Here is an 84,749-nt window from a genome sequence, read left to right on the forward strand (position 1 = left end):
GAGGGCGAGGACCACCAGGCCGAGCGCGCGGACCGCCGCGAAGGCCGCGACCGCCGCCCAGGCCCGCCGTAACGCGGGTGCCTGTGCCAGGGAACCGTCGGCCGGTTCGTCGTGACCGGTTCGGCCGGGCCCCACGCGCATTGCTCACTCACTTTCCTGACCGGCCGGGCCGGGTGCACCAGTTCGATCCGCCACGACTCTACGCACTGGTAGGACCCGCGGCGCGGCCCGCTCCCTGGCCGCCCGCGCCGCGCCGCCGTCGCCCGTACGCAGGCTTCCTCCGCGGCTTCTTCCTACGGGCCGGGGGTTCTTCGTTAATGTCCTCCTGGGACAAGCGGAAGCGGCCGGTCGGCGTCAGGGCCGGGCGGCGCACCGCGGCAGAGATCAAGTGTGCTGGATCGGAACGGAGTTGGGGACATGGCGACGGTTCCTCCTGACGGCGGCGGGAGCGTAGCCCGGGAAGGGTATTACCCGGACCCCTCCATTCCCGGATATGTCCGGTACTGGAACGGGGTCTCCTGGGTGCCCGGCACGAGCCGGCCCGCCCCCGCCGCGGGTGAGGCGCAGCCCACCCCGCCGCCGGGCGCCGCCCCCGCGCCGGCCCCCTCCCTCGCGTCCGCGCCGCCGGTCGGTCCGGCGCCCGCCGAGGAGACGGGCCCGGTCTTCCTCGACGAGCCCGAGGCCTCGCCCCCGCCCGCCGCGCAGGGCCAGGGCGCCCGGCCGCAGCCCGCCTGGCACGCGGACGCCACCCACCAGTCCGGCTTCGGCGGCGAACAGGACCGCCGGGTCTCCTGGGGCCGACCGGTCGATCCGCGCGGCCTGCCCGAGGCGGCCGACCCGCGCCGCCTCCCCGACCCCCGGCGGCCCGAACCCGTACAGCCGACGCCGCCACCGGCACCCGCGCGGCCCGGCGGCTCGGTGCCGCAGCAGCAGTCCGGGCGGCTCGAGGGGGCGATGCCGCCCGCCGCCGTCGAACCGCCGCCCGCGCGGCCCCAACTGCCCGCCCCGGCCGACCCGGTCCGCCCGGCGACGCCGCCCGGCCGCGCGGACGGCGCCTACGCCGCGCCCGCCCAGGCGCAGCCGCCGCAGCTGCCGCCCGCCCGGCTCATGCAGCCGGGCGCCGCGCAGCCCGCTCCCGTACCGCCGCACCCCGCGCAGCCGCACTCCGCCGTGCCCGGGTCGCCCATGACGGCGGGGCCCGGGGGAGGCGCCGCGTCCTGGGCGCAGCAGGTGCACCAGCTCGCCCAGCCCGAACCGCAGGCAAACCAACCGGTCGTGCCGTGGAAGCCCCCGGTCGCCGACCCGTTCCTCCAGGCCGCCCAGGCCCAGGCCTCGGCCAGGCCCGCCGGGCTCGGCAGGCGCCTGACCGCGCGGCTCGTCGACACCGTGCTGCTCGGCGGCGCCGTCGCGGGTCTCGCCGTGCCGCTGCTCCCGGGCGTCACCGACCACATCCAGAACAAGATCGATGCGGCGAAGCTGTCGGGCAAGACGGTCACCGTCTACCTCCTCGACGGCACGACCGCGGGCTTCCTCGGCATCGTGCTCGGCGCCTTCCTCGCCCTCGGCCTGCTGTACGAGGCGTTGCCCACGGCCAAGTGGGGCCGCACGCTCGGCAAGAAGCTGTGCGGGGTGCAGGTGCGTGGCATCGAGTCGTACGAGCCGCCGACGTTCGGTCAGGCCGCGCGCCGCTGGCTGGTCTACGGGGTGCTCGGGCTGCTCGCGGTGGGCGTGGTCAACGTGGCGTGGTGCCTGTTCGACCGTCCGTGGCGCCAGTGCTGGCACGACAAGGCGGCCCGTACGTTCGTCGCGCAGGGCTGAGAGCCTGTGTCTGAACCCCGCCCGGGCCTGCGGCCGGAGTTCAGACACAGGCTCTGAGGTCCGGCGCATTCCGCCCGCCCCGTCCCCCGAACGGCGTCCGTACCGTTGCGGGGGTCTCGCGCGCGCGGTGCACTACCGGCATGAGCACCGATCAGCCGCCGCCCGGTCAGCCGCCCGAGGACGATCCGTTCCTCAAGAAGCCGTCAGAGCCTCCGCAGAGCGGTTCTCCCTACGGCGGTTCGGGGCCGCCCCCCGGGGATTCGCCGTACGGCACGGGCCCGCCGCCCGGCGGCGCGGGCCCCTACGGCGCGCCGCCGCCCCCGGCCGGCTCGGGCGCGGGCGGTCCGTACGGCGGGCCGCCTCCCCCCGGTGGCGGATCGCCGTACGGCAGCGCCCCGCCACCGCCCTCCGACCCCTACGGGGGCGGGTACGGCGGTGTCGACCCGCTGGCCGGAATGCCGCCGCTCGCCGACTACGGCAAGCGGTTCCTGGCCCGGTTCATCGACTTCCTCATCATCGCGATCCCGCTCGGCCTGATCGAGTGGGGGACCAGCAACCGGTTCGTCATCTCCACGGACAACAGCGACTCCGGCACCGACGTGGTCAGCAAGGCGTACTCCGGCAGCGGGCTGCTGTGGCTGCTGATCTCGCTCGTCGCCTACATCGGCTACGACACCCTGATGGTGTCCAAGTCCGGCCAGACGCTGGGCAAGAAGCTGCTGGGGCTGCGGGTCGCGATGCTCAACGACGGCAGTGTGCCCACCACCAACGCGGCGCTCGCCCGGGCCGCCGTGCTGTGGGCGCCGTTCGTGATCTGCTGCTACTGCCTGTGGGACATCATCCTGATCATCACGATCGTGGCGGACAAGCCGTACCGGCAGGGCTGGCACGACAAGGCCGGCAAGACGGTGGTGGTCTCAACCACGCAGTGAGTGCTCGCGCTCGGGAACCCGCAGCGCGGCGGACGTCTCGACGACGGCCGCACGGTTCACCGGTGCCGCACCAGCGGCCAGGACCGTGCGGTCGTCGGCGTTGGCGCGCGTCCGGCGGGGCAGCGGCATGGGGACGGTGACGGCGACGAGCAGGCCGAGCAGGAGCGCCGCGAGCACGATGACGGCCACGCCGACCCCGGACTCGGTGCGCGAGAGCAGCAGCATGGCGACGGTCGAGAAGACGACGGTGGCCGAACCGTAGGAGAGCTGTGCGGCAGTGGGACGCGGCATGGCGTTATCCGTCCTCATGGTTCGGATAGGGGTGGGCCTCTCAACCGTTCTCAACCGGCGGACCTGGCAGCCGGATCGCACTGTCAAGCGACTCTACGACGGTCCATGCCCGAGCGGAACTGTTGGTAAGCGTGACCTAACCCACGGTGCCGGTGCACAGGGGGCGCACGGAGTCATTCGGCGAGCTGGCGCCGTCCGAATGGCGAGACGTGCGCACCGGTTGTCCCGGTCTGTTAGCACAACTGTCATGTTCGGATAGCGGAACTGGCCTTCTGCATAATGTACTTGGCACGAACAAGTCAAGATCTGTCTTTTCTTTGGTAACTCCGGTCCAATGTGGTCACTTGAGACGCGTGTCGCGCACCGGAACCAGCCCCTCACCCCCCGGTTCCTGCCGGCCGCGGGGGAGGAAAACATCAAGTGACCAGCAGCAGGAAGGCGGCAAGAGCCGCTGCCGTGCTCGTGGCTCTCGCCACGGCCGGCGCCACGGGCTCGGCATACGCCACGGCCCAGGCGGACTCGAAGGCTCCGGCACCCGTCGTCCGCCAAGACCCGTCCACGGCCAAGGGTCAGGAGCACAACCTCAAGGGCCCGTTCAGCGACCAGCAGGCCCAGCAGCGCCAGGCGGCGCTGGAGCAGGTCATCTCCGGCAAGAAGAAGGTCGAGAAGAAGGACGGCTCCGACGTCGTCAAGCTCGACGACAACAAGTACGTCGAGCTCGGCCGGCAGAAGACCGACAAGATCTTCACGATCCTGGTGGACTTCGGCGACCAGGTCGACAACACCACGATGTACGACCCCGACGGCCCGACAGGCCCCAAGCCGCCGCAGCCGAAGTACGGGGGCACCCCCGGCCCGGCGCACAACCAGATAGCCAAGCCCGACCGGGCGAAGGACAACTCCACGGCCTGGCAGGCCGACTACAACCAGAAGCACTACCAGGACCTGTACTTCGGTACGGGCAAGGGCGTCAACTCGCTGAAGACGTACTACGAGAAGACCTCCTCGGGGCGCTACTCGGTCGACGGCCAGGTCACCGACTGGGTCAAGATCCCGTACAACGAGGCCCGTTACGGCTCCAACTACTGCGGCCAGACCAACTGCGCCAACGTGTGGGACGCCGTGCGCGACGGCGTGAACGCCTGGGTCGCCGACCAGAAGGCCAAGGGCCAGACGGACGCGCAGATCAAGGAGACCCTGGCTCAGTACGACCAGTGGGACCGCAACGACTACAACAACAACGGCAACTTCAACGAGCCCGACGGCTACATCGACCACTTCCAGATCGTGCACGCCGGCGAGGACGAGTCGGCGGGCGGCGGCGCCCAGGGCACCAACGCCCTGTGGGCCCACCGCTGGTACGCGTACGGCACGGACGCGGGCAAGACCGGCCCGGCGAACAACAAGGCCGGCGGCACGCAGATCGGTGACACCGGGATGTGGGTCGGCGACTACACGATGCAGCCGGAGAACGGCGGCCTCGGTGTCTTCGCCCACGAGTACGGCCACGACCTCGGTCTGCCGGACCTCTACGACACCACCAACACCGCCGAGAACTCGGTCGGTTTCTGGTCGCTGATGTCGGCGGGCTCCTGGCTCGGCACCGGCAAGGACTCCATCGGGGACATGCCCGGCGACATGACCGCCTGGGACAAGCTCCAGCTCGGCTGGCTCAACGCCGAGACGGTGAAGGCCGGTACGGACAAGACGGTCAAGCTGGGTGTCTCCGAGTACAACACCAACGACAAGCAGGCGCTTGTCGTGGAGCTGCCCAAGAAGGAAGTCACCACCACCGTCGTGAAGCCCGCCGAGGGCTCCAAGCAGTGGTGGAGCGGCATGGGTGACAACCTCAACAACACCCTGACCCGCAGCCTCGACCTGACCGGCAAGTCCAAGGCGTCCCTGGACCTCTCGGGCTGGTGGGACATCGAGAAGGACTACGACTTCCTGTACACCGAGGTCTCCACGGACAACGGCGCCAGCTGGAACGCGATCGACGGCACCGCCGACGGCAAGGCCATCACCCGCGACTCCAGCGACAAGCCGGCCCTGACCGACGCCTCGGGCGCGTACAAGAAGCTGTCGTTCCCGCTCGACAAGTACGCGGGCCAGAAGATCCAGCTCCGCTTCCGCTACCAGACGGACGGCGGCGCGGGCGGCAAGGGCTTCACGGCCGACGCGATCACCGTCACCGCTGACGGCGCGGCCGTCGTGACCGACGGCGCCGAGGGCGACGACAACGGCTGGACGGCGAAGAACTTCACCCGCATCGGCGAGTCGTTCACCAACGACTACCCGCAGTACTACATCGCGGAGAACCGCCAGTACGTCTCGTTCGACCAGACCCTCAAGACCGGCCCGTACAACTTCGGCTTCTCGGGCACCCGTCCCAGCTGGGTCGAGCACTACCCGTACCAGAAGGGCCTGCTCATCTGGCTCTGGGACACCTCGCAGAAGGACAACAACGTCTCGGCCCACCCGGGCCAGGGTCTGATCCTGCCGGTCGACGCGCACGCCAAGCCCCTCAAGTGGGCCGACGGCACGATGCTCCGCAACAAGGTCCAGCCCTTCGACGCGCCCTTCAGCTGGTACCCGACGGACAGCTTCACGCTGCACAAGGCGGACGTCGCCACGAAGATCAACTCCCAGATGGGCGTGCCGATCTTCGACGACCACCACGGCACCTACTGGTACGCCGAGAACCCGACCGGGAGCGTCAAGGTTCCTGACACCAAGACCCGGATCTCGATCGTCAACCAGCCGCTGGACGGCTCGACGGTCACCGTGAAGGTCGGCTCCTCGATCAAGTAATTCTAAAAACCGCAGGTCAATCCATGATCGGCCGTCGCCCTCTAGCGGGGCGGCGGCCGATCGTGTTTAGGTGCGTCCTACGAGTCCTTATTGACAGCGGGTCCAACGCGTCGTCTTACAGGGGGAGTGGTCCGGCATGCCCGGCGGAGGTTATTGCAAGCTGCCAGGGGGCAGCGTGGTCGTCGCGCTCACGCTGCCGAACCCGGCAGCACCCGGCACGAACGTGCGCGTCCTGGTGCACGCCGTCAACCGAGCCCGCGCCCTGACCAGGCTGCGGAACCTCGGTCTGCGGGCGGTCTATCTGCGCGGCCAGACCGAGCCGCCGACGCTGGACGAGATCACCGCCGTCCTGCACCATCCGGACGGCCTGCTGTGGCGCACGGCCCCGGAGACGACGGAAGAGCTCTGGCACCCGATACGCGCCCTGCTCAGGTAGCCGGCCCCCGCTAGACGACCGGCTTGCCCGACAGCTCGACCCCGGCCGCCCGCATCTCGTCGAGCGCCGACGAGGTGGTGTGCTCCGCCACCCCGGCCGTCAGGTCGAGCAGCACATGCGTGGCGAACCCGGCCCGCACCGCGTCGAGCGCGGTCGCCCGTACGCAGTGGTCGGTGGCGATGCCCACCACGTCCACCTCGGTGACCTGGTGGACCCGCAGCCAGTCGGCCAGCGAGACGCCGTTCTCGTCGAGCCCCTCGAAGCCGCTGTACGCGGCCGCGTACGCGCCCTTGTCGAAGACCGCGTCGATCGCCCCGCAGGCGACCGCCGGCGCGAAGTTCGGGTGGAAGCCCACGCCCTCCGTACCGGCGACGCAGTGCGGCGGCCAGGAGTGCTCGAAGTCGGGGGCGTCCGAGAAGTGCGCGCCCGGGTCGATGTGGTGGTCACGGGTCGCCACCACATGGCGGTAGGCGGACCCGGCCGCCTGGCCCACCAGGTCGGTGATCGCGGCGGCGACGTCCGAGCCGCCCGCGACCGCGAGGGAGCCGCCCTCGCAGAAGTCGTTCTGGACGTCCACGACGATCAAGGCGCGGTGCATGTCGGCTGTCCTTCGGTCTGCGGGCCCAGGGGGCTGTTCTTCGAGCGTAGAGACTTCGGTCGGCGCACGGCAGGGGGCAAACGGGGGCGGAAGCCCTGCCGCACGCGGGAGCCGTACGGCTCGGATGTCCTCAGACGTACTCGGTCGGGATGACCGGCTCGCCGCGCGAGAGCTGGCTCGCGGACATCGGCAGCGCGGCCAGCGCGTCTATGTGCCGCTCGCGGGCGCTCTCCAGCGGCTCGCGGGCCACCACCGATCCGCCCTTGACCAGCTCGACCAGGAGCTGGCGGTCGGCGAGCGAGGTCGGTACCACACCGGTGCCGATGACCTCGGCCTCGGCGATCCCGTACGCGTCCGAGCGGCGCGCGGCCCACTTGCGGCCGCCGATCGAGGTCTTCGCGCCGAGCGACTTCTTGGCGACGGGGATCAGCGGGGCCTTCGGGTCGGCGGACTGGGCGCGGGCGACCAGCTTGTAGACCATCGAGCAGGTCGGGTGCCCGGAGCCGGTGACCAGCTGCGTGCCGACCCCGTACGCGTCGACGGGGGCCGCCGCCAGCGAGGCGATGGCGTACTCGTCGAGGTCGGAGGTGACCACGATCTTGGTGTTGGTCGCGCCCAGCTCGTCGAGCTGCTGGCGCACCCGGTGGGCGACCAGGAGCAGGTCGCCGGAGTCGATGCGGACCGCGCCGAGCTCGGGCCCGGCGATCTCGACGGCGGTGCGCACGGCCTCGGCGACGTCGTACGTGTCGACCAGGAGGGTCGTGCCGCGCCCCAGCGAGTCGACCTGGGCCTGGAAGGCGTCCCGCTCGCTGTCGTGGAGCAGGGTGAAGGCGTGCGCGCTGGTGCCGACGGTCGGGATGCCGTAGCGGAAGCCCGCCGCCAGGTCCGAGGTGGAGCTGAAGCCGCCCACGTAGGCGGCCCGCGAGGAGGCGACCGCGGACAGCTCGTGGGTGCGGCGCGCGCCCATCTCGATGAGCGGGCGCCCGCCGGCCGCGGCCGACATCCGCGAGGCCGCCGCCGCGATCGCCGAGTCGTGGTTGAGGATCGAAAGGATCACGGTTTCGAGCAGCACGCACTCGGCGAAGGAGCCCTCGACGCGCAGGACCGGCGAGCCCGGGAAGTAGACCTCGCCCTCGGGGTAGCCCCAGATGTCGCCGCTGAAGCGGTAGGAGGAGAGCCAGTGCAGGGTGGGCTCGTCCACGATCTTGTTCTCGCGCAGGAAGCCGAGCACGCCCGCGTCGAAGCGGAAGTTCTCGACGGCGTCCAGGACGCGCCCGGTACCGCCGACCACGCCGTACCGGCGGCCCTCGGGCAGACGGCGGGTGAAGACCTCGAAGACCGAGCGCCGCCCGGCCGTGCCGGCCTTCAGAGCGGCCTGGAGCATCGTGAACTCGTACTGGTCGGTGAAGAGCGCGGTCGACGGCACGTCCACCGGCAGCCCGAGGTCCGGGGCATTCACAGCGAGCCACCTCGCACTTTCGTCCGGGCCGGGCACACCCCGGCCGGGGTTTTGGGGACCGCCCCCGAAAGGGGGGGCATGTGGGGGATGCTACCCCGAATACTCGTCACTTTGACGATTTCTAGGGGCCCGTTTGTGCGATGAGCCGTCCCGGGTGGCAGCATGGAGGCCGTGGCTGTGATTTCCGGGGGTGCCCCCGGATCCCCGGCAGGCTGTGATTTCCGGGGGTCGACCCCCGGACCCCCGGCAGGAAAGACAAGGTCGCCCAGAGCCGTGAGTGTTGCCCCCGTAGAGATCGAACGCCCCGAGTCGGCGGAGCAGAGCCGGCCCGTCGCCGAACCCGACGTGCCCTGGGTGACGCTCGTGCACAACGACCCCGTCAACCTGATGAGTTATGTGCAGTACGTCTTCCAGTCCTACTTCGGCTACTCGAAGGACAAGGCCCACAAGCTGATGCTCGACGTGCACCACAAGGGACGGGCCGTGGTTTCCAGCGGCAGCCGCGAGGAGATGGAGCGCGACGTGCAGGCGATGCACGGCTACGGGCTCTGGGCGACGCTCACCCAGGACCGCGGCTGATGGCCGGTCACTTCGAGGCCCTGCCCCGCGGCGGCGCCGCGGTCGCGCTCGACGAGGTCGAGATCGCCATCCTGCGCTCGCTCGCCGTCCAGCTGCTCGAACTCATCGGGCCCGGCGACGAACCGGCCGAGGACGCGGACCCGCTGGCCGCCCTGTTCGCCGAGGGCCCGAGCGAGCCGCCCGCCGACCCGGCGCTCGCCCGCCTCTTCCCCGAGGCGTACGCGAGCGAGGAGAGCGACGAACTGCGGGCCAAGTCGGCCGAGTTCAGGCGCTTCACCGAGAACGACCTGCGCGCCCGCAAGCGCACCGACGCCCTCGCGGTCGTGCGCGGCCTCGACGCGCTGAGCCCCAAGGGCGACGGCGGAGCGGTCCTCGAGCTGACCGCCGAGGATTCGCAGCACTGGCTGGGCGCGCTCAACGACCTGCGCCTGACCATCGGCACCCGCCTCGACGTCACCGACGAGGAGGAGAGCGAAGAGCTCTACCGGCTGCCGGACGACGATCCGCGCAAGCCGATGGTTATGGCTTATTTGTGGCTGGGTGTGCTGCAGGAAACACTCATCGAAACGCTCATGCCCTGACCGGTCGGCCGGGAGATGGCCGTTCGCTCAGCGGACGCTCAAATCCGTATAACGATCCCGTCACCACATCGACCTCCTTTGTCATGGCGAGGGCCTTTTGTCCGCTTCTTCCTGTGGTGTGCGTCACAGTGGCCAATATGGATCACCCATAAGGCCGTGATAAATCTTCACGACCACCCGGGGACGCCACCCATGTCCCCGGGGGCGCTTTGACCGGCTGACCGCCGGTGGCACTCCATCCACATCCGGGGGGATCAGGACCTGATCCGTCGCTTCGTGACCGAGGCGGGCGGGTCAGCATGGAGAAAGGCGCACCACCATGACCTCAGCGCAGGTCGACAAGCACGACGACCGTCCTGCCGGCAATGAGGCCGCGGGGACCGCCCAGGCTCCGGGCGAAGGCTCGGGCGAGGGATATCAGCGGGGCCTCGGGGCCCGGCAGATCCAGATGATCGCGATCGGCGGTGCCATCGGCACCGGCCTCTTCCTCGGCGCGGGCAAGGCCATCTCGAAGGCCGGCCCCAGCCTCATCCTGGCCTACGCCATCGCCGGCCTGGTCATCTTCTTCATCATGCGCGCCCTCGGCGAGCTGCTCATGTACCGCCCGGTGTCGGGCTCCTTCTCGGAGTACGCCCGGGAGTTCGTCGGCCCGTTCTGGGGCTTCGTCACCGGCTGGACGTACTGGCTCTTCTGGGTCGTCACCGGCATCACCGAAGTCACCGCGGCCGCCCAGTACATGTCCTTCTGGACCCACAACAGCGTCCCGCAATGGCTGTACGCGCTGGTCTTCACGCTCATCCTGTACGCCGTGAACCTCATCTCCGTGAAGCTCTTCGGCGAGCTGGAGTTCTGGTTCTCCATGGTCAAGGTGACCGCCATCGTCGGCATGATCCTGATCTGCGCCGGCATCCTGACCGTCGGCTTCTCCGACGCCGCGGACACCGCCACCGTCGCCAACCTGTGGAACGACCGCGGGTTCTTCCCCAAGGGCATCGGCGGCACGCTGATGACCCTGCAGATCGTCATGTTCGCCTTCCTCGCCGTCGAGCTGGTCGGTGTGACCGCGGGCGAGTCCAAGGACCCCGAGAAGACCCTGCCCAAGGCCATCAACACCGTGCCGTGGCGTATCGCCGTCTTCTACATCGGCGCCCTGATCATGATCCTGTCGGTCGTCCCGTGGCACGAGTTCCAGCCGGGTGTGAGCCCCTTCGTCGCGGCCTTCGAGAAGATGGGCCTCGGCGTCGGCGCCGCCATCGTCAACTTCGTCGTGCTGACCGCTGCGCTCTCCTCCTGCAACTCGGGCATGTACTCCACCGGCCGCATGCTGCGCGACCTCGCGCTCAACGGCCAGGGCCCGAAGGTCTTCACCAAGCTCACCAAGAGCGGCACCCCGCTGGTCGGCACCACGGTCTCCGCCGCCCTCATGCTGGTCGGCGTGTGGATCAACTACGTGGCGCCCGGCAAGGCCTTCGACTACGTGGTCTCCTTCGCCACCATCTCCGGCATGTGGGCCTGGATCATGATCCTGGTCTGCCAGATCCGCTACCGCCGCCAGGCGGACGCCGGCGCCCTGCCGCAGTCCAGCTTCCGCGCCCCCGGCGCCCCGTACACCAGCTGGTTCGCGCTGATCTTCATCTTCATGGTCATCGTGATGATGGGCATCGACAAGGACTCCCGCGTCTCGCTGTACTGCGCGCCGCTGTGGGGCCTGATCCTGGGCGTCTCCTACCTGGTCCTGAAGGCCAAGAACCCCGGGAACAAGGCGTTCGAGAAGCGCAACTAATGCTCTGATCTGGGCGTTCTCACCATTCGGGCCGGTACGTATCGACTGTCGATACGGACCGGCCCGTCTGCTTATCCTTGCCGACATGCTGACCATCACCCAGGCCCTGTACGACCAGCTCGTGGCGCACGCCCGCGCCGACCACCCCGACGAGGCGTGCGGTGTGGTCGCGGGCCCGGCGGGCACCGGCCGCGCCGAGCGCTTCATCCCCATGCTGAACGCGGCCCGCTCGCCCACGTTCTACGAGTTCGACTCGCAGGACCTGCTGAAGCTGTACCGCGAGATGGACGACCGCGACGAGGAGCCGGTGATCGTCTACCACTCCCACACCGCGACCGAGGCGTACCCCTCCCGCACGGACGTGACGTACGCGAACGAACCCGGCGCGCACTACGTCCTGGTGTCGACGGCGGACACGGACGGGGCGGGGGAGTTCCAGTTCCGCTCGTACCGGATCGTGGACGGCGTGATCACAGAGGAAGACGTGAAGGTGGTGGAGGCGTACTGACCCTCAGGGGTCGACCCGTACCATCGATACACAATCTCGAACATTTGGGCGGCAGGACCCAGGAAGCCGGTGTGAATCCGGCACGGTCCCGCCACTGTGACCGGCCCCGTGGAAACCCCGCGGGGCCGGAAGCCAGGAACTGACCTGCCGCCTTCTCCCGACGACAGGGGACGTGGAAATCCCCTTGGAGGAGCTCAGCCATGCTCTGGCGCCGCGCGGCCCTGGCCGCCGCCCTGCTGTTCCCGCTGGCCGCCTGCACGACACAGGCCCGGCCCGAGGCCCAGGGCAGCCCGGCCCCCGGCTTCCCGTACCAGGTCACCAACTGCGGCGTGACGACGACCTTCACCGCACCGCCGAAGCGGGCGGTGACGATGAACCAGCACGCCACGGAGGTGATGCTGGAGCTGGGCCTCGCCAAGTCCCTGGTGGGGACGGCCTACCTGGACGACAAGGTCCTCCCGAAGTACGAGTCGGCGTACGGCTCTGTCCCGGTGCTGGCCAAGGAATACCCCTCGTACGAAAGGCTCCTGTCGGCGAATCCGGATTACGTCTACGGCGGCTACGCGTCCGCCTTCGCGGCGAACGAGGGGCGCGGCCGCGAGGCCCTGGCCAAGAGCGGCATCAAGTCCCGCCTGAACGTGGAGAACTGCCCCAAGGGCCCCGCGACGACGATGAACGAGGTGTACGAGGAGGTCCGCGAGGTGGGCCGGACGTTCGGCGTGCCGGAGCGGGCGGAGTCGTGGGTGAAGGCGGCCGAGGCCACGAACGCGAGGACGCGGGCGGCCCGGAAGGGTGCGGCCCCCGTCCCGGTCTTCGTCTACGACAGCGGAGACAAGACGGCGTTCACGGTGGGCGGCAAAGGCATCGGCAACGACATCGTGACGCGGGCGGGCGGCCGCAACGTCTTCGCGGCCGACCTCAAGGACAAGTCGTTCGGCGACGCGAGCTGGGAAAACGTGGTGGCCCGCGCGCCAGAGACGATCCTGATCCTGGACTACGGCGGCACGAGCGTGGAAGCGAAGAAGCAACGCCTGCGCGACGACCCGGCACTGGCATCCGTCCCGGCCGTCAAGAACAACCGCTTTGCGGTCCTGCCGCTGTCGGACATGGTGACGGGAGTCAGAGCCCCGGACGCGGTGACGAAGCTCGCGGGACAGCTGCGGGCGGGGGCGGGGGAGTGAGGGCCTTCGCGCAGACCCTGCCGGAGGCCGTCGAGGGGGTCCGCTCGTGACCCCGCGTCGGCGGTACCCCCTTGTGCTCGGGGTGCTCGCAACAGTGCTGGTCGCTGCCGCCGGAGCCGGGCTCGCGCTCGGTTCGGTGCGGATACCCGCAGGGGACGTGCTGGGGATCGTCACCGGTTCGGCGGAGCCGGGCCCGTACCGGACCATCGTGCTCGACGTGCGGCTGCCCCGCGTCGTGCTCGGGGCCGTCACCGGAGCCGGGCTCGCCGTCATCGGGACCGTGCTCCAGGCCCTCGTGCGCAACCCCCTCGCCGACCCCTTTCTGCTCGGCGTGTCCAGCGGGGCCTCCGCCGGGGCCGTCGCCGTGATCGTGCTCGGGGTGGGGGCCGGGGTGGCCACCACCGTCGCGCTGCCCGCCGCCGCCTTCGCGGGGGCGCTCGCCGCCCTGGTCCTCGTGTACGGACTGGCCAGACGCGGCGGCTCCATGACGGGCGGCCGTCTGGTCCTGGCCGGCGTCGCCGTCTCCTACGTCCTGTCCGCACTGACCAGCCTGATCCTGGTGACCTCGGCCGGCGCCGAACACGTACAGGAAGTCCTGCACTGGACGCTCGGCGGACTCGGCGGCGCCCGCTGGGACATGCTCGCCCTGCCCACCACGGCCCTCACCCTCGGCACCCTCGTCCTGATCGCCCTGGCCCGCCCCCTGGACCTGCTGCTCGTCGGCGAGGAGGGCGCCACCGTGCTCGGCCTCGACACCGGCCGGTTCCGGGCGGGAGTGTTCGTGCTCGCCTCCCTGCTCACCGGCATCCTCGTCGCGTACAGCGGAGCCATCGGCTTCGTCGGCCTGATGGTTCCGCACGCCGCCCGCATGGCCGTAGGCGCCGCCCACCGCACCCTGCTCCCCGTCGCGGCCCTCGGCGGCGCCGCCTTCCTCGTCCTCGCCGACCTCGCCGCCCGCACCGTCGCCGCCCCGCAGGACATCCCCGTCGGCGTGCTCACCGCCCTCACCGGCGGCCCGTTCTTCCTCTGGATGCTGCGCGGCCGCCGGGCCGGCGCGGAAGGCAGCCCCGCATGACGACCCTGCGCGCCGAGTCGCTCTCGTACACCACACCCCAGGGCCGCACCCTGCTCTCCGACATCACCCTGCACGCCGCCGACGGCGAGACCGTCGCCCTGGTCGGCCCCAACGGCAGCGGCAAGACGACTCTGCTGCGCTGCGTCTACGCCGCCCTGCGCCCCACCGGCGGCCGCGTCCTGCTCGACGGCGCCGATCTGCACGCCCTGCCGGTCAAGGCCCGCGCCCGCCGCATCGCGACCGTCCCGCAGGACGCCGACGCGGGAGGCATCGAGCTGACCGTCCGCGAGATCGTCGCCATGGGCCGCTCCCCGCACCACCGCTTCTGGGAGGCCGACACCGCCGCCGACGACACCCTCGTACGCGAGGCGCTGGCCCGCGTGGGCATCGCGGACCTCGCTGCCCGTCCCTTCCCCTCCCTCTCCGGCGGCGAACGCCAGCGCGCGCTGGTCGCCCGCGCCCTCGTGCAGCAGCCGGACGTCGTCGTCCTGGACGAGCCGACCAACCACCTGGACATCCGCTACCAGCTCGAAATCCTTTCCCTGGTAAGGGAGTTGGGCACGGTCAACCTGCTCGCCCTGCACGATCTGAACCTCGCCGCGTACTACTGCGACCGCATCTGCGTCCTGGCCGGCGGCCGCATCGTCGCCGCGGGCCCGCCCGCCGACGTCCTCACCGCGGAACTCCTGAGGGAGGTGTACGCAGTGAACGCCGAGGTCGGCGTTCACCCGGTCACCGGCGCACCCACCGTCGTCTACCTGCCGCCCGCACGGGTCACGGCAACATCCTGACCGCACCTCGCTCGCATCCTGACCGCATCCTGAGCGGAATCCGTCCAGGATGCGAGATCACATTCCGGGAAGCGGACCGGGAATCTATACGATGACCCCATGGTTTCGAACGACGTGAGCGACAAGACGCCGAGCAGCGGCCCCGCCCTGCTGCTCGTGGCGCGGCTGCACGTCGACCTGTGCCGTCTCGCCAGCGCGATCTGTACGGCCCGCGCAGCCGCCGTCTGACGCCGCGCGCCCCCGCAGCAACGCACCACCGCACGCCCGACGGCGTGCGGCGCGCGGACCCGAGCCCGACCCGCGCCCACCTGCCTCTCCCTTTAGATCAGGAGCCCACGCCATGGCCATCGAGGTCCGCATCCCGACCATCCTCCGCACCTACACCGACGGCGCCAAGGCCGTCGAAGGCAGCGGCGCCACCCTCGCCGACCTGTTCAACGACCTCGACGCCCGGCACACCGGCATCCGCGAGCGCATCGTCGACGGCGACAACCTGCGCCGCTTCGTGAACGTGTACCTCAACGACGAGGACGTCCGCTTCCTCGACGGCATCAACACCAAGCTGGCCGACGGCGACAACGTCACGATCCTGCCCGCCGTCGCGGGCGGCTCGCTCTGACATGCGCTACGACTCCGCTCTCGCCGCGGTCGGCAACACCCCGCTGGTCCGCCTCCCGCGCCTGTCCCCCTCGGACGACGTACGGATCTGGGCCAAGCTGGAGGACCGCAACCCGACCGGTTCGATCAAGGACCGGCCGGCCCTCCACATGGTCGAACAGGCCGAGAAGGACGGCCGGTTGACGCCGGGCTGCACCATTCTCGAACCCACCAGCGGCAACACCGGCATCTCGCTCGCGATGGCCGCGAAGCTCAAGGGCTACCGCATCGTGTGCGTGATGCCGGAGAACACCTCCCAGGAGCGCCGCGACCTGCTCGCGATGTGGGGCGCGGAGATCGTCTCGTCCCCGGCGGCGGGCGGCTCCAACACGGCGGTGCGGGTCGCCAAGGAGCTGGCCGGGCAGAACCCGTCCTGGGTGATGCTCTACCAGTACGGAAACCCGGACAACGCGGGCGCCCACTACGCCACGACCGGCCCGGAGATCCTCACCGACCTGCCCTCCATCACCCACTTCGTGGCAGGCCTCGGCACCACCGGAACGCTGATGGGCGTCGGCCGCTACCTGCGCGAGAACGTCCCCGGCATCCAGATCGTCGCCGCCGAACCCCGCTACGACGACCTGGTCTACGGCCTGCGCAACCTCGACGAGGGCTTCGTACCCGAGCTGTACGACGCCTCCGTCCTGACCACCCGCTTCTCGGTCGGCTCGGCCGACGCGGTGACCCGCACCCGCGAGCTCCTCCAGCAGGAGGGCATCTTCGCGGGCGTCTCCACGGGCGCCGCGCTGCACGCCGCGATCGGCGTCGGCAAGAAGGCCGTCAAGGCGGGCACCCCCGCCGACATCGTCTTCGTCGTCGCCGACGGAGGCTGGAAGTACCTGTCGACCGGCGTCTACACCGCCCCGACGACCGAGGCCGCGATCGAGACCCTCCAAGGCCAGCTCTGGGCCTGAGGCCCTCCCCGCACGGGACCGGGCCGCGTCACCCCGCCAGGTGGCGGACCTGGTCCCACAGGGCCGGGTCCACCACGCCCACCCGGCGGCGGAACGCCCACACCCCGACCTCACGCAGTTCGTCGGTCTCCAGAAAGCTGGGCCGCCCGTGCGCGTCGGCCACCGTGCCGGGCGCCAGCGGAATGACCCCGGCCCGCTCGTCGTGGTACTTGCTGGTGATCTTCGCGACGGTCACCGCGTCACCCCGCACCCGCAGCACCAGACACGGACGGTCCTTGCCGCCCGGAACATCCTCGTAGGGCACCTCGGCCCACCAGATCTCCCCGGCCTTCGGGAGCCGCCCCGCACCCCGGCCCGTCCCCGCCGGGCGGCCCGGCGGCCGGGTGCGCCCACCGGGCCTGCGCGCCGAACGCCCGCGCCCGTCCATGGCGGCCGCGACCAACGCGAGAGCCACCACGGCCCCCAGTGCCAGCCACCACGACGTGTCCATATCCCAGACGTTACCGGCGCACCACCCACCGCGCGCGCTCCGTGCCGACACCATCCGAACCGGTGACAGCGCAGGTGAGTTCCCCCACAACGGCCCGCTCCAAAGGAGCGAGGGGCCTTGTGGCGCCTTACGCTCGACGCACCGCAGCCCTTCCCCGCGGCCGCCCCGCCCCCTTCAACGACAGGCTTCGCCTGGCCCCTCTTTGTTTCCGGAGGTTCACGCTCCATGAAGCTCACCGTCGTCGGCTGTTCCGGGTCGTTCCCGTCCGCGGAATCGGCCTGCTCCAGCTACCTCGTCGAGGCAGACGGCTTCCGGCTGCTCCTCGACATGGGCAACGGAGCCCTCGGTGAGCTGCAGCGCCACATCGGCCTGTACGACCTCGACGCGATCTTCCTGTCGCATCTGCACGCCGACCACTGCATCGACATGTGCGGCTACTTCGTCGCCCGCTACTACCGCCACGAGGGCGGCCGCTGCGCGCCGATGCCGGTGTACGCGCCGGAGGGCGCCGAACAGCGCCTGACCACGGCGTACGCGGACACGCCCTCCGCGTCCTCGATGAGCGAGGTCTTCGACTTCCACACCCTGAAGCCGGGCACCTTCGACATCGGCCCCTTCTCGGTGCGTACGGAGCGGGTGTGCCACCCCGTCGAGGCCTACGGCATCCGCATCGAGCACGGCGGCAGCACGCTGGTCTACTCCGGCGACACCGGCGTCTGCGCCGCCGTCGACGAACTGGCCGAGGGCGCCGACCTGTTCCTGTGCGAGGCCTCCTTCACCTACGGCAAGGAGGACATCCCGGCGCTGCACCTCAACGGCCGCGAGGCGGGCCAGATCGCGGCCCGCGCCGGGGCGGGCCGCCTGGTCCTCACCCACATCCCGCCGTGGACGGACGGCGAGGTCAACCTGGCGGACGCCCGAGCCGTCTACTCGGGCCCGACAGAACTGGCGGCGCCGGGCGCGGTGTACGAGCTCTGAATCCGTACGACGAAGGCCCCCGGAACCGTGTGGTTCCGGGGGCCTTCGTACGGCGTCGAACGGGTTACTTCGCCTCGGCCTTGAGCAGCTCCGCCAGCTCTTCGTCGGACTCGCGGCCCGGCGTCGGCAGGTTGAACTTGGTGATCGCGAACCGGAAGATCACGTAGTAGACCACCGCGAAGCAGAGGCCGACGAGCGCCAGGCCCAGCGGGTTGGTGGCCTTGCCGAGGTTCAGCACGTAGTCGATCGCGCCGGCGGAGAAGCCGAAGCCGTCCTTCATGCCGAGCGCCCAGGTCAGCGCCATGGAGACGCCGGTCAGGACCGCGTGGATCGCGTACAGGACCGGGGCGATGAACATGAACGTGAACTCGATCGGCTCGGTGACACCGGTGACGAAGGAGGTCAGCGCGAGCGAGAACATCATGCCGCCGACGACCTTGCGGCGCTCGGGGCGGGCGCAGTGGACGATGGCCAGGCACGCGGCCGGAAGGGCGAACATCATGATCGGGAAGAAGCCGGTCATGAACTGTCCGGCGGTCGGGTCACCGGCCAGGAATCGGGCGATGTCGCCGCTCTTGCCCTGGTACTCGCCGGCCTGGAACCACGGGAAGGAGTTCAGCAGGTGGTGCATGCCGACGGCGATCAGGCCGCGGTTCGCGACACCGAAGATGCCCGCACCGACCGCGCCCGAACCGACCAGCCACTCACCGAAGTTGTGCAGACCCGTGCCGAGGACCGGCCAGATCAGGCCGAAGACGATGCCGATGAGCAGGCCCGCGAAGGCCGACAGGATCGGGACGAGGCGGCGGCCGCCGAAGAAGCCCGCCCACTCGGGCAGCTTGGTCCGGTAGAACTTCTGGTAGATCAGGGCCACGACCAGGCCCATGACCACGCCGCCGAGGACCTTCGCGTCGACCGGGGCGTCGACCATGACCACCTTGCCGTCGACCGCCTTGGCGATCTTGGGGAGGTTGGAGTCGGTGAACGTGCCGAGCACGTTCTTGAAGACCAGGTACCCGGTGACCGCGGCCAGCGCGGTGGAGCCGTCGGACTTCTTGGCGTAGCCGATCGCGATACCGACGGCGAACAGCAGCGCCATGTTGTCCAGGAGCGCGCCACCGCCGGCGGACATGTAGGTGGCGATCTTGTTGATGAACTCCGGCATCGAGGCGGAGCCCAGCATGTCCTTGTCGCCGAGGCGCACCAACAGCGCGGCAGCGGGCAGCACGGCGACCGGCAGCATCAGGCTGCGGCCGATGCGCTGCATGACAGCCATCACGCCGGCGCCCTTTTTCTTGGCAGCCGCGGGGGCGGCGCTAGCCGTACTCACAACATCCTCCAGTGGGCAAGGCGCCGCCCGGGGGCATGGGAAACTACGGGGGGACGGCGGCGTCTCGGGGGAACGCGGTAAAGCCCGCGTGGTCTACACCAGTGAGTGGTGTAGACCAGTTGTAGCACGGTGAGGGATAGATAAGGAACCTTCGTTTTTGTGGTCTGGGCCATACCCGGCAATACGGGCAAGGCCGACTCCGGGCCGTGACCTTTCCGTTGCCGCGTCGAGCCTCAACGGCCCCCGAAAGACCCGCCGGACGGCGTGCGAAGGCCCCCGGGTCAAGGGGGTCCGGGGGCCTTGCGGAACCGGGCCGAAAGGCCCGGCGTGCAGAGGTGGGCGGGGGATCGCGGAGAACGGCTACGCCTTGATGTTCTCCCTCTCCAGCTCGTCCTCCTCCGGCTCCCGCCCCGGCGTCGGCAGGTTGAACTTGGTGATCGCGAAGCGGAACACCGCGTAATAGACGACGGCGAAGCACAGGCCCACCGGAATGATCAGCCACGGTTTGGTCGCCAGGCTCCAGTTGATGACGTAGTCGATCAACCCCGCCGAGAAGCTGAAGCCGTCCTTGATGCCGAGCCCCCAACTCACCGCCATGGAAACGCCGGTGAGAATCGCGTGGATCACGTACAGCAGCGGCGCGATGAAGACGAAGGAGTACTCGATCGGCTCGGTGATGCCGGTGACGAGCGAGGTCAGGCCGACCGACAGCATCATGCCGCTCACCTCCTTGCGGCGGTGCGGCCTGGCGCAGTGCGCGATCGCCAGGGCCGCCGCGGGCAGCGCGAACATCATGATCGGGAAGAACCCGGTCTGGAACTGGCCGGCCGTCGGGTCGCCCGCCAGGAAGCGCGGGATGTCGCCGTGCACGACCGCGCCGTCCGGCTTGGTGAAGTCGCCGAACTGGAACCAGATGAAGGTGTTCAGGAACTGGTGCAGACCGATCACCAGCAACGCACGGTTGGCGACGCCGAAGATGCCCGAACCGGCCGCACCCAGGTCGACGAGCCACTTGCTGAAGCTGGTCAGCGCGTCACCGACCGGCGGCCAGATCCACAGGCACAGCACCGAGAACACGATCGCGACCCCGGCCATGATGATCGGCACGAGCCGGCGCCCGTTGAAGAACCCGAGCCAGTCCACCAGCTTCGTACGGTGGAAGCGCTGCCAGAAGTACGCGGTGAGCAGGCCCATCACGATGCCGCCGAAGACGCCCGGATTCTGGTACGTGGCCAGCACGGCCGAGCCGTCCTTGGCGACACAGGCGCCCGCCGCGAGCTTCGCACCGGCGGCGCAGTCCTTCGGGAACTGCTGGAGCACCCCGAAGTAGACGAGGAATCCGGCCACCGCCGCGAGCGCGGTCGAGCCGTCGGCCTTCTTCGCCATGCCGATCGCGACGCCCACGCAGAACAGCAGGGGCAGCCCGAGCGCGCCGTTGAGCAGGGCGCCGCCCGCGCCGTTGAACACCTTGGCGACGTCGTTCCAGCCGAGCCCGGTCTTGCCGAACACGTCGTCCTGGCCGAGCCGGTTGAGAATGCCCGCCGCGGGCAGCACGGCGATCGGCAGCTGGAGGCTGCGGCCCATCTTCTGCAGCCCCTGGAACAGCCCGTTCCACCACTTGGGCTGCGGAACCGCGGCCGCATTGCTCGCACTCATCGGCAACCTCCAGGCATGGGGAAACAAGCCCGCTCGGACGGTCGTTGCACACTGGTGTAGACCAGTTGCGGTATCGTCCGGAGAGGCCCCTCGCGGGACATGGCTCCGGTGATCGCCATCCTTGGCCAGGCACAATGTGCTCGCGCGCATAGCTGGGCCAAACGTGGGTTAACGTGACAAAGCGGACCTACCGTGGGCCGACACAGCGTTCTTCAAGAACCAGGAGAGACACATGGCCAGCAAGGCTGAGAAGATCGTCGCCGGCCTCGGCGGTATCGAGAACATCGAGGAAGTCGAAGGCTGCATCACCCGCCTGCGCACCGAGGTCATCGACCCGAGCAAGGTCGACGAGGCCGCCCTCAAGGCCGCCGGCGCCCACGGCGTCGTCAAGATGGGCACGGCCGTCCAGGTCGTCATCGGCACGGACGCGGACCCCATCGCCGCGGACATCGAAGACATGATGTGAGCAACCCGCTCCCGCAAAGGCCCCTCCCGCTCCGGGAGGGGCCTTTCGCGTACGCACGCAACGCACGTCGGCGGGATCCGGCGGGCGCGCCCCGCTCCCCAGCCTCTCGCGTACGCACGGAACGCACCCCCAGCACCATCACCTAGGCTCATAGCCATGTCTCGTATCGACGGCCGCACCCCCGAACAGCTCCGCCCCGTCACCATCGAACGCGGATGGAGCAAGCACGCCGAGGGCTCCGTCCTCATCTCCTTCGGTGACACCAAGGTCTTCTGCACCGCCTCCGTAACCGAAGGCGTACCGCGCTGGCGCAAGGGCAGCGGCGAAGGCTGGGTCACCGCCGAATACTCCATGCTGCCCCGCTCCACCAACACCCGCGGCGACCGCGAATCCGTCCGCGGCAAGATCGGCGGCCGCACCCACGAGATCTCCCGCCTCATCGGCCGCTCCCTGCGCGCCGTCATCGACTACAAGGCCCTCGGCGAGAACACCATCGTCCTGGACTGCGACGTCCTCCAGGCCGACGGCGGCACCCGCACCGCCGCCATCACCGGCGCCTACGTCGCCCTCGCCGACGCCATCACCTGGGCCCAGGGCAAGAAGCTCGTCAAGCACGGCCGCCGGCCGCTCACCGGCACCGTCAGCGCCGTCTCCGTCGGCATCGTCGACGGCACCCCCCTCCTCGACCTCTGCTACGAAGAGGACGTACGCGCCGACACCGACATGAACGTCGTCTGCACCGGCGACGGCCGCTTCGTCGAGGTCCAGGGCACCGCCGAGGCCGAGCCCTTCGACCGCAAGGAACTCAACGCGCTCCTCGACCTGGCCACCGGCGGCTGCGCCGACCTCACCGCCCTCCAACTCCGCGCCCTGGCCGCGGTGTCCGGAGAGTAAAGAAGCAACCAAGGGGAACGCTTCCCGCGTCATGACGAGTACGGGCGTACGGGCCGACCGTGCGCCCGTCCGTCACTTCCGGAAGCCCTTCCGGAACTCTTGGGGGAGGACCCGACCGATGCGCCGAACCGTGCTCGCCGTCGCCACCGCGGCCCTGGCCGTCACCGTCACCGCCGGATGCGGCGCGGTCGACAAGGCGATCGACTGCGTCAAGACGGCGGACGCCATCGGCAACAGCGTCGACAACCTCGGCAAGGCCGTGGGCAACGCCACCGACAACCCGACCCAGGCCGACCAGGCGCTGAACGACATCGACAAAGAGCTGTCGTCCCTGAAGAACAAGACGGACAACGCCGACCTGTCCAAGGCCGTCGACGACCTCAACAAGGCCGTCGGCAACGTCCGTACGGCGATCAAGAACGGCGACAACACCCCCGACATCAGCGGCGTCACGAGCGCGGCCAAGGAAATCGGCAAGGTCTGCACGCCGTAAGCCCGGGGGAGCGGTGCGCGTCGCTCCCCTGATACTGGGGTCATGACGCGCCTGATCCTCGCCACCCGCAACGCCGGCAAAATCACCGAACTCCACGCCATCCTCGCCGAGGCGGGGCTGCCCCACGAACTCGTGGGCGCCGACGCCTACCCCGAGATCCCCGACGTCAAGGAGACCGGGGTCACCTTCGCCGAGAACGCTCTCCTCAAGGCGCACGCCCTGGCCCGGGCCACCGGCCTGCCCGCGGTCGCCGACGACTCGGGCCTGTGCGTCGACGTCCTGAACGGCGCCCCCGGCATCTTCTCGGCCCGCTGGTCCGGCACCCACGGCGACGACCAGGCCAACCTGGACCTCCTCCTGGCCCAGCTCTCCGACATCGCCGACGAACACCGCGGAGCCCACTTCGCCTGCGCGGCAGCCCTGGCCCTCCCGGACGGCACGGAGCGCGTCGTCGAAGGCCGCCTCCTGGGCACCCTGCGCCACGCCCCCGCCGGAACGGGCGGCTTCGGCTACGACCCGATCCTCCAGCCGGAGGGCGAGACGCGTACGTGCGCGGAGCTGTCGGCGGACGAGAAGAACGCGATCAGCCACCGCGGGCAGGCGTTCCGGGCGCTGGTGCCGGTGGTGCGGGAGCTGTTGGGCTGAGGCCCACATGAAAAACGGCCTGCGCATCGATCTCCGATGCGCAGGCCGTTTGCTGTGCGGCGGAAGGGATTCGAACCCTCAAGCCGTTTCACGGGCCACAGATCCTAAGTCTGCTGTGTCGCCAGTTGCACCACCGCCGCCAGTCGCCCGCCATAGTACCGGGGCGGACAACCGCTGGCAGGTCCGGTCGGAGCGGGATCAGGTGCGGCGTCTACCTCCGCGGCACCATGTGTCGGTGATCGCATGGCAGTTGGGACACAGGAGCCGGAGGTTCTCCGCCCGATCGTCGCTCCAGTCGCCGTTGATGTGATCGACCTCCAGCGTCATCGGCCTGCCCCGCCACTCGGGACCCGTGCCACACCCCGCGCATGCCTCGACCACACCGATCTCGTACAGCGCGCGACGTAGAGTCGCCGCTTGGCTGCGGCGACCTCGGTCGTGCTTCACCAATACCTCTTGGGGAGCTCTGGCCGGCCTCGGCCCGGGCCTGCCGAGTTGATGGGCCTGCCCCAGGAAGTGTGAGGTGTCGACGCCGTCCTCGGCGATCCATTGCCGCAGCAGCGTCCGCTGTCGGGCGTTCTCCGGGCGGTCCAGTCGTCGAAGCGTCGCCGCGAGGGAGATCGAGGCGCGCACTGCCTGACGAAGTTCCGATTGTGTGGGCCGGAGGCGTCGCCCGAGTGGTGGGAAGTGGGAGATGTCGATGCCGAAGTGCTCGAAGCGCTGCCAGAGATAGCGGGGCAGCCGCTCGTAGGACTTGGTGCCGAAGAACGCGATGACCTCGTTGATGTCGCCACAGGACGCCGCCGCTTCAGTGAGCCGCTCACGTGTGTAGCCCGAGGGCCCGCTCATGGCCCAAGCACCCGCCTGCCTTTGCCGCGACCCCGATAAGTATCCGTGGTGGAGTGGCAGTTGGGGCAGAGCAGCCGGAGGTTCTCCGCGCGGTTGTTGCGCCAGTCGCCGTCGATGTGGTCGACCTCGAGTGGTAGTGGATGCCCCTGCCAGGTGGCCTCGTTGCCGCACAGGGCGCAACGCTCACGGGTGCCGAGTTCGAGGAGTGCTCTCTTGAGGAGGGCGTTGGGCGTTCGCTGAGCATGCGCTGCGCGGTCCTCACGCAGGATGTCCTCGGGGGTTCGGCGGAGACGGTTGTTCCGCATCCTCTCCGTGCGCGGGGGCGGCCCGAAGTGCGACGTATCGATGCCGTACGCCTTGATACGGCGGCTGATGTTCGTGTGATGACCGCCGACCACGTCGATCCCCAGCCTCCGCAGGACCTCACACACGCTGCTCGAGACCGCGACCACCGGCTCTAGAGCTTCCCGCGTCCAGCGGGTCCCTTCGCGCTCGAAGTGGGCCATGGGTATGCCCAGTTTTCGCATGCGCTCGCGTATGTACCGCCGTGATCCGCCCTTCGGGTCGACCCCGAGTTTTGTCAGTGCCTCCGACAGGGTCCGGGACGAGGCGGCCGCTTCGGCCAGCCTCTCCCGGGTGTACGGGCTCGTGCCCATGAATTCCTCCGCCCCGGCCACGCATTCGCAGCCTCGTACGGAGTAACGAACCGGATTCCGGACAGTCACACCCGGAATCCGGAACGGCCTGCCCCGCTTAAGGGGGCGGGGGTGTTCCCGGCGTGGGCGGGGTCAGATGCCGAGGTCCTTGATGATCTTGGCGACATGGCCCGTCGCCTTCACGTTGTACAGGGCCCGCTCCACCTTCCCCGCCTCGTCCACGACCACCGTCGAGCGGATGACGCCCGTCACCGTCTTGCCGTACAGCTTCTTCTCGCCGTACGCGCCGTACGCCTCCAGGACCTCCTTCGAGGGGTCGCCGACCAGCGTGACCTTCAGGGACTCCTTCTCGCGGAACTTCGCCAGCTTCTCCGGCTTGTCGGGGGAGACGCCGATGACGTCGTACCCGGCGCCCGCGAGCAGCTCCAGGTTGTCCGTGAAGTCGCAAGCCTGCTTGGTGCAGCCGGGCGTCAGGGCGGCCGGGTAGAAGTAGACGATGACCTTGCGGCCCTTGTGTGCGGCGAGCGAGACCTCGTTGCCGTCGGCGTCGGGCAGGGTGAAGGCGGGGGCGGTGTCGCCGGGCTGAAGTCGCTCGCTCATGGGTTTCCTCCGGGAAAGGCCGAGGGTGTGGCGTACAACGTCAGAGCCTAATGGGGGCCTGTGACAGTGCATCGGCGGCGGAGCTGACAGACTGTGGAGGACGGATGACCCCATACGACCACCGGAGGCGGCGCAGTGTCGGATGCCAGGACCCCTGCGCAGATCGAGGCGGACATCAGGAGCCGGCGGGACCAGCTCGCGGTGACCCTCGACGAGATCGGGGTGCGGCTGCACCCGTCCACGATCGTCGGCGATGCGAAGGCCAGGTTCGCCTCGGCCGTGGACCACACGGCGGGCCGGGCGTACGTCGCGGTGAACCGTACGGTGAACGACGTGAAGGCGCAGTTCGTGTCCGAGGACGGGGCGCCCCGGATGGAGCGGATCGTGCCGGTCGCGCTGGTCGCGGTGGGCCTGGTCGGGCTGCTCGCGCTGTCGGCGAAGAAGCGGCGGGCCTGACCCTTCGGCGTACGCCCGGCGCCGGGGCGGGTAGGTTCGACCCGTGAGCGAGAACACCCACGACAAGCTGCCCATCCGGATGCTGCACGACCGTGTGCTGGTCCGGTCAGACTCCCCCGAGGGCGAGCGGCGTTCGGGCGGCGGCATCCTGATTCCGGCGACCGCCGCCGTAGGCAAACGGCTCGCCTGGGCCGAGGTGGTGGCGGTCGGCCAGAACGTGCGCACCGTCGAGCCGGGCGACCGCGTCCTGTACGACCCCGAGGACCGTGCCGAGGTCGAGGTGCGGGGCGTGGCGTATGTGCTGATGCGTGAGCGCGATCTGCACGCCGTCGCCTCGGAGCGGGTGTCGGTGGATGCCACCGGGCTGTATCTGTAACCCCTGAGCCAAGGGCTGGTGACCGGTGTCACCAGCCCTTTTGCATGCCCTTTGCTATCGTGGTGGGACCCCGACGAGACGCGTCGTACCGGGTCAGGACAAGACGACGCACCCCGTATGTGTTCGCGTCTTTCGGAGGTGCCGTCATGGCATGGGTCCTGCTCGTCGTCGCCGGTCTGCTCGAGGTGGGCTGGTCGATCGGGATGAAGTACACCGACGGATTCACCCGGCTCGTGCCCAGTGTGCTGACCGGCGCGGGGATCGTCGCTTCGATGCTGTTGCTCTCGCAGGCCGCCAAGACGCTGCCCATCGGTACGGCGTACGGCGTGTGGGTCGGCATCGGCGCGGCCGGTGCGGCGGTGCTCGGCATGGTGGTGCTCGGTGAGCCGGCCACCGCCGCCCGGATCTTCTTCGTGTGCCTGCTGCTCGTCGCCGTGGTGGGGCTGAAGGCGACGAGCGGCCACTAGGCGCTCCCGGTCAGGCGCTCCGGTCCCGCGGCCCCGAAAGCCGTGTGGGCCTCACGGGCTTCTCGACCCCCGCGGCCGGTCGGCGGCGCCCGTGGTGGTGCCGGCCGTTCCCGTGGTCGTGCCGCCGTTGTCGGTGCCTGCCGTGTTGGTGCCTCCGTCGGTGGCGCCGCCCTGAGTCTGGCCCTGCGTCTGCCCCTGGGTCTGGCCTTGGGTCTGCCCCTGGGTCTGGCCTTGGGTCTGCCCCTGGGTCTGGCCCTGGGTCTGCCCCTGGGTCGAACCCTGGGTCTGGCCCGGTGTCTGGCCCTGCGTCGATCCTTGGGTCTGGCCCTGGTTGCGGCCGCCGGTCTGGCCCTGGTTCTGCCCCTGCGTCTGGCCTTGGTCCTGACCTTGGGTCTGGCCCTGGTCGCGGCCGGGGGTCTGGGGCGGGGACGGGTTCGGGGGCGGCGGTTCGACCGGGACGGTGGCGCCGTCCTGGAGTTCCAGGTCGAAGTCCTTGACCTCGCTGCCCTGGAGGGCGCCCTTGGTGTACTGGGCCCAGATCTGCGCGGGCGGCCCGCCGCCGTTCATGCGGGTGTAGCCGAGCGCGCCGTACAGCGGCTGCTGGACGGCCGTTTCGGGGTCGGCGCCCATCACGGCGACGACGGTGGCCAGGTCCGGGGTGTAGCCCGCGAACCAGGCGGCCTTGTCCTTTTCGGCGGTTCCGGTCTTGCCGGCGGCGGGCCGGCCCGAGGCCTGGGCTTCCGTGCCCGTGCCGCCTTCGACGACGCTCTGCAGCATCGACGTCGTGGTGTCGGCGGCCTCGCGGCTGACGGCCTGCTTGGTGTCCTGCGAGGGCAGGTCGGTCTTCTCGCCGTCCTTGGTGACGGATTCGACCATGGTGTACGTGCCGTGGCGGCCGTGGTCGGCGAGCGTGGCGTACGCCTCGGTCATGTCGAGGACGCTGGCGGTCGCGGTGCCGAGTGCGATGGAGGGGCCGTTGGGCATGTCCGGGGTGTCGGCGGGGATGCCGAGGTCGATGGCGGTCTGCCTGACCTTGGAGGGGCCGACGTCGGCGGCCATCTGCGCGTACACCGCGTTGACGGACTTGTCGGTGGCGGTGCGCACGGTGATCTGTCCGTACGAGGTGTCGTCCTCGTTGGCGGGGTTGTACGGGGTGCCCTTCCAGCCCTGCACATAGCGCTTGTTGGTGCCGTCGTAGACGGTGTTCGGGGTGATGGGGCGCCCGTCCTGGGTGGTCGAGTCGTTGACGACGGCCGAGGTGAAGACGAACGGCTTGAAGGTGGAGCCGACCTGGAAGTCGTGCCGGGTCGCGTTGTTGACGTACTGCTTGGTGTAGTCGATGCCTCCGTACATCGCGAGGACCTTGCCGGTCGACGGGTCGATGGAGGCGCCGCCGACTCGGACGTTGCGGTCGGCCTTGCGGTCGGGGCTCAGCTTGGAGTTGACCTTGTCGTCGACGGCTTTGACGAAGGCGTCCTGCTTGTCCTTCTCGATGGTGGTGGTGATGCGGTAGCCGCCGGTCGCGAGGGTGTTCTCCTCGATGATCTTGTTGCTGGTGAGGTAGTCCTTGACGGCTTCGACGAGGTAGCCGCGCTGGCCCGCGAGACCGGCGCGCGGCTTGACCTTTCCGGGGACGGGGAAGGTGGTCGCGGCCCGCTCGGGGGCGCTGAGCCACTTCTTCTTGACCATGCCGTCGAGCACGTAGTTCCAGCGGGCCAGCGCGCGCGGTTTGTTCTCGGGGTGGGCGATCACGTCGTACGCGCTGGGGGAGTTGAGCAGGGAGGCGAGGTAGGCGCCCTCGGCGGTGGTGAGCTTCTCGACGTCCTTGCTGTAGTACGCCTGCGATGCCGCCTGGATGCCGTAGGCGTTGCGGCCGAAGTAGCTGGTGTTCAGATACCCGGCAAGGATGTCCTCTTTGGTCTCCTCGCGATTGAGTTTGATCGCGATGAAGAACTCCTTCACCTTGCGGGTGACCGTCTGCTCCTGGCCCAGGTAGTAGTTCTTGACGTACTGCTGGGTGATGGTGGAGCCGCCCTGGGTGCCCTTGCCGGTGAGGGTGTTCCAGGCGGCGCGCACCATCGCCTTGGGGTCGACGGCCCGCTCGGAGTAGAAGTCCCGGTCCTCGGCGGCCAGTACGGCGCGCTGCACGGTGAGCGGGACCTGGGAGAGCTGTACGTTCTCGCGGTTGATCTCGCCGTCCGAGGCGAGCTGGGTGCCGTCGGCGTACAGGAAGACGTTGGACTGGGCGGTGGCCCCGGCGTTGGCGGCCGGGATCGACACGAGCGTGTAGCCGGTGATGAAGCCGCCGATGAGCAGCAGGGCGAAGAGCAGGACGATGCCGAGCACGATGCGCCAGCGGGGGACGAAGCGGCGCCATCCGGTCCGCTTGGGGCGCTTGTCCTTGCCGTTGTCCTTGCCGCCGCCGCTGCTGCCGCTGCCGCCCGCCGCGGCGGTGGGCACCGGCCCGGGCCCCTCGGCGCCTGGGCCCCGGGGCTTCCACTTCTGCGGCGCCTCGTGTCCGGGCTTCGGGGGCTCCGGCTGCTCGTCGTCGCTCATGTCTCTCCGGCCGTCGCATCTCGGGTCGTTTGCGAAATGTATGGGGTGATATGCGGTGTAAGGACATCTTGCATGCCGCACCGCGGAAATTCCGTCGCGAAGGGCCGTGGGGCTGGGCTAGGCTCTCGCGCTTTGGTGTCCATGGCGGTGGGGGGGGCGGTCGTGCGGCTGTACGGAGTCGTGGCCGCGGGTGGGTTCCGGCGCTATACGACGTACCGGGTCGCCACCGCGGCCGGGGTGTTCACCAACACTGTCTTCGGCGTGATCGTGGCCTACACCTATATAGCCCTGTGGGACCAGCGTCCCAACCTCGGCGGCTACGACCAGTCCCAGGCGCTCACCTATGTGTGGATCAGCCAGGCCATGCTGATGACGGTCAACCTGTTCGGCGGCGGCTTCGCGGACGAACTCGTGGAACGCATCCGTACGGGTGACATCGCGATCGACCTGTACCGTCCGGCCGACCTCCAGCTGTGGTGGCTGTCCGCCGATCTGGGCCGGGCGCTGTTCCACTTCCTGGGGCGCGGGGTGGTCCCGCTGACCTTCGGTGCGCTGTTCTTCGACCTCGCGCTGCCCACGGACCCGCTGACCTGGCTGGCCTTTCTCCTCGCGGTGCTGCTCGGTGTGGTGGTGAGCTTCGCGCTGCGGTTCCTGGTGGCGCTCTCGGCGTTCTGGCTGCTCGACGGGGCCGGCGTCGCCTCCCTCGTCTCGATCGCGGGCCTGTTCTTCTCCGGGATGCTGCTGCCGCTCAACGCCTTCCCCGGCCTGCTCGGCGAGGTGGCCCGCGCGCTGCCGTGGTCCTCGCTGCTCCAGATCCCGGCGGACGTCCTGATGGGCCGGCACCGCGGCTGGGGCCTGCTCGGTGCGTTCGGTTTCCAGCTCGGCTGGGCGGCTGCGCTGCTCGGCGTGGGCCGGCTGCTCCAGTCCGCGGCGGTACGGAGGGTGGTGGTGCAGGGTGGCTGAGACGGTGACCGAGCGGCGGCCAGCGCCGGGTGTGTGGGCCACGTACAGGATGATCGCCGGAATGTGGATCCGCTCCACACTCGCCTACCGGGCATCGTTCGTGATGATGCTGGTCGGGAACTTCCTGGTGACAGCGTTCGACTTCGTCGTGATCGCCCTGATGTTCTCGCAGGTCCGCTCGCTCGGCGGGTACTCCTTCGCCGAAGTGGCGTTCCTGTACGGGACGTCGACGACGGCGTTCGGGCTTGCGAACGCGGTGCTCGGCTCGATCGACAAGCTGGGCGCGCGCATCCGCGACGGCACGCTCGACACGCTGCTTGTGCGCCCGGCGCCGGTGCTCGCGCAAGTCGCCGCCGACCGCTTCGGCCTCCAGCGCCTGGGCCGGCTGCTCCAGGGCGTGCTGGTCCTGGCGGGTTCGCTGCTGTCCCTGCACGTCCACTGGACGGTGCTGAAGGTGCTCCTGGTGCCGGTGATGCTGCTCAGCGGCACCGCGATCTTCTGCGCGGTGTTCGTGGCGGGCGCTGCCTTCCAGTTCTGGGCGCAGGACGCGGCCGAGGTGCAGAGCGCGTTCACGTACGGCGGCCAGACGCTGCTCCAGTACCCGCCGACGGTGTTCGCCAAGGACATGGTGCGCGGCGTCACCTTCGTCCTGCCCCTGGCCTTCGTGAACTGGCTGCCCGCGCTGTACGTCCTGGGCCGCCCCTACCCCCTGGCCCTGCCGGCCTGGCTCGCCTTCACGCCCCCGCTTGTGGCGGCCGCCTGCCTGACGCTGGCGGGCCAGGCGTGGCGGGTGGGAATCCGTTCGTACCGCAGCACGGGGAGTTGAAGTGAGCGACTTGATCGAACTCGACGGCGTGGAGAAGGTCTTCGAAGTACGCCGCAAGACGGGCCGCCTGCGTCGCGAGAAGCGAGAGGTCAGGGCGGTGGACGGGATCAGCTTCCGGGTGCCGCGGGGCGAGATGGTCGGCTACATCGGCCCGAACGGCGCCGGAAAGTCCACCACGATCAAGATGCTGACGGGCATCCTCACCCCGAGCGCGGGCCGCCTCAGGGTGGCGGGCCTGGACCCGTCCCGGGAACGTACGAAACTGGCGCAGCGCATCGGCGTGGTCTTCGGCCAACGCACAACTCTCTGGTGGGACTTGCCGCTGTACGACTCGTACAAGCTGGCTCACCGCATGTACCGCATCCCGGATGCCCGCTTCCGCGAAAACCTGGACAGATGCGTCGAACTCCTGGATCTGGCAAGCCTGTTGGACGTACCGGTTCGCCAACTCTCCCTGGGTCAGCGAATGCGCGGCGACATCGCGGCAGCACTCCTCCACGACCCGGACGTCCTGTACCTGGACGAGCCGACGATCGGCCTGGACGTCATCAGCAAGGCAAAAGTCCGGCAATTTCTGCGCGACCTGAACGCGGAACGCGCCACCACGATCCTGCTCACCACGCACGACCTGACCGACATCGAGCAGCTCTGCAAGCGGGTGATGGTCATCGACCACGGGCGCCTGATGTACGACGGCGCGCTGGCCGGGCTGCACGAGGCGGGCGAGAGCGAACGCACCCTGGTGGTCGACCTGGAGCGCGAACTCCCGCCGGTACAGGCGGAAGGCGCCCGTGTGGTGAAGGTCGAGGGCCCCCGCCAGTGGCTCGCCTTCCCGGCCTCCGCGTCGGCGGCGCCGCTGGTTGCGCACATCGCGCAGGCGTACCCGTTGGTGGACCTGTCGGTACGCGAACCGGACATCGAGGCAGTGATCGCGAGAATGTACGACGGTCGGCCCCTTTACTAGTCTTCGCACCATGACGAGTGAACCAACGGGTGGGCTGCCACAGATGCGGGCTTCGGACGCCGAGCGGGAGCGGATCGCGGAGACGCTGAGGGACGCGGTGGCCGAGGGCCGGCTCGACATGGAGGAGTTCGAGCAGCGCCTGGAGGCGGCCTACAAGGCGCGTACGCACGGGGAGTTGGAGCCGCTCGTCCGCGACCTGCCCGCGCCGGGCACGGCGGGCCCGGCGGCCCCGGTGGCCCGCCGCACGGAGGACGAGACCGAGGTCCACTGGCCCTCCCGCATCGGCCACCCGCCGACCTCCAAAGGAGGCTTCGCCCTGTGGGGCGGCTTCCAGCGCAAGGGCAACTGGACGGTGGCGAAGAAGTTCACCGCGTTCGCGATGTGGGGCGGCGGCGACATCGACCTGCGCGAGGCCCGCTTCGAGGACCGCGAGACGGTGATCCGCCTCTTCACGATCATGGGCGGCATCGGCGTGACGGTCCCGCCCGAGCTGAACGTCCAGGTGAAGGGCTTCGGAATCATGGGCGGGGTGGGCGGCAGCAAGGCCAACGGCGAGGGCACACCGGGCTCGCCCCACGTCACGATCGTGGCGTTCGCCCTGATGGGCGGGATCGGGGTGGACCGGAAGCTGCGGAAGGTACACAAGGAGCGGTTGCGGCTGGAGAAGAGGGAGGGGAAGGAGCGGAAGGAGCTGGGGTGAGGGGTGGGGGTCGAGGCGCTGGGTTGCCTCAACCCCCTTGGATGCGTGGTCAGTTCGTGGTGAGCGCGGCCTATCCGCCCAGCGCGTGCGACACCGTGTAGATCAGCAGGCCCGCCAGCGCGCCCACCACCGTGCCGTTGATGCGGATGAACTGCAGATCGCGGCCGATGTTCGCCTCGATCTTGCGGGACGTGTCGTTCGCGTCCCACGACGCCACCGTGTCTGTGATGAGGGATGTGATCTCGGCCCGGTAGGTCGAGACCACGTACGCCGCCGCGTCCTCCAGCCAGCCGTCCACCTTGGACTGGAGGCGGTCGTCCGTGGACAGGCGGGTGCCCAGGGAGAGCAGGGACGCCCTCGCGCGCAGGCGCAGTTCGCTGTGGTCGTCCTCCGCCGCCGCGATGATCATCGACCGTACGGAGGACCACGCCGAGGCGATGATGTCCTGGACCTCGGCGCGGGCCAGTATCTCCGACTTGAAGCGCTCCACCCTGGTCCGCGTCTCGGAGTCCGACTGGAGGTCGGCCGCGAAGTCCGCCAGGAAGCGGTCCAGGGCGCCGCGCGCCGGGTGGGCCGGCATGTCACGCATCTCGGTTATGAAGCGCAGCAGCTCCTTGTAGACGCGCTCGCCCACCTTGCGGTCCACGAAGCGCGGCGTCCAGCCGGGGGCGCCGCCCTGTACCGCGTCCATCACCGAGTCCCCGTGCAGCACCAGCCAGTCGTGGGCCCGTACGCACACCAGGTCCACGGCCTTGCGGTGGCTGCCGTCCGCGACGATCTTCTCCAGCGCCTTGCCGAGGCCCGGCGCGATCTCCGCCGCGTCCGCCCGGCGTGTGATCGCCTCGCCCACCACCGCCTGGACGTCGGAGTCCCTGAGCACCGTCAGCGCGCCGCGCAGGGCTGTGGCCAGCTCCGACGTGACCCGCTCCGCGTGCTCGGGCTCCGCGAGCCAGGTACCGAGGCGGCGGCCGATGCCGAGGGCCTGGAGGCGGGTGCGTACGACGGCCGTCGACAGGAAGTTCTCGCCCACGAACGAGCCCAGTGTGGCGCCGAACTGGTCCTTCTTGTTCTGGATGATCGCCGTGTGCGGAATGGGCAGGCCCAGCGGGCGGCGGAACAGCGCCGTCACCGCGAACCAGTCCGCAAGCGCACCCACCATGCCCGCCTCGGCCGCCGCCGCGACGTATCCCGCCCACGCGCCCGCTCCCGAGCGGTCCGCCCAGGTCGCGAGGCCGAAGATCACCGCGACCAGGAGCAGCAGGCCGGTCGCCGTCGCCTTCATGCGGCGCACGCCCCGGCGCTTCTCCTCGTCCGCCGCCGTGTAGGCGAAGGGCGACGAGCGGGGCGTGCGCGCGGCCGTGTCCGCCCCGGCCGCCGCCTCTGCGTCGGGCCCCGATCTCGTACGTTCCATTCGCTCCACCCGTCCGTGCCTGTGCACGACCCCGATCGGTCTCGTACGGCACGATCCGTTCCGTACGACCTCTTACATGAAGTACTTACGGCGCGCACGTTCAGTTCCCGTGCGCCCGTACGACCACTCGTTCGCGTGGCCCCGCGGGCCTTCGCTCCGTACATTCAGATCATGTCCATGCGGACGCTTCGGTCGCATGCCGGGCGGCTCGCCCTGCTCGCGGTGGTGGTGCTGCTCGCCGCCACCGTCTACGCCGTGGTTGTGCCCGGCCGGGCCGGGGCGGGCTCCGACGACGGTGACTGGGCCGGGACCTGGTACGCCGCTCCCGTCGGCGTCGAGCCCGGGGGCGATGCGGCGCGGACCGTACGCAATGTCGTGCACACCTCGCTCGGCGGCAGCTGGGCCCGCGTCACCGTCTCCAATCTGTTCGGGCACGCCCCGCTCGACCTGCGCCACACCACGCTGGCCACCGCGGCCGACCCCGCGCGGACCATGCGGACGCTGACCTTCCGCGGGCTCGCGCGGGTCTCCGTGCCGGCCGGCACGGAGGTCGTCAGCGACCCGCTCGCCTTCGAGGTGCCCACTTCTGGTGATGTGTACGTGTCTGTGTACGCGGCCGGGCCCGTGACCTGGCATCCCGGGGCCCAGCAGACCTCGTTCATGGCCCGGGGCGCTGTCGACCGTGCTGCCGACGCCGAGGGGTTTGCACAGGTCACGGGGGCTTGGCGGTACGTCACCGCCCTCGATGTCCAGGGGGCGGAGGCGGCGGCCGGCAGCGTCGTCGTGTTCGGGGACTCCATAACCGAGGGGGTCGGATCCACGCCGGGGGCCGATCGGCGCTGGACGGATGTGCTGGCGGGGCGGCTGCGGGGGCCGCACGCCGCGCTCTCCGCGGACAGCGGTTCCGCGCCGCAGGCCGTGCTCAACGCCGGGATCGGCGGGAACGCGCTGCTCGCGCGGTTCGCCGGGCCCAGCGGGGTCGAGCGCTTTCAGCGGGACGCGCTTGCGCGGGCCGGGGTGCGTACGGTCGTCGTCGAGCTCGGGATCAACGATCTGCTGGGTGGGGAGAGGGATTCCGCCGCGCTGCTTGCGGGGATGCGGGAGTTGGTGCGGGTGGGGCATGCGCGGGGGGTGCGGGTCCTGGGCACGACGCTTTCGCCTTGCGGCGGGGTCCGGGGGTGTACGGGTTTGGTTCAGCGGGTGCGGGGATTCGTGAACTCCGCGATTCGTGGGGGCGGGGTTTATGACGGGGTCGTCGATATAGACCGGGTGCTTCGGGATCCGTATGCGCCGATGGCGTTGTGGGGGCCGTACGACTCCGGGGATCGGCTGCACCCGTCTGATGCGGGGTATCTGGCGATGGGGCAGGGGGTGGATCTGGGGGCGTTGTGAGGGGGCACCTGTCGGACGCCGCCCGCCCTCGCTCCGCCGCCGGGCGCGCGACCGGTGAGTCCGAGCGTGCTGCGAGGGGGCTCGCCGTCGGATGCAGCTACTCCCGCCCCGCCGGGCGCACGTCCGGACGGCTCCTGTCCGTCCCTGCCGTACGGCCATGCGCCCGACCACTATGGGGAGTTGCCCCTCTGTACGAGCCGGGGGCGGACTTCGTTCAGAGAGGCGGGAAATCTCTTTCCGGCTTTCCCCTCTCCGCTACTCGGCGGAGTTACGAGTAACAGCCCAAGAGGCGACGGCAACGGCCCCGGCCACGCCGAAAACGGAGGGCCAGGCGCCGACCTTCTTGGCCAGCGGGTGAGACCCGGCGAAGGCGGCGACGTAGGCGGCGGTGAGCCCGACGGCAGCCTTGGTCCCGGCCGCCTGCTGCCACTGCCGAGCCGCGACCGCCCCAGCCGCGGCAAGCGCCACCCCACCGAGCTGCCGCTTCTTGGTCCACCGGGCAACCCCATACCCCCCGATGAGCCCGCCGGCCGCGATTGCAGTTGCGGGAACCTTTGCCATGGTTTGCCTCCTGGAGTGCGGTTTCTTTGAGGCTAACGCGGGGGTGCGGCAGGGTTTGCGGGGGGTCGGGCGTTCCGAGGTTGTCGATGGTTGGGCGCCTGACGTGGATCAGCCCGCCGTCAGGCGCCGTTCGCCTCAGTGATTCGAGCCGACTTACCGGCGGTGCTGATTCCAGGTACCGCAGACCATGACCGCGATAGAGAGGACAACCAACGCCCACAAGTGGTGCGGGTCCTCAGGTGCCCGCCCTGCGACGATGGCGTAGCTGAGCGCGCTGCCGCCGGCCATCGGGAGGTACTTCGGGCAACCGCTGCGCAGGAAGTCCGGTACCGGAACCCGCAGTGGCGGAACGATCATGTACCGGCGGGTCTGGCGGGCAGGCGGCGGCACAGCCGGCTCCCGCTCGTCGGAGGCACCGTCTCCCGTCGACATGTCATTGTTGTTCATAGCGTCCTTCCCTCTGTGCACTCGGATGGAAATAGGGGCGCGGTGCCCGCTGCTCCGTGCGTCTGGAAACCTCGGAGCAGCGGGTCACTCTTCTTGGGGAGCACCCCCGCTGTCGGCGCCGGTGAGGCGCCTGCTTGCGTCAGTTGGTGAGCCGGCGCAGCGGCTGGATCACCCGATGCGCTGAAGGGCAGCTTCAACCAGGGCCGCAGCATCGTGATGACGCTGAGCCTCCAGGAGCGAGGCTGTGATCCTGAGGATGTCCTCTGCTCCCCGCTCTGAGGCGCTAGCGAGAACGGCATCGGCCGCCTCCGCCTCGCGGGCGATGGTGTAGCTGGCCACCACATCTCGGATCTCCGTCGGCGTGTGGGTCTGACCGATGTGCCAGAACAACGAGAAGGCGTCGGTCTCCCGCCCGGCCCTCAGATGTCGGATGGCGTCATCGGCCGCAGGGGTGGGCGGTACGGCGCCGTCACTCGGCGAGGAGGGGACCGGCGCACTCATCTGGCGCTGTCGGGCTGTCTGGAGGCGGGCCAGCTGAGTACGCACGGCATCGCTTCCCAGACCCTGCTTCGATGCAGCCGCGTTCCTGCGGACCTCCAACAGGTCCTCAAGTGACGGCAGGGCGTCAGTGTTATTGCCACTGCAGCAGCCGACCGCGATCTCATGAAGGCGCGCGACCACCTCCGGCGACGGCACGACTCGGCCCTGGGTGTAGCTAGTCAGGGCAGAGGGAGCTATCGGCACCTCTTTGGCGATTGCCCGTTGACTGCGGAAGGCCTGCTCAAGCGCTCGCTCGCATAAGCCCCGCACCATGACAGCGCATTCCCGCATCTCCGGAGTTGCGGTATCGCTGAACTCGGGAGTTATTTTCCCTCGGGGTGGCACCGAACCTCTATTTCGTATGTGAGGGACGATGGAGAGAACCGTCGTCCGGTTTGGCTGGAATTGGGAAGGTTTGTGTTCCCTTCAGATAGAGCCTTCCGTCTCGTAGCGGGATCTTCACGTTGTACTGCTTGATCAGGAAAGTCAACCCGTCTTCTGTTCTCGTGACTGAGATCAGAGTTCGGGCGTGCCGACGCTGTGAAATTTTCTTCCGGCGTGGTAGGCGGCTGCTGTCCGAAACCGGAATCCTGCCCTCCGATATTTCGGTGTCAACGTGCATAGTTCCAGCCTGATGATGTCGCGGAGAGGAGCCTGGTTGATTTGTGCAGTTTCCTGCCGAATCGCATGTGCCGACTCTGCGCTGTCGTTGCCCGAGGTGCAGTTGCCGGTCCCTTGCAAGGTTCCCGCCGGTGAGTTTTCTGGGGTGCTCCTTCGGTGAACTGCCAGCTCGCACGGGTGCTGCACTGTTCGCCGGGCCGCGGTCAACTCCAGCGTTGCCGGTCAGCTTGGCGACCGATGAGGGCGACGTGAAGTGATGGTCGAGATGTGTTGATCTGTCGCAATTTTACGGCAGGGAGATAGGGGCATCTTCCCCGCTACCGTGTGAATCCGACGCGGTCAATGGCTCCGTGTTCGCGGATTGGTGAACAAGGTTCGGTGATATGGGGTTGCTTCGGGGGGCTCGAATGGTGATAGATAGAGAGAACCTGCGACGCTCGCGATCTGTGTTTCTGATGCCGATTTGGTTGGGAAGGTGGCCGTCATGGTGTTGCCGTCATGGACAGACGAGAAGTTTGGCACCATGAAGAGGGCGGGACTCTGGCTCGTCACCGTGGTTGGTGAAGGAAGCGTCTTCACCAAGGATGAATTGCGTCAGGCCTTTCCAGGCGTATCGCAGATTGATCGCCGAATGCGTGATCTGCGGGACCATGGGTGGAAAATTGATACAAATCGCGAGGACGCTAGTTTGGCGTCCTCTGAGCAGCGTTTTGTTCGCCAGGGAGAGCCGGTCTGGGAACCGGGTAAGGGCCGCGTGAAGTCAACCGCTCCGGTCACGGCAACGCAGCGCCGCGAAATCATGGCCAGGGACGGTAACTTCTGCCGGTCGTGCGGAATCTCCGGCGGTCAGACCTTTGCCGGCACATACGAAGCTGCCCAGCTCGATATCGCACGCCGGCAGGTTCGCCAAGCCGATGGCGAACTCCGGGTAGAGCTGGTAACGGAGTGCAATAGGTGCCGGGTCGGGGGGCGGCAGCTCGTTGCCGATCCGGCGGACCTTCTCGCTCAAGTCCGCCAGCTCGGCACGCTTGAGCGGCGGGTTCTGGCCGGCTGGGTGACGGAGGACCGTCGTCCGTTCAGCACGGTGGAGCGTCTCTGGGCTGACTACCGGGCGCTTCCTGAGGAGTCCAGGGTCAAGATCCGGCAGGTGCTGGAAGCGGAGGGCACTGACTGAACGGGCCGGCGGGGGAAGCAGCGGTTTGGATTGCCACGCGCCCGTTCATCGCTTCTAGCTGAGAAAGAGAGACATGAGCAAGGACTTCGGAAGGCCGCCGCAGGCGGAGGGAAATCAGGAGCTTGTCCGCCTGCGGCTCGCCGAGGCCAACGCCACGGCCGGCCCGCGTGAAACGCTGACAGTCGAGTGGCGGGGTGCGCCTCTGCATGTAGAAGTCATCGACATGCCAGTCGCTTCCCTCTACTACAACCCGGGCACTCACCGGATCAGAGCCCAGCGCAGCTATGACCCGGCGCAGAACAGCCAGCTCGAGGCCGATCCCTGGAGTTCTGCCAGCCAGGATTACCTTCAGCAGCTGCTCCGGGCTCTGCCAGCTGACCCGGCAAGGGAAGACCCCGACTATCACGTCCTCCGGGACAGCCTCCAGTCGTTCAAGCAGACCGACCCGGGTCTCATCACTCGCGACGGCGTCCTGGTCAACGGCAATACCCGCAGGGCAGCCCTCGCAGAGCTGGGCGTGGCGAACATCCGCGTTGGTGTGCTGCCTGAGTCCTGTACCTGGGCTGACGTCGATGCGGTCGAGCTGTCACTGCAGCTGCGCAGGGATCATCGCCGTGAGTATTCGTACGTCAACAGGCTCCTTGCCATCGAGGAGCAGTTCAGCCTCGGACGCCAGCCGGCAGACATCGCGCGAGAGTTCCGCATCCGGACGGCGACGTGCGAGCAGGACCTGTGGATCTTGACGTGCCTTCGCGATTTGATCGAGCGGAGCCGGGACGGGGATGCGGTGCTGCGGCTCCTCGACTTCGAAGACCACCAAGAGAAGCTGAAGGAGCTGCACCGGCGCTACGTCAAGGAATCAGCTGTCAGCAAGGAGAGCGCCGACCTCCTCAAGGAAACCCGGCTGACGGCGATCCTCCTTGGCTTCTCCAAGACGGACGTGCGTCTCATCGAGCCGGACTTCAAAGCGAGGTACCTCGACAAGCGCCTTCCTCAAGAACTGAAGTCAGCTGAGACACCCGCAGCGGTGGCCATCCCCGGACTCGGCCGGACGGTACGCGCGGCAGACCCCAAGGTGGGTGCCGCGCAGGCACTGACTGACTCGATCCTCAAGGCCAAGGCAGTGGAAGGGGCGGCCGAGGTGGTCGCTGTTCACCGGCTGACAGCTGCCTCTTCCACGTTCCAGTCGGCCCGCGCAGCAGTCGAGAGCGCCCTGGAACCCGCCGGCAAGGACGCCCGTGTCCGTAAGCGGAAGCAGGCAGCGCCGGACCGGATCAGCGACGCGTGCCAGGACCTTGAGCAGGGCATCACGGATTTGGTGATGTCACGCGCGTCGCGCAGTCTGGACGAGGAAGTACTCGATGAGGCAGTGGTGAAACTGCGGGACACCCTTGGCAGGCTCGCCGCGGAGTGCGCGCGTAGCGTCTCCGAGCCGGGCGAAGGTGTCGCGTGGCTGCTCGACGCGATGCGTCAGAAGGACTGAAGGCTGATGACTGCCGGGGGGGAACCGTCTCTGCGCGTCGGTCTCGATATGACGCGGACCAAGGCAGTCCTCCGGGCTGGCTCTCACTACCAGAAGGATCTCGCCCAGCTGGCCGCCCGCTTTCCGGCGAGCGGTCGGCGTGAACTGCTCGCAGTCGAGATCGCGCTGGACGATTTCCTGGTCGGGCTTGAGGCACTGGGGACGTGGCCGTCGCCGCAGGACGTGGAGTGGGAGGAAGCCCTCGCGGAACTAGTGGGGGGCGTGCTCGATGATGCGGAAAGCGCCGAGAGGTCTCTTCACGAGGGAGGTCCCGACAGGCGCGGTATGGTCACGGAGGATGAGGTCAGCGCCCTTGTAGGGGCGGGGTGGAGAGCCGATCTCACTGCATTCCAGCGACGTGATGTCGCGTATCTGCTGTCGATGCGGCACGGTGCGAACTTCAGCGTGCCAGGTGCGGGAAAGACCCGTGTCGCGCTTGCCGTCTACGCGGCCCTGCGCGAGCGGGGGGAAGTCAGCCGACTCCTGGTGGTCAGCCCGAAGGCGGCCTACGAGGCCTGGAACTTCGAGACGGCAGAGTGCTTCGGGAAACCGCTGGTCAGTGAGGTGATGGGCAAGCGGCCCACTGTGGGCACCGAGGTGCTGATCGTTAACTACGAGCGCTTGGACCGGTCGCTGCCTGCACTCGCAGCTTGGCTGAGGTCCGCACCGTCCATGATCATCCTGGATGAAGCCCACAGGATGAAGCTCGGAGTGCAGGGGACGTACGGCAGCGCCTGTATGGCGCTCGGGCCTCTGGCCCGCAGGCGGCTGATCCTGACCGGTACCCCGGCGCCCAATGGCGCCCGCGACCTGGAGAATCTGCTGTCGTTCGTCTGGCCGGGCCATGGCCGCCGCGTGGTGACAAGCGCGGTCGGGGGCGGCGATCTGAGCCATGCGAGCAAGGTACTCCGGCCGTTGTTCACCCGGACGACGAAGCAGGAGCTGGGACTGCCACCGGTCGAAACCAAGATTAGATACGTCAAGCTGCCGCCGCTTCACCGCGAGATCTACGACGCATTGGTCGGACGCTTCACTGCGCGCGCGGAAGCCGCGCGCGACGACTTCGATGCGCTCGGGAAAGCGCTGCTGCGTTTGCTTATGGCTGCGACCAGCCCTGCTCTGCTCAGCCTGGGTGCTAGCCGCTACGAGCCCCTCTCTTATCAGCTGCCACCCCTGGACGTGCCGGCGGAGGACTCGCTCTTCGCGCTTCTGCGCGATCTGCCCAGCTATGAGGTTTCGCCAAAGTACGCGGAGACGCTGAGTCTGGTCGCGGCCAATGCCGCGCTGGGCCGCAAGACGCTGGTGTGGACCACATTCGTACGAAGCCTGACCACGATGCAACGGATGTTCGCTGACTATCAGCCGGCCGTGGTGCACGGCGGTACCCCTGACCGGGAGCAGCAGCTGAGGCGTTTCCGGGATGACCCCGACTGCCTCGTGCTGCTTTCCAATCCAGCCACGCTGGGCGAAGGCATCAGCCTGCACCAGGACTGCCATGACGCTGTCTATGTGGACCGTGACTTCATGGCCGGCAGGTTCCTTCAGAGCCTGGACCGCATTCACCGGTTGGGCCTGGCCCCTGGGACGCAGACGCGTGTGACCGTCTTGGCGGCGAGCGACACGATCGATGAGGCTGTCGCGAAGCGACTGGAGGAGAAGGTCGGCTTCATGGGGAGGATCCTGGACGACCCGTCCGTGCAACAGCTGGCCGACCTGCAAGAAGAGTCCTCTGTTGCCGGGGGCATGGATGCGCTCGATATCCAGGCGCTTCTCGAGCACATGACGGCTCGCGGCCACGGGTGAGGCAGAGCCGTCCGCCGTCACCGCGCATGGCTGGTGCCGGAGAGAGACCCCGGTATAGAGGGGTGTTCGAGGAACGGCGCGGCGTGCGGCAAACTAGACCGGTCTCGTTGTCAGTGGGGTCTGTCACCCTTTGTGATGGTGGATTCGCTCGCAGTGTCCACTGTTGTCGACCGGAAAGTGAGGGGACATGGCCCGCACGAATGAGCTCAAGTACTCATCAGTGGAAATCTGCGCAGGAGCTGGGGGGCAGGCCGTTGGGCTGCACCAGGCGGGCTTCAGGCATGTGGCTCTGATCGAGATCGACAAGGACGCTTGCGAGACGCTGAGGACCAACACGAGGGCGGATGCGGAGTGGTCGGGCTGCCGGGTGATCCAGGCCGACCTTCGGGATTTCGACTCGAAGGGACTGGGGCTGCGGCCCGGCGAACTGGACTTGCTGGCGGGCGGCGTTCCCTGTCCGCCCTTCTCCTCTGCTGGCAAGCAACTGGGCCGAGACGATGAGCGAGACCTGTTCCCGACGATGCTTGACCTCGTCGACGAGCTGGAGCCCAAGGCTGTGATGATCGAGAACGTCCGTGGCCTGGTGGACCCGAAGTTCGCTGACTATCGGGCCGAAATCGTTAAGCGGCTGGAATCGCTGGGCTATGAGCAGTGCTATTGGGAGGTGCTAGAGGCGAAGAGGTATGGCGTTCCTCAGCTCCGCCCGCGAGCCATCCTCGTTGCGATGAAGCCCGAGTACGCCAAGCACTTTGAGCACTCAAAGCCGGAGCCGGTCCCGGAGCTCAGTGTCGGTGAAGCGTTGCACGACACCATGCGCGACAGGTTCGATGCCGTTGCCGATGACCCTCGGGCTGAGAAGGCGTTCAAGGCCTGGTACGGGAAGGCGCTCGACGGCGTCGCCCCGACCCTGGTCGGTGGTTCGAAAAAGCATGGAGGGGCAGACCTTGGGCCTACGCGAGCGAAGCGGGCATGGGCTGACCTGGGCGTGTGTGGTCTCGGGGTGGCGAATTCTCCAGAGGAGCTCAAGGACAAGGAGCGCGACCTCTTCGCCGCGGCCGGCCCCAAGCTGACGGTCCAGCAGGCTGGCATCATTCAAGGTTTCCCCGACGGTTGGGCCTTTACCGGGAAGAAGACGGCCGCATATCGGCAGGTCGGAAACGCTTTCCCTCCTCCTGTTGCAAAGGCTGTGGGCGAGCAGATTTATGCGGCATTCGAGGCGGCCGCACGATCTGGCGAAAAGTAGATTTCTCAGGAATCTCTCTTAGGCCTTAGTCGGCTTACCGCTGCCGCAATCTGCAATGCACATTGTTCGGGTGGCTCGTGCTCCCAGAACCGGAGCACAGTCCACCCCGCAGCAGATAGCTGCTCATCGGTATCGCGGTCGCGTCCCATATTCCTGGCTACCTTTTCTGACCAATAACCAGAATTTGTCTTCGGGGGGACATAGTGTTCCGGGCATCCGTGCCAGTAGCAGCCATCGATGAAGACGGCCACCTTTGCTGGGCGGAAGACCATATCGGCGGTCCGTCGGAGGTCGGGCAGGGGCTTCGCTGAGACGCGATAGCGCAGCCCTTGTGCATGCACCAATTGACGGATAAGCCGCTCAGGTTTGGTGTCCCGGCTGCGGATCGCCTGCATGTTGCGTCGCCTGCCGGCGGAGGATGCCCAGGAGCCGGGGGGCGGGTTCCAGTCGTCTGTCATGTTTGGCACGGATCACCTCAGGGTTCTTCTGCGTGGGGGCAGGAGTTCTTGCTGCTGGGAGGGGCCTCCAGGCATGCGCGGCCTGCGATCGCCTTGTTCACGGCTGTGCCCGATCTGGCACTCCGTGACTCGTGCCTGATCTGGCGGCTGTCCCACCGTAGTCGTTGGGCTCCTGCCGGTCCCGTCAGATGCTCACGGGGACACCTCCTCGCCCTCGGTCCTTGGGGCTTTGTTAGCACCACCAACTAGGCTGCTGTGGACGGAAGTTGCTGGCTGAGGCGGAGGTGACGGCGAAGTGGTGCACGAGACGTCGGCGGAGGATGTGCTGCGGCATTTCTGCCGTTCGCCCGGGACGCGGGACATCTTCGAAGCCTGGAAGTCGGACGAGCGCCGTCGGCTGGTGATACCTGTCGTGCTGGGGCACCGTGTGCGAACGGTCTACCGGCTCGGAAGGGAAGACGTCATTGATGTGTGCAGGCGGACCGAGCACGCGCTCGGGCGTGTCGCTCGACGTGACGGCGAGGCTGTGCGCCCGATAGTGGACTGGCACCCGGATTTTGCGTTCACTCACATGTTTCATGTGTGTATGGAGCGTTTAGGTGCCTTACCAACCTACCAGGATTTTCGAAACTTCTCAGAGAGCGAGAGCCTTGGGCGCTATATGCTCGCAAATCCGGCGCGAGCTAAAGTTCATGAGACTGTTGCTGCTGGCGTGCCTGAGGCCTTAGCAAGGGATGCTATGCGATGGCGGGTGGGAAATGCGTACTATAGCTTCCTGCGTGAGGTCTATACGATTACGGAGCTGCGAATCAGGGGCGTCGATCTTCAGGTGCATCCGTTAGCCGATGCGCTCTTCCGCGTAGACTGCTGGACTGATCGGACTGCCATGAGCCTTCGTGTGGGAAACTCGAAATTCCGCAAAGGGGCAACCCAAGGGCGAAAGGCCTCCGCCGCACGTATTTTAGCCGATCTGCGGCCGCCTGTTGAATTTCTGGATATCGAGCTGCGGCCTGCATCGAAATTTGGCTCTGTTCACCTTCCTGCGCACGAGAAGCTGGATGCCACGGCCGCGACACTGCTGGGGCGCCGATGAGGCCGGTCCCTTCACTGCTCCGTCAGGTGCGTGGCGCTGGGGGCGTCCGTACCTATCTCGTATGGGTAGGAAGGGAGGGGGCTGGTTGAACGGCATCTGCTGCGGAAGCCACAACCCAGCGTCGGCCTTCGAGGACCACGCTGGGGAGCGAAGCCTCTTTGAGGTCCGCTTCGGCTACACGGACGCTGACGAACTCCCCCTCCCCGGGCACAGGGATGTGCAGCTGGGCAGCTACCTGCTTATGGCTGTCGTAGTCCCCCATGATGAGGATGCCTTCTCGCTGGAGGGCTGACCTGGAGCCTCCGTTGCCGCGCACGCGCTTCATGTAGTCCTTCTGCTGGGCGACAGTACGCACCACATTGCGCCCGATGCGCCGTTGCTGGGCCCGTCGGAACAGTTCGTTGAGGCGTGCCTGGCCGGATGAGTAGCCGAAGACAGCCTTCCGGTCGGCCTCGGTCATGTGCAGCAGGACGTTCTCTGGAAGCTCAGCCTCGTGCCAGAGCCAGAGAATCTTGTTCCGGTGCGCAGCCTTGATGGTCAACTTCAGGTCGCGATTATTTCCGCTGTTAAGCCACTCCGGAACTATCCGAAGAAGCCCGGCGCTCCAGCGGCTCGTATAGTCGTCTGCCCACACGAGCAGGCACAGGTGCCCAACGGCCTCAGGCGGGATCATCCAGCCGCCGAACTGCTGCGAATACTTGCAGTCGACGTCGAACCCCGCGATCTTGTAGTCCATGTCCGTGCCGTCGTTGAACTTGAACTCGCGCTGGAGGTTGATTTCGACGACTGTTCCGGCATGGGTCTTCTCAGTTTTGAAGAGCGTCTTCCAGTCGAACCGGCCTGTTTTTTCGCCGTTGAGAAGCTGGTCGATGGTGTCGCGGAGCACTGTCGCGAAGCGTTGCCCCGTGGGGTCGAGGTCGCGGATCTGACTGTAGACAGCCGCCAGTTCAGGGTCTTCCCGCAATAAGGACTGAGAATGCATGTTGGCTGCTGCGGAGACGTCGATCGGGAGCAACGGGTGATCCTTCTACTAGGCGGGGAGGGCTCCAGGGCCAGTGCGGGGCAACGAACCGCCCGTCATGTCTGGGCGACCCCATGGCAATCCCCATAAGCCACCCCCGACCCGCACCAGCAATCCGCCCCCCTCCCCGGTGGCCACGCCACCGCTCGGCCGCGGGCGGCCAGGGTTGTGGCGTACTGGGGGAGGAGGTCCGCGTTGGCCGGGGAGGAGGACTCCGAGGCGGCGAAGGCCTCGTAGGAGGGGACCGTGGCTGTCACGATGCCCAGGTTCGGGGTGCCGGCTGCCGCCAGTTCGCGCAGGGACGCCTCGATGTCCAGCAAGTGGGCCGCATGGGTGGGGTATTCCGACTGGAGCTCGGGGTACGCCGTCAGGAGTTCGTCCAGTTCCGGTTCCGGCCAGTGCAGGACCGCTACCGGGAACGGGCGGGACAGGGCTGCCCGGTAGCTTCCCAACTCCGCTCTCAGGCGGGCCAGTTCCGCCTGGAGCTCGGCCGGGTCCTCGGAGCCCAGCGACCACAGGCGCTTCGGATCGTGGAGTTCGTCCAGGGTGATCGGCGCCGTGTGCAGCTCGTCCGCCAGGGTGTCCCAGGTGTCGTGCGGGAGCGCGAGCAGGCGGCGTACCCGGTGGCGGGTCGTCAGCAATGATTGCGTGCTGTAGGGGATGCCGGTTACATCCACCACCTCCTCGCCGACTCCCAGCATGGTGAGTGCCGTCGTCAACGACGCGTGGGCCAGGTCCAGTTCGTCGTGGGCCTCCAGCGTCTCGGCGACGATCTCCCACGCCGCCGGGTCCAGCGGGGCCGCCGCCCGGATGCCCTCGATGATGGCGCGGGCCTCCGGCTCGTGGCCGTACTCCCACAGGTTCGCGGCCTTGAACGCCTTCACCAGGTGGGGATGGTCCACCTTCGAGGCCAGTAGGCGGTCGTAGAGCGTGGTCGCCTTCGGGCGGTCGCCGGCGAGTTCCAGGTGGGCAGCGGCCTGTAGAAGCAGGGGCTCGTGGTCCTCCGGGTACTGCGCCGCGGTGCGCAGCAGACGCTCGGCTTCGGCAGTGTGATCGGCAGGCGTGTCGGGGCGCATGAGGGACACCGTACTGCTGTACGGGGGCCCGGCGGAGGGCGCTTTTGACCCTGGTGGGTCGAGTCCGTCACGTTGCGGGCCTGGTGAGTTGTGGCGTCGGCACCTACCCTGCGCCCGTGCGCACAGGGATACCGGTGATGGTGCAGGGCGGACGCGCCCGGCGGGCCTGGGCGGCCCGGGGGCTGTGGGCCGGGGCCGAGATCGCCGTGACGTTCGGGCTGCTCGTGCTTCTGCTGGTCGCGCACCAGCTCTGGTGGACCAATCGGGAGGCCCGAGCCGAGGCCGGGCGCACGGTCCATTCCCTGGAGCGGGAGTGGGGCGCATCCCCGGCAGCCCCTCTTCCGCCCCCTTCGGGCTCAGCGCCCGGCGAGGAGGTCGTCGTCGGGGACGACCCCGGCTCCCCTCACCCCTCCGGGGGTAGGACCGTCTCCGGTGCGAAGATCACCCCGCACGGGGACCAGGCGTACGCCGTCATCCGGATTCCCCGGATCGGGGTCACCGCGCCCATCGCCCAGGGGATCAGCAAGGCCGGCGTGCTCGACAAGGGGTACGTCGGGCACTACGTGCAGAGCGCCCAGCCGGGGGAGGCCGGCAACTTCGCGCTCGCCGGGCATCGAAACACCCACGGGGAGCCTTTTCGCTACATCAACAAGCTGAGGGCCGGTGACCTGGTGGTGGTCGAGACTCGGGACACCGTTTTCACGTACGTCGTCGATTCTGTGCTGCCCCAGACCTCCGCTCGCGACAGTGGGACCATCGCTGCCGTTCCCCGTAGTGACGTCAAGCCCTCGTACGGGTACTCCATGCCCGGGCACTACATCACGCTCACCACCTGCACGCCCGAGTTCACCTCCACCTACCGGCTGGTTGTGTGGGGCAAGTTGCGGGCCAGCCGTCCGCGCTAGCGTTCGGACATGCGTCGACGTCGATCTCATGTGCTCTGGCTGGGGGTGCCCTACCTGCTGTATCTCGGGGCGCTGCCCTTCGTGAACAAGGTGCGGCCCGTGGTCTTCGGGCTGCCCTTCCTCTTCCTCTGGCTGCTGATCGCGACGCTGGTCACTCCACTCGCCATCTGGTTCACCTGGAGGGGCGACAAGAGGGGGAGCGCCCGATGAGCAACGCCGGTGTCGCCACGTCCATCTTCGGTGTCTTCATGGTGGCCACCGTCGCGCTCGGGCTCTTCGCCGTACGTGGGCGCGGGGGCGGCGGGGGCGGGCTCGCCGAGTGGTCCGTCGGTGGGCGGAGCCTTGGGACCGGGTTCATCTGGCTGCTCATGGCGGGCGAGAGCTACACCAGTTTCAGCTATCTGGGTGCCGCGGGCTGGGGCTACAACTACGGCGCCCCGGTCCTCTATGTGGTCGCCTACCTGTCGTGCGGCTACGCCGTGGGATATGTGGTCGGGCCCATGTTGTGGGACTACGCGAGAAGGCACGGGCTTGTGGGGATCACCGACATGGTGGCCCACCGGTACGGGCGGCCCTGGGTCGGGGCGCTCGTCGCACTGCTCGCCACCGTCTTTCTCCTGCCGTACATCCAGTTGCAGATCACCGGCATGGGCGTGGTCGTCTCGACCATCTCGTACGGTGCCGTCTCGCTCAACTGGGCTTATTTCATTGCCTTTGCCGTGACCACCGGGTTCGTGGTCGTCAGCGGGCTGCGCGGCAGCGCCTGGGTGTCCGTGCTCAAGGACGTGCTCGTCATCGCGACCCTGGCCTTCCTCGCGATCTATGTGCCGCTGCACTACTTCGGCGGGTACGGAGATTTCCTCGACCGGGTCGTGAGCGAGAAGAGCGACTGGCTTACGTTGCCGGGACACGGCGGGGCGTTCGGGGAGGCGTGGTTCGCCACCACGTCTGTTCTCAACTCCCTCACCGTTGTTATTTTTCCGACCACTGTCGCTGGTTACCTCGGGGCGCGCAGTGCCGATGCCCTGCGGCGCAACGCCATGCTGCTGCCCGCCTACAACGTGCTGCTCTTCGTTCCCATGCTGCTCGGCATGGCGGCGGTCTTCGTCGTGCCGGGGCTTGCCGGGGCCGACTCCAACCTGGCGCTGTTCAAGCTCGTCGTCGACTCGCTGCCCGCCTGGGTCGTCGGGGTCGTCGGGGTGGCCGCGGCGCTCTCCTCGATCGTGCCGATGGCGGTGTTCATGCTGGTCATCGGCACGATGTGGGGGCGCAGTGTGCTCGCGCTCGTGCCCCGGCTCCGGGAGCGGCAGAAGGGCGCGTCGCAGGTCGTGGTGGTCGTCGCGGGCGCGCTCGCCCTGCTCATGACGTACACCGTGCCCAACACTCTCGTACGGCTCTCGCTCATCTCGTACGAGGGGATGGCGCAGCTTCTGCCGCTGCTGCTTCTGGGGCTTGTGTGGCGGAAGTTGACCCTGGTGGGCGGGCTCGCGGGGCTTGCCGTCGGGGTCGGGGTGGTGTGCGGGTTCGTGTTCACCGATCACGATCCGGTGTGGGGGGTCAACGCCGGGATCATCGCGCTCGGTCTCAACCTCCTTGTCACGTTCGCCCTTTCGTACCTCGGGCCCAAGGAGGCGCCGGTCGAGGGCGACGTCCTGGCTCGCGATCCGATCCACGACGAGGAACCCGCGACCGTACGGGCGTGAAGCCCGCGAGCCACGGGTCTGGAGCCCGCCTCCCTGCGGGCGCGAGCGACCTCAGCGGCGTGAGCGCAGGGCCATCGTGAGTGCGGCCGCAGCCACGGCCAGGGCCGCCGACACCGCGATCACCGTGTCCGGGCCCGCCGGCGCCACCGCGATCGTGAGGGCGACACCCGCCGACGAACCGATGTAGCGGGCCGTGTTGTTGGCGCCCGAGCCCATGGCCGCGCGCTCGGCCGGGACCGATTCGACGGCGAGGCGAGGGAGCGCGGCGTTCAGGAGGCCGCTGCCGATGCCCGCGACCAGGAGGCCGGGGAGCAGGCGGAGCAGCGGGCCGGAGGTGAGGGCGCCGAGCATCGCGAGGACTCCGGCCGCGTGCAGGACGAAGCCGATGGCGAGCTGGTGGCGGGCGGCGACGCGGCCCGCCAGGCGCCTGGCCTGGAGCGCCACCACGAACGCGGTGCCGGACCACAGGACGAACAGCCAGGCGGTATTCATCGGCGAGGTGCCGAGCAACTGGCTGAGCAGGGCGGGCAGATAGCTGAAGAAGCCGATCACCGACAGGCCGGTGAACAGGGCGCCCGCCGAGGAGGCGAGGAAGTCGGCGCGGCGGAACAGCGCCAGGTCGATCATGGGGGTGGCGGCCCGGCGCTCCACGTACACGAAGGCGGCCGTCAGGGCGGCGGAGGCGAGCAGCAGCGCGAGCACGGCCGGGCGCAGCCAGCCGTCGCGGCCCAGGGTCAGGGCGCCGATCAGGGTGGTGAACGCGAGGCCCAGCGTGAGCGCGGCCGGGACGTCCGGGCGGCCGCCGCGCGGGGCCCGCGACTCGGTCAGGGCGCGCAGCGCGAACCCGGCGGTGACCAGTGCCGGGACGGCCAGAACTCCATACACCAGGCGCCAGTTGAGGGTGGCCAGGCTGCCCGCGAGGAGGGGGCCGAGGGCTATGCCGCCGCTGACGAAGGCGCCCCACACTCCGGTGGCGCGGATACGTGCGGGGCCCACAGGGAAGGCCGCGACCAGCAGGCCCAGGCTGCTCGCGAGGATGGCGGCGGACGCCATGCCCTGGGCGACGCGGGCGAGGGTGAAGGTCAGGGTGGTGGGAGCGAGTGCGCCGAGCGCCATGGTGAGACCGAGGGCGAGGGTGCCGGCCAGGAAGACGCGGCGGCGGCCGTGGTCGTCGGCGAGGCTGCCCGCGATCAGGAGGAGCGCGGCGAGGCCGAGCGGGGCGCCGTTGAGCAGCCAGGCCTGGGCGGAGAGCGCGGTGTGGAAGGACGCGGTCATGCCGGGCAGCGTGAGCATCGGGGCGGTGTAGTTCATCAGCGCGACGGCGGTGGCGGCGCTGGTCACGGCGAGCGTGGCGCCGGGCCGGCCGCCGGTCCCGGGGACCTGGGCGGGCGTCGTGGTGGTGCGTACTGCCTGCGTCATGGCTTCCCTCGGAGGCGCGCGTCGGAGACCTTGTCCAGCTCTGGTTCAGTGAATGAACCTTCCCTGTGTCCGACCTTAGCATCGAAGGTTCGTTCAGTGAACCTACCCGGTAGACTCGGACGCATGGCTCTCGGCAAGGACTACGACTACGCCGCGCAGGAGTGCTCCATCGCCCGCGCGCTGGAGATCGTCGGCGAGCGCTGGACGCTGCTCGTCGTGCGGGACGCGCTCTACGGGGTGCGCCGCTACAACGACTTCCTGGTCCATCTCAAGATCCCCCGGGCCGTGCTCGCCGCCCGCCTCCAGTCCCTCACCGAGGCCGGGGTCCTGGAGAAGCGCCGCTATCAGGAGTCGCCGCCGCGCGACGAGTACGTGCCGACGGAGCTGGGGCGGGCGCTGTGGCCGGCGCTGCGGGCGCTCGGGCTCTGGGGGCGGGCCTTCAACCCGAACGCGCGGCCGATGCGGACCTTCCACCACGCCGATTGCGGGACCGAGCTCGGGTCGTACGGGGAGTGCCGGGCGTGCGGGCGGGCGATCGACCCCGAGGACGTCGAGATGCGGCCCGGCCCCGGGCTCGGCCCGGCCGAGGACCCGGTGAGCCGCGCGCTGCGAGCACCCCGGCGACTCCTTCAGCCCCTCGAAAATCAGCCGCAGTGACGTGATTCGCTCTGATGGAGACCCCCGCCAAAGGGTCGTGTATAACGGCTGGAGGGAAATCCGCGGCACAGGAGTGCCTGCGACCGAGCGACTGCGATCGAGCGAGGGAGGGCAGCATGGGCGGCGTACTGACGCGTTCCGCACGGGTTGCCCGGCCGCTGCTCGGCCTCTTCCTCTTCCTGCTGGCCCAGGCCGTCCTCATCGAGGGCGGCATGCTCTCGGCCGCCGTCGCGCTCGCCGCGACCGCGGCCGCCGGCTCCGCGCTCGCCGTGTGCGCGACGCTCGCCTCGCGCGCGGTGCCGCAGGTGGCCCGCACCAGGGTGCGTACCGCGATCCGCGACCGGGAACGGCGCACCGCCTTCCTGCCGCAGCGCGACCCCGACGCCTCCGGGCGGCCCCGGCCCCGAGCGCCCGGGGCCCTCGTCCCGACGGCCGCGTAGGGGCACCCTCGTAACGCTCTGCTCCTCCCGGCTCGTCACGCCGACATGCACGTCACGCACGTGCGCTCCCATGTCATTGCTGTGTCGCAGCATTCCTGACGAGACGCCCCGGAGGGCTTCCTCATGTTCACGTCGCTTTTCAGTGCTTTCGCGAGCCTCGCCGAGCACCTCGCGAGCCTGCTCGAACCGGTCTTCCACGGTGCTTCGACGGCTGCCGCGATCGTGCTTTTCACCGCTCTTGTACGTCTCGCCGTGCACCCGCTGTCGCGGCAGGCGGCGCGGGGTCAGAAGGCGCAGGCCAAGTTGCGGCCGCAGATGGCGGCGCTGCGCGAGAAGCACGGCAAGGACAGCAAGGCACTCCAGAAAGCGGTCATGGAGCTGCATGCCGCCGAGAAGGTGTCGCCGCTGTCGGGCTGCCTGCCCAGCCTGCTCCAGATGCCCGCGTTCTTCCTGCTCTACCACCTGTTCTCCAGCACGGAGATCGGCGGCGAGGCGAACGCCCTGCTCGACCACACGCTCTTCGCCGCCCCGCTCGGCGGGAACTGGACGGCCGCGCTCGCGCACGGCGGGATGTTCGGGGCGCGGGGCCTGGTCTACCTCGTGCTGTTCGCGATCGTCGCGGCCGTGGCCACCTTCAACTACCGGCGGACGAAGCGGCAGATGGCGGCCACGCCGATGCCCGTCGCCGCGCCGGGCGGGCAGGACGCGGTGCCGGGCATGGCGGCCATGAGCAAGTTCATGCCGCTGCTGTCCTTCGCCACGCTGTTCACGGTCGCGGTGGTGCCGCTCGCCGCCGCGCTGTACGTCGTGACCAGCACCACCTGGACCGCCGTCGAGCGGGCCTTCCTCTACAAGGACATGCTGCCCGCGCCGGCCGCCCTGGCGACCGCCGCATAGCACCCCGGACCTTGGTTACGGTCCAGTTTGTGAACGGGGTCTTGCGGAGTGGACGTCTTCCTTGGAGGATCGGACGATCCTCCGATGGCCGCTACCCATCGGCCGGGCCCGGCTCGACCAAGGGAGACTGACCATGAAGCTGCTGCGTGCAGGCAACGCCGGCGAAGAGCGTCCGGCGCTGCTCGATGCCGACGGGACCCTGCGGGACCTGTCCGGCCTGGTGGCGGACATCGACGGCGAGCTGCTCGCCGACGAGTTCGCCCTGGACCGGATCCGGGCCGCGGCCGACACCGGTGTGCTGCCCGCACTCGACGACGCCGGGGTTCGCATCGGGCCGCCGGTGGCGCGGATCGGCAAGGTCGTGTGCATCGGGCTGAACTACCACGACCACGCCGAGGAGACCGGGGCCGCGATTCCGGCCGAGCCGGTCGTCTTCTTCAAGGCGGCGGACACGGTGACCGGGCCGAACGACACGGTGCTCGTACCGCGCAAGTCGGTCAAGACCGACTGGGAGGTCGAGCTCGCCGTCGTCATCGGGCGCACCGCGCGCTACATCGGCGACGACGAGGACCCGCTGGCGTACGTCGCCGGGTACGCGGTCTCGCACGACGTGTCCGAGCGGGAGTTCCAGATCGAGCGCGGCGGCACGTGGGACAAGGGCAAGAACTGCGAGACGTTCAACCCGCTCGGCCCGTGGCTGGTCACCCGGGACGAGATCCCCGACCCGCAGGCCCTCTCGCTCAAGCTCTGGGTCAACGGGGAGCTCAAGCAGGACGGCTCGACGGCGCAGCAGATCTTCCCCGTGACGGAGGTCGTCCGCTACGTCAGCCAGTTCATGACGCTGTACCCGGGGGACGTCATCAACACGGGAACACCGGCGGGGGTGGCGATGGGCCAGCCCGAACCGAAGCCGTATCTGCGGGCGGGGGATGTCGTAGAACTGGAGATCGAGGGAGTGGGACGGCAACGGCAGGCCCTGAAAGACGCTTAGGCTGGAACCCTTAAGGAGGGCACGATGACCGTTGCGCAGTCCGAATGACGCTTGAGGAGTTCGAAGCGTTCGATGCCGCGGCGCCGGAGGGCTACCACGTTGAGCTGATCAACGGGAGGCTGCTGGTGACGTCGGCGCCGGACGGTGACCATGACGAGAACGTCATGTTCATCGGGGACCAGGTACGGGCACGCCGTCCCGAGCTGCACATGTACCAGGAGCGAGGCCTGGCTGTGCCCGCCTATCGCGCCGGGCGAGCGCGCGTCGACGGCGTGGTCGCCCCGCTCGGGTACTTCCGAGGACAGCCGTCCTGGTCGGACCCTGCGGGCGTCCTCATGGTCGTCGAGGTGACGTCCGGGCGCGAGCAGGACGCCGAGGTCGACCGGGTCGACAAGCGCGACGCCTACGCTCAGGCCGGGCTCCCGGTCTACCTGCTCGTCGACCGCCATCGCGGCGAGGCCGTCGTCCGCTGGGACCCGGAGGGCGGCGCCTACCGGCTCTCGGCGACGGCCGCCTTCGGCGCCAAATTGGCCCTCCCCGAGCCGTTCGGTTTCGACCTCGACACCTCCGAGCTCGCCTGACGGCTCAGTCGGCCGGTGCGGCTCCGCGTCCCCGCACCGGCCTCAGCCCTGCTTGAGCCTCCACAGCGCCTCCACCACCAGCGCGTGATCCTCCGCCTGGGGCAGCCCCGACACCGTGACCGTGCCCACGACTCCGACGCCCTCCACCGTCACCGGGTACGAACCCCCGTGCGCGGCAAAGGAGTCGGCATCCAGGCGGGACGACTCCTCGAACGTCGTGCCCTTGGCGCGGAAGCGGGCGCCGACCAGGAACGACGGGGCCGCGTAGCGTTCGGCGACGCGGCGCTTGCGGTCGATCCAGGCGTCGTTGTCGGCGCTGGAACCCGGCAGCGCGCAGCGGAACACCTGCCGTGCCCCGTGCCGTACATCGATCGCGACCGGGGCTTCGCGCTCCACGGCCAGGGTGCGCAGCAGCACGCCCAGCTCCCAGGCGTCCTCGTACGTGAAGTGCCGTAGTACCAGGCGTCGTTGTTCCGATTCCAGGGCGGCCACACTGTCCGCCGCCGGGGCGCCCTCCCCCGCCTCGCGGTGTGCCGCGGTGTCCCGGGCCCTCACAGTGCCAGCTCCACCGTCACGCCCTCGCGGGCCGAGCGGCGGGCCGCTTCCAGGACATCCAGGGCCGCCGCCGCCTCGTGCGCGGTGACCGGGGGTTCGCCGCCCTCACGAAGGGCCTTCGCGATCGCCGCGTAGTACGCCGGGTAGTCGCCCGGGATCGTCTGGAGGGGGCGGCCGCCGCCCGTCTGAGGGGATTCGCCCGAGCCGACCCGGCCCCACATCGACTCCGGTTCCACGCCCCAGGGCTCGTCCGCCGAAGGACGCCTGCCCTCGCGCAGGGCCGCCTCCTGCGGGTCGAGGCCGTACTTCACGAAGCCCGCCGACGAGCCCAACACCCGCAGGCGCGGGCCGAGTTGGGCGGTCGTCGCGCTGACGTAGAGGTGGGAGCGGACGCCGCTCGCGTGCGTGATCGCGATGAAGGTGTCGTCGTCGGCCTGGGCGCCGGGGCGGCGCACGTCGGCCTCCGCGTAGACGCGCAGCGCCGGGCCGAACAGGACGAGCGCCTGGTCGACGACATGGCTGCCCAGGTCGTAAAGGAGCCCGCCGATCTCGTTCGGGTCGCCCGACTCGCGCCAGCCGCCCTTGGGCTGCGGCCGCCACCGCTCGAAGCGGGACTCGAAGCGCTGGATCTCGCCGAGCTCGCCGTCCGCGAGCAGTGCCTGGAGGGTCAGGAAGTCGTTGTCCCAGCGGCGGTTGTGGAAGACCGAGAGCAGCAGGCCGCGCTCCTCGGCGAGGGACGCCAGGTCGCGGGCCTCGGCCGCGGTGCCGGCGAGCGGCTTGTCCACGACGACCGGCAGGCCCGCCTTGAGCGCGTCGGTCGCGATCGGGACGTGCGTCTTGTTCGGCGAGGCGATCACGACCAGGTCGAGGCCGGCGTCGTACAACTCCTCGGGGGAGTTCGCGACGCGCAGGTTCTCGCCGTGTTCGGCGCGGGCCTGCGCCTGGCGCTCGGGGTTGGAGGTGACGACCGTGTCGAGGACGAGGCCGTCGGTCGCGGCGATCAGCGGGGCGTGGAAGACGGAGCCCGCCAGGCCGTAGCCCACGAGTCCCACGCGGAGGCCGTCGGTCTGGGGAGCGTTCATGGGATCCTTCATGCCATCCACTTAAGCAACGCTGTTGCCAAAGTGCAAGCAAGAGGGACAATGGGTCGGTGAACAGGAGCAATACGGGTGCGAATCTGCCGGCGCTGCGCAACCACAACGCCGCGCTGGTCCTCGACCTGCTGCGGGCCGCGGGCGAGGCCGGCATCAGCAGGCTGGAGCTCGCCGAGCGCACCGGGCTCACCCCGCAGGCCGTCAGCAAGATCACCGCGCGGCTGCGGGACGAGGGCACGGCCACCGAGGCGGGCCGCCGCGCCTCCACCGGGGGCAAGCCGCGCACCGTGCTCAAGCTGGTGCCGTCCGCCGCGCACGCCATCGGCCTGCACCTGGACCGCGACGAGCTGACCGCGGTCCTCGTCGACCTCGCGGGCACCCTGGTCGGCGCCAGGACCGTACCGCTGGACCTCGGCGCCGAGCCGTCGTGCGTGGTGGAGGCGGCGGCCGCCGAGGCGGAGGCGCTGACCGGCGGGCGGCGCGTGCTCGGCGTCGGCGTCGCCATGCCGGGCCCGCTCGACCACGACAGCGGGGTGCTGCACCGCGTCACCGGCTTCCCGCACTGGAACGGCTTCCCGCTGCGCGACGCGCTCGCCGAGCGGCTCGGCCGGAAGGTCTTCCTGGACAAGGACACCAACGCCGCCGCCCTCGGCCTCGCCCTGCGCGCCGGCACCCGGGCGGGCTCGTTCGCCTACCTCCACCTCGGTACGGGACTCGGCGCGGGGCTCGTGCTCGGCGGGGCGCTGCACCGCGGCGCCCGTACGGGAGCGGGCGAGTTCGGGCACCAGACGATCCTGCTCGGCGGGCCGGCGTGCGGCTGCGGCGGGCGTGGCTGCATCGAGGCGCTGTGCCTGGCTTCGGTCGCCCGCGGGGACATCGCGGCCGCGGCCCGCTTCCTCGGGGTGGGCGCGGCCAACCTCGTCGGGCTGCTCGACATCGACGAGATCCTGCTCGGCGGCCGCACGGTGACCGCCGACCAGGACACGTTCGTACGGGGTGTGGCCGCGGTCGTCGAGGAACGCGCCCGGCGCGGCGGCGCCCCCGAGGTCCCGGTCCGCCCGGCCGCGGGCGGCCCGCACGCGGTGGCGGAGGGCGCGGCCCAGCTGGTCCTGGTGCCGGTCTTCGGCCGGGCGAACGTGGCGTACCCGCAGGCATAGGGCCGATGCGCCCCGCGAGAACACACCCGTCCGGAACGCCCATAGGAAGGCCCGATATTGGGCTGATAGGGCGGTCTTCCCCGGCGTGTCCCGGCGTGCCCGGGCGGGGTGCGTGAGGCGGGGAGCGGACGCGTGGCAGGCTCGCGGGCCACGGCCGGGTCCGACCGACCGGGAGGCGCCGACTCCGGACGGGCGGCGGCCCCGAGCCCCGAACGCCCCGAGCAGCAAAGGCCCCTCATGCGACTGCGCACTGCCCTCGTCACCGCAGTGGCCGCCGCCACCATCGCCCCGCTCGCGGGGGTGGCCGCGGCCGACGACGGCGGCGGGCTCCCGTCGGGCCGGCACAATGTCGCGCCGCTCAAGCCGGTCGTCACCGCGATGCCCGTCGACCCGCCGCTCAACGTGAAACTGCCCTTCTGCGCGGGCCGGACCGGCTCCGCGTTCCCGCTGGACACGAAGATCCACGGCGGGCCCGCCGAGTACCACCCCGGCGGCGCGAGCCAGTCCTGGTCCCTCGACCTCACCAACACCTCGCACGAGGACTGCGACAGCATCCACCCCGTCCTCGTCCTGGTCGACCGGGACCGCACCCTCAAGAACGACCGGATCCGGATGGAGTTCGACGACCCGGCCACCGGCCGCAAGCACTCCGTGGCGTTCCTCAAGACCGACGAGGACGAGCACATCGGCGTCTTCGACGACGGCTTCCCCGGCTTCGTCATCGGCGCGGGCAAGACGCTCACCGTGCCGGTGCGGCTCGGCTTCACCGACGACGCCGTGCCCGACCGGATCACCGCCAACGCCGCGATCGTGCAGCGCCGCGGCACCAACGGCCAGTGGGTGGGGGAGTCCGCCGACTACCGCTTCGACATCGTCGCCGAGGGCGACCTGCTGCACCAGATCGACACCGAGCTCGCCGAGACCGGCCGGGGCAGCGCGCTCGCCCGCCTCGGCCTGGTCTCCGCCGTACTCCTCCTCGCGGGCGGCGCCCTGGTGACCGCGCCGCGGCGGTTCCGCATCCGGCGCCGCCACTGAGCAGGGCGGCGACCCCGGCTGTTCACGTGCTCATGCGAGCATCGCCCCTGTGGAAAACCCGAACGACGCCCTCGACGACTCCTTGAGCTCGCTGAGCGACACCCCGTACGACTCCCTGACCGGCTATCCCGAGAATCAGGCTCCCGGCGCCCCCATCCGCTCCGGCATCCCGGAGCACGGGCGCATCCCGAAGTACTACGCCGTCAAGGCCCAAGTCGCCCTGCTGATCGACGAGTTGGGGGAGGGGGACCTGCTGCCGACCGAGCGCGACCTGGCGCTGCGCTACGAAGTCGCCCGGGAAACCGTACGCCAGGCGCTGCGCGAGCTGCTCCTCGAAGGGAGGCTGCGCCGCCAGGGCCGGGGCACGGTGGTGGCCGGCGCCAAGCTGGAACAGCCCCTCTCGCTGGCCAGCTACACCGAGGGCGTGCGCCGCCAGGGCCGTACGCCCGGACGTCACCTCATCACCCTCGAACGTTTCCCCTGCCCGCCCGCGCTCGCCGCCGAGACCGGGCTCGAACGGGGTGAGCCGGTCTGGCACATGGAGCGCGTGCTGCTCGCCGACGACGAGCGGATGGGTCTGGAGAGCACGTACGCGGCGGTGGCCCGGATGCCCGACCTGGACAGGGAGTTCACGCCGGACTCCTCCTTCTACGCCTACCTGCGCGATCGGCTCGGCGTCACGCTCGGGGACGTCGACGAGCGCATCGAAACGGTGTTGGCCACGCCTCGGGAGGCCCTGCTGATCGGCACCCCGCCGGCGCTGCCGATGCTGCTGATCCACCGGGTCTCGCGGGACGCGGAGGGCCGCCCCCTGGAGCGGGTTCGCACCTTGTACCGGGGTGACCGGTTCTCCTTCACGACCCACCTGGGTCGGTAGCGCGCGGCTGGGGGCAGGGGCGTTTTGCGCAGTTCCCCGCGCCCCTGGCGGGGTTGCTCCTGGCGGGGCGCACCCCCAGAAAGGTTGGGGGGCTGCGGGCGAATGATTACGAGAGCATAACGGGTCTAGGCCAAGCTTGGGGGGTCGTTCACCGTCCCGTTGCCGGATGGACCGGCGCGGGACACCCTCCCCGAGCACCGTTGCCGCCGTGAGAGTCATCGTCGTTGGAGCCGGCGTGGTGGGAACCATGCACGCCTGGCACGCAGTGGAACGCGGCCACGAGGTCGTACACATCGAGCGCGAGAGCGAGGCGCGCGGAGCCTCGCTCCGCAACTTCGGCCAGATATGGGTCAGCGGCCGCGCGGGCGGCGAGGAGCTGGACACCGCGCTCCGCGCCCGCGAACTCTGGGAGGGGATCGGCGAGCGCATCCCCGGCCTCGGGTTCCGGCCGAACGGCTCGCTGACCCCGCTGCGCACCGACCTCGAACTCGCCGTCGCCGAGGCCGCGTTGGGGCGCGAGGACGCCGCCGCCCGCGGTTACAAGCTCCTCGGCGCCGACGAGGCCCGCGCTCTCAACCCCGCCCTGCGCGGCGCGTTCTCCACCGCCCTGTGGTGCGAGCGCGACGCCGCCGTCGAACCCCGTACCGCTCAACTCGCGCTGAAGGCAGCCCTGTTGGCGTCCGGACGGTATACGTACCTCGGGGGGCGGGAAGTCCGCGAGGTCCTCGGCGACAACGCCGTCCGGGACGATCACGGTGACGTGCACCGCGGTGACGTCGTCGTCCTCTGTACGGGGGCCTGGCTCGGCGGCCTCGTGCGGGAGCTCGTGCCCGACCTGCCCGTGCGCCGCGTACGGCTCCAGATGATGCAGACCGCCCCGCTCGGCGAGCCGCTCACCACCTCCGTCGCCGACGCCGACAGCTTCCGCTACTACCCCGCCTACGCGAGCGAGGCCCTCGACGCGCTCAACGCCGGGCAGGCGCAGGACCCCACCGCCGCCGCGCACAAGATGCAGCTCCTCATGGTGCAGCGCAAGGACGGCGGGCTGACCATCGGCGACACCCACGAGTACGAGCACCCCTTCGCCTTCGACGTCCTGGAGGAGCCGTACGAGCACCTCGTCCGGGTCGTCGAGTCCTTCCTGGGCCGGCCGCTCCCCAAGATCCAGCGCCGCTGGGCCGGGGTCTACGCCCAGTGCACCGACACCTCGCGCGTCGTGCACCGCCAGCAGGTGCGGGACGGGGTGTGGCTGGTGGCCGGACCCGGCGGACGCGGCATGACGTGCTCCCCGGCCATCGCCGAGAAGACCGCGAACGAGCTGGGCTGGTAAGGGAGTTGACCGCCATGAAGGCGTCCACCACGAAGGTGACCACAGTGAACGCGTACAACCTGGTCGTGCTCGACATGGCTGGCACCACCGTCGCCGACGGCGGACTCGTCGAGCGGGCTTTCGCGAGCGCCGCCGGGCGGCTCGGCGTCGAGCAGGGCTCGGCCGAGCACGCCACCATGCTCGACTACGTCCGCGCCACCATGGGCGAGTCCAAGATCTCCGTCTTCCGCCACCTCTTCGGCGACGAGGCCAAGGCCCAGACCGCGAACACCGCCTTCGAGGAGGCGTACGCGACGCTCGTCGACGGCGGGCTCATCGAGCCGGTCCCGGGCGCCCGCGAGGCCATCGAGCAGCTCAAGGCGCAGGGCCGCACCGTGGTCCTCTCCACCGGTTTCGCCCGCGTCACCCAGGACGCGATCCTCAAGGCCCTCGGCTGGCAGGACCTCGTCCCGCTCACGCTGTGCCCGGCCGACGCCGGGGGCCGCGGCCGCCCGTACCCCGACATGGTGCTCAGCGCGTTCCTGCGTACCGGCGCGGTCGACTCGGTCCGCGACATCGCGGTGGCCGGCGACACCTCGTACGACATGCTCAGCGGCGTACGGTCCGGAGCGGGCGTCGTCGCGGGTGTGCTGACCGGCGCCCACGGGAACGAGGCCCTTGCCGGGGCGGGCGCCACTCATGTCCTCGGCTCGATCGCCGAACTCCCGGATCTGATGGGCGAGTTGGAGGCAGGGAAGTGAGCGGCGCGGCCCCGCCCGGAGCCGTGCGCAGCGGCATCCGCTTCGACGGCGTCACCGTCGCCTACCACGGCAACGTCGTCCTCGACTCGCTCGACCTCACCGTCGAACCCGGCGAGGTCATGGCCCTGCTCGGGCCCTCCGGCTCCGGCAAGACCACCGCGCTGCGCGCCGTCGCCGGGTTCGTCCAGCCGGTGCGGGGGCGGGTGTTCATCGGCGAGCGCGACGTGACCCACCTGCCGCCCCACCGGCGCGGCATCGGCATGGTCGTCCAGCAGTACGCGCTCTTCCCGCACATGCGGGTCGAGGACAACGTGGCGTTCGGGCTCAAGGCGCAGAAGGCGGCCAAGGGGCAGATCCCCGGGCGGGTCGCCGAGGCGCTGGCCATGACCGGGATGGACGCCTACGCCAAGCGCTATCCGCGCGAGCTCTCCGGAGGGCAGCAGCAGCGCGTCGCCATCGCCCGCGCGCTCGCCATCCGTCCCGACGTGCTCCTGCTCGACGAGCCGCTCTCCGCGCTCGACGCACAGCTGCGCTCGGGGATGCTGACCGAACTGGCCCGGCTGCACCGGGAGTTGCCCGACGTCTCCATCCTGTACGTCACCCACGACCAGGTCGAGGCGCTCACCCTGGCCGACCGCATCGCCGTCATGGACCGGGCGCGGCTCCAGGACTGCGGGAGCCCGCAGGACCTGTACCGGCGGCCGCGTACGGAGTTCACGGCGTCGTTCGTGGGCAACGCGAACCTGCTTCCGGTGCGGGTGGGGGCGGGGTCGGTGCTGTTCGGGGACACCGAGCTCTCCGTCGCCACGGAGGAGGCGGCCTGGGGGGCGATGGCCACGCTGTGCGTGCGGCCGCACCTGGTCGGGCTCGGGCCGGGGCCCAATGCGCTGCGCGGGAAGATCGCGGAGGTGCAGTGGCGGGGGTCGACGCATCGGCTGTACGTCGATGTGGCCGGCCATCGCGTGAAGGCCGACGTCCGCGAACTCCGGGTCACCCCGGCGCTGGGGGACGAGGTCACCCTGCACTTCGCCCGCGAGGACGCGGTGCTGCTCTCCGCAGGGGTGTCGGATGGCTAGCGCGGGGCGGGGGAAGCCGGCCGGGGACCCGGCACCGGGGGCTGTGCCCACCCTCCCCCGGGGCCTTGAGGGCCAGGGAGGGACCCCCAACGCCCTGCGGAACGACTGCCCACAGCGGGGCAAGGGGAAGCAAGTGCCCACCTGGGTATGGGCATTGCCCCCGGTGGCCGTACTGGCCGCCGTCTTTCTCTACCCCCTCGCTCTCGTCGTCCGGCAGTCCGTCTCTCCCGACTCAGGTGGCACCTCCCTTCAGCCCTACGCCGACGTATTCGCCTCCTCCGCGTTTCGGGAGGCGCTCACCACCACCGTCTGGCTCTCGGCCGGGGCGACCGTCGGGTGCCTCGTGCTCGGGTTCGTGCTCGCGCTCGTCATCGCGTTCGTGCCGTTTCCCGGAGGGAAGGCCGTCGCCAGGTTCATCGACGTGTTCCTCTCCTTCCCCTCCTTCCTGATCACCCTCGCGCTGCTGTTCATCTACGGCACCGTCGGCATGGCCAACGGGCTGTGGACGGATGCCACCGGCGCGCACAGCGGGCCCTTCCAGTTTCTGACCACGCCCTGGGGAGTGCTGCTCGCGGAGATCACGTACTTCACGCCCTTCGTGATGCGCCCGCTGCTCGCCGCGTTCTCCCAACTGGACACCGCCCAGCTGGAAGTGGCGTCCTCGCTGGGCGCGCGGCCGGCCAGGATCGTACGGCGGGTGATCCTGCCCGAGGCGCTGCCCGCGCTCGCGGCGGGCGGCTCGCTGGTTCTGGTGATGTGCCTGAACGAGTTCGGGATCGTGCTGTTCACCGGCGCCAAGGGCGTCACCACGCTCCCCATGCTCGTCTACAGCAAGGCGATCCTGGAGTCCGACTACCCGGCCGCCTGTGTCGTCGCCGTCGTCAACATCGCTATTTCCGTGGGCCTTTACGGCCTCTACCGGGTGGTGAGCCGTCGTGTTGGTGCATAGCCGGGGTGGCCGCTGGGCCACGTGCATCGTCTTCTTCGTCCTGTTCCTGCCGGTCTTCGCGCTGCCGCTGCTCGTCATTGTCGCCGCGTCGTTCGCGACGAACTGGTCGAGCGCCCTTCCGTCCGGGTTCACCACCGGCAACTACGGTGCGGCGACCACCGGGGACTCCCTCCAGGCGCTCACGACCAGCCTGATCACCGCGCTTGCGGCCAGCGTCCTCGCGCTGACCGTCGGCTCGTGGGCAGCCCTCGCCGCGGCCGCCCTGAAGAAGGGCGGACGGCGGTTCATGGACGCCCTGTTCGTGCTGCCGGTCGCCGTGCCGTCGGTGGTCGTCGGGCTCGCGATCCTCGTCGCGTTCTCCAAGCCGCCGGTGCTGCTCAACGGAACGCGCTGGATCGTGATCCTCGCGCACACCGTTCTTGTCATGGCGTTTGCCTACCAGTCGGTTTCGGCTGCCATCCTGCGTCTGGACCCGATGTACGAACAGGCCGCCGCCAGTCTGGGCGCGCGGCCGCACCTGGTCCTGTGGCGGGTGAAGCTGCCGCTTCTGCTGCCGTCCCTGACGGCCGCCGCAGGCCTCTGCTTCGCCCTGTCGATGGGCGAGTTGAGCGCCACCATGATGCTCTACCCGCCGGACTGGACCCCGCTGCCGGTGCAGATCTTCGCGGCCACCGACCGCGGCTCCCTCTTCACCGGCGCGGCCGTCGCCGTGGTGCTCATGGGGACCACGCTGCTCGTCCTGCTCGCCGTCTCCCGCATCCGTACCAAAGCCTCCTTCCGCTGACCAGGAACCTCAGGAGTTCGAAGCGCCATGCACAGAAACAGCCCCCGGGCCCTCAAGCCGATCGCCGCCGTCGCCGGCAGCCTCGTCCTCGCCGCCACCCTGTCCGCCTGCGGCGGCGACTCCTCCGCCGACTCCGGCGCGAAGACCGTCACCGTCTACAGCGCCGACGGCCTCAAGGGGGAGAAGGGCGACGGCTGGTACGACAAGGTCTTCAAGGACTTCGAGGCGAAGACCGGCATCAAGGTCAAGTACGTCGAGGGCGGCTCCGGCGAGATGGTGCAGCGCGCCGTCCGCGAGAAGTCCAACACCCAGGCCGACGTGCTCGTCACCCTGCCGCCGTTCATCCAGCAGGCCCAGGACAAGGGGCTGCTCCAGAAGTACGTACCGGCCGGCGCAGAGAAGGTCGACGGCGGCGCCAAGTCGCCCGACGGCATGTGGACCTCGGTCGTCAACAACTACTTCGGGTTCATCTACAACAAGAAGGACCTGAAGGAGGCCCCCAAGAACTGGGAGGACCTCCTCGACGCCAAGTACAAGAACAAGATCCAGTACTCCACGCCGGGCGTCGCGGGCGACGGCACCGCCCTCGTCATCAAGGCCATGCACGACTTCGGCGGCAAGGAGGCCGCGATGGAGTACCTGCGCAAGCTCCAGGCCAACAACGTCGGCCCGTCCGCCTCCACCGGCAAGCTCGCGCCCAAGGTCGACAAGGGCGAGCTCCTCGCCGCCAACGGCGACGTGCAGATGAATTACGCCCAGGCCAAGACCATGCCCAACCTCGGCATCTGGTTCCCGGGCACCGCGAGCGGCACCAAGCCGTCCTCCTTCGGACTGCCGTACGCGGCCGGCCTGGTCAGCAAGGCCCCGCACAGCGCCAACGGCAAGAAGCTCCTCGACTACCTGCTCAGCGAGGAGGCGCAGAAGGAGGTCAGCGAGATCGGCGGCGGCTTCTCGGCCCGCACCGACATCAAGGCCACCGACGCCAACGCGGTCGCGCTCGGCAAGCTGATGCAGGGCGTCGACGTCTTCCAGCCCGACTGGATGGACATCTCCAAGAACCTGCCGGCGTACGTGGACGCGTGGAAGTCCGCCACCGGAAGCTGAACGGTCCCGGATCCGGACGGTCCCGGAATCCCAACGGACCCGGAAACCGAACGGTCCGGACGGTGATCGACCAGGTCGGGATCGGCGGATCCTGACTAGGCTGGGGGCGTCGGCAACGCACAGCGCGGTGCGCCGGCGTCCCCAGCTCATCGCTCAGCAGCGCGCGAAGACCGCGCAGAACGCAGGAGTCCGCACCCATGGCAGAGCGCAAGCCGATCGAATCCTGGCTCACCGACATGGACGGTGTCCTCATCCACGAGGGCACTCCCATCCCTGGTGCGGACGCCTTCCTCAAGACGCTCAAGGAGTCGGGCCGCCCCTTCCTCGTCCTCACCAACAACTCGATCTACACCCCGCGCGACCTGCACGCCCGCCTGATGCGCATGGGCCTGGACGTGCCGGTGGAGAACATCTGGACCTCGGCGCTCGCCACCGCGAAGTTCCTCGACGACCAGCGCCCCGGCGGCACCGCGTACGTCATCGGCGAGGCCGGCCTGACCACCGCGCTGCACGACATCGGGTACGTCCTGACCGACCACGAGCCGGACTACGTCGTCCTGGGCGAGACCCGTACGTACAGCTTCGAGGCGCTCACCAAGGCGATCCGGCTGATCAACGCCGGGGCCCGGTTCATCTGCACCAACCCGGACGAGACCGGACCGAGCCAGGAGGGCCCGCTGCCCGCCACCGGAGCGGTCGCGGCCCTGATCACGAAGGCGACCGGCAAGAAGCCGTACTTCGCGGGCAAGCCCAACCCGCTGATGATGCGCACCGGCCTGAACGCGATCGGCGCGCACTCCGAGACCAGCGCCATGATCGGCGACCGGATGGACACCGACGTGCTGGCCGGCCTCGAAGCGGGCATGCAGACGTTCCTGGTCCTGACCGGGCTGACCCGGCCTCAGGACGTCGAGTCGTACCCCTTCCGCCCTTCGAAGATCGTCGACTCGATCGCGGACCTGGTGAAACTGATCTGACCCGTCCGGGCGGATGGTGCCGCCGTCCGGCTCAGCCGCCACGCCCTCGGGGTGCGGAATGCGGGCTCGCACGAGAATCTCGGTTGCAAGGAGGTTCACGATGCGCATCCGTACCATCACATTCTGTGCGGCCATGGCGGCCGCCGCCCTGACCGTGCTGCCCGCGTCCCCCGCGGTGGCCGAGTCCGAGCCGCACGGATCGGTGCGGGTGAGCCCGGGCACCATCGCTCCCGGCGGGGAGGTGGATCTGCGGGTCGGCGTGTGCAGCGGCCGGGAGGCGATCGGCACCTCCGAGGCCTTCGTGTCGGAGGTCCGCTTCCACCCCGCAAGCGACGGTGGTCTGTTCGCCCGGGGCCGGATCCGTATGGACGCGCAGGACCGCGACTACGACATCTGGGTCCACTGCAACGACAGCTCCGGCAGGGCGAGCGGCCGCCTCACCGTGGTCCGCGGAGACCGCGACCGGGACCGGGACCGGGACCGGGATCACGACCGCGACCACTCCCACGCCACCCCGTTCCGGCCCGTGCACGCGGGCGGCGGCGGTGCGGCGACGCAGGTCGCGGCCGAGGCCAAGGAGCAGGGCCCCGGCACCCGGCACGCGGTGATCGGCCTCGCGCTCGCGGCCGTCGCGGCGGTCGCCGTGGCGTCCCGCAGCGTGCGGCGCCGGCGCGGCGGCGGCGACTGAGATGTCCTCGGCACGGGGCAGCGGGCGGTCGGTCACCGGCCTCGCCTGGGCCGTGCTGCTGCTCGGCCTGTGGCTGTGGGGCCGCGACGCCTCCGGCGGCTCCGGCAGTACGTCGGCGCCCACCACGGGAGACATCGCGGCGGTGGGCCGCCCGCTCGGCGTGCCGCTGCCGCCCGCGCACGAACCGCTGGGGGGCGCACCGCCGCAGCGCGTGGAGATCCCTTCCATAGGCGTCGCCGCGCCGGTCGTGCCGCGCGGCCTGGACGCCGACGGCGCGGTCGACCCGCCGCCGTACGACCGGCCCGGTACCGTCGGGTGGTTCGGCAGCGGGTTCCGGCCCGGCGAGGCGGGCGCGGCTCTCCTGGTCGGGCACGTGGACACCAAGAGCAAGCCGGCCGTCTTCTACGGCCTGAGCGCGGTCCGCGCGGGCCAGCACATCGAGGTGACCCGTGCCGACGGCTCGGTCGCCGAGTTCACCATCGACGACATCCAGGTCTTCCCGCGCAGCCACTTCGACGCGGCGAAGGCGTACGGACCCCGGCAGCGCGGGCGCGCCGAGCTGCGCCTGATCACCTGCGGCGGAACGTACGACCAGCGGACGAAGGCCTACACCGCGAACGTGGTGGTCTCGGCCTATCTGACCGACGCGAGGGACGCGGCCCCTTCGAAGCCGCCGAAGCACTGAGCGCCCCGCGCGGGAGGCCGGGCCCCGGCCCCGCACGGCCGCCGGGCACCTGGCCCGGCCGACGGCCCGCTCCCCCCGGAGCCGCCGGCCGGGCTGGTCCTCGACCGCCGGTGCACGGGCTGCGGGAGAAGCCCGGCACCGCCGCGGGAGGTTCGGGGCCTGTGTCCGAACGCAGGCTGCCAGAGCGGTCGGGAGCTTGTGAGGTGACCGGGGCGGGGGTCGACGCCCCCACTCTAGAGCCGACGTCCGCCCCCGGCCTAGGTCCAGTTAACGCCAAGTCCCTCTGCCGACACGCTGAGTTGGGAGTCAGTGGGGGTGACAGGCCCGAGATGCGTTCCAGCTACAACTGGCCCTGGGCGCACGGCAGTTGGGGACGTGTCGGCCTGAGGGCCTGTGTGCTGGTCGCCGCGGTGACTCTCCTGGCCGCGGGCTGCGGCGGCTCCCGCAAGGTGCCGATCCCGAGCGCGACTCCTTCCCGGGTGCCCAAACTCCCGTCTGCCACAGGGGGATTCTGGGTGAACCCGGACACCGGCGCGGCCCGCCAGCTGGCCGCGTACGCGAAGGCCGGTGACGCCGCGAAGGCCGCGCTGATCAGGAAGATCGCCGAGCAGCCGGTGGGCGAGTGGATCGCCGGGAGCGATCCGCAGGCCAGGGTGCGCGGATACACCGAGGCCGCCGCCAAGGCCGGCCGCACGGCGCTGCTCGTCCTCTACAACATCCCGCACCGCGACTGCGGCCAGTTCTCCAAGGGCGGCGCCCCCGACGACGAGACCTATCGCGCCTGGGTCGACGAGGTGGCCCGAGGCATCGCGGACCGGCCCGCCACGGTCGTCCTCGAACCGGACGCGGTCGTGCACCTCGTCGACGGCTGCACCCCGAACGCGCTCCACGAGGCGCGGTACGCGCTCCTGAAGGGCGCCGTCGAGCGGCTCAAGCGGCAGCCGGCCACCAAGGTGTACGTGGACGCGGGCAACGCGGGGTGGCGATCGCCCGACGCCCTGGACGAGCCGCTGCGGCGCGCGGGCATCGAGAGCGCCGACGGGTTCGCGGTGAACGTCTCCAACTTCCAGACCACACGGGCGAGCCGGGAGTTCGGGGAGCGTCTGTCGGCGAAGGTCGGCGGCAAGCACTTCGTGATCGACACGAGCCGCAACGGCAACGGCCCCTATACACAGGGCGACCCCGCCGAGAACTGGTGCAACCCGCCGGGCCGGGCGCTCGGCGAGCGCCCTACGACGGACACGGGGGGCGGCCCGGTCGACGCCTACGTCTGGGTGAAGCGCCCCGGAGAGTCGGACGGCCCGTGCCGGGGCGGCCCCCGGGCGGGCGAGTGGTGGCCGGAATACGCCCTGGGCCTGGCGAGCAACTCGCGCTGAGCGATCCGGCGGGCGGCGGGAGCGGGGCGCGGGCAGCCGCACCGGGCTCCGGGAACGACCGAGGCCCCCTCGCGCTGGGCGAGGGGGCCTCGGTGGTGCGTGCGCCGCCAGGGACTCGAACCCCGGACCCGCTGATTAAGAGTCAGCTGCTCTAACCAACTGAGCTAGCGGCGCCTGCTGACTCGGAAAACTTTACCGGACTCCAGAGGGTGGTTTTGACCAGCGCCACGCTGTCAGATGTTCGTTTTATCCCTTTCGTTCCGTCAAACTGCCACTCATTATGACAATCGCGACACAGCTGTCCGTGCGGAAGTGCGGAAAAAATCTTCGAAGTCTTCGAGAGCGGAACGAGCGGGAGGGGGAGCGGATGAAGGCCAGTGCACCGGGGCCGGTGTTCGAGGACTACGAGCCCGCGGGGGAGTGCGGGTGCCCCGGCTGCGCGGACCGGCGGCGACTGCGGCTGCTCCCGGTGCGCGACGGCGGCCACCCCGCGGCGAGCGGCGGCGCCCGGCGCGCGCTGGTCGCGGCCACCGCGGCCTCGGTGGTGATCGGCGGCTCGGGAGTGGCCGCCGCCGTCCCCGTCCCGCTGCCCGGCGGAACCGGCACCAACATGGCCGCCGACCCCGGGCCGCCCACCGAGCAGGGCGGCCCGAGCGGGCTGCACGGCGCGCCCGGCCAGCCCGCGCACGGGCCCGTCAAGCTGCGCCCGATCTCCCGGGCCGAGATCATCAACCGGGCCAAGACCTGGGTCGCCGCATCGGTCCCGTACAACATGGAGGCTTACTGGACGGACGGCTACCGGCAGGACTGTTCCGGCTATGTGTCGATGGCCTGGAACCTCGGCACCAACGAGTGGACGGGGAGCCTGGACGAGTTCGCCGTGCGGACCACGCGCAACGCGCTCCAGCCCGGCGACATCCTGCTCTTCCACAACCCGAGCAACCCCAGCAAGGGGTCGCACGTCGTGATCTTCGGTGGCTGGACGGACCACACGCACAACTACTACATGGCCTACGAACAGACACCGCCCGGCACCCGCAAGCAGGCCACCCCATACGCGTACTGGAAGAACTCGGCCAAGTACGTGCCCTTCAGGTACAAGTCGCTGGCCGCCGGCGGTGGTGGCGGGGCGGCCGTCGCGGAGACCGGCACGCAGACCGGTACGGAGCTGCAGAGCCTGGCGTTCCCGGGCGCCGCGAAGTTCGGGCCCGGGGCCGACAACAGCTATGTCACACGGCTCGGCCAGATGCTGGTGCTGCGCGGCGGAAGCCGTTTCTACAGCGAGGGGCCGGGGCCGCGCTGGACCTCGTCCGACCTGAACGCGACCCGCGCCTTCCAGGAGGCCCAGGGCTGGTCCGGCGCCGAAGCCGACGGGATCCCGGGGCCACAGACCTGGGCGCTGCTCGTGCAGGGCGGCGGCAAGGACATCGCTCCCGCGGAGGGCCAGGCCCCCGCCAAGCCTCAGGCCCCGGCGAAGCCCCCGGCCTCGGTTCCGGCTCCGGTCCCGGTTCCGGCCAAGCCCGAAGTCCCGGCCAAGCCCGAAGTCCCGGCCAAGCCCCAGGCTCCGGCCCAGGACTCGGTGTCGGTTCCGGCGCAGGCGCAGGCCCCGGTTCCGGCTCCTGTTGCCGTTCCAGTTCCAGTTTCAGTTCCAGTTCCGGCGCAGGCGTCGACCCCGGCTCCGGCGCAGGCCTCGAACACGGCCCCGGCAGAGGCTTCGGCCCTGGTCCCGGCACCGGTTACGGCCTCGGCTCCGGGCGGTTCGCAGGCGATGCGGCCCGCGTACCCCGGCAGGCGCTACTTCCGGCGGGGCCAGGACAGTCCGTACGTCACCCAGCTCGGCCGGCAGCTCGTGAAGAAGGGGTTCGGCAAGTACTACACCGAGGGGCCCGGGCCGCGGTGGAGCGAGGAGGACCGGCGCAACGTCGAGGCGTTCCAGCGGGCCCAGGGCTGGTCCGGCGCGGAGGCCGACGGCTACCCCGGCCCCGAGACCTGGCGGCGGCTCTTCGCATGACGGCGGCACGGCACGACGTAGTGACGACAGCACGGCGGGACGGCTCGAAGGAATGACGGCAGCACCGCACGACGGCAAGCACGGCACGACGTAATGACAGCAGCACCGCACGACGGCAAGCACGGCACGACGTAATGACAGCAGCAACGCACGACGGAATGACCGCATCACCGCAGCACGGCATGACGGAGGGAACGACGAGCATGCAGACCCCTACCCCGACCCCGCCCGACGGCGCCGAACCGCCCCGGACGCCCGCCATCGCGATGCCGGGTGCCGGGCGCCGGGTGACCGTGATCAGCGGTGAGAACGCCGCCGCGATCCCGCTCCACCTGCTGTTCCGCGACGGCACCCGGTCCAACCCGGTCGTCCCCGCAGCGGATGGGGCCGTACCCCGCCCGGTCGCGAGGCCGCCGAGGCAGGCGGGCCCGCGCACCATCGTCGAGGCCCCGGCCAGGCCCGCGCCCCCGGTCGATCCGGGCATCGCGGAGCGGCCGGGCCCGACGCTGCCCGGCGGGGCGGCCGTCGCCGCCGGGACCCTCGCGCTCGCGGGCTGCGCGGCGCTGATCTGGCGGACCGGCGCCCTGCCCCCGTCGTCGGCCGCGCTGCTGCGGCTGCCCTCGTACCCGTACCACGGGATCGGCCTCGGACAGTGGATGCTGCTTGCCCTCGGGGTGGCCGTGGCGGTGCTCGCCTTCGGCGGGCTCGGGCGGGGGCGCGTCGGGTACGCCTGGGTGCTCTCGCTGTTCGGCGACTACCGGGGGACCGTGCGGCGCACCGGCCTGGTGTGGATGAGCCCGCTGCTCCTGCGCCGCCGGGTCGACCTGCGGCTGCGGCACTGGCGCAGCGAGCCGATGGCCGCCGTCGACGCGAACGGGACCGCGCTGCGGGTGGTGGTGCTGGTGGTGTGGCGCGTCCGGGACACAGCGCGGGCCGCGCTCGCCGTCGCCGACCACGAGAGGTATCTGCGCCAGCAGGTGGAGGCGGCGCTGGCCCGGGTCCTCTCGCAGCTCCCGGCCGACGCCTTCCACGAGGACGCGCCCACCCTGCGCAACGCGGAGGCCGTCGGCGACGCGCTGACCCGCCTGCTGAAGTCGGAGGTGGAGCCGGTCGGCATCGAGCTGTACTCGGCGCAGCCGACCCACATCGAGTACGCGCCCGAGGTCGCGGCGGCCATGCGCAGGCAGCGGGTCGCGGCGATCGACGCCCGTCACCGGGACGCGGTGCTGACCTCGGTGGTGGACGCGGTCGAGGACACCGTGCACCGGCTGACCTCGCGGGGTCTTGTGGAGCTCGACGACTACGAGCGCAAGGCCCTGGTGAAGGACCTGACGGTGGCGTTCTACACGGGGCGGGGGACGGGGGAGGGCGCCTGAGGGCACACCGGGGACACCGGGCCGGGCGCACCGGGGGCGCCGGGACCACCTGGGGGTGCCGGGGATGACAAGGGGGTGATTCTGATGCGGCGCTTGGCCTGGACACGTCCAACTCCCGTCAATAGTCTGGGAGTTGGTCTAGACCGGAACATGAGATACCGCACGCGTGCAGCTCCATCCAAGGAACTCCCCCACGTTCTCCAGGAGTGGTCAGCATGCGAAAGAAGCAGCGGCTCGGTGCCGCTGTGGTGGGGCTCGCCGTCGTCGGCGCGTCCCTGCTCGCGACCGGCAGTGCGAGCAGCCACGGCTACACCGACCAGCCGATCAGCCGGCAGAAGCTCTGCGCCAACGGCACGGTCACCAACTGCGGTGACATCCAGTGGGAGCCGCAGTCCGTCGAGGGCCCCAAGGGCTTCCCGGCGGCGGGCCCCGCCGACGGAACGATCTGCGCGGGCGGCAACAGCAGATTCGCCCAGCTGGACGACCCGCGCGGCGGCACGGGCTGGCCCACCACCAGACTGACAGGTGGTCAGACCTACACGTTCCGGTGGCAGTTCACCGCCCGGCACGCCACGACCGACTTCCGCTACTACCTCACCAAGCAGGGCTGGGACCCGACCCGGAAACTCACCCGGGCCGCGCTCGACGCCCAGCCGTTCCTCATCGTCCCGTACGGCGGGAAGCAGCCCCCGGCCACGCTCTCGCACGAGGGCACCATCCCCACCGGGCGGACCGGCCACCACGTCATCCTGGCCGTGTGGACGATCGCGGACACCGGAAACGCCTTCTACGCGTGCTCGGACGTTCAGTTCTGACGGTACGTCAACTACGGTGCGGCGCCATGACCGCCATCAAGAAGAGTGCGTCAACCGTGTCGACCGTACCGACCGTGTCGGAGTACGTGCAGCGTCAGTGGGGCGACCGGCGGACCGGGTTGCGGTACGGCGATCTGGCACTCACCCACCACCAGATCGCCGCGGGCGCCGCCGCCCGCGCCGCGCTCCTGACCGAGCTGCTGCCCCGAGGTGTCGAGCCGCACCTCGGGGTCCTGCTCGACAACACCCCCGAATTCCCGTTCTGGCTCGCCGCGGCGGCGCTGGCCGGGGCCGCGGTGGCGGGCATCAACCCCACCCGGCGCGGCCCCGAGCTGGCTCGCGACATCCTGCACACCGAATGCCGGGTCCTGGTCACCGGACGCGTACACCTTCCCCTGCTCGACGGTCTCGAACTGCCGGGCGTACGCGTCCTGGTGACGGACACGGAGGAGTACGAGCGCCTGCTCGCGCCGTACGAGGGGGCCAGGCCCGGCGAGGCGACGCTGGGGCCGGTGCGCCCGGACAGCCGCTTCCTCCTGTACTTCACCTCGGGCTCGACGGGCGCCCCCAAGGCCGCGATCTGCAGCCAGGGCAGGCTCGCCGCGGCGGGTGAGGCGCTGGTGAGCCAGTTCGGGACCGGCCGGGACGACGTCCACTACATCTGCATGCCGATGTTCCACGGCAACGCGGTGATCGCGAACTGGGCCCCGGCGCTGACGGCGGGCGCGACGGTGGCACTCAGGGACCGCTTCTCGGCGTCGGGGTTCCTGGACGACGTGCGGGCGTACGGGGCGACGTACTTCACGTACGTGGGCCGGGCGATCCAGTACGTGCTGGCAACTCCTGAGCGTGCGGACGACCGGAAGCATGCCCTCCGGATCGGGTTCGGGACCGAGGCGGGGGCGGTGGACGCGGACCGGTTCGCGCGGCGGTTCGGGGTGAGGCTGGTCGAGGGGTACGGGTCCTCCGAGGGCGGGGCCGCGATCCAGCGCACACCGGGCACGCCACCGGGGGCGATCGGCAGGCCCGCGCCGGGCGGGGACCTGGCGGTGGTCGACCCGTCGACGGGCCGCGAGTGCCAGCGGGCCCGCTTCGACGAGGCGGGCCGACTCCTCAACGGAGCTGACGCGATAGGGGAGTTGGTGAACAGAGGGCCCAACCCCTTCGAGGGCTACTGGCGCAACGCATCCGCGGACGCGGAACGCCGCCGGGGCGGGTGGTACTGGACGGGCGACCTCTTCTTCCGCGACACGGAAGGCTTCCTGTACTTCGCGGCCCGGGCGGACGACCGCCTCCGGGTGGACAGCGAGAACCTGGCCGCGGCGATGATCGAGAACATCCTGGCGCGGTGGGAGCGGGTGACGGGGGTGGCGGTGTACGCGGTGCCCGACCCGGTGACGGGCGACCAGGTGATGGCGGCGCTGTCCCTGCGATCCGTCTTCGACCCGTCGGCCTTCGCTGAATTCCTGTCCTGCCAACCGGACTTGGGTACGAAGATGGCGCCGCGGTTCGTGAGGGTGCTGGGGCGGCTTCCGGTGACGGCGACGAACAAGGTGCACCGGGCCGGGCTGCGGCGGGAGGGGTTCTGGGAGGGGGAGGGGGAGGTGTGGTGGCGTCCGCCGGGGGCGGAGTCCTACCGGAGGCTGTCGGAAGCGGACGCAACGAGCCAGCTGCCCGGGCCCCCGGGGGGTCCGCCCGCCCGCCCCGCTCGTGACAGGGGTGGGATGGGCTGAACCCTGGGGCTGTGCCCCAGACCCCTGCGGGGACTTCGTCCCCTGCGCCCCTTTCGGGGGCACCGCCCCCGGTCCCCCGCTCCTCAAGCGCCGGAGGGGCTTGACTGCGTGGTCCCTCGGCTGCGGGCCGTGCGTGGCTGGTCGCGCAGTTCCCCGAGCCCCTGGCAGGGCTGGTCGCGGCCGGCACCGGATCCTTCGGCCCGTCCGGCGTTTGAGGACGAGCATCCTTGAGGCCCTCGCCGCATGCCCCGAAGGGCCGGCCATCGGGTAGATGGCCGGCCATTCGGATATCTGTGGGGACAGGTGCGTACGGGGTTCACATCGCCGGTTCCGCGACCCTGGCCGGGGCCGCCTCGACGCCGTCGCCCTCCGCGCCCTGCGCGCCCTGCGCCCGGGCCGCGACCTTCGCCGCCGCGGCCGGGCCACGCAGCATCCCCGCCGCGAGCACCGCCGCGATCACCAGGATCAGCGTGCCGCCGACCGCCGCGTACTGCATGCCGTGCACAAAGGCCTCCTGGGCGATGCCCGCCAGGGCCCGGTCGGCGCCTGCGACCGCCGCGCCGAGGGTCTCGCGGGCGGTGGCCGGAGCCGAGGCCGGCATGTCGGAGCGGTAGACCGCGGTGCCGATCGAACCGAGCACCGCCATGCCGAGTGCCCCGCCGAACTCCTGCCCTGTCTCAAGGAGCGAGGCCGCCGAGCCCGCCTTCTCGGCGGGGGCCGAGGCCAGCGCCATGTCCGAGACCAGGGCCATCACCGTCACGATGCCCATGCCGATGACGGCCGCACCGGCCAGCACGGTCCAGAGGGAGTCGGTCCCGGCGAGCGCCAGGAGTGCGTAGCCGGCGGCGCCGATCGCGAAGCCCGCGGCGATGACGTAGGCCCGGTTCACCTTCTGTGCCACGGCGGTCGCGGTGGGGGCGGCAGCACCGACCGCGAGCGAGGGGGCGACGCTCCACAGCGCGGCCCGCATCGTGCTCATGTCGAGCACCGACTGGAGGTACTGGGTGGTGAAGTAGGCCGAGCCCATCATGGCGAACGCGGCGATCGTGTTGAGCGAGATCGCGGCGCCGAAACCCCGGCCGGGGCGGAACAGTTCACGGCTGATCATCGCGTCGCGCCGGGTGAGCTGACGGCGTACGAAGACCGTGCCGAGGACGAGACCCACCGCGACGCAGACCGTGCTCTTCACCGAGAAGCCGTCCGCCGCGAACTCCTTGAGGCCGTACACCACCGGCAGCACCGCGCCCATCGACAGCGGCACGCTCAGCAGGTCGAACTTGCCGGGCGCCGGGTCCTTGAACTCCGGGACGAGCAGCGGCGTCAGGGTCAGGAGCAGCACCATCGCGGGCACGTTGATCAGGAAGACCGAGCCCCACCACAGGTGCTCCAGCATGATCCCGCTCAGCACCGAGCCGAGCGCGATGCCGCCCGCCATGGCGCCGGACCAGATGCCGATCGCCTGACCACGCTGCTTGTCGTCGCGGAACATGTTGCGGACCAGGCCCATCGTGGACGGCATCAGGGTGGCCCCGCCGATCCCGAGCAGCGCCCTGGAGGCGATGAGCATCTCGGCGCTGGTGGCGTACGCGGCGGTCACCGAGGCGATCCCGAACGCGGCGGCGCCGAACATGAGCAGCTTGCGCCGGCCGATCCGGTCGCCGAGCGAGCCCATCGTGATCAGCAGCCCGGCGAGCGCGAAGGCGTACACGTCGATGATCCACAGCTGCTGGGTGGCGGAGGGGTCGAGCTCGCGGCTGATGGAGGGGAGCGCGAAGTAGAGGACGGAGACGTCCATCGAGACGAGGAGAAGGGGCAGCAGGAGGACCACGAAGGCGGTCCATTCCCTGCGCCCGGCGCGGAGACCCGCCCCGCCGGTGGTGCTCGCTGTGGTGCTCGTCGAGTTCGTCATGGCATCAATGTACGAGCGTCTTAAACGCTTGTCTAGTACTCGCGTTTAAGACGTCCGTATAAATTTCTGGGCGAGCGCCTGAGCGCCGGATCCTCGACGAGCCGTGCTGTGCTGTCGCGGACCGGGTCAGCTTCCCGGCTCCCACGGCGGGGTCTGGTTCCACCCCCACTTCGGTACGGGGACGTCGGCGGAGGGAGCGGGCGGGTTCGGGCCGGAGTAGAGCAGCGCCATCCGCGTGCCCCACTCGATGTAGTACGCGAAGACCGCGCGGAACTCCGGGTCGTTCGGCAGCTCCGCCTCGTCGGCCGCGTCCATGAGGAGGGCGATCCAGCGGCGGCGCTGTTCCTCGGTGATGCCGCGGCCCAGGTGCATCGTCGCCATGTGGGCGTGCCCGCCGTGGTGCGCGCTGTACTCGGCGGGGCCGCCGAACACCTCGGCGAGCCAGATCGCCACGTGGTGGGGATGGTCGGGCCCCGCGTTCGCGAAGACCTCGGCCAGCACGGGATCCTTGTGCACCTGCCGGTAGAACACCTCGGTCAGCCGGTCCAGGGCGGCCTGACCGCCCATCCATGCGTACGGGGTCTGGGTCATGCGGGGTCCCTCCGGGAAAGCGGCGGCATCCAACGCCTCCCAGCCTCACACGGCACCCGTCGGCGCGTAGGGAAAGTGCGTACGAGGGGCGCATGCGGAACGCGCATACGAAAAAGCCCCCCGCTTGCGCGAGGGGCTTTTTCCGTCTGTGCGCCGCCAGGGACTCGAACCCCGGACCCGCTGATTAAGAGTCAGCTGCTCTAACCAACTGAGCTAGCGGCGCCTGCTGACAGAGAAAATACTACCTGGTCCCTCGGGGTGCTCCTGACCACCCCGGGACCGGGCTGCGCCGGGACGGTCAGATGGCCAGGGAGAGCACCACCGGGGCGGCCCTGCGGTTGAGGGTGTCGGCTGCGGCGCGCAGCCGGTGGGCGTGCTCGATCGGCATCGACAGGGCCAGGCAGCCCACGGCCGAGCCCGCGGTCAGCGGGACGGCCGCGCAGACCGTGCCCACCGCGTACTCCTGGAGGTCGAGCACCGGCACGGTGGCCGGCTGGCTGTCGAGCTTGGAGAAGAGCACCTTCTCGCTGGTGATCGTCCGCGAGGTGAGCCGGGCGATCTTGTGGCGCGAGAGGTGGTCGCGGCGGCCGTTCTGGTCGAGCTGGGTCAGCAGGCACTTGCCGACGGCGCTCGCGTGCGCCGCCGACTTGAAGTCGACCCACTCGTTCACCTTCGGCGCGGTCGGCCCGTCCGCGTACTGGGTGATCTTGACCTCGCCGTCGATGTAGCGGCTGATGTAGACGGCCGCGCCCACCGAGTCGCGCAGGGCCATGAGGGTGTCCTGGAGTTTGGTCTCCAGGGCCTGCTGGCGGGCGGCGCCCGAGCCGAGCAGCACCATCGAGTCGCCGATCACATAGGCACCGTCGGCCACCTGCTCGACGTACCCCTCGCGCCGCAGCATGAGCAGCATCGAGGTCAGATGGGCGGTGGGCAGGCCCGTCTCGCGTGCGATCTGGACATCGGTCACACCTCCGCCGTGCCTGGAGATCGCCTCCAGGACCCGGAGGACGTATTGCACCGAATGGAACGGCGCGGTCGGCTCTGGCTTCAGCGCCACGGTTTCCCCCTAGCAGGTCGAACTGCGAAGGTGGCAGGTCTGCCGTTCCACGATAGCCGCCAAGACCCGTTTCCGGTGGGGGTGTTGACAAGATTCGTGGCGCGTTCCAGGGCCATACGCTGGGACGCGCCACGGTGGCATATGCCAGAGTCATGGTCGGGGGCGCTCAGGTGGCCGGAACGTGAGGTCAGCGTCGTGCACGGCGCGTGCTCAGGCAATTGCGCCCAGGAACTCACGCGTACGCTCGTGTTCCGGATCGCCGAAGATCTTCTCGGGCGGGCCGGACTCGATGACCTTGCCCGCGTCGAACATCATCACCTCGTCCGAGATGTCCCGCGCGAAGCTCATCTCGTGCGTGACGCAGAGCATCGTGATGTCGGTCGTACGGGCGATGTCGCGCAGCAGATCCAGCACGCCGGCGACGAGTTCCGGGTCGAGCGCGGACGTCACCTCGTCCAGCAGAAGCACCTGCGGACGCATCGCCAGCGCCCGCGCGATCGCGACGCGCTGCTGCTGCCCGCCGGACAGTTGGGCGGGCTTCGCGTCGCGCTTCTCGCCCAGGCCCACCAGGTCGAGCAGCTCGCGCGCCCGCGCCTCGGCCTCGTCGGGGGACAGGCCGAGCACCCGCACCGGAGCCTCGGTGATGTTGCGCAGCACGCTCATGTTGGGGAACAGGTTGAACTGCTGGAAGACCATGCCGATCTTCTTGCGGGCCTCCCGGCGCTCCTTCTCGCCGGCCGGGTGCAGCCGCGTCCCGTTGACCTGGATGATCCCCGAGTCGGGGGTCTCCAAGGTCATGAGCAGCCGCAGGATCGTGGTCTTGCCGGAGCCCGACGGGCCGACCAGGGTGACGTGCTTGCCCTTGCGGGCAGTGAAGCAGAGGTCGTCGAGGACGGTGTTGTCGCCGAAGCGTTTGGTGACGTTCTCGAAGCGGATCAGCTCGGTGCCGCTCTGCTTCTTCATGGGCAGGTCGATCTGGGTGTCAGCGGACAAGGCGGCGCTCCAGGGCTCGTACGAACAGCGAAGCCGGATAGGCGATGAGGATGAAGGCGACGCCGACGACGGTCAGCGGCTCGGTGTACTGGAAGGTGCTCGCCCCCGCCAGGCGGGACTGCTGGAGCATCTCCAGGACGCTGATCCCGGCGAGCAGCGGGGTGTCCTTCAGCATGGAGATGACGTAATTGCCGAGCGCGGGCGCGATGCGGCGCACCGCCTGCGGCAGGATCACCGCGAACCAGGTGCGGTGCGCGGGCAGGCTCAGCGCGGTCGCCGCTTCCCACTGGCCCTTGGGCACGGCGTCGATGCCGGCCCGGTAGACCTGCGCGGTGTACGTCGAGTAGTGCAGGCCGATCGCGATGATGCCGGTGGTCAGCGCGGAGAACTTCACGCCCCATTCCGGCAGCACGAAGAACAGGAAGAACAGCTGCACCAGTAGGGGGGTGGTGCGGATGAACTCCGTGATCAGGTTGACCGGCCAGCGCACGAAGCGGGTCGGCGCCCGGAAGGCAAGCGCCCACACCAGGCCCAGGCTGAACGAGATGAGCGAGCCGAGCGCGAGGATCTGCAGCGTGGTGAGCACGCCGTCCCCGAAGCGCGGCATGAAGTCCCAGACCGCGGACCAGTCCCAGTTCACTTTGCGGTCACCCCCAGGTTCGCCTTGGTGCGGCGTTCAAGTGCCTTCATTCCACGGGTGATTCCGAAGGCGAGGACGAAGTAGATGACCAGCGTGACGGAGTAGATCTGCGCGCTGTCCTGGGTGGCGAGCCGCACCAGGTACGCCGCGAACGACACGTCGCCCACCCCGAGCAGCGAGACCAGGGCGGTCCCCTTCAGCAGCTCGATCAGCAGGTTGCAGAACGGCGGGATCATCTCCGGCACCGCCTGCGGCAGCAGCACGAGCCGCATCCGCTGCCAGGGCGTGAAGCTCAGCGCGATGCCGGCCTCGCGCTGGGCGGGCGCCACCGAGTTCAGCGCTCCGCGCACGATCTCGGCGCCGTACGCACCGTAGGAGAGGCCGAGCGCGAGGACGGCCGCCCACATCGGGACGAGCTGCCAGCCGGCGAGCGGCGGCAGCACGAAGAACAGCCAGAACATCAGGACGAGCGCCGAGGTGCCGCGGAAGATCTCCGTGTACGCGGCCGCAAGGAAGCGCACCAGGCGCGAGCGGTGGGTGCGGGCGATGCCGATGCCGAAGGCGACCGCTGCCGCAAGCGCGGCGCTGTACACGGTCAGTTGGACCGTGATCCAGATTCCCGGCAGCACCCAGTGCTGCCACAGTCCCGCCGTCATCGGCACAGCTCCTTGGCGGTCAGGGTGGTCATCTCGGCCTGCGTGAAGCCGAACGGCTTGAGGATCCGGAAGAGCTCGCCGCTCTGCTTCATGCGGTGGATCTCGGTGTTGAAGGCGTCGCGCAGGGCGCCGTCGGTGGGCCGGAAGGCGAAGCCGCCGCCGTCGATCTTCTTCTTGCCGTCGACGACCGCCGCGAACGGCTGGGTGGCCTCGGCCTTGGAGCTCTTCTTCACCACCTCGCGCACGGTGAGCGAGGTGCCCGCGAAGACGTCGACGCGCCCCGACTCGACCGCGTTCAGGCCCGCGACCTGGTCCTGGAGGATGACGATGCTGCTCTCGGGGTAGCCGGCGGCGGTGGCGTAGCCGATCTCGGCGTAACCGGTGCCGGTCGCGAAGCGCGCCTTGCTGCGGACCACGTCCTCGTAGGTGTGCAGGTTCTTCGGGTTGCCCTTGCGGACGATGAACGCGTCCAGCATCTGGTACTCGGGGTCCGCGAACAGGACCTGCGCGCAGCGGTCCTTGTTGATGTACATGCCGGCGGAAACGACATCGAACTGCTGGGAGTTGAGCCCCGGTATCAGCGAGGAGAAGTCGGTCGCCACGGGCTGTACGTGGCCGATGCCGAGCCGCTTGAAGATCACCTTGGCGAGTTCGGGGGCCTCGCCGGTGAACTCGCCCTGGTCGTTCACATACCCGTACGGGACTTCGCCGGCGATACCGAGGCGTACCGCGCCCTGCGACCTCAGGCGGGCGAGGGCACCTCCCTCGGGGACGCGGGAGCAGGAGGTGGCGGCGCCGGTGAGGGCGACGGCGGCGGCGCCGGTGAGCAGGGTCCGCCTGGGTATCGCGGGTCTGGGGCGTGAGGTAGCTCGGGCCATGGCGGCGCGGCTACCCCCCTTTACCCGGCCCATGCCCCCCATTTTTCGGGGCGCCGCCCGGGCCCGCCTGCCGGGCTCACCTCAATGGGCGCTCCGGGAAGGCCGCGGCCGCTCGCAGCACCACGCCGTCCTGGTGGCGCGCCGCGATCAGCTGGAGGCCGATCGGGAGGCCGTCCGCGTCCGTGCCGACCGGGACGGTGGCGGCCGGCTGCTGGGTCAGATTGAACGGGTATGTGAACGGGGTCCATCCCGTCCACCGGTGCGCGGCGGAGCCCGCCGGCGCCTCCCGGCCCGCCTCGAACGCGGTGATCGGCAGCGTCGGGGTGACCAGGACGTCGAAGCGCTGATGGAAGCGGGCCATCCGGCGGCCGAGCTCCAGCCGGGCGGTCTGCGCGGCGAGCAGCTCCAGGGCGGAGAGCCGGGCGCCCCGGACGGCCATCCGGCGCAGGCCGGGGTCCAGCAACTCTCGTTGCTGTGGGTTCAGTTGGTCGACGATGCGGGCGGCTCCGGCGCTCCACAGGGTGTGAAAGGTGTCGACCGGATCCGCGAAATCGGGGTCGGCCTCCTCCACGTGGGCGCCGAGTTCGGCGAGCCGGGTCACCGCGGCCCGCACCGCCGCCGCGACCGCGGGGCGCACGGCCACCTGCCCGCCGAAGGAGGGCGAGTAGGCGATGCGCAGCCCCTTGATGCCGGTCGCCGCATCTTCTGCGAGGGCGGCCGCGTACGAGTGGGCCGGGGGCTCCAGGGCGGTGGGGTCGCGCCAGTCCGCGCCGCTGATCACGTCGAGGAGCAGCGCCGCGTCCGCCGCGTCCCGGGCGATGGGGCCCACGTGCGAGAGCGCGCCGAACGCGCTCGCGGGGTGCAGCGGGACCCGGCCGTACGTCGGCTTGAGGCCGAACACCCCGCAGAACGAGGCCGGAATGCGGATCGAGCCCCCGCCGTCCGTGCCGAGCGACAGCGGCGCCGCCCCGGCCGCGACAGCCGCCGCGCTGCCCCCGCTGGAGCCGCCCGCCGTGCGCGCGGGGTCGTGCGGGTTGCGGGTGATGCCGGTGCGGGGCGAATCGGTGACGCCCTTCCACCCGAACTCGGGGGTGGTCGTCTTGCCGACAAGCACGGCCCCGTGCTCGCGAAGCCGGGCGACAGCGGGGGCGTCCTCACTCCAACTCCCTTTGTCCGAAGTGGTGTTGGAGCCTCTGAGTGTGGGTCCGCCCGCTTGCAGGAGCAGATCCTTGACCGACACCGGCACCCCGTCGAGAAGCCCCTTCGGCTCCCCGGCGTGCCACCGCTCGGTGGCGGCGCGGGCCTGGGTGAGGGCGGGTTCGGCGTCGATCCGTACGAACGCGTTGAGGCGGGGCTGGACGGCCTCGATCCTGGCGAGTACGGCGCGGGTGGCGTCGAGGGGGGAGAAGGCGCGGGTCCGGTAGCCGGTGAGGAGTTGACGTGCCGTCAGAGTGGTGAGGTCGCTCGGCTCAGTCATGCATGGTGTCGTACCCATGTTTGCGGCCCGGCAGCCGCCGACCCTGTCGGGGGGTGCCCCTATGACTTTGGTCAAGGGGTCGGGGCGGGTTGGGGGTCGTAGAAGGTGCCGTCGCGGAGCATGGCGAACAGGACGTCGGCTCGGCGGCGGGCGAGGCAGAGCAGGGCCTGGGTGTGGTGCTTGCCCTGCGCGATTTTCTTGTCGTAGTAGGTGCGCGATGCCGGGTCGCCCAGGGCGGCGAACGCGGAGAGGAAGAAAGCCCGCTTGAGCTGCTTGTTTCCTCTGCGGGAAGGTTGTTCGCCGCGGATCGAGGAGCCTGAGTTTCTGGTTGCGGGGGCGAGTCCGGCGTAGGCGGCGAGGTGGGCGGCGGTGGGGAAACTGGTGCCGTCGCCGACCTCGATGAGGATGCGGGCTCCGGTCCTGACGCCGATGCCGGGCATGGACGTCAGGACCTTCGAAAGAGGGTGGAGTTCCAGGAGTTCCTCGATCCGGGCAGCGAGGAGTTTGCGCTGGTCGAGGACGGCTTTGAGGGAGCCGGCCAGGCTGGGGACGATCAGTGCGGCCGCCTCGGTGCCCGGAACGACGACGGTCTGTTCGTCGAGCGCGGTGAAGACGTCGTCGATGAGACGCTCGGCCATCCTGGGTGCTTTCGGGCGGATCAGGCTGACCAGGCGCCGCCTGCCGGCCTTCCTCAACTGGGCTGGTGAGCCGTGCTGTTCGAGCATCAGCAGCACGGCCGGGTGCTGGATGCGCGGGCCCAGAACGCGTTCCAGCGAGGGGTGGATCTGGGTGAGGAGACCGTGGAGCCGGTTGGCGATGCGGGTGGCTTCGCCGGTCAGGTCGTCGTCGAAGCCGACGATCATCTCCAGCTCGGCGACGGTCTCGTCTTCGAGGTCGATGGAGCGCAGGGTGTGGGGCATCGAGCGGGCGGCGTCCGCGATGATGAACGCGTCGCGGGCGTCGGTTTTGGCCTCGCCGGGATAGAGGTCGGCGATCCGCCGCATGGTTAATCCGGGCAGGTAGGCGACCTGGCAGCCCATGTCGCGGGCGACGGCGAGCGGCAGGGCGCCGATGGATGCGGGCTGGTCGACGACCACCAGCACGGTGCCGTGCCTGGCCTGCAACTTGTCGAAGAGCTCGCGGAGTTTGGGCTCGGTGTTGGGCAGCCGTTTGTCGAAGACCTTCTTCCCGACCGGTGACAGTGCGGTGGCGTGGTGTTCGCCCTTGCCGACGTCCAGGCCGAGATAGACGTCGATGTCGCTGGTGTCGATCACGTGCGTCCTCCGGTCGTACCCATCCGGCCTCAAAGCCACGGCACCGATCGCCACATCCACATTACGAAGAGCCTCCCGACCTGCAAAGAAGCCGGTGGTCATGCCCCTAATCAGCGGTCAGTCAGTGCCTCCGGGACCGGTGACACCACCCCCCGAATCATGGTTAACAAGGGGGGGA

The 84,749-nt window shown here is 69.8% G+C and carries 86 protein-coding genes, 3 tRNA genes, 1 pseudogene and 2 riboswitches (1 of these 92 only partly in view); of the genes and pseudogenes, 57 read left to right on the forward strand and 33 right to left on the reverse strand.

The genetic code is table 11. From position 1 onward, the window contains the following. Positions 1–141 carry the 5' end (the start) of a putative hexosyltransferase gene (locus IE206_RS26400; RefSeq protein WP_189966224.1) on the reverse strand. 1,026 nt of this gene lie to the left of the window's left edge, so 141 of the gene's 1,167 nt are visible here — the first part of the coding sequence; it begins with the start codon at positions 139–141; the stop codon falls past the left edge of the window. A gap of 276 nt (positions 142–417) precedes the next feature. On the opposite strand from IE206_RS26400, the gene IE206_RS26405 reads away from it, so the two are divergent. Both IE206_RS26405 and IE206_RS26410 read left to right on the forward strand, forming a co-directional pair. Then, complete coding sequence (locus IE206_RS26405; protein ID WP_189966226.1) at positions 418–1,818, forward strand: RDD family protein; 1,401 nt, start codon at positions 418–420, stop codon at positions 1,816–1,818. A gap of 140 nt (positions 1,819–1,958) precedes the next feature. Continuing rightward, positions 1,959–2,750: an RDD family protein gene (locus tag IE206_RS26410; protein WP_189966228.1), complete on the forward strand. Its 792-nt coding sequence runs from the start codon at positions 1,959–1,961 to the stop codon at positions 2,748–2,750. Here IE206_RS26410 and IE206_RS26415 read toward each other — a convergent pair. Continuing rightward, a complete protein-coding gene (locus tag IE206_RS26415) occupies positions 2,736–3,041 on the reverse strand; it encodes a hypothetical protein (protein ID WP_189966229.1) in 306 nt (101 codons plus the stop codon). The genes IE206_RS26410 and IE206_RS26415 overlap by 15 nt on opposite strands. 420 nt (positions 3,042–3,461) lie before the next feature. Here IE206_RS26415 and IE206_RS26420 point away from each other — a divergent pair, with 420 nt between their 5' ends. Together IE206_RS26420 and IE206_RS26425 are read left to right on the forward strand one after the other, a co-directional pair. Then, positions 3,462–5,852, forward strand: coding sequence for an immune inhibitor A domain-containing protein (locus tag IE206_RS26420; RefSeq protein ID WP_189966231.1), 2,391 nt, complete (start codon positions 3,462–3,464; stop codon positions 5,850–5,852). Between the two features lie 136 nt (positions 5,853–5,988). After that, the gene (locus tag IE206_RS26425; protein ID WP_189966233.1) at positions 5,989–6,288 is read left to right on the forward strand and encodes a hypothetical protein; all 300 of its coding nucleotides are present in this window, start codon (positions 5,989–5,991) and stop codon (positions 6,286–6,288) included. Between the two features lie 10 nt (positions 6,289–6,298). Here the strand turns inward: IE206_RS26425 and IE206_RS26430 are convergent, their stop codons facing one another. Next, positions 6,299–6,886: an isochorismatase family protein gene (locus tag IE206_RS26430; RefSeq protein WP_189966235.1), complete on the reverse strand. Its 588-nt coding sequence runs from the start codon at positions 6,884–6,886 to the stop codon at positions 6,299–6,301. A gap of 130 nt (positions 6,887–7,016) precedes the next feature. Then, positions 7,017–8,345, reverse strand: coding sequence for a nicotinate phosphoribosyltransferase (locus tag IE206_RS26435; RefSeq protein ID WP_189966237.1), 1,329 nt, complete (start codon positions 8,343–8,345; stop codon positions 7,017–7,019). Between the two features lie 273 nt (positions 8,346–8,618). On the opposite strand from IE206_RS26435, the gene clpS reads away from it, so the two are divergent. From clpS to IE206_RS26480, 10 genes are all read left to right on the forward strand, one after another. After that, a complete protein-coding gene (gene clpS, locus IE206_RS26440) occupies positions 8,619–8,924 on the forward strand; it encodes an ATP-dependent Clp protease adapter ClpS (RefSeq protein ID WP_189966239.1) in 306 nt (101 codons plus the stop codon). Beyond that, a complete protein-coding gene (locus tag IE206_RS26445; RefSeq protein WP_189966241.1) occupies positions 8,924–9,505 on the forward strand; it encodes a DUF2017 domain-containing protein in 582 nt (193 codons plus the stop codon). The genes clpS and IE206_RS26445 overlap by 1 nt, the downstream gene beginning before the upstream one ends. A 319-nt stretch (positions 9,506–9,824) precedes the next feature. Then, on the forward strand, positions 9,825–11,288 hold the full coding sequence (locus IE206_RS26450; protein WP_189966248.1) for an amino acid permease: 1,464 nt from the start codon (positions 9,825–9,827) through the stop codon (positions 11,286–11,288). Between the two features lie 85 nt (positions 11,289–11,373). Continuing rightward, a complete protein-coding gene (locus IE206_RS26455) occupies positions 11,374–11,796 on the forward strand; it encodes a M67 family metallopeptidase (protein ID WP_053729475.1) in 423 nt (140 codons plus the stop codon). Between the two features lie 36 nt (positions 11,797–11,832). Next, a riboswitch (cobalamin riboswitch) is annotated at positions 11,833–11,958 on the forward strand. 38 nt (positions 11,959–11,996) lie between these two features. After that, the gene (locus tag IE206_RS26460) at positions 11,997–12,977 is read left to right on the forward strand and encodes an ABC transporter substrate-binding protein (protein WP_189966250.1); all 981 of its coding nucleotides are present in this window, start codon (positions 11,997–11,999) and stop codon (positions 12,975–12,977) included. A 46-nt stretch (positions 12,978–13,023) separates the two neighbouring features. Continuing rightward, positions 13,024–14,052 carry a FecCD family ABC transporter permease gene (locus IE206_RS26465; RefSeq protein ID WP_189966253.1) on the forward strand — a complete coding sequence of 343 codons (1,029 nt, stop codon included), beginning with the start codon at positions 13,024–13,026 and terminating at the stop codon, positions 14,050–14,052. Beyond that, on the forward strand, positions 14,049–14,843 hold the full coding sequence (locus IE206_RS26470; protein ID WP_189966255.1) for an ABC transporter ATP-binding protein: 795 nt from the start codon (positions 14,049–14,051) through the stop codon (positions 14,841–14,843). Before IE206_RS26465 ends, IE206_RS26470 begins: the two co-directional genes overlap by 4 nt. Positions 14,844–14,942: 99 nt before the next feature. Then, positions 14,943–15,071, forward strand: coding sequence for a putative leader peptide (locus IE206_RS43210; protein ID WP_264198279.1), 129 nt, complete (start codon positions 14,943–14,945; stop codon positions 15,069–15,071). A gap of 112 nt (positions 15,072–15,183) precedes the next feature. Then, positions 15,184–15,462, forward strand: a complete 279-nt coding sequence (locus IE206_RS26475; RefSeq protein WP_189966257.1) for a MoaD/ThiS family protein — start codon at positions 15,184–15,186, stop codon at positions 15,460–15,462. 1 nt (position 15,463) lies between these two features. Further along, on the forward strand, positions 15,464–16,414 hold the full coding sequence (locus tag IE206_RS26480) for a PLP-dependent cysteine synthase family protein (protein ID WP_189966260.1): 951 nt from the start codon (positions 15,464–15,466) through the stop codon (positions 16,412–16,414). Positions 16,415–16,442: 28 nt separating this feature from the next. Here the strand turns inward: IE206_RS26480 and IE206_RS26485 are convergent, their stop codons facing one another. Then, positions 16,443–16,904 carry a type II toxin-antitoxin system PemK/MazF family toxin gene (locus IE206_RS26485; protein ID WP_189966262.1) on the reverse strand — a complete coding sequence of 154 codons (462 nt, stop codon included), beginning with the start codon at positions 16,902–16,904 and terminating at the stop codon, positions 16,443–16,445. Between the two features lie 225 nt (positions 16,905–17,129). Here IE206_RS26485 and IE206_RS26490 point away from each other — a divergent pair, with 225 nt between their 5' ends. Next, a complete protein-coding gene (locus tag IE206_RS26490; RefSeq protein ID WP_189966263.1) occupies positions 17,130–17,882 on the forward strand; it encodes an MBL fold metallo-hydrolase in 753 nt (250 codons plus the stop codon). 64 nt (positions 17,883–17,946) lie between these two features. Here IE206_RS26490 and IE206_RS26495 read toward each other — a convergent pair whose 3' ends face one another. Together IE206_RS26495 and IE206_RS26500 are read right to left on the reverse strand one after the other, a co-directional pair. Then, positions 17,947–19,212 carry a PTS transporter subunit EIIC gene (locus tag IE206_RS26495; RefSeq protein WP_189966265.1) on the reverse strand — a complete coding sequence of 422 codons (1,266 nt, stop codon included), beginning with the start codon at positions 19,210–19,212 and terminating at the stop codon, positions 17,947–17,949. A 360-nt stretch (positions 19,213–19,572) separates the two neighbouring features. After that, positions 19,573–20,868, reverse strand: coding sequence for a PTS transporter subunit EIIC (locus tag IE206_RS26500; RefSeq protein WP_189966267.1), 1,296 nt, complete (start codon positions 20,866–20,868; stop codon positions 19,573–19,575). 232 nt (positions 20,869–21,100) lie between these two features. Here IE206_RS26500 and IE206_RS26505 point away from each other — a divergent pair, with 232 nt between their 5' ends. From IE206_RS26505 to rdgB, 4 genes are all read left to right on the forward strand, one after another. Further along, entirely contained in the window at positions 21,101–21,334 is a 234-nt protein-coding gene (locus tag IE206_RS26505) for a PTS sugar transporter subunit IIB (protein WP_053729485.1), read from the forward strand. A 156-nt stretch (positions 21,335–21,490) separates the two neighbouring features. Next, the gene (rph, locus tag IE206_RS26510) at positions 21,491–22,228 is read left to right on the forward strand and encodes a ribonuclease PH (protein WP_189966269.1); all 738 of its coding nucleotides are present in this window, start codon (positions 21,491–21,493) and stop codon (positions 22,226–22,228) included. Between the two features lie 118 nt (positions 22,229–22,346). Next, positions 22,347–22,721, forward strand: a complete 375-nt coding sequence (locus tag IE206_RS26515; protein WP_053729487.1) for a hypothetical protein — start codon at positions 22,347–22,349, stop codon at positions 22,719–22,721. A 42-nt stretch (positions 22,722–22,763) separates the two neighbouring features. Further along, a complete protein-coding gene (gene rdgB, locus IE206_RS26520; protein ID WP_189966271.1) occupies positions 22,764–23,366 on the forward strand; it encodes an RdgB/HAM1 family non-canonical purine NTP pyrophosphatase in 603 nt (200 codons plus the stop codon). A 55-nt stretch (positions 23,367–23,421) separates the two neighbouring features. Here the strand turns inward: rdgB and IE206_RS26525 are convergent. The 4 genes from IE206_RS26525 to bcp form a co-directional block, all read right to left on the reverse strand. After that, a tRNA-Leu gene (locus tag IE206_RS26525) sits at positions 23,422–23,506 on the reverse strand. Positions 23,507–23,564: 58 nt separating this feature from the next. Next, entirely contained in the window at positions 23,565–24,215 is a 651-nt protein-coding gene (locus IE206_RS26530; RefSeq protein WP_189966273.1) for an HNH endonuclease signature motif containing protein, read from the reverse strand. After that, on the reverse strand, positions 24,212–24,871 hold the full coding sequence (locus tag IE206_RS26535; protein WP_189966274.1) for an HNH endonuclease signature motif containing protein: 660 nt from the start codon (positions 24,869–24,871) through the stop codon (positions 24,212–24,214). Before IE206_RS26535 ends, IE206_RS26530 begins: the two co-directional genes overlap by 4 nt. 132 nt (positions 24,872–25,003) lie before the next feature. Next, positions 25,004–25,471, reverse strand: coding sequence for a thioredoxin-dependent thiol peroxidase (gene bcp / locus IE206_RS26540; RefSeq protein ID WP_189966275.1), 468 nt, complete (start codon positions 25,469–25,471; stop codon positions 25,004–25,006). A gap of 135 nt (positions 25,472–25,606) precedes the next feature. Here bcp and IE206_RS26545 point away from each other — a divergent pair, with 135 nt between their 5' ends. The 3 genes from IE206_RS26545 to IE206_RS26555 all read left to right on the forward strand — a co-directional run bounded on the left by IE206_RS26545 (position 25,607) and on the right by IE206_RS26555 (position 26,770). Further along, positions 25,607–25,927: a DUF3618 domain-containing protein gene (locus IE206_RS26545; protein WP_189966277.1), complete on the forward strand. Its 321-nt coding sequence runs from the start codon at positions 25,607–25,609 to the stop codon at positions 25,925–25,927. 43 nt (positions 25,928–25,970) lie between these two features. Then, positions 25,971–26,303: a GroES family chaperonin gene (locus IE206_RS26550; protein WP_053729492.1), complete on the forward strand. Its 333-nt coding sequence runs from the start codon at positions 25,971–25,973 to the stop codon at positions 26,301–26,303. A gap of 42 nt (positions 26,304–26,345) precedes the next feature. Further along, positions 26,346–26,416: riboswitch (guanidine-III (ykkC-III) riboswitch) on the forward strand. A gap of 33 nt (positions 26,417–26,449) precedes the next feature. After that, positions 26,450–26,770, forward strand: a complete 321-nt coding sequence (locus IE206_RS26555; protein WP_053729493.1) for a DMT family transporter — start codon at positions 26,450–26,452, stop codon at positions 26,768–26,770. A gap of 51 nt (positions 26,771–26,821) precedes the next feature. Here IE206_RS26555 and IE206_RS26560 read toward each other — a convergent pair whose 3' ends face one another. Further along, complete coding sequence (locus IE206_RS26560) at positions 26,822–29,326, reverse strand: transglycosylase domain-containing protein (RefSeq protein WP_189966281.1); 2,505 nt, start codon at positions 29,324–29,326, stop codon at positions 26,822–26,824. Between the two features lie 162 nt (positions 29,327–29,488). Between IE206_RS26560 and IE206_RS26565 the strand changes: the two genes are divergently transcribed. Genes IE206_RS26565 through IE206_RS26580 form a run of 4 tightly spaced genes read left to right on the forward strand, consistent with a single transcriptional unit; the run spans position 29,489 to position 32,779 of the window. Next, entirely contained in the window at positions 29,489–30,289 is an 801-nt protein-coding gene (locus IE206_RS26565) for an ABC transporter permease (RefSeq protein ID WP_189966283.1), read from the forward strand. A 49-nt stretch (positions 30,290–30,338) separates the two neighbouring features. Beyond that, positions 30,339–31,115, forward strand: a complete 777-nt coding sequence (locus tag IE206_RS26570) for an ABC transporter permease (protein ID WP_189966398.1) — start codon at positions 30,339–30,341, stop codon at positions 31,113–31,115. A 1-nt stretch (position 31,116) separates the two neighbouring features. Next, complete coding sequence (locus IE206_RS26575) at positions 31,117–32,079, forward strand: ABC transporter ATP-binding protein (RefSeq protein ID WP_189966285.1); 963 nt, start codon at positions 31,117–31,119, stop codon at positions 32,077–32,079. Positions 32,080–32,122: 43 nt separating this feature from the next. Continuing rightward, positions 32,123–32,779, forward strand: a complete 657-nt coding sequence (locus IE206_RS26580; RefSeq protein ID WP_189966401.1) for a DUF1707 SHOCT-like domain-containing protein — start codon at positions 32,123–32,125, stop codon at positions 32,777–32,779. A gap of 70 nt (positions 32,780–32,849) precedes the next feature. On the opposite strand, the gene IE206_RS26585 is transcribed toward IE206_RS26580, so the two are convergent. Continuing rightward, on the reverse strand, positions 32,850–34,190 hold the full coding sequence (locus IE206_RS26585) for a DUF445 domain-containing protein (protein WP_189966288.1): 1,341 nt from the start codon (positions 34,188–34,190) through the stop codon (positions 32,850–32,852). A 171-nt stretch (positions 34,191–34,361) separates the two neighbouring features. On the opposite strand from IE206_RS26585, the gene IE206_RS26590 reads away from it, so the two are divergent. Then, positions 34,362–35,582 (forward strand): GDSL-type esterase/lipase family protein, encoded by a 1,221-nt coding sequence (locus IE206_RS26590; RefSeq protein ID WP_226598937.1) that lies wholly within the window; start codon positions 34,362–34,364, stop codon positions 35,580–35,582. A gap of 255 nt (positions 35,583–35,837) precedes the next feature. Here IE206_RS26590 and IE206_RS26595 read toward each other — a convergent pair whose 3' ends face one another. The 3 genes from IE206_RS26595 to IE206_RS26605 all read right to left on the reverse strand — a co-directional run bounded on the left by IE206_RS26595 (position 35,838) and on the right by IE206_RS26605 (position 37,286). Continuing rightward, complete coding sequence (locus IE206_RS26595; RefSeq protein WP_189966290.1) at positions 35,838–36,143, reverse strand: hypothetical protein; 306 nt, start codon at positions 36,141–36,143, stop codon at positions 35,838–35,840. Positions 36,144–36,296: 153 nt separating this feature from the next. Further along, positions 36,297–36,590 carry a hypothetical protein gene (locus tag IE206_RS26600; protein ID WP_189966292.1) on the reverse strand — a complete coding sequence of 98 codons (294 nt, stop codon included), beginning with the start codon at positions 36,588–36,590 and terminating at the stop codon, positions 36,297–36,299. Positions 36,591–36,758: 168 nt separating this feature from the next. Beyond that, positions 36,759–37,286, reverse strand: coding sequence for a hypothetical protein (locus tag IE206_RS26605; RefSeq protein WP_189966294.1), 528 nt, complete (start codon positions 37,284–37,286; stop codon positions 36,759–36,761). A 949-nt stretch (positions 37,287–38,235) separates the two neighbouring features. Between IE206_RS26605 and IE206_RS26610 the strand changes: the two genes are divergently transcribed. The 4 genes from IE206_RS26610 (at position 38,236) to IE206_RS26625 (ending at position 43,493) form a co-directional block, all read left to right on the forward strand. Next, positions 38,236–38,925 carry a KpnI family restriction enzyme N-terminal domain-containing protein gene (locus IE206_RS26610; protein WP_189966296.1) on the forward strand — a complete coding sequence of 230 codons (690 nt, stop codon included), beginning with the start codon at positions 38,236–38,238 and terminating at the stop codon, positions 38,923–38,925. A 73-nt stretch (positions 38,926–38,998) separates the two neighbouring features. After that, on the forward strand, positions 38,999–40,408 hold the full coding sequence (locus IE206_RS26615; protein ID WP_189966298.1) for a ParB N-terminal domain-containing protein: 1,410 nt from the start codon (positions 38,999–39,001) through the stop codon (positions 40,406–40,408). A 6-nt stretch (positions 40,409–40,414) separates the two neighbouring features. Beyond that, a complete protein-coding gene (locus IE206_RS26620; RefSeq protein ID WP_189966299.1) occupies positions 40,415–42,250 on the forward strand; it encodes a DEAD/DEAH box helicase in 1,836 nt (611 codons plus the stop codon). A 187-nt stretch (positions 42,251–42,437) separates the two neighbouring features. Then, positions 42,438–43,493 carry a DNA cytosine methyltransferase gene (locus IE206_RS26625; RefSeq protein ID WP_189966301.1) on the forward strand — a complete coding sequence of 352 codons (1,056 nt, stop codon included), beginning with the start codon at positions 42,438–42,440 and terminating at the stop codon, positions 43,491–43,493. Positions 43,494–43,498: 5 nt separating this feature from the next. Here the strand turns inward: IE206_RS26625 and IE206_RS26630 are convergent, their stop codons facing one another. Then, positions 43,499–43,951, reverse strand: a complete 453-nt coding sequence (locus IE206_RS26630) for a very short patch repair endonuclease (RefSeq protein ID WP_189966304.1) — start codon at positions 43,949–43,951, stop codon at positions 43,499–43,501. 295 nt (positions 43,952–44,246) lie between these two features. On the opposite strand from IE206_RS26630, the gene IE206_RS26635 reads away from it, so the two are divergent. After that, positions 44,247–45,044 (forward strand): hypothetical protein, encoded by a 798-nt coding sequence (locus IE206_RS26635; protein ID WP_189966306.1) that lies wholly within the window; start codon positions 44,247–44,249, stop codon positions 45,042–45,044. 52 nt (positions 45,045–45,096) lie between these two features. On the opposite strand, the gene IE206_RS26640 is transcribed toward IE206_RS26635, so the two are convergent. After that, on the reverse strand, positions 45,097–46,059 hold the full coding sequence (locus IE206_RS26640; protein WP_226598936.1) for a NaeI family type II restriction endonuclease: 963 nt from the start codon (positions 46,057–46,059) through the stop codon (positions 45,097–45,099). A gap of 62 nt (positions 46,060–46,121) precedes the next feature. Then, complete coding sequence (locus tag IE206_RS26645; RefSeq protein ID WP_189966308.1) at positions 46,122–47,141, reverse strand: SEC-C domain-containing protein; 1,020 nt, start codon at positions 47,139–47,141, stop codon at positions 46,122–46,124. 116 nt (positions 47,142–47,257) lie between these two features. Here IE206_RS26645 and IE206_RS26650 point away from each other — a divergent pair, with 116 nt between their 5' ends. From IE206_RS26650 to IE206_RS26660, 3 genes are read left to right on the forward strand one after another with little or no spacing between them, the layout of a single operon-like run. Beyond that, positions 47,258–48,046, forward strand: a complete 789-nt coding sequence (locus IE206_RS26650; protein WP_373300987.1) for a class E sortase — start codon at positions 47,258–47,260, stop codon at positions 48,044–48,046. A gap of 9 nt (positions 48,047–48,055) precedes the next feature. After that, a complete protein-coding gene (locus IE206_RS26655; RefSeq protein WP_189966310.1) occupies positions 48,056–48,256 on the forward strand; it encodes a DUF3311 domain-containing protein in 201 nt (66 codons plus the stop codon). Then, a complete protein-coding gene (locus IE206_RS26660) occupies positions 48,253–49,749 on the forward strand; it encodes a sodium:solute symporter family protein (RefSeq protein WP_189966312.1) in 1,497 nt (498 codons plus the stop codon). Before IE206_RS26655 ends, IE206_RS26660 begins: the two co-directional genes overlap by 4 nt. 51 nt (positions 49,750–49,800) lie before the next feature. Here the strand turns inward: IE206_RS26660 and IE206_RS26665 are convergent, their stop codons facing one another. Next, on the reverse strand, positions 49,801–51,168 hold the full coding sequence (locus IE206_RS26665; protein ID WP_189966314.1) for an MFS transporter: 1,368 nt from the start codon (positions 51,166–51,168) through the stop codon (positions 49,801–49,803). 123 nt (positions 51,169–51,291) lie between these two features. Here IE206_RS26665 and IE206_RS26670 point away from each other — a divergent pair, with 123 nt between their 5' ends. The 5 genes from IE206_RS26670 (at position 51,292) to IE206_RS26690 (ending at position 54,734) form a co-directional block, all read left to right on the forward strand. Beyond that, positions 51,292–51,825: a winged helix-turn-helix transcriptional regulator gene (locus IE206_RS26670; protein WP_189966316.1), complete on the forward strand. Its 534-nt coding sequence runs from the start codon at positions 51,292–51,294 to the stop codon at positions 51,823–51,825. Positions 51,826–51,941: 116 nt separating this feature from the next. Next, a complete protein-coding gene (locus IE206_RS26675; RefSeq protein WP_189966318.1) occupies positions 51,942–52,265 on the forward strand; it encodes a DUF6412 domain-containing protein in 324 nt (107 codons plus the stop codon). A 123-nt stretch (positions 52,266–52,388) separates the two neighbouring features. Further along, the gene (locus IE206_RS26680) at positions 52,389–53,162 is read left to right on the forward strand and encodes a YidC/Oxa1 family membrane protein insertase (RefSeq protein ID WP_189966320.1); all 774 of its coding nucleotides are present in this window, start codon (positions 52,389–52,391) and stop codon (positions 53,160–53,162) included. Between the two features lie 133 nt (positions 53,163–53,295). Further along, on the forward strand, positions 53,296–54,153 hold the full coding sequence (locus IE206_RS26685) for a fumarylacetoacetate hydrolase family protein (RefSeq protein ID WP_189966323.1): 858 nt from the start codon (positions 53,296–53,298) through the stop codon (positions 54,151–54,153). 44 nt (positions 54,154–54,197) lie between these two features. Then, positions 54,198–54,734, forward strand: a complete 537-nt coding sequence (locus IE206_RS26690; RefSeq protein ID WP_189966325.1) for a Uma2 family endonuclease — start codon at positions 54,198–54,200, stop codon at positions 54,732–54,734. Positions 54,735–54,776: 42 nt separating this feature from the next. Here the strand turns inward: IE206_RS26690 and IE206_RS26695 are convergent, their stop codons facing one another. Together IE206_RS26695 and IE206_RS26700 are read right to left on the reverse strand one after the other, a co-directional pair. Continuing rightward, positions 54,777–55,226 (reverse strand): heme-degrading domain-containing protein, encoded by a 450-nt coding sequence (locus IE206_RS26695; RefSeq protein WP_226598944.1) that lies wholly within the window; start codon positions 55,224–55,226, stop codon positions 54,777–54,779. Between the two features lie 59 nt (positions 55,227–55,285). Beyond that, positions 55,286–56,371: a Gfo/Idh/MocA family oxidoreductase gene (locus tag IE206_RS26700; RefSeq protein ID WP_189966329.1), complete on the reverse strand. Its 1,086-nt coding sequence runs from the start codon at positions 56,369–56,371 to the stop codon at positions 55,286–55,288. Positions 56,372–56,439: 68 nt separating this feature from the next. On the opposite strand from IE206_RS26700, the gene IE206_RS26705 reads away from it, so the two are divergent. The 13 genes from IE206_RS26705 (at position 56,440) to IE206_RS26765 (ending at position 69,161) form a co-directional block, all read left to right on the forward strand. Further along, positions 56,440–57,540: an ROK family transcriptional regulator gene (locus tag IE206_RS26705; protein WP_189966331.1), complete on the forward strand. Its 1,101-nt coding sequence runs from the start codon at positions 56,440–56,442 to the stop codon at positions 57,538–57,540. Between the two features lie 237 nt (positions 57,541–57,777). Then, the gene (locus tag IE206_RS26710) at positions 57,778–58,575 is read left to right on the forward strand and encodes a hypothetical protein (RefSeq protein WP_189966333.1); all 798 of its coding nucleotides are present in this window, start codon (positions 57,778–57,780) and stop codon (positions 58,573–58,575) included. 115 nt (positions 58,576–58,690) lie between these two features. Further along, entirely contained in the window at positions 58,691–59,452 is a 762-nt protein-coding gene (locus IE206_RS26715; RefSeq protein WP_189966409.1) for a GntR family transcriptional regulator, read from the forward strand. Positions 59,453–59,660: 208 nt separating this feature from the next. After that, positions 59,661–60,782: a TIGR03364 family FAD-dependent oxidoreductase gene (locus tag IE206_RS26720; protein WP_189966336.1), complete on the forward strand. Its 1,122-nt coding sequence runs from the start codon at positions 59,661–59,663 to the stop codon at positions 60,780–60,782. 14 nt (positions 60,783–60,796) lie between these two features. Continuing rightward, entirely contained in the window at positions 60,797–61,522 is a 726-nt protein-coding gene (locus IE206_RS26725) for a phosphonatase-like hydrolase (protein ID WP_189966338.1), read from the forward strand. Then, a complete protein-coding gene (locus IE206_RS26730) occupies positions 61,519–62,598 on the forward strand; it encodes an ABC transporter ATP-binding protein (protein WP_226598935.1) in 1,080 nt (359 codons plus the stop codon). Before IE206_RS26725 ends, IE206_RS26730 begins: the two co-directional genes overlap by 4 nt. Further along, entirely contained in the window at positions 62,591–63,547 is a 957-nt protein-coding gene (locus IE206_RS26735; RefSeq protein WP_373300988.1) for a 2-aminoethylphosphonate ABC transporter permease subunit, read from the forward strand. The genes IE206_RS26730 and IE206_RS26735 overlap by 8 nt, the downstream gene beginning before the upstream one ends. After that, positions 63,534–64,331 (forward strand): ABC transporter permease, encoded by a 798-nt coding sequence (locus IE206_RS26740; protein WP_189966340.1) that lies wholly within the window; start codon positions 63,534–63,536, stop codon positions 64,329–64,331. The genes IE206_RS26735 and IE206_RS26740 overlap by 14 nt, the downstream gene beginning before the upstream one ends. Before the next feature lie 27 nt (positions 64,332–64,358). Then, positions 64,359–65,435, forward strand: a complete 1,077-nt coding sequence (locus tag IE206_RS26745) for a 2-aminoethylphosphonate ABC transporter substrate-binding protein (RefSeq protein WP_189966342.1) — start codon at positions 64,359–64,361, stop codon at positions 65,433–65,435. Between the two features lie 197 nt (positions 65,436–65,632). Continuing rightward, positions 65,633–66,412: an HAD-IIA family hydrolase gene (locus IE206_RS26750; RefSeq protein ID WP_189966344.1), complete on the forward strand. Its 780-nt coding sequence runs from the start codon at positions 65,633–65,635 to the stop codon at positions 66,410–66,412. 100 nt (positions 66,413–66,512) lie between these two features. Continuing rightward, entirely contained in the window at positions 66,513–67,100 is a 588-nt protein-coding gene (locus IE206_RS26755; protein WP_189966346.1) for a hypothetical protein, read from the forward strand. A gap of 1 nt (position 67,101) precedes the next feature. Beyond that, positions 67,102–67,785, forward strand: a complete 684-nt coding sequence (locus IE206_RS26760; protein ID WP_189966348.1) for a class F sortase — start codon at positions 67,102–67,104, stop codon at positions 67,783–67,785. Positions 67,786–68,114: 329 nt separating this feature from the next. Further along, on the forward strand, positions 68,115–69,161 hold the full coding sequence (locus tag IE206_RS26765; RefSeq protein ID WP_189966350.1) for a glycoside hydrolase family 6 protein: 1,047 nt from the start codon (positions 68,115–68,117) through the stop codon (positions 69,159–69,161). A gap of 100 nt (positions 69,162–69,261) precedes the next feature. On the opposite strand, the gene IE206_RS26770 is transcribed toward IE206_RS26765, so the two are convergent. Then, a tRNA-Lys gene (locus IE206_RS26770) sits at positions 69,262–69,335 on the reverse strand. A gap of 193 nt (positions 69,336–69,528) precedes the next feature. Between IE206_RS26770 and IE206_RS26775 the strand changes: the two genes are divergently transcribed. From IE206_RS26775 to IE206_RS26790, 4 genes and pseudogenes are all read left to right on the forward strand, one after another. Next, positions 69,529–71,172, forward strand: coding sequence for a peptidoglycan-binding protein (locus tag IE206_RS26775; protein WP_189966352.1), 1,644 nt, complete (start codon positions 69,529–69,531; stop codon positions 71,170–71,172). 212 nt (positions 71,173–71,384) lie between these two features. Continuing rightward, positions 71,385–72,548: pseudogene (locus IE206_RS26780) on the forward strand (SPFH domain-containing protein); the annotation flags it as partial. Positions 72,549–72,763: 215 nt separating this feature from the next. Beyond that, the gene (locus tag IE206_RS26785; protein ID WP_189966356.1) at positions 72,764–73,363 is read left to right on the forward strand and encodes a lytic polysaccharide monooxygenase auxiliary activity family 9 protein; all 600 of its coding nucleotides are present in this window, start codon (positions 72,764–72,766) and stop codon (positions 73,361–73,363) included. 26 nt (positions 73,364–73,389) lie between these two features. After that, complete coding sequence (locus IE206_RS26790; RefSeq protein WP_189966358.1) at positions 73,390–75,096, forward strand: AMP-binding protein; 1,707 nt, start codon at positions 73,390–73,392, stop codon at positions 75,094–75,096. Positions 75,097–75,412: 316 nt separating this feature from the next. Here the strand turns inward: IE206_RS26790 and IE206_RS26795 are convergent, their stop codons facing one another. From IE206_RS26795 to IE206_RS26840, 10 genes are all read right to left on the reverse strand, one after another. Next, positions 75,413–77,005, reverse strand: a complete 1,593-nt coding sequence (locus IE206_RS26795; RefSeq protein WP_189966360.1) for an MFS transporter — start codon at positions 77,003–77,005, stop codon at positions 75,413–75,415. Positions 77,006–77,131: 126 nt separating this feature from the next. Then, positions 77,132–77,596 (reverse strand): group II truncated hemoglobin, encoded by a 465-nt coding sequence (locus IE206_RS26800; RefSeq protein ID WP_189966362.1) that lies wholly within the window; start codon positions 77,594–77,596, stop codon positions 77,132–77,134. Positions 77,597–77,745: 149 nt separating this feature from the next. Then, positions 77,746–77,819 (reverse strand) — tRNA-Lys (locus tag IE206_RS26805). Between the two features lie 75 nt (positions 77,820–77,894). Continuing rightward, positions 77,895–78,653, reverse strand: coding sequence for an IclR family transcriptional regulator (locus tag IE206_RS26810; RefSeq protein WP_189966364.1), 759 nt, complete (start codon positions 78,651–78,653; stop codon positions 77,895–77,897). A gap of 210 nt (positions 78,654–78,863) precedes the next feature. Continuing rightward, positions 78,864–79,616 carry an amino acid ABC transporter ATP-binding protein gene (locus tag IE206_RS26815; protein ID WP_189966415.1) on the reverse strand — a complete coding sequence of 251 codons (753 nt, stop codon included), beginning with the start codon at positions 79,614–79,616 and terminating at the stop codon, positions 78,864–78,866. A gap of 19 nt (positions 79,617–79,635) precedes the next feature. Continuing rightward, positions 79,636–80,286, reverse strand: coding sequence for an ectoine/hydroxyectoine ABC transporter permease subunit EhuD (ehuD, locus tag IE206_RS26820; RefSeq protein WP_189966366.1), 651 nt, complete (start codon positions 80,284–80,286; stop codon positions 79,636–79,638). Then, on the reverse strand, positions 80,283–80,942 hold the full coding sequence (ehuC, locus tag IE206_RS26825; RefSeq protein ID WP_189966368.1) for an ectoine/hydroxyectoine ABC transporter permease subunit EhuC: 660 nt from the start codon (positions 80,940–80,942) through the stop codon (positions 80,283–80,285). The genes ehuD and ehuC overlap by 4 nt, the downstream gene beginning before the upstream one ends. Next, positions 80,939–81,820 carry an ectoine/hydroxyectoine ABC transporter substrate-binding protein EhuB gene (ehuB, locus tag IE206_RS26830; protein WP_189966370.1) on the reverse strand — a complete coding sequence of 294 codons (882 nt, stop codon included), beginning with the start codon at positions 81,818–81,820 and terminating at the stop codon, positions 80,939–80,941. The genes ehuC and ehuB overlap by 4 nt, the downstream gene beginning before the upstream one ends. 76 nt (positions 81,821–81,896) lie before the next feature. Then, a complete protein-coding gene (locus tag IE206_RS26835; RefSeq protein WP_189966372.1) occupies positions 81,897–83,297 on the reverse strand; it encodes an amidase in 1,401 nt (466 codons plus the stop codon). A gap of 71 nt (positions 83,298–83,368) precedes the next feature. After that, positions 83,369–84,571: an IS110 family RNA-guided transposase gene (locus tag IE206_RS26840; protein ID WP_189966374.1), complete on the reverse strand. Its 1,203-nt coding sequence runs from the start codon at positions 84,569–84,571 to the stop codon at positions 83,369–83,371. Positions 84,572–84,749: the final 178 nt, after the last annotated feature.

The sequence above is a fragment of the Streptomyces violascens genome (genome assembly GCF_014649955.1).
GTDB classification, from domain to species: domain Bacteria; phylum Actinomycetota; class Actinomycetes; order Streptomycetales; family Streptomycetaceae; genus Streptomyces; species Streptomyces violascens.

What these genes read in the sequence shown, in the direction of transcription:
- IE206_RS26625 (WP_189966301.1), top strand. Translation starts at nt 42,438, where the DNA reads ATGGCCCGCACGAATGAGCTCAAGTACTCATCAGTGGAAATCTGCGCA.
- IE206_RS26560 (WP_189966281.1), bottom strand. Translation starts at nt 29,326, where the DNA reads ATGAGCGACGACGAGCAGCCGGAGCCCCCGAAGCCCGGACACGAGGCG.
- IE206_RS26760 (WP_189966348.1), top strand. Translation starts at nt 67,102, where the DNA reads ATGTCCTCGGCACGGGGCAGCGGGCGGTCGGTCACCGGCCTCGCCTGG.
- IE206_RS26470 (WP_189966255.1), top strand. Translation starts at nt 14,049, where the DNA reads ATGACGACCCTGCGCGCCGAGTCGCTCTCGTACACCACACCCCAGGGC.
- IE206_RS26415 (WP_189966229.1), bottom strand. Translation starts at nt 3,041, where the DNA reads ATGCCGCGTCCCACTGCCGCACAGCTCTCCTACGGTTCGGCCACCGTC.
- IE206_RS26490 (WP_189966263.1), top strand. Translation starts at nt 17,130, where the DNA reads ATGAAGCTCACCGTCGTCGGCTGTTCCGGGTCGTTCCCGTCCGCGGAA.
- IE206_RS26535 (WP_189966274.1), bottom strand. Translation starts at nt 24,871, where the DNA reads ATGGGCACGAGCCCGTACACCCGGGAGAGGCTGGCCGAAGCGGCCGCC.
- IE206_RS26735 (WP_373300988.1), top strand. Translation starts at nt 62,591, where the DNA reads ATGGCTAGCGCGGGGCGGGGGAAGCCGGCCGGGGACCCGGCACCGGGG.
- IE206_RS26405 (WP_189966226.1), top strand. Translation starts at nt 418, where the DNA reads ATGGCGACGGTTCCTCCTGACGGCGGCGGGAGCGTAGCCCGGGAAGGG.
- IE206_RS26595 (WP_189966290.1), bottom strand. Translation starts at nt 36,143, where the DNA reads ATGGCAAAGGTTCCCGCAACTGCAATCGCGGCCGGCGGGCTCATCGGG.
- rph (WP_189966269.1), top strand. Translation starts at nt 21,491, where the DNA reads ATGTCTCGTATCGACGGCCGCACCCCCGAACAGCTCCGCCCCGTCACC.
- IE206_RS26790 (WP_189966358.1), top strand. Translation starts at nt 73,390, where the DNA reads ATGACCGCCATCAAGAAGAGTGCGTCAACCGTGTCGACCGTACCGACC.
- IE206_RS26680 (WP_189966320.1), top strand. Translation starts at nt 52,389, where the DNA reads ATGTTCACGTCGCTTTTCAGTGCTTTCGCGAGCCTCGCCGAGCACCTC.
- bcp (WP_189966275.1), bottom strand. Translation starts at nt 25,471, where the DNA reads ATGAGCGAGCGACTTCAGCCCGGCGACACCGCCCCCGCCTTCACCCTG.
- IE206_RS26670 (WP_189966316.1), top strand. Translation starts at nt 51,292, where the DNA reads ATGGCTCTCGGCAAGGACTACGACTACGCCGCGCAGGAGTGCTCCATC.
- IE206_RS26660 (WP_189966312.1), top strand. Translation starts at nt 48,253, where the DNA reads ATGAGCAACGCCGGTGTCGCCACGTCCATCTTCGGTGTCTTCATGGTG.
- ehuB (WP_189966370.1), bottom strand. Translation starts at nt 81,820, where the DNA reads ATGGCCCGAGCTACCTCACGCCCCAGACCCGCGATACCCAGGCGGACC.
- IE206_RS26530 (WP_189966273.1), bottom strand. Translation starts at nt 24,215, where the DNA reads ATGAGCGGGCCCTCGGGCTACACACGTGAGCGGCTCACTGAAGCGGCG.
- IE206_RS26750 (WP_189966344.1), top strand. Translation starts at nt 65,633, where the DNA reads ATGGCAGAGCGCAAGCCGATCGAATCCTGGCTCACCGACATGGACGGT.
- IE206_RS26800 (WP_189966362.1), bottom strand. Translation starts at nt 77,596, where the DNA reads ATGACCCAGACCCCGTACGCATGGATGGGCGGTCAGGCCGCCCTGGAC.
- IE206_RS26460 (WP_189966250.1), top strand. Translation starts at nt 11,997, where the DNA reads ATGCTCTGGCGCCGCGCGGCCCTGGCCGCCGCCCTGCTGTTCCCGCTG.
- IE206_RS26475 (WP_189966257.1), top strand. Translation starts at nt 15,184, where the DNA reads ATGGCCATCGAGGTCCGCATCCCGACCATCCTCCGCACCTACACCGAC.
- IE206_RS26835 (WP_189966372.1), bottom strand. Translation starts at nt 83,297, where the DNA reads ATGACTGAGCCGAGCGACCTCACCACTCTGACGGCACGTCAACTCCTC.
- IE206_RS26620 (WP_189966299.1), top strand. Translation starts at nt 40,415, where the DNA reads ATGACTGCCGGGGGGGAACCGTCTCTGCGCGTCGGTCTCGATATGACG.
- IE206_RS26480 (WP_189966260.1), top strand. Translation starts at nt 15,464, where the DNA reads ATGCGCTACGACTCCGCTCTCGCCGCGGTCGGCAACACCCCGCTGGTC.
- IE206_RS26570 (WP_189966398.1), top strand. Translation starts at nt 30,339, where the DNA reads ATGATCGCCGGAATGTGGATCCGCTCCACACTCGCCTACCGGGCATCG.
- IE206_RS26710 (WP_189966333.1), top strand. Translation starts at nt 57,778, where the DNA reads ATGCGACTGCGCACTGCCCTCGTCACCGCAGTGGCCGCCGCCACCATC.
- IE206_RS26580 (WP_189966401.1), top strand. Translation starts at nt 32,123, where the DNA reads ATGCGGGCTTCGGACGCCGAGCGGGAGCGGATCGCGGAGACGCTGAGG.
- IE206_RS26485 (WP_189966262.1), bottom strand. Translation starts at nt 16,904, where the DNA reads ATGGACACGTCGTGGTGGCTGGCACTGGGGGCCGTGGTGGCTCTCGCG.
- IE206_RS26410 (WP_189966228.1), top strand. Translation starts at nt 1,959, where the DNA reads ATGAGCACCGATCAGCCGCCGCCCGGTCAGCCGCCCGAGGACGATCCG.
- IE206_RS26425 (WP_189966233.1), top strand. Translation starts at nt 5,989, where the DNA reads ATGCCCGGCGGAGGTTATTGCAAGCTGCCAGGGGGCAGCGTGGTCGTC.
- IE206_RS26590 (WP_226598937.1), top strand. Translation starts at nt 34,362, where the DNA reads ATGTCCATGCGGACGCTTCGGTCGCATGCCGGGCGGCTCGCCCTGCTC.
- IE206_RS26815 (WP_189966415.1), bottom strand. Translation starts at nt 79,616, where the DNA reads ATGAAGAAGCAGAGCGGCACCGAGCTGATCCGCTTCGAGAACGTCACC.
- IE206_RS26785 (WP_189966356.1), top strand. Translation starts at nt 72,764, where the DNA reads ATGCGAAAGAAGCAGCGGCTCGGTGCCGCTGTGGTGGGGCTCGCCGTC.
- IE206_RS26500 (WP_189966267.1), bottom strand. Translation starts at nt 20,868, where the DNA reads ATGAGTGCGAGCAATGCGGCCGCGGTTCCGCAGCCCAAGTGGTGGAAC.
- IE206_RS26615 (WP_189966298.1), top strand. Translation starts at nt 38,999, where the DNA reads ATGAGCAAGGACTTCGGAAGGCCGCCGCAGGCGGAGGGAAATCAGGAG.
- IE206_RS26690 (WP_189966325.1), top strand. Translation starts at nt 54,198, where the DNA reads ATGACGCTTGAGGAGTTCGAAGCGTTCGATGCCGCGGCGCCGGAGGGC.
- rdgB (WP_189966271.1), top strand. Translation starts at nt 22,764, where the DNA reads ATGACGCGCCTGATCCTCGCCACCCGCAACGCCGGCAAAATCACCGAA.
- IE206_RS26455 (WP_053729475.1), top strand. Translation starts at nt 11,374, where the DNA reads ATGCTGACCATCACCCAGGCCCTGTACGACCAGCTCGTGGCGCACGCC.
- IE206_RS26795 (WP_189966360.1), bottom strand. Translation starts at nt 77,005, where the DNA reads ATGACGAACTCGACGAGCACCACAGCGAGCACCACCGGCGGGGCGGGT.
- IE206_RS26655 (WP_189966310.1), top strand. Translation starts at nt 48,056, where the DNA reads ATGCGTCGACGTCGATCTCATGTGCTCTGGCTGGGGGTGCCCTACCTG.
- IE206_RS26600 (WP_189966292.1), bottom strand. Translation starts at nt 36,590, where the DNA reads ATGAACAACAATGACATGTCGACGGGAGACGGTGCCTCCGACGAGCGG.
- IE206_RS26505 (WP_053729485.1), top strand. Translation starts at nt 21,101, where the DNA reads ATGGCCAGCAAGGCTGAGAAGATCGTCGCCGGCCTCGGCGGTATCGAG.
- IE206_RS26450 (WP_189966248.1), top strand. Translation starts at nt 9,825, where the DNA reads ATGACCTCAGCGCAGGTCGACAAGCACGACGACCGTCCTGCCGGCAAT.
- IE206_RS26585 (WP_189966288.1), bottom strand. Translation starts at nt 34,190, where the DNA reads ATGGAACGTACGAGATCGGGGCCCGACGCAGAGGCGGCGGCCGGGGCG.
- IE206_RS26775 (WP_189966352.1), top strand. Translation starts at nt 69,529, where the DNA reads ATGAAGGCCAGTGCACCGGGGCCGGTGTTCGAGGACTACGAGCCCGCG.
- IE206_RS26555 (WP_053729493.1), top strand. Translation starts at nt 26,450, where the DNA reads ATGGCATGGGTCCTGCTCGTCGTCGCCGGTCTGCTCGAGGTGGGCTGG.
- IE206_RS26675 (WP_189966318.1), top strand. Translation starts at nt 51,942, where the DNA reads ATGGGCGGCGTACTGACGCGTTCCGCACGGGTTGCCCGGCCGCTGCTC.
- IE206_RS43210 (WP_264198279.1), top strand. Translation starts at nt 14,943, where the DNA reads ATGGTTTCGAACGACGTGAGCGACAAGACGCCGAGCAGCGGCCCCGCC.
- IE206_RS26515 (WP_053729487.1), top strand. Translation starts at nt 22,347, where the DNA reads ATGCGCCGAACCGTGCTCGCCGTCGCCACCGCGGCCCTGGCCGTCACC.
- IE206_RS26645 (WP_189966308.1), bottom strand. Translation starts at nt 47,141, where the DNA reads ATGCGCCCCGACACGCCTGCCGATCACACTGCCGAAGCCGAGCGTCTG.
- IE206_RS26700 (WP_189966329.1), bottom strand. Translation starts at nt 56,371, where the DNA reads ATGAACGCTCCCCAGACCGACGGCCTCCGCGTGGGACTCGTGGGCTAC.
- IE206_RS26685 (WP_189966323.1), top strand. Translation starts at nt 53,296, where the DNA reads ATGAAGCTGCTGCGTGCAGGCAACGCCGGCGAAGAGCGTCCGGCGCTG.
- IE206_RS26755 (WP_189966346.1), top strand. Translation starts at nt 66,513, where the DNA reads ATGCGCATCCGTACCATCACATTCTGTGCGGCCATGGCGGCCGCCGCC.
- IE206_RS26610 (WP_189966296.1), top strand. Translation starts at nt 38,236, where the DNA reads ATGGTGTTGCCGTCATGGACAGACGAGAAGTTTGGCACCATGAAGAGG.
- IE206_RS26745 (WP_189966342.1), top strand. Translation starts at nt 64,359, where the DNA reads ATGCACAGAAACAGCCCCCGGGCCCTCAAGCCGATCGCCGCCGTCGCC.
- IE206_RS26765 (WP_189966350.1), top strand. Translation starts at nt 68,115, where the DNA reads ATGCGTTCCAGCTACAACTGGCCCTGGGCGCACGGCAGTTGGGGACGT.
- IE206_RS26430 (WP_189966235.1), bottom strand. Translation starts at nt 6,886, where the DNA reads ATGCACCGCGCCTTGATCGTCGTGGACGTCCAGAACGACTTCTGCGAG.
- IE206_RS26665 (WP_189966314.1), bottom strand. Translation starts at nt 51,168, where the DNA reads ATGACGCAGGCAGTACGCACCACCACGACGCCCGCCCAGGTCCCCGGG.
- IE206_RS26445 (WP_189966241.1), top strand. Translation starts at nt 8,924, where the DNA reads ATGGCCGGTCACTTCGAGGCCCTGCCCCGCGGCGGCGCCGCGGTCGCG.
- ehuC (WP_189966368.1), bottom strand. Translation starts at nt 80,942, where the DNA reads ATGACGGCGGGACTGTGGCAGCACTGGGTGCTGCCGGGAATCTGGATC.
- IE206_RS26630 (WP_189966304.1), bottom strand. Translation starts at nt 43,951, where the DNA reads ATGACAGACGACTGGAACCCGCCCCCCGGCTCCTGGGCATCCTCCGCC.
- IE206_RS26725 (WP_189966338.1), top strand. Translation starts at nt 60,797, where the DNA reads ATGAAGGCGTCCACCACGAAGGTGACCACAGTGAACGCGTACAACCTG.